Source organism: Streptomyces sp. NPDC047453 (genome assembly GCF_040643155.1).
Taxonomy (GTDB): Bacteria; Actinomycetota; Actinomycetes; order Streptomycetales; family Streptomycetaceae; genus Streptomyces.
In genome coordinates this window covers 114,226-229,568 of record NZ_JBEYTS010000002.1, presented here as the reverse complement: position 1 = coordinate 229,568, position 115,343 = coordinate 114,226, and the positions used below count along the sequence as shown (strand labels likewise).

The window sequence follows — 115,343 nt, the reverse complement described above, 5'->3', positions numbered from 1 at the left end:
ATGCCTCCCTTCCACAGCACCACTGCCAAGGGCACGTTGCCGATCGAGCACACGAACGAGGCGATCGCCACCAGCGGGCCGATGACGGGGCCCCACAGCTTGGCGGCGAGCGGGTGGCCCTCGAAGAAGAAGGTGCGCCAGAACGAGTCCGGGACCCAGGCGGCGACGGCGCCGGCGATCAGCAGGCCGACCACCAGGTCGCGCAGGATCGCCGCCCATTCCATGACGAAGACGTGGCTGACTGCGGTGAAGCCCTCGCGGGAGACCAGACGCCGGGTGAAGGAGCCCTCGCGCCGCACGGACATGTCCATCGCCGCGTGGCCCTCCATCGACCCGGCCAGGCCCCGTTCCGCCTGCTCGCGTGCCTGGCGCAGCAGCCTCTCGCGCAGGAACAGCCGGAAGAGGACGGCCAGCAGGATGATCATGACGGGCCCGCCGACGAACTCGGCGGCGGTGAACTGCCAGCCCATCAGCAGCGCGAGGATGACGCCGAGCTCGACGACGAGGTTGGTGGAGGCGATCTCGAACGCCATCGCCGCGGTGAAGTCGGCGCCCTTGCGGAACAGGGAGCGGGCCAGGGCCACCGCGGCGTAGGAGCAGGACGAGGACGCCACGCCGAGCCCGGCGGCGGCGGCGAGGGTGCGGGGACGGTCGTCGCCGAGCAGTGCGACGACGGTGGACTTGCGGACCACGGCCTGGACGACCGCGGACAGGGCGAAGCCCAGGATCAGGGCCCAGGTGATCTCCCAGGTCATGGACCCGGTGATCGACAGTGCGTGCAGTACGGCGTGCATCCGTGCAGCCTTCCCTGCAAGGCGCGGCACACGGCCGAGGGACACGCCCGCCGCCGGGGTCGGGACGGCGGGGACCGGACTACGAAGCCCTCGTCACCTGCGGTGGACGCTGACGGCATAGCCGCCGCCGTCATAAGGGTCGGCGTCCCAGGTGGCGAAGCGGTCGACGAGGGTGAGGCCGGCCGCGACGCAGCAGTCGTCGTACTCGGACAGGGTGATGCCGGGCGGCACGGGCAGGTGGGCTTCGTCCAGGCCGAAACCGGCGACCAGCAGACCGCCCGGACGCAGGGCGGCGGCCAGGCGCTCGACCACGGCGGCCTCGGTGCCGGCGGCGAGCAACGGGAAGATGTTGCCCGCGGCGACCACGAGATCGAAGTCCGCCGCGATGCCGAGCAGGTCCGGCTCGAACGTGGCCAGATCGGCCTGGAACCAGGGCAGCTCCGGCGCCTGCTTCCGCGCCACCGCCAGCATTGACGCGTCGAGATCCACCCCGGCGCAGTCGTACCCCACTTCCGCGAGCCGGATCATGACCCGCCCGGTACCGCACCCGGCGTCCAGCACCCGCGCCCCGACAGGCACGAGAGCGGCACAGAACCGCGCCTCACCGTGCGTGTCCTTGCCACTTCGGGCGAGCGCCGCGAACCGCGCGGCGTAGTCCTCGCCGGACGTCCCCCCGGTCAGTTCCCTCCAACGGCTCATGCGGCCCACTATAGGTCGGCCATGTGCCACCCCAAGAAGCGACCGCCCTCGCGGAACACGCGGCGAGGACTCGACCGTAAGGCCGTGCGGGCCGACCGGCGGGACAGGGGGCCGATCACTGAGAAGGCGGTCGACGCGGCCATGGCGTGCCCGGAGTGGCCGGCTGTCACAGACGTCGACGGCGATGGGAGAGCGCTCTGCTGCCCTGGGGGTGTTGAGCCCTTGACGCGCGGGTGTCAAGGCATGCCACAGAAGGATCAGCACTGTTCCCCCGGCCTCACTTTCTGAACACCACCTCCCCACAGGTGGGCACGGGTGCCGTCAGCGCTTGAAAAGTTTCCCGTGTCCGGGGGCTTGCCCACCCCTCGGTCTCATCAGTTAAATCAAGATGTGAACTAAGCAGCGCAGGCGTGGAGTTGAGCTTCCGCACGCCATGTGCGCCGCCCCGCCCTCCTCGCGAACACTCGCCCATCGCATCCGCAGGGACCCGTATGAGACTCCGATCCTTGGGTGTCGCGCTCGCCGCAGCGGCAGCGCTCATCGCCCTTCCCGCCACCCAGTCGCCGGTCGCCGCGGCGGCCGGGACTCCGCTGTCCCAGGGCAGGACCGCCACGTCGCCGTCCGGCCAGAGCGCCGGCGCCGCGGCCGCCTGCGGCACCGGCAACGCCGCCCTGGGCAAGCCCGCATCGGCCTCCTCCACCGAGAACGCGGGCACCCCGGCCTCCGCCGCCTTCGACGGAGACCCGGGCACCCGCTGGTCCAGCGCCTTCTCGGACCCGCAGTGGGTGCAGGTCGACCTCGGCTCGGTCCAGAACCTGTGCAAGGTGGACCTGACCTGGGAGACCGCCTACGCCAAGGAGTTCCAGATCCAGGCCTCCGCCAACGGCCAGAGCTGGACCACGCTGAGGAGCGTCACCGGCGCGACCGGCGGCACCGCCTCCTACGACGTCAGCGGCTCGGGCCGCTACCTGCGCGTCCACGGAACGGTCCGCTCGACCGGCTACGGCTACTCGCTCTGGGAGGTCGCCGTCCACACCGAGTCGTCCGACGGCGGCACCCCGCCCGTCCAGGGCGGCGGCGACCTGGGGCCGAACGTCATCGTCGTCGACCCCTCCACCCCCAACCTTCAGCAGAGGTTCGACCAGGTCTTCGCCCAGCAGGAGTCCAACCAGTTCGGCGCCGGCCGCTACCAGTTCCTGCTCAAGCCGGGCACCTACAACGGGATCAACGCCCAGCTCGGCTTCTACACCTCGATCTCCGGGCTGGGCCTCAACCCCGACGACACCCAGATCAACGGTGACATCACCGTCGACGCGGGCTGGTTCAACGGCAACGCCACCCAGAACTTCTGGCGTTCGGCGGAGAACCTCGCCATCAGGCCGTCGCACGGCGACGACCGGTGGGCCGTCGCCCAGGCCGCGCCGTTCCGCCGCATCCACGTCCAGGGCGGCCTCAACCTCGCCCCGAACGGATACGGCTGGGCCTCCGGCGGGTACATCGCCGACTCGAAGATCGACGGCACCGTCGGACCGTACTCACAGCAGCAGTGGTACACCCGCGACAGCTCGGTGGGCGGCTGGACCAACGGCGTGTGGAACATGACGTTCACCGGAGTACAGGGCGCGCCGGCGACCGACTTCGCCACCGGCTCGTACACCACGCTCGACACCACGCCGATCTCACGCGAGAAGCCGTTCCTCTACCTCGACGGCAGCACCTACAAGGTCTTCGCACCCGCCAAGCGCACCAACGCCCGCGGTGTGTCCTGGCCGGCCAACGCGGGCAGCTCCCTCCCGCTCGACCAGTTCTACGTCGTCAAGCCGGGCGCTACCGCCGCCACCATCAACCAGGCACTGTCCCAGGGCCTCAACCTCCTGTTCACGCCCGGCGTCTACCACCTCGACCGGACCATCGACGTCACCCGCGCGAACACCGTGGTGCTCGGACTCGGCCTCGCCACCCTCGTGCCCGACAACGGCGTCGACGCGATGCACGTCGCCGACGTCGACGGCGTCCGGCTCGCCGGATTCCTGATCGACGCGGGCACCGTCAACTCGGACACCCTCCTGAGGGTCGGCCAGCCCGGCTCCTCCGCCGACCACTCCGCCAACCCGACCACGGTGCAGGACGTGTTCGTCCGCATCGGCGGCGCGGGCCCCGGCCTCGCGACCAACTCGGTCGTCGTCAACAGCAACAACGTCGTCATCGATCACACCTGGCTGTGGCGCGCGGACCACGGCAGCGGCGTCGGCTGGAACACCAACCGGGCCGACTACGGCCTGCGGGTCAACGGCAACGACGTCCTCGCCACGGGCCTGTTCGTCGAGCACTACAACAAGTACGACGTCTACTGGAACGGAGAGCGCGGCCGGACGATCTTCTTCCAGAACGAAAAGGCCTACGACGTCCCGAACGCCGCCGCCATCACCCACGACGGCATCGTCGGCTACGCGGCCTACAAGGTCGCCGACACGGTCAACACGCACGAGGCCTGGGGGCTGGGCAGCTACTGCAACTTCACCGCCGACCCCACGATCGTCCAGGCCCATGGATTCCAGGTGCCGGTCAAGTCCGGGATCAAGTTGCACGACATTCTGGTGATCTCCCTCGGCGGCCAGGGCCAGTACGCCCACGTCGTCAACAACACGGGCGCGCCCACCTCGGGAACGAGCACCGTGCCGTCCAAGGTGGTCCAGTTCCCCTGACCGGGGACGGATGACCGGCCCGAACCGGCGCAAGCACGCGGCGAGTCACCCACCGGTGGCTCGCCGCCTGCCTTGGCAGGAACCGGGCTGCATTTCGGGCCGCCCCGGCCGCCTCCCCCTCGGAACCCGCGCCCCCGCCGCCGTCCCCGGCGGAGGGACGGCCGGCGGACCAGTCCGAGGCCGGGGAACAGGGCAGCAACTCCCTCCGGGACTCCTACACCTGCCCCTGGCAGACCTACGTGGTGGACAGGCCGTCGGCGCGTTCACCGGACCGCCCGCGCCGGCGGACGGCTCCCCCGACCGGGCCACGCTGGTCGGCCTGGACAGCGGAGAGTGCGGCACCTCTCCGACCACCGTGAAAGCCGCAGCCGACCTCGACGGGAACGCGGACTTCGCGACCGTGCGCCACTCGGGAGGGCCGTCCCTCCCGCAGGAGATCACCGGCGGCCGGACCGTGAGCATCGCCCTCACCGTGTCGACCGGCGGCGCCGACTGCGTCTGGATGCCGGAGCTCGTCCGGGCCAAGGACGGCGAGGTGAAGACGACCGAGTTCCGCATCGGCGGCAGGGACTTCCACACCGTGGCGACCGACGGACTGCCGCGGCCGGCCTGGAAACAGGACCTGCACACCCGGCAGTGGTCGGTGACCGTCTTCCACGAGTCGATCCTGCGCTGAGCCCTGCGCGCGTCGTCAGGAACCGGCCCCGTCGGCCGCGCCCGCCACGGCGTCCTCGCGGCGGGCCGCCAGTACCCCGACGACCCCGACGACCAGCAGTACGGCGACGGTGCCGAGGGTGAAGGCTTCGAACGAGGTACGCGAGACACCCCAGACGTCGTGGAAGACGTAGTCGATGCCGAAGAGGTGTTCCAGGACTCCGGGGAAGAGCGCCGACCACGATCCGATCAGGATCCAGGCGTAGACGAGTGCCGCGCAGAGCAGGAAGCCGCGGCTGCCGAAGGGGACGCTGTAGGGCCGCGGGACGTCCGGCCGGCGGATCCGCAGCAGGACCAGGGCGGGAATGACGACCAGGTAGGACAGCAGCAGGGTGGTGACCGCGACGGTGAGCACCACGGCGAACACGTCGGCCGCGTCGCCGTTCGCGAGCCGCATGGCGGCCAGCATGAACACCGTGGCCACGGCTCCGGAGAGCAGGTTGGTGCGCACCGGTGTACCGAGCCGCGGGTGGAAGGCGCCGAGGGCGCGGGTGAAGAAGCCCCCGTCTGCGGCGGCCATCGCCTGCATGCGGTCGCTGACGATCATCCAGGCGCTGCCCTGGGTGAGCAGGGCGAAGACGAACATGACGGCGGTGAGCTTCAGCAGGGGGCCGGCCGCACCGCCGTAGACGCTGAAGACGAGGCGGGCGCCCTCCATGAAGCCACCGATGCCGGTGACCTGCTGCTTGGGTACGACGGCCAGGAGGGCGAGGACCGGCAGCAGATAGCAGCAGGCCGCGACGGTCGCGGAGCGTCCTAGTGCGGCGGGCACGTCGCGCTGCGGGTCGTGCATCTCCTCACCGGCGGCGTTGGGTGCTTCGAAGCCGACATAGGCGAACAGCAGGATCGGCACCAGGGCGAGGAAGCCGGCGGTCGTCGGGGTGAAGCGGGTGTCGGTCAGGCCCTGGAAGCCGTGCCGCGCCCCGTAGAGCACAGCCGTGAGGGTGAACACCGTGAGGGCGAGGACCTTCGCCGCCGCGCCCGCGGTGGTGATCCATTTGCCGCGGCGCAGGGAGACGACGGCCGTGAGAATGGCGATCCAGACGAACAGCAGCTTGAAGGTGTAGTCGGCCACCGTGCCCGAGCCCAGGTGGAAGACGAAGCCGTCCCAGGTCTGCGCGGCGAGGAAGACCAGTGAACCGCCCAGCCAGACGGGGTTGGTGACCCAGTAGAACAGGGTCGTGAGCGCGGCCGCCGGACGGCCGAGGGCGAGCTTGACCCATACGTACGGGCCGCCTTCCTGGGGGAACGCGGCGCCGGTCTCGGCGAACAGCAGGGCGTAGGGAACGAGGAAGAAGAGGGCCATGACCGCCGTCCAGGTGGCGGCCTCGCCGCCGCCGGTGGCGATCTGCCCGACGGTGTCGAAGGAGATGACCGCGGCGATGGCCATGGCGGTGATGTCGAAGCGCTTGAGGCTGCGTTGCAGGGCGCCGGCCGCGGGCTGGGTGTCGCGTGGTTCGGTCGTCGAGAGGTTGGAGGACACGGGCAGTTCCTAGGAGGGAGAGGAGTAACTGCGAGGGGGCGCGTACGGGCGCCGTGACGGCGTGGAGTCCGTGTCGGGTGGTGCTGGGCTGCTGGGCGAGGAGGCCCGGTCGCGGGCCGGGCCTCCCCCTGGGCGTCAGGCGGCGCGGATCTCGCCGGTGGGCTCGGTGCGCTCCAGGACGCCGCGCAGCGCGAAGGCCGCTTCCTTGGCCTCGGCCTCGGTCATGATCAGCGGCGGGGACAGCACCAGGCTGTGTGCGGAGTCGCGCACGATGACGCCGGTCTCGCGGCGGATGACGTCGTGGGGCATCCGGTCGGGGTTCAGCGGCAGGGGTGCGCGGGTGGCGCGGTCCTGGACGAGTTCGACGGCGAGCATCATGCCGACCGAGCGGATTTCGCCGACGATCGGCAACTCGCCCAGCTGGGCCTCGAGTTCGCCGTGGAGGAAGGCACCAAGGCTCGTCGCGCGGGCGAGCAGGCCCTCCTTCTCGATGATGTCGAGGTTGGCGGTGGCGACCGCGGTGGCGACGGGGTGCCCGTTGTAGGTGTAGCCCATGGGGAAGCCGTGGTCGCGCAGCAGGACCTCGGCGACGTGGTCGCCGACCAGGAGGGCGCCGAGCGGGACGTAGCCGGAGGTGATGCCCTTGGCGGTGACGATGATGTCCGGGGTGACGCCGAAGTACTGGGCGGCGAACCACTCGCCGACGCGGCCGTAGGCGGTGACCACCTCGTCGAAGATCAGCAGGATGCCGTGCCGGTCGAGGACCTCGCGCACCCGGGGCCAGTAGTCGGCCGGCGGGACGAGCATGCCGCCGACGCCCATGATGGGTTCGCCGATCATCGCGGCGATGTTCCGCGGGCCGATCTGTGCGATGCGCTCCTCCAGTTCGCGGATGAGGAAGTCGGTGACCTGCTCGGGGCTCAGCGGCTGGTCGCCGTAGAGCTCGGAGCGGTACGGCCACGGGGGCGTGAGGTGGGAGACGTGCGGCATCATCGGGGCGAAGCCCTCGTGGTAGACGGGGAAGCCGGTGGCCGAGCCGCCGCCGTAGCCGATGCCGTGGTAGGCCTTGCTGCGCGCCAGGATCCAGGTCCGGCTGCTCTCCCCGCGCCGGTGGTGGTAGTAGCGGGCCATCTTGATGGCCGCCTCGTTGCCCTCGGAGCCGCCCGAGGTGAAGTAGACGTGGTTCAGGGGGTCGGGGGCGATGGCGGCGAGGCGTGCGGCGAGTTCGATCGCGCGCTCGTTGGAGAACTCCCAGAAGCTGGTGAAGTACTCCAGCTTCTTCATCTGCTCGTGGGCGACGTCGGCCAGGTCCGTGCGGCCGTGGCCGACCTGGGCGAGCCAGAGTCCGCCGGTGGCGTCGAGGTAGCCGCGGCCCTCGGTGTCGGTGAGGCGGCAGCCGGAGCCGGAGGTCATGACGACGCGCTCGGTGGCGGTGCCCGGCAGGTAGGGGTGGATGATGTGCGCTCGGTCCAGCTCGATGAGGTCGGCGGCGTTGCTGGTCATGAGGGGGTGCGTCCTTTGCTCGGTGCCGGTGGTGGGTGTGGTGGCCGGGAGGCCTGGTGTCGCCGGCGCGGTCAGCCGTAGGCGATCCAGGTCGTCTTCAGGCCGGTGTACTTGTCGAAGGAGTGCAGGGAGAGGTCACGGCCGTGACCGGACTGCTTGAACCCGCCGAAGGGGGTGAACGGGCTGAGCGCGTCGACGGTGTTGACGGAGACGGTGCCTGCCTGGAGGGCGTCGGCGACGCGGTGGGCCCGGCCGAGGTCCCGGGTCCACACGGACGCGGCCAGTCCGTAGGCGGAGTCGTTGGCGAGGCGGACCGCCTCGTCCTCGTCGTGGAAGGGCAGCACGGTCAGCACGGGGCCGAACAGTTCCTCCCGGACGAGCGGGGCGTCGGGTCCGAGGCCGGTGACGACGGTGGGGTCGAGGTAGGCGCCGTCGCGGTCGGGTCGCGTGCCGCCGCACACGAGCGTGCCGCCCGATGACCGCAGGGCTTCGAGGACGCGTTCCACCTGGGCCTCGTCGACGAGCGGCCCGAGACGGGTCGCGGGATCGAGCGGGTCGCCCGGCAGCCGGCCGCGGGCGTGCTCGGCGACCCTGGCCGTGAACTCCTCGGCGACGGAGGCCTCGACCAGCAGGCGGGTGTTGGCGGAGCACACCTGGCCCGAGTTGTAGACGAAGCCCCAGGCGGCGCGTTCCGCGGCGGCCTCCAAGTCGGCGTCGGCGAAGACCACGTTGGGGCTCTTGCCGCCGGCCTCGGGCCACACCTGCTTCATGTTCGACTCGGCCGAGTAGGCGAGGAACCGCTTGGCCACGGCGGTGGAGCCGGTGAAGACCAGGGTGTCCACGTCCGGGTGGAGACCGAGAGCACGCCCGGTCGTCTCCCCCGGGCCGGGGACGACGTTCAGTACGCCGTCGGGAAGGCCGGCCCGCGAGGCGAGTTCGGCCAGCAGCAGCGCCGACAGCGGTGACTGCTCCGCCGGCTTCAGCACGACGCTGTTGCCCGCGGCCAGGGCGGGCGCCAGCTTCCAACTCGCGATGTCGAGGGGGAAGTTCCAGGGCACCACCGCGCCCACGACGCCCAGCGGGGCGCGGCGCACGAGGGCGAGGTTCCCGGGCGGGGCCGGGGCGACCTCGTCGTAGAGCTTGTCGATGGCCTCCGCGTACCAGGCGAAGACGCCGGCCGCGCCGGGCACGTCGGTGCCGTGGGACTCCGCGATGGGCTTGCCCATGTCGAGGGTGTCGCAGAGGGCGAGTTCCTCGCTGTTCTCCTCGATGAGGCGGGCGAGGGCGAGCAGGACCCGCTTGCGCTCGGCGGGTGCGGTACGCGACCAGCGGCCGTCCTCGAAGGAGGTGCGGGCCGCGGTCACGGCCCGGTCGACGTCGGCGGCCGAGCCGGCCGCCACATGGGCGGTGGTCTTGCCGGTCGCGGGGTTCACGGTCGGGATCCACTGGTCGTCGGCGGGGTCGCTCCACGCTCCGTCGATGAACAGGCGCGTGCGTGGCGTGAGGTCGGCGGCGCGCTGCCGCCAGTGGGCGTACGTCTGCATGCTGTGGCCTTCGATTGCGTCGTGGGACGTGGGCGAACCGGTGCCCGTTCGGATCGGGTGCGGCCTGGGCCGTCTCGATCGGGTGTGGCCCGGACCCTCTCAGGGGGCCGTCCGGAAACGGCGGGCGCGACGGGGCGGGCGGCTCGGCAGCGCGTGCCTGCACCGATTTCTTTGAGTCGAGATTCAAACAATAGGCGAACCGGCCGTCAATGCTTCTGACTGAAACTTCTTGCGAAGGCTGAGACGGGTATCAGAGAATTGGCCACCATGGGGAAAGCCGGTAGACCACGCAACCAGACGGCACGCAGGCAGGCCCTCGTCTCCGCCGCGGGACGGGCCATCGCGGAGCGCGGCCTGGAGGGCCTGCGCATCAAGGACATCGCGGACGCGGCGGGCGTCTCCCAGGGCTCGGTCCTGTACTACTACCCCGAGCTCGACGACCTCGTACTGGAGGTGCACCGGGGGGCGGTCGAGGGCTACCTGTCCTCGCGGCAGGGGGCCTACGACGAGGCACCCGCCGAGGATCCGGCGGCGCGGCTGCGGGCCCTGCTGCACAGCGGTCTGCCGAGCATGACGGAAGACCCGGTCCACGGCCTGCTGTACGAACTGCACCGGCGCGCCGGCCGCAGCCCCGGCCACGCCGAGCTGATGACCTCCCTCTTCGCCCGGGAGGTCGCCCTCTACACGACCGCCCTCGAGGTCGGCGCCGCGACCGGTGTGTTCTCCCTCGCCGCGTCGGCGCACGATCTGGCGCACGGGCTGGTGGCCCTGGAGGACGGCTACGGTCTGCACATCGTCAGCCGCAACGCGGCCCTGCGGCCCGACAGGGCCCGTGAGCTGATTCTGGCCCATGCCCGGGCGGTGACGGGCTGCGCCGGTCTGTAGGGCTCGGCGGGCGCCGCTCGGGTCCGTCCCCGGTGAGCGGCTGCCGGCTCAGACCTCGGCGGACCGGGCGGCGGCGATCTCGCGCAGCAGGTCCATCACCGCTCGGGCGCGGGCGGTCTGGGTCACGCCCTCCAGGGAGGCGATCCTGACTTCGAGCGGGGAGGCGTCCCGGAGCTGGAGTTCCGCGATCTCGCCGCCGCCGTAGGTCTGGCTGGTCGCCGGGCGCTGGTTGAGCACGGAGTAGCCGAGTCCCCGGGCCACCAGGGAGCGCACGGTCTCGTAGCTCTGGGTGCGGTAGCGGACGTCGGGCGCGGTGCCGGTGGCGGCCACCAGCGCGCGGAAGTAGTCGCGGCTGTGGGGAAGGTCCAGCAGGACGAGCGGTTCCGTGGACAGTTCGGCCAGCTCCACGCTGCCCTGACCGGCCAGCGGGTGATCGGCCGGGACGATGACATAGGCCGGGGCGCGGGCGATCGTCTCGCTGCGCAGGTCCGGCTCGGCCGACAGACCGAGGTGGTAGGTGAGGGCGAAGTCGATGCGCCCCGCCGCCAGGGCGTGGACGAGCTGGTCCGTCTCCGCCTCCACCACCTCGATCTCGATGCCCGGATAGCGTCTGGTGCACTCGCTGAACAGGTGGGGCAGGTAGTAGGGGGCCAGGGTCACGAAACAGCCGACGGCCACCGGCCCGGAGATGGTCTCGCCCTCTCCCCGGGCCTCCCGTTCGACCTCGCGGGCGCGGGCCAGCAGATCCCGCGCCTGTTGCTGGAGCCTCTCCCCGGCGGGTGTGAGGGTCAGCCCCCGGCCCCGCCGGCGGATGAACAGCTGCGCCTGGAGGTCGCGCTCCAGGTTGTGGATGGCCGCGGACACGGCGGACTGCGCGATGTGCAGCTCCGCCGACGCCTCCGTCATCGAACCGCGCTCGGCGGCGACGAGGAAATAGCGGAGCTGAACGAGCGTGAAACCCACTGGTGCCGTCATACGTGACCCTTGCGCCGGGCGATCCGTGTCGGTGCCGACCTTATGCGGCACGGTCTAGCGGACCTCGGCTGCGGCCGCTTCGGGCACGTCCTCGGCCACGTTCTCGGGCACGTTCTCGGACACGTTCTCGGGCACGTCCTCGGGGCGCAGCAGGGCGGAACCGGCGGTCTCCCGCAGGGACAGGGCGGCCACGAGACCGCCGGCGGCGAACACCATCAGGTACGGGCCGGGCACCAGGGTGCTGCCGGTCGCGGAGATGAGCACGGTCATCAGGTACGGCACGGTGCCGGCGAACAGGGCGGCGGTCACGTTGTAGGCGATGGACAGACCGCTCTGACGCGTGCGGGTGGGGAAGGTCTCCGCCGACCACACCGCGTACGTGCCGAGGATGGCCGCCAGGATCACGCCGAGCAGCAGACCGGCGATCCAGGTCCCGGCGAGCCCGGTCCGCATCAGGAGGAAGGCCGGGGTGGAGAGGACCAGCAGGGCCGCCGTCGCCCCGACGAACACCGGCTTGCGTCCCACCCGGTCGGACAGCAGGCCGAACAGCGGCACGAGCACCAGCCCCACCAGCGAGATCACCGTGGACAGCAGTGCGGCGCTGTCGGCCGAGTGGCCCAGGTGGTCGGTCTCATAGGTGACGAGGTAGGTCAGCACCGCGTAGAAGGGCACGTGCATGGCCGCCATCAGGCCCGCCGCCTGGAGCAGTTGCCGCTTGTGGGAGCGCAGCAGCTCTCGCGCGGGGCTGCGCGGGATGGAGTCGCTGGCTTCCAGCATCCGGTACTCGGGGGTGTCCTCGATCTTGTTGCGGATGATGAAGCCGATGACGCCCAGCGGCGCGGAGACGAGGAAGGGGATGCGCCAGCCCCAGGAGGTGAGCTGGCCGTCGTCGAGTCCCGTGGACAGCAGCAGGAAGACGAACGAGCCGGCGAGGAAGCCCAGCAGGGAGCCGACCTCCAGCCAGCTCACCCCGAATCCGCGACGGCGCCGGGGCGCGCTCTCGGCGAGGAAGCTCGCCGCGCTGCCGAACTCGCCGCCCGCGGCGAAGCCCTGGATCAGCCGCAGGAGCACCAGGAGCACCGGGGCGGCGATCCCGATCGACGCGTAGCCGGGCAGCAGGCCGATCGTCAGGGTCGCGCCGGACATCATGAAGATGACCAGTGACAGGGTGCGCTTGCGGCCGATCCGGTCGCCGAGTGGTCCGAACACCAGGGCACCGACCGGGCGGATGCCGAACGACACGGCGAACACACCGAACACGGCGAGCAGTCCGGTCGTGCTGTTCTCGGCCGGGAAGAACACGGTCGCAACGGTACTGGCGAGATAGGCGTAGGCAGCCCAGTCGAACCAGTGCACGAACACGCCGACGGCTCCCGCGGCGACGCTCCTGCGCAGTGCGACCGCGTCGGTGGCCGCCACGGCTTCGGTCGTCGTGGCGCCGCTGTTACGGGTGCGCATACGCACCTCCTTGTGGGGATGGGTGTCGAGCCGGAAGTTGTGCGCCTGCCCGTGCCCTCAGAGGGCGGGCAGGCCGGTCAGGGAGGCGGGGCTGGTGAGTTCGCGGAGTTCCGCCTCGGTCAGCAGCTCGCGCTCGCGTATGAGGTCGAGTGCGGGTCTGCCGGTGTGGTGCGCCTCCAGCGCGAGGGCGCACGCGGTCTCGTAACCGAGTGCGGGGCTGAGCGCGGTGACCAGTCCGGTGGAGGCCGCGACGGTCTCCGCGAGCCGGTTCCGGTTGGCGGTGATGCCCCGTACGCAGTGTTCGGTGAGGACTTTGATGCCCGCGGTCAGGTGGTCGAGGCCGGCGCTCAGACTCCGGTGGATGACCGGTTCGAAGGCGTTGAGCTGGAGCTGGCCGCCCTCGGCGGCGAGGGTGACGGTCACGTCGTTGCCGATGACCTCGAACGCGATCTGGTTGACCGCCTCGGGGATCACCGGATTGACCTTGCCGGGCATGATGGACGATCCGGCCTGCCGTGCGGGGAGGTTGATCTCGCCGAACCCGGCCTGCGGTCCGGAGGACAGCAGACGCAGGTCGTTGCAGATCTTGGACAGTTTCACGGCGATGCGCTTGAGCACGCCGGACAGCTGGACGAAGACACCGACGTCCTGGGTGGCCTCGATGAGGTCGGGCGAGGACACCAGCGTCGGGATCCCCGTCAGCCGGCGCAGATGCTCCATCGCGCGCTCCCGGTAGCCCGGGCGGGCGTTGAGCCCGGTGCCGATCGCCGTGCCGCCGAGGTTGAGTTCGTGCAGCAGCAACCTGGCCTCGACGAGCCGCAGTTCGTCCTCGGCGAGGGTGGCGGCGAACGCCCCGAACTCCTGGCCCAGCGTCATGGGTACGGCGTCCTGGAGCTGGGTGCGGCCCATCTTCAGCACGTCGGCGAACTCGGCGGCCTTGGTCTCGAAGGCGTCGCGCAGGCCGGCCAGGGCGACGAGCAGTCCGGCGATGTGCGCGTCCAGCGCCAGCTTCACCGCGGTCGGATAGACGTCGTTGGTGCTCTGCCCGAGGTTGACGTGGTCGAGGGGGTGCAGGACCGCGTACTCCCCGCGGGAGCGTCCGAGCAGTTCCAGGGCGCGGTTGGCGATCACCTCGTTGGCGTTCATGTTGGTCGACGTGCCCGCGCCGCCCTGGATGAGGTCGACCACGAACTGGTCCCGCAGCGCGCCGTCACGGATCTCGGCGCAGGCGTCCGTGATCGCCGACGCGAGTGCGCCGTCCAGCGCGCCGACCTCGGCGTTGGCGCGGGCCGCGGCGTGCTTCACCGCCGCCAGGGCGCGGATCAGGTGCGGCCGGGCGGCGAGGGTCTCCCCGGTCAGGGGGAAGTTGGCCACCGCTCGGACGGTGTGCGCGCCGTAGTAGGCGTCCGCCGGCACGTCGACGTCGCCGAGCATGTCGTGCTCCGTCCGGTACCTGGTGTCCGCCGGGGCGGTGTGCCGGGAGCCTGGGGTCGGGGGCATCGGTGTCCTCCGGGTCGTCGGGGATCGAGCGGGCCGGTGAACGGCACGCTGAGCGTCGTGGGAAGGCGGTCCGGGGCAGGCGGACCGGGCGGCCGGCGGGCGGAGGTCACCGCGCCGGCCGCCGCGCCAAGGGCGCCGGCGCGGCACCGGGCGAGGCCGCGAGCGGCCGTCGGCGGCCGCGGTGGCCTCCGTCGAACCGGCCGAGGGTGAGCACTGCCGTGCCGGACCCGGGCGGAACGTCTCCCGGGTGCTTCCACGGCACGCGACCGGTCCGCGCGGCCATGGCGACGGCCGCCCCCGTCACGCCGCCGCTCCCCCGGCCGGGACGCTCCGGTCCACGCCGGTCCAGGCCAGTGCGATCGCCCCGTCGAGCAGGGCCCGCTGCGCCGCCGCACCCACGCAGTACGCGGCGAACTCGTGCTGGTGGTTGGTGGCGGGCAGGGATCCGATGCCGATGTAGGGGTGGATGGCCGGCACCACCTGCGAGACGTTGCCCATGTCGGTGGAGGCGCGGTTCATCCGCGCGGCCTGGCCGGGCGGCGCGAACTCCCGGCCCAGGGCAAGGGCGTTCGCACGGTAGTGCCCGAGGGCGGTCTCGTCCGTGCGGAACTCCGCGTACGGCTTGCTCTCCGGCTCGATCTCCAGGTCGCAGCCGGTAGCGAGGGCACCGGCCTCGAAGGCCCGCATGACCCGCGGCTCCAGCTCGGCCAGTTCGGCCAGTGTCTCCGCGCGTACGTACCAACGGCCGGTCGACCGCTCCGGGATGGCGTTCGGGGCGTCCCCGGCGTGGGTCACCACACCGTGCACCCTGGCCGAGCCCGGCAGTTGCTGGCGCAGCAGGCCGATCGCGACCTGGGCCACGGTGAAGGCGTCGGCCGCGTTGACCCCGGCCTCCGGGTAGGCCGCGGCGTGCGCGGACTTCCCGGCGTAGGAGATCCTGGAGTGGCTGACCGCGAACGGGCGGGCCTCGGCGACGTCGACGGGCGCCGGGTGCACCATCATCGCGAGGTCCACTCCGGCGAAGGCGCCCCGGTCGAGCATCTCGATCTTCCCGCCGCCGCCTTCCTCGGCCGGGGTGCCGTAGACCTCCACGGTGAGGCCGGCGTCGTCGGCGACGGCGGCCAGGCCGAGCGCGGCCCCCACCGAACTCGCGGCGATGAGGTTGTGCCCGCACGCGTGGCCGAGGCCCGGCAGCGCGTCGTACTCGGCGCACAGCGCGATCCGGACGGGCCCGCTGCCGAACCGGGCGAGGAACGCCGTCTCCAGGCCCAGGTAGGACGAGGTGACGTCGAATCCGGCGCGGCCCAGCAGTTCTGGTACGGCCGCCGCGGCCCGGTGTTCCTCCCAAGCGGTCTCCGGGTCGGCGTGCAGCCGCTCGGAGAGCCCGATCAGCTCCTCGGCCCGGCGGTCGACCGCCTGCCGGGCCGCCTCCTTCAGCGCGCTCGTCACAGGTCGCCCGGGACGCCGTAGGAAGGAGCGGCGGCGGGGTCGAGTCCACGCCGCACGTAGTCGTCCCGCTGCGGCAGCCAGACGTCGAGGAGTTCGCCGAGCCGGTCCACGGGATCCTCGGCCCAGTCCACCCGCAGGTCGGTCACCCGCCAGTCCACGTCCGCGACGACCGCCAGGCCCGCGGAGTACACCGGCCCCTCCTCGCCGCCGGCCGCGACGGCGGCCTTCAGGGCGGTGAGCAGACGCTCCTCGAGCTCCCCGCCGGCCGCGGTGTAGGCGTCGAGGAGAACGCCGGGGATGTGCTCGCCGGACAGCATGTTGCCGGCCGCCACCGCGCCGTCCGCGGTGGCCGAGGCGTGCTTGCCGAGGGTCTGCGAGCCACTGTGGGCGAACCCGGCACCGGAGCGGCTCAGCACGGTCAGCTGCCGGTACTCGATGGACTTCGCGTTCCGCGCCGCGCCGGTGACGTCGGCCAGGGCGCGCTCCGCGTCGCCGTGGTCGGCCAGCCCGTCCAGCAGGCTCGTGCCGAGCGTGGGGTCGGTGACGTTCTGCGAGGCCGCGGCGCCGACCCCGGGCCGCAGATGGACGACCCGGGCGGCGACCGCCGGACTCGACGAGCTGGCCACGATGCCGAACCGCTGACCGTCGCGTACCACCAGGGAGAAGGTCATGCCCGCGCCTCCTCGGGGATCACGGCGATCGCGTCGATCTCGCACAGCCACTCCGGGCGGGCCAGGGCGGAGACGACCAGGCCGGTGGAGATGGGGTGCACGCCCTTGGTCCAGCGGCCCACGGTGCGGTACACCGCCTCGCGGTAGCGCGGGTCGATCAGGTAGATGGTCAGCTTGACCAGGTGCTCCATCCGGCTGCCCGCTTCTTCGAGCAGCATCTCGATGTTGGCCATCGCCTGCTCGGCCTGGGCCTCGGCGTCACCGATGCCCACGGACTCGCTGGTGTCGAGGTTCTGGCCGATCTGGCCCCGGACGTACACCGTGTCGCCGGCGACGACGGCCTGGCAGAGGTCATTGTCGAGGCTCTGCTCGGGATAGGTGTCGCGCGTGTTGAACGGCCGGATCCGGGTGTGCCCGCCGGCGACGATCGGGGTCCGCGCCTGGCGGCCCTCGCTCGTGGAGGTCATCGTCCGCTCCTCAGTTCGTCAGGGCCGCCGGCGTGGCGCCGGGCCGGTCGGTGGTGCCGTACGCGTGGTAACCCCGCTGGGTCGCGATGTGGTCGGCGACGTATCTGGCGTCGTGCCACACGCCCCAGATGAAGCTCGATCCGCGGCGGGACAGCCAGGGCAGGCCCAGGAAGTAGACGCCGGGCTCGGAGGACACTCCTCGCCGCTGGTCCGGCCGGCCGTTCTCGTCGAACGCGTCGACCTCGAGCCAGCCGTAGTCGGTGGCGAAGCCCGTCGCCCAGACGATCGAGGTGACGCCGGCCCCGGCCAGGTCGAGCTCCAGGAGGGGACTGGTCACGCAGTCCGGGTCCGGTCCGAGGACGTGGGCCTCCGGCTCCTCGGGGAGGTCGAGCCCGTTGCGCTCGACGTACTCGTCGGCCGCCCGCAGGAACGCGAGGTACTTGTCGTCGCCGAGCGCGATGTTCGCGGCGAGATCCGGCGCGAAGCGCAGTACGCCGTCGTCACAGGAGGCGGTCAGGCCGACGAGCTCGATACCGGTGCCGGCCAGGGCGCGGAAGTCCACGGTGTGGCCGCCGCGGGCGCCGCTGACGGCGATGGTGACGTGTTCGGCACCTCGGGGAGGGGTCTCCGCGTCCCAGATTCCGAGCACACCGAGCCACCAGCAGAAGTCACGTCCGCGGTACTCGCGGGGAGGACGGTCGTGCGGGCCGACGGAGAGGAAGACCCGGCGGCCGGACCGGCGCAGCTCGTCGGCGATCTGGACCCCGGAGGAGCCGGCCCCGACCACGAGGACGGCGCCCTCGGGCAGTTGCTCCGGGTTGCGGTACCCACTGGAGTGGATCTGCGCGGGGACGGCGCCGTCCGGGACGATGGGCGGGATCACGGGCCGCTGGAACGGTCCGGTCGCGGCCACGACGAAGCGTGCGTCGATGGAGCCCTCCGACGTCTCGACCCGGAAGCCGGGCCGGCCGGTGTGCTTGCGCACCGAGGTCACCTCGACACCGCAGCGGACCGGGGCGCCGATCTTCTCGGCGTACGTGACGAAGTAGTCCGCGACCTGCTCCTTCGACGCGAAGGCGTCGGGGCCGACGTCGGGGAACTCCAGCCCCGGGAACCGGTCGTGCCACGCGGGCCCGTTGGCGACCAGGGAGTCCCACCGCTCCGAGCGCCACCGCTCGGCGATCCGGTGCCGCTCCAGGACGATGTGGGGTACGCCGTGGGCTCCCAGGTGCTCGCTCATCGCGACGCCCGCCTGGCCCGCCCCGACCACGACTACTTCAGTCTCTTCACTGGGCATTTCAGCCTCCACTCAGGCGGTAGTCCATCCCGGTGTCGCGTTGACCGTGCTACCGCACGAGACATCCTCGGGCGCACCCGGAAAGCTGTCGAACAGATGTTTCCGGTGTGATTGATCTGATTTCCAGATGCGATCAAGGGGCGTGACACTGGGCGTGTCGTGCGGGACGGATGGTTACCGTGGGGGTCGGCGCCGGCGATCCGTTGCCGCGTCCGCCCACACGGAAGGGAACCCCTCGATGGTCGATGAGCCGGTCTTGGTGCTGGCGGCAACCGGAGGACAGGGCAGGGCTGTTGCCGACGCGCTGCTGGGCCGCGGGGCCCGGGTCCGCGCGCTGGTGCGCGACCCCGCGCGGAAGGCGGCGCGGGAACTGGCCGACCGGGGTGTCGAAGTGATGGCGGGATCCCTGAGCGATCGCAGGTCGCTCGCCGCCGCGATGAGCGGGGTGGCGGGCGTCTTCGCGTTCACCACCCCCTTCGAGGCCGGCGTCGAGGCGGAGGTGGGCCAGGGACGGGCCATCCTGGCCGCCGCCGGGGAGGCGGGCGTGCCGCATCTCGTGTTCAGCTCGGTCGCCGGCGCCGACCAGGAAAGCGGGGTGCCGCACTTCGAGAGCAAGGCACGCATCGAGGCCGAACTGGCCGCCGGCGACGTGCCCCATACGATCCTGGGGCCGACGTATTTCTTCGACAACGCTCTCGGCGGAGCGGAGCGCGTCCTCGGCGGCGTTCTCGACCTGCCGCTGCCGCCCGACCGGCCGTTGCAGCAGCTTGCCCGCCCCGACCTCGGAGCGTTCGCGGCGGAAGTGCTGCTCAACCCCGCCCGCTACGTGGGGCAGCGCATCGAGTTGGCAAGCGACGCGCCCACTCCCGCGCAGATGGCGGCCGCGCTCGGCGCGGCGCTGGGACGGGAGGTCCGCCATGAGCAAGTGCCTTTGACGGCGGTCGCCAACCCGGACATGCACGCGATGTGGACGTTCCTGAACGGACCCGGCTACCGCGTCGACATCCCCGCACTGCACGCCGCCCACCCGGAGATCCCCTGGAGCGGCTTCGCCGACTGGGCGCACCGCACGTTCGCGACGGCCCGCTGAGGCAGCCGGTCCGCTGATCCAGCCCGTCAGGTCTTGCGGAGACCGAGGGGCGGGAACGTGGATGAACGGGGCAGGACGGAGGCGTCCTCGGGCGATCGTGCCGTCGCCGCCGCCGTCACCGCCCGGGCCGAGGCCTCACGAAAGCCGGACCCGCCAGGCCAGTACGCCACCGGAGACGCCGGGCCGCAGTCGCACGCGCAGGCGCAGTGCGGTGGCGGCCACCGGCTCGTAGGAGACGTGGTTGAACGTGTCGGTGGCCGTGCCGTACGCCGGGGCGCCGCTCACCGGCTGCCAGGCACCCGCGGGTGACCGGTACTCCAACTGCCAGGACTGCGGTACCCGGCAGGCGCCGTGGCCGGTGTCGTCGTACCAGTACACCGACATCCCGCTCGTGCGGACCGGCTCGGCGTACTCGTACCGCACCCACTCCTCCGTGCCGGTCCGGTCCCACCAGGTGAAGCGGGGTATGGACTGGTCGAAGGAGTCCGCGGGCTCGGCCACGGCGTTGATGATCAGGGCCTGGGGGCTGTCCACGCCGCTGAAGGACGCGGTGCAGTCGGCCCATTCGCTCGCCCGCCGCCCCGATCCCACCGTGGGAAAGGCGGTGATGCGCAGCCGCGCGGCGGCGGACGGGATCAGCGTGATGTGCTCGACCGGCTCGGTGGTGCGCACCGGGCTCTGCTGGAGCGGCGCCGCCACGTTCTGGTCGTCCGCCTGCCAGGCGGGGACACGCCGGGCCTTGGCCTTCATCCGGACGGGGGTTCCGGTGTGCGTGAACGGGTTGGCGGCACGGGCCCGGGTGCGCTCCAGGGTGAAGGAGCGGGCGGGGTCCTTCTCGTCCAGTGCCAGGGCGTAGTTCCACGGCGAGGCCGGACGCACCTCGTACTCGGGCCAGTCCGCGGTGCCGGCGAACCGCGTCCACGCCTCCTCGATCTGGAGGGAGTAGGTCAGCGGACCGTGGTCGACGGAGACCGAGTCGCGGTTCGCGCCCCAGGTGCGCACGGTGGTGCGCATGGGCAGGCGCAGCTCCACGGTGTCGCGGTGCTGCCAGGGGCGGTCAAGGACCAGGTACCCGCCGCTGCTGCGGGCCTGCGCGGGTCGGCCGTTCACCAGCACCGAGGGGGCCCGGCACCAGCCCGGCACGCGCAGGTACAGCGGGAAGCGCACCGTCCGGGGTGTGGACAGGGTGAACGCGACGGTCTCGCCGAAGGGGTAGTCGGTGCGTTCGGCGATGGTGACCGTGGTGCCGTCGGCGACCTCGGCGCGCACCGAGGACTCCGCGTACAGCGAGGCGCACAGGCCGCCGTCGGCGCTGGCCAGCCAGAGTTCCTCGGCGTAGTAGGGCCAGCCCATGCCGTAGTTGTGCGGGCAGCAGCGGTACTGGTGGATGCCGGGCATGTACGCCTGCATGGCGAAGCGGTTGTCGAACTGGCCATGTGACTTGGGGATGTCGTCGAGCTGGATGCCGTTGGCGGAGGTCGCGTAGTGGATGCCCCGCTGCAGCGGGTCGAGCGCGGCCGGCAGCATGTTCAGCGCCAGTTCCTCGCAGCGGTCGGCCCACACCGCGTCGCCGGTGATGCGGGTGAGCAGCTGATGGCTGTGCATGAACTCGACGATGCCGCAGGTCTCGAAGCCCTGGCGGGGATCGTGGTAGCCGCTGCGGGCGTTCTCGTCCCCGGCGAAGCCGCCGCCGGGGAACTGCCCGTATCGGCGCATCACGGTGTCGTAGACGCGGTAGGTCGCGTCGCGGAAGGCCGAGCCGCCGGCCAGAACGCCGTACTGGGCCGGTTCGCGGAACCCCTGGGCCAGGTTGACGTTGTGCCAGGTGGGGATCGTGGTGGTGTAGTCGGCGCTGTTGGCGTGGATCTTGTGCACCAGGTCCAGCAGCCAGGAGTCGCCGGTGCGGTTGTACAGCCAGTAGGCCGTGTCGATGGTGTCGCCGCAGCGGGCGGAGCCCCAGCCCTGCCCGAACAGTGCGGCCGGCTGCGTATCGAGGTACTTCAGCCACCCTCGCAGCGCCGGGACGACCCGGTCGTCGCCGCTGTACTCGTGCCAGGTGCGCAAGGCGTCCAGCACCGGCATGTACGGCCAGAAGTCCGGGCCGCCGCTGAGCGCCGTGCGCAGCGCGGACGGGCCGAAGAAGCCGTCCGGCTGCCGGGTGGCCAGGATGCGGTCGATCCAGGCGCGGGTCAGCTCCAGCGTCCTGGCGTCGCCGGTGACGTAGCCGAGGTCGCCGAAGCCGCGCAGCCAGTACGGCAGTTCCTCCCAGCCGTCTCGGTCGCGCACGGCCCAGCCGCTGGTGGCCGGGGACAGGTACTCGGAGATCTCCGGCAGGCGCCCGTTGAGGCCGTTGAGCTGGAGGTCGAGCTGTTCGCGCAGCCAGCCCTTGGGGGTGACGCTGCCCGGGGGAAGCCGCAGAAAGGGCTCCGGCCGCAACGGGGCCCGGTTGGCCGGGTATCGGCTGAGGGCGCGGGCGGGGCCGACCAGGCGCACCGGCGGCCGGGACGCGGCCGCCTGCGCGGGCAGACCCGCCGCTCCCGCCAGTGCGGCGCCACCGACGACGGCCAGTGAGCGGTTGAGGAACGCGCGACGTTCCATGGGGACGTCCTTCCTGAACTGCCGGAGGGGGACAGGGCCGTGGGACGACGAGGAGACCGCCGGCCGGCGACGGTCGTGCGGTCGTGGTGGGGGTGGTGGCCGGCGCGTGCGGACCGGCCGGCGGCGCTGTGCGGATGCGGCGTCAGCGCGCCTTATAACGTTGGAGAGACTGCCGCCGACAGGAATGACAGCACGCGCGAGCAGTCGTGTCCAGTCCTTGAACAGCCCGTGCTGGCCGCTGACTTGGAGGTCTTTCGGCCAGGGCCGTGCCCGTTCACATCAGTTGGGGTTCGGGGTCTGGACAGGGTTGTGAGAGCCCTGCTTTCATGCTGCCGCGCCGACTTTTCCAACGTTATACAAGAACGCTTCCGCTGCGCTTCCCACGGTGCTTCCCGCTGTGACGGGCGGCGCGAGCGTCTCCTTCGGCGCAGGTTCAGGCGTGGACAATTTCCGTTACGGAAAGGGTGAGCATGAGCCCAGGCAGACTCCGAATACCCTTCCTCGGCCGACTCGCTGCGTTGCTGCCACTGCTGCTGGGGGCCGCGTTGCTGGTCCCGGCCCAAGTGAGTGCCGCACCCGCCGCGGCGTCCCCTCCCTCCGCCGAGGCCGCCGACCTCGGCCTGCGAGGTGACTACTACCGGATGTCCAGCAGGACGGCGCTGGACTTCGCGTCGTACACCGGCACCCGGATCGACAACTCCCTCTACGTCGACGACCTGCTGCCCACGCTGCGCGCCTACGCCGGGACCACGGACAACGTCGCGGTGCGCTGGACGGGTCGGCTCCAGGTGCCCGCGGACGGCGTCTACACCTTCTACATCAAGGGCGACAACGGCTTCCGGATGTCCCTCGACGGGTCCAGTGTGATCGATCACTGGACCACCGACTGGGACGTCCAGACCACCTCCGAGGCGATCACCCTGACGGCGGGTCTGCACGACCTGGCAGTCGACTACAACCAGGGCAACGGCGGTGCCTACCTGCACACCGAGTGGTCGGGGCCGGGCTTCTCCCGGCAGCCGATCCCCGACTCGGCGCTGCACCTGCCGGCCGGTTTCGCCCCCGCCGACGCCAAGGGCACCGTCGCCACGACCGGGCGGACCGCCACGATCGAACTGCCCTCCGCCGTCAAGGCCGTTCCGGCCGACGCGGCCAAGCACCTCGCGGTGGTCTCCGCAGGCGCCCTCTGGTCCCCCACCGTGGCCAGGGATCCCAACAACGCCTCCAGGCTCCTGGTCACCCCCGGCAAGGACGACACCCCCGTCGCACTCCACGCCGACGTGCGGATCAGCTACGACGGCAAGGGCGGCATCACCACCGCCGACGGCGAACTCGGGCCCTTCTCCGTGGTGGCGCAGAACAACTCCACCTGGTACTTCGCCACCGAGTGGGCCAAGGACGTCTCCGCGGACAACGCCCTGCCCGAGTACCCGCGGCCGCAACTGACCCGCAAGAACTGGCAGAACCTCAACGGCACCTGGCAGTTCCAGGCCACCGAGCAGGACGCCGAGCTGCCCACCGGGAAGCTCACCGGGAAGATCCTGGTGCCGTACCCGATGGAGTCGGCCCTGTCCGGCGTGGCCAAACACCACGACTGGTCGCTGTACCAGCGCACCTTCACCGTGCCGAACGGCTGGAAGGTGGGATCGGGCAACCGGCTGCGGCTGAACTTCGGGGCGGTCGACCACGAAGCCTGGGTCTACGTCAACGGCAGGCAGGTCGCCCACCACACCGGCGGCTACGAGGAGTTCGGCGCCGACGTCACCGACGCGCTCAGCGGACGCGGGCAGCAGACCCTGCTGGTGAAGGTCAAGGACACCACGAACGACAAGTACGCCCTCGGTAAGCAGTCCACCAACCCGAGCGGCATCTGGTACACCCCGAGCTCCGGCATCTGGCAGACCGTCTGGATGGAGCCCGTTGCCGCGGCGAGCGTCGACTCACTGGTGCTCACCCCGGACCTGTCGGACAACTCGCTCTCCGTCACCGTGCGCCCCGCCGCCGGGACCGCCCCGACGGCGAAGGTCACCGCCACCGCCTACGCCGGCGACAAGCCCGTGGGATCGGTCACCGGCCGGGCCGGTACCGCGCTGCGCATCCCGATCAGCAAGCCGCGCCTGTGGAGCCCGGACGACCCGTACCTGTACGACCTCAAGGTGACCCTTGACGGCGGACGTTCCGGAAAGGACGAGGTCGGCTCCTACTTCGGCATGCGGTCGATCAAGGTCGCCCCGGTCGGCGGCGTCAACAAGATCGTGCTCAACGGGAAGCCCACCTTCGTGATGGCCACGCTGGACCAGGGTTTCTGGCCGGACGGCCTGTACACCGCGCCGTCCGACGAGGCCCTGAAGTACGACCTGGTGGAGCACAAGAAGCTCGGCTTCAACGCGGTGCGCAAGCACATCAAGGTGGAGCCGGCCCGCTGGTACTACTGGGCCGACCGGCTCGGTCTGATGGTGTGGCAGGACATGCCGAGCCGTATGACGGCGGCGGCCGGCACACCGGAGACCCAGACCTTCATCGACCAGGTGCACACCATCGTCGACCAGCACATCAGCAGCCCGTCGATCGTCATGTGGACCATGATGAACGAGGGCTGGGGCGAATGGAGCAAGGCGGCCACCGGTGAACTCGCGGAGGCGGTCAAGAAGCAGGACCCGTCCCGTCTCGTGGATGCCCACTCCGGAGTCAACTGCTGTGCCTCCAAGGGCGATTCGGGTCGAGGCGACATCATCGACTTCCACGACTACCACGGCCCGGCGAACCCCGCCCCCGACGCCACCCGGGCATCCGTCGACGGGGAGCACGGCGGCTACTCGTACCTCGTTCCGGGCCACATCCTGGGGACCGCCGGCGGTCAGGACTACGGTGACGCCGCCACCAGCACCGAGGAGCTGACCAAGGCATACGTGGAGAACACCAGGAAGCTGATCCAGCGCGCCTCCTGCGGGCTCTCCGGCTCGGTCTACACCCAGGTCACGGACGTGGAGGGCGAGCTCAACGGCCTGCTCACCTACGACCGCAAGGTGGTCAAGGTGCTCCCCGACCAGGTGCGGGAGATCAACCAGCAGGTCATCGCGGCGGGCTCCGCCGCGGGCGGGGTGAACGTCCCGCCGGGCACCCCGGGACCGGCCGGAGTGTCCTGGTGGCCGCTGCACCAGCAGTCCGGCACGGTCGCCCCGGACGTCGCCGGCGGGCACGACGGCACCCTCAAGGGCGGCGCGACCTGGACCTCCGGGCCGAACGGCGGCGCGCTGCAACTGGACGGCAAAACCGGTTACGTCGACGCCGGCGCGCCCGTCCTGGACACCGAGAAGGGCGACTATTCGGTGGCCGCCTGGGTCCGGCTGGACGACAAGGGGCACTTCAGCACCGCGGTGTCCATCGACGGCGACAGGAGCAGCGTCTTCTACCTGCAGTACTCCCAGGCCGACAAGCGGTTCGCGTTCAGCTTCTCCGGCGCCCGGGCGCTGGCGAACAGCATCGGTGAGCCGCAGGCCGGCAAGTGGTACCACCTGGTCGGCAGCTACAGCCACCGGGACGGGGCGCTGCGGATCTACGTGGACGGCACCGAGGCGGGCTCCACCCGCGCCTGCAACGGAGAGGTGCCCACCGGGAACCTGGTGATCGGCCGCGGCAAGTACAACGGCGGCCCGGTCGACCACTGGACCGGTGCGATCGCCGACGTCCACGCCTACGACCGCGCCCTGAGCGGGGCCGAGGCGGCCTCGCTGGCGGCGCACGAACCCACCGCACCCACCACGCGGTGACGACGGCGGGAGGCCCCCGGTCCACCCAGGGGGCCCCCGGCCCCACCCCCACCCCTGCCCCTGCCCCTGCCCCTGCCCCTGCCCCTGCCCCTGCCCCTGCCCCTGCCCCTGCCCCTGCCGAGAACGTGCGCGACGTCGTATTCGCACCGTGCGGCGCCCCTTCGGTGCCCCCTTCGGCGATCCGGACGACGTCGTCGACCTCGCCGTGACACAGCAGTCGCCCCACCACGCAAGGAGTGCAACGACCATGACCAGCCCTCGCAGATCCCGTCTCGTGGCCGCCGTCTGCCTCGCTGCCGCCGCGGCCCTCGCCGCCGGCTGCTCCAAGGAGGAGGGCAGCGGCACGGCCTCCTCCGACACCAGCCAGGGCGCCCAGGTGGTGCAGTCGCCGTCCGCCGACTCCTCGGGATCGGGCTGCGCCCTGGAGGCCTACGGCGCCACCAAGATCGACCTGAAGAACGCGGTCGTCGGCTTCTCGCAGTCCGAGAAGGAGGCCAACCCCTTCCGGATCGCCGAGACCCAGTCCATCAAGGACGAGGCCGCCAAACTGGGCGTCAAGAAGCTGCTCACCACCAACGCCCAGTCCCAACTGTCCAAGCAGATCAGCGACATCAAGGACATGCTGGCCCAGGGCGCGCAACTGCTGATCGTGGCGCCGCTGAACTCCGACGGCCTGGAGCCGGCGCTCCAGGCCGCCGCGGCCAAGCACGTGCCCGTGATCACCGTCGACCGCAAGCTCAACGCCACCGCCTGCAAGGACTATGTGGCCTTCCTCGGCTCGGACTTCGTCGAGCAGGGCAAGCGGGCGGCGGACGCGATGATCCAGGTGACCGGCGGCAAGGGGAAGGTCGCGATCCTGCTGGGCTCGTCCGGGAACAACGTCACCACCGACCGCACCAAGGGCTTCGTCGACCAGATCAAGGCCAAGGCCCCGGGCCTCGAGATCGTGGCCCAGCAGACCGGCGAGTTCGCCCGCGACAAGGGCCAGCAGGTGATGGAGCAGCTGATCCAGTCCAAGCCGGACATCACCGCCGTGTACGCGGAGAACGACGAGATGGGCCTGGGCGCCGTCACCGCCCTCAAGGGAGCCGGCAAGAAGCCCGGCAAGGACGTCAAGATCATCTCCATCGACGGCACCCGCAACGCGGTGCAGGCCCTGGCCGACGGCCAGTACAACGGGGTGATCGAGTCCAACCCCCGGTTCGGCCCGCTGGCCTTCGAAACCGCGCAGAAGTTCTTCGCCGGCGAGTCCATCCCGGAGAACGTGATCATCTCCGACCGCGCCTACGACGCGTCCAACGCCAAGGACTCCCTGTCCGGAGCCTACTGAGACGCCCTCGGGCCACCCGGGCCGCCCCGGACCGGGCGGCCCGCTCCCCGCTGACCGACCGACGGAAGGCCTGACCCTCATGGCACCCCCAGAAGCGGCTGTCGCCGCACCGCACCCGGACGCGGACGGCGCCGCGCCACCGGCGGTGCTGGAAGCCGTCGGCGTCGGCAAACGCTTCGCCGGCGTGGTGGCACTCGACGACGTCTCCCTGACGCTGCGCCGCGGTGAGATCCACGCCCTGGTCGGCGAGAACGGCGCCGGCAAGTCCACGCTGATCAAGGTGCTCACCGGCGTGCACCGCCCCGACACCGGGGAGCTGCGCCTGGGCGGGCGGCCGGTCTCGTTCGCCCGGCCGCACGAAGCGCAGCAGGCCGGCGTCTCGACCATCTACCAGGAGGTCAACCTCGTCCCGATGATGAGCGTGGCGCGGAACATCTTCCTGGGCCGCGAGCCCAAGAACCGCCTGCGCCTGATCGACTTTCCCCGGATGCACCGAGAGGCGGCCGAACTGCTGGCCGGCTTCGGAGTCACGGCCAATGTGCGCCGCCCCCTGAACACCCTGGGCGTGGGCACCCAGCAGATGGTGGCACTGGCACGGGCCGTCTCGGTGCGGGCCCGGGTGGTGGTGATGGACGAGCCGACCTCCGCGCTGGAGCCGCGCGAGGTGGAGACGCTCTTCCGGGTCATCGAGGAGCTGCACAGCCGGGACATCGCCATCCTCTACGTCAGTCACCGGATGGATGAGCTGTACCGCATCTGCGACCGGGTCACCGTGCTCCGCGACGGGCGGCTGGTGCACACCGGCGCCCTCGCGGACCTGGACCGGATGCAGTTGGTCTCGATGATGCTCGGCCGGGAGGTCGCCGAGGTCCGCCGGCACGGCGTCACCGGCTTCGGCGCCGCTCACGACGCCGCCCGAGAACCGGTGCTCACCGCCGAGAAGCTGAGCCGCCGTCATCTGCTCGGCGAGGTGTCCCTGGAGTTGCGTCCGGGGGAGGTTCTGGGTCTGGGCGGCCTGCTGGGTTCCGGACGTACCGAGACAGCGAAGGCCCTGGTCGGTGCGCTGCCGCTGGACTCCGGCACGGTCTCGGTGGCGGGCAGACCGCTGCGCCGTCTCTCTCCCGCCGCGGCGATCCGGGCCGGCATCAGCCTGCTCTCCGAGGACCGCAAGGCCGAAGGCATCGTGCCGGGCCTGTCGGTGCGGGAGAACATCGTCCTGGCCGCCATGCCCCGCCTCTCCCGTGCCGGTGTCGTCTCCCGCAGGCAACAGGACCGCATCGTCGAGATCTTCATGAAGCGGCTGCGGATCAAGGCGGCCGGCCCCGAGCAGAAGGTCGAGGAGCTCTCCGGCGGCAATCAGCAGAAGGTGCTGCTGGCGCGCTGGCTCTGCCTGGAGCCCAGGGTGCTGCTGCTGGACGAGCCCACCCGCGGGATCGACGTCGGCGCCAAGGCCGAGGTGCAGGCCCTCATCGACGAACTGGCGCAGGAGGGGCTGGCGGTGCTGCTGATCTCCTCCGACGTCGAGGAGTTGGTGGAGGGCGCGGACCGGCTGGTGGTCCTGCGCGGCGGCGCGGTGGCCGGTGAGCTGGCCGGCGACCTGGTCGGCGAGCCCGAACTGCTGGACATGCTGGCCGCGCACACGCCCGAGCCCGCTGCCGAGGCGCCGCCCGCAGCGTCACCAACAGCGCCGCACACCCCGCCGCACACGGACAAGGAGCAGGAATGACCCAGTTGTCGCCGGCACTGGGACGGAGCGCGGTGCGGCTCGCCGCACCGGCCTGGTTCCAGAAGTACGGCGTCTACACGGCGGTGTTGGTGCTGCTCGCCTTCAACGCCGCGTTCACCGAGCACTTCCTGACCGTCGCCAATCTGCGGACCCAGCTGGTGCAGGTCTCCCCGGTCGTCATCGTGGCGCTCGGCATGGCGCTGGTCATCGGCACCGAGGGCGTGGATCTGTCGGTGGGGTCCACGATGGCGCTGGCCGCCGCGCTGCTGCCGCTCTACCTCGGCTACGGTCTGGTTCCGGCGCTGCTCGTGGCGCTGGTGGCCGGGGTCGTCGTGGGCGCGGTCAACGGCACCCTGGTCGCGGTGGTGGGCCTGCAACCCATCGTGGCCACCCTGGCCCTGTTCGTCGGAGGCCGGGGACTGGCCCTGGTGACGGCCGACGGGCAGCTCAAGCAGATCGTCAACCCGGACCTGCTGGCGCTCGGCAGCGGAGAGGTGCTGGGCATCCCCGTGGTGGTACTGACCGCGGGCGTCCTGGCACTGGCGGTGGCCGGTGTCGTGCACCGCACCACCTTCGGTCGGCAACTGGTCGCGGTGGGCGGCAACCGGGCCGCCGCCGGACTCGCCGGACTGCCGGTCAAGCGGGTCCTGATCGGCGTCTACGTGCTGTGCGGCATCCTCGCGGCGCTCGCCGGCGTGCTGGCCACCGCCCGGCTGACCGCCAGCGACCCCTCCGCGCTCGGCAACCTCATGGAGCTGTCCGCGATCACCGCGGTGGTGGTCGGCGGCACGCCGTTGACCGGCGGCTCGGTACGGGTGCTGGGCACCGTCACCGGCGCGCTGCTGATGCAGCTGCTGCGGGCCACCCTGGTCAAGCACGATCTGCCGGACTCCACCGCGCAGATCGCCCAGGCCGCCATCATCCTCGTCGCCGTCTACGTCGCCCGGGAGCGCAGGTCCCGATGAAGTCACTCACCACCCCCCGGCAACTGTCGGCCGCCCTCCGTCCGACGGCGGCGTCCCCCTCCCCCACCGCCGGCCAGGAGCGGATCACGTCGCTCCTCCAGCGGCACGGCGCCCTCGCCGTCCTGGTGGCGGTCGTCCTCGTCTCCTCGTTCGTCTTCCCGTCCTTCGGCACACTCGACAACGCCCAGAACATCGCCGTACAGGCGTCCTTCATCGCCGTCGTCGCCCTGGGCATGACGCTGGTGATCATCACCGGCGGCATCGACCTCTCGGTCGGATCGGTGTTCGCGCTCGGCGGCGTGCTGGCCGCCTGGGCCTCGCAGTACGGTCTCTGGGCCGCACTACTGCTGCCGCTGGCCGTCTGCGGGGCGATCGGCACACTCAACGGGCTGCTGATCGCACGGGCCGGCATGGCCCCCTTCATCGTCACCCTGGCCACCCTGCTGGGGGCCCGCGGCCTGCTGCTCGCCCTCACCCACGAGGGCGCCACCACCTACCTCGTACCGCGGGGCTCGGCCTTCGCCGAACTCGGCCAGGGGACGGTGGGCGGCTTCGGGTATCCGGTGCTCATCGCGCTGGCCCTGTTCGCCGCGGGCGGGACGGTGTTGCAGCGCACCTCGTTCGGCCAGTCGCTGTTCGCGGTGGGCGGCAGCGCCGACGCCGCGACCCTGATGGGGCTGCCGGTGGCCCGCACCCGGGTCCTGGTCTACATGCTCAGCGGGCTGCTCGCCGGGTTCGCCGGCGCGCTCAACGCCGCCCGGCTCTCCTCCGGAGTGACGATCATCGGCGTGGGCATGGAGCTGGACGCCATCGCCGCGGTGGTCATCGGCGGCACCCTGCTGATCGGAGGCGCCGGCTCGGTGAGCGGCACCCTGTGGGGAGTGCTGCTGCTCGCGGTCATCCAGAATCTGATCAACCAGATAGGCTCGCTCAATTCGTCCTACCAGTCCGTGGTCAGCGGCGGCTTCCTCATCGTGGTGGTCGTGGCCCAGCGGTACCTAGCGCGGGCACGCCGCACCTGATGACAGACGCCGTGCCGCAGGACCGTCGCAGTCCTGCGCTCGGCCCGACAAGGAGGGAACGCCGTGGGCGTCAGCCTCAAAGACGTGGCGCTGCGAGCGGGAGTGTCCATCAAGACCGTCTCGAACGTCGTCAACGACTATCCGCACGTCACCCCGGCCATGCGGGCCCGGGTGCAACAGGCGATCGACGAACTCGGCTACCGCCCCAATCTCACCGCGCGCCACCTGCGCAAGGGCCGCACCGGGATCATCGCGCTGGCCGTACCCGAACTCGGCAACCCGTACTTCGCCGAACTGGCCAGCGCGGTCATCGACGCCGCGGCCCGCCACCACTACACCGTGCTCCTCGACCACACCGCCGGCATGCGGGAGAAGGAGATGCTCGTCTGCCAGGGGTTCCGGACCCATGTGATCGACGGCTTGATCCTCTCCCCGATCGAGCTGGAGAACCAGGACCTGCGCGGCCGCACCGACACATCGCCGCTGGTGCTGCTCGGCGAGCGGGAGTACGACGCCCCCTACGACCACATCGCGATCGACAACGTCGCCGCGGCGCGCAGCGCGGTCCGCCATCTGGTGGGGATGGGGCGGCAGCGGATCGCTTTCCTCGGCGCACGGGCCGAGAGCGCACGGCAGCCCGCCCACCTGCGCCTCCAGGGGTGGCGGGAGGAGCTGGCCGCGTCCGGGCTGCCGCACGACGACTCGCTGGTGGCCCCCACCGACGGCTACGGCCGGGCGGACGGCGCGCAGGCCATGACCGCCCTGCTGGACCGCGGAGTGCGGCCCGACGCGGTCTTCGCCTACAACGACCTCCAGGCGATCGGCGCCATGAGGGTGCTCGGCGAGCGCGGGCTGCGCATCCCGCAGGACGTCGCGGTGGTGGGGTTCGACGACATCGAGGAGGGCCGCTTCGGGGCGATCACGCTGACCACCGTCTCCCCCGACAAGCAGGCCATCGCCCGGCAGGCCGTCGGCTGCGTCATCTCGCGGCTGACCGGCTCCGCCGACGGCGAGCCGCGCCGGATGCGGCCGGGCCACGACCTGGTGGTACGCGAATCCACCCTGGGCCGCCACCGCTGAAGCGGCCCGCCACCTCCCTTCCCGAGGACCTCCATGCCCCGACCCGCCCTGCGCTGCTCCCCCTTCGGCACCACGCCCGACGGCACTCCGGTGGAACGCTGGCACCTCGACTCCGGCTGCGGCGTGCGCGCCGAGGTGCTCACCTACGGCGGCATCCTGCACGCCCTGGAGGTGCCGGACCGCAACGGAGCCGCACGCTCGGTCGTCCTGTCCCTGACCGGCACCGAGGACTACGCCGGCCCGAGCCCGTACCTGGGGGCTCTGGTGGGGCGGTACGCCAACCGGATCGCCGGCGGCCGCTTCACCCTGGACGGCCGGGCGCACCAGGTGCCGGTGAACGACCGGGGCCACGCCCTGCACGGCGGCCCGGACGGCTTCGACCGGCGGATCTGGGCAGCCGCGCCCGAGCTGGACGACGACCGCGCGGGGGTACGCCTCACGCTGCGCAGCCCCGACGGCGACATGGGCTTCCCCGGAACACTGGACGTCACGGCCACCTATGTCCTCGACACCCGAGGAACGCTGGCGCTGGACTACCGGGCCGTCACCGACCGGCCCACCGTCGTCAGCCTCACCAACCACGCCTACTTCAACCTGTCGGATGCCGGCACGGTGGCCGACCACATGCTCCTGCTGGACGCGGACCGCTACCTGCCGCTGTCCGACGAAGGCATCCCGTACGGGCCCAGCGCGGCGACATCCGGCACCCCCTTCGACTTCACCCGCGCGCACCGCATCGGCGCCCGCCTGCACGACCCCGACCCGCAGTTGCGGGCGGCGGGCGGCTACGACCACTGCTGGGTGCTGCGCCCGCCCTCGGACGGGTCGGCCCTGCGGCGTGCGGCCCGGCTGGAGGATCCGGGGAGCGGGCGGGCCATGGAGGTCTGGACCACCGAACCGGGCCTCCAGGTGTACACCGGCAACCAACTCGACGGGACGCTCAAGGACGCGACGGGCCGCCGCCACGAGCGATACGCGGCCGTCTGCCTGGAGACCCAGCACCTGCCCGACTCGCCCAACCACCCGGAGTACCCGAGCACGGTGCTGCGCCCGGGCTCCGCCCTGACGAGCCGCACCGAGTACCGGCTCGTCCCGGGCGGCACCCTGGAGGAAGAGAGGGTGTGACGGCGGAGAGGAGAGGTGATGCGAACCAGCGACGAGATCTATCACCAGGTCCGCTGGGACCCGCGGTTCGACCCGTCCCGGTTCGTGCTGGGGATCAGCCTGCGCGGGGACGGCGTCGAACGCGTCCCGCTGTCATCCTTCGTGCCCGGGGGCGACATCCCGTGGCACCGGGTGGTGTTCATCGAGGCGGACGGCGAGGTGGTCTGGGACCGGTCCACGGGCGTGGACCGCGTCGACGCGTCGGGCGCCGGCCGGGTACGGGCCCCGCAAGCGGACCCGGGCTTCGACGCGACCTCCGGCAGCGGCGAGCCCGTCGGTGTCCTCGACGTGTCCCCGACGGCCCGCACGGCGGTGGCCTGGATCCCGCCCGCGGAGCTGTGGCCGGCGGTCCAGGACATCCGCCGGGATTACGATCCGCAGATCCACCGGTGGCCGCCGCACGTCAACGTGCTCTACGGCTTCGTACCGGAGTCCGACTTCGAGCGGGCGGCCCCGCTGCTCGCCGCGGCGACGGCCGCGACGCCGGTCTTCACCGCCCGGCTGGACGGGGTGCGCACCTTCCGGCACAAGGCGTACTTCACCGTATGGCTCGACCCGACGGCAGCCGGCGAGACGCCGTGGGCGGACCTGCACCGGGCACTGACCCGGCGGTTCCCGCGCTGCCGTGGGCCCGCCAAGGACTTCACCCCGCATCTGTCCCTGGGCCGAACCCGGGATCCCCGGCAAGTCACCGCCGACTGCGCCACCCGGCTCGACCCCATGACGGCGACGGTCTGGGAACTCGTCCTGCTCTCCCGCAGGGGCGACGGACCGATGCGGCCACGGGCCACGCTCGCCCTGCGCACCGGCGAGCTCCGCCGACTGCCCACCCCCGACCCCGAAGCACCGGGCCCGGAGGACACGGCATGGCTCTCCACGATCACCGACAGGTGAGGCGACTTGTGGCCGATCCCGCGCGACACCTGGTGACAAGCGCCACCCGATGAGCCCAACCTGGCAAGAGCACCTCGACCCACCGCAGGCCGCGGCCCCTACCGGGCCTGTTTCCGAAGCTCCCTCGCCGGACGCGTACAGCCCCAGCCCTCCGGAGGTCGTCCGTTCCGCCCGTCGCCCGTGGCCGGACGAGGGGCGGAACGGCGGACGTCAACCCTGCCCGGTGAGGTGCTTCCTGAGGGAGGCGATGACCGCGGGGGCCTCCGCCGTCAGGTAGAAGTGGCCACCGGGGTAGACCTGGAGGTCGAAGTCGCCGGTGGTGTGGCCGCGCCAGGCCTCGGCCTCGGCCATCGACGTCTTGGGGTCGCTGTCACCGGTGAGGACGGTGATCGGGGAGCGGACGGTGACGTCGGAGGCGCACCGATAGGTCTCGATCGCCTCGTAGTCGCTGCGGATGGCGGGGAGGATCATGCGCAGGATCTCCTCGTCGCCGAGCAGCGCGGTGTCGGTGCCGGCGAGGAGCTTCAGCTCCCGCACGATGCCCTCGTCGGAGAGGCGGTGCACCTCCTCGTCGCGGACCGTCGACGGCGCGCGTCGCCCGGACGCGAACAACCGCACGAGCTCACCGCCGTCGGCCTCCAGCCGCCGGGCCACCTCGAAGGCCAGGGTGGCGCCCATGCTGTGCCCGAAGAACGTGGTCGGCCGCGCCTTGAGGGCGGGGCCGAGGGCGTCGTAGAGCTGGTCGGCGAGGGTGGCGATGTCCGTGGGCGACACTTCCTTGCGCCGGTCCTGCCGTCCCGGGTACTGCACCGCGAAGACCTCGGCCACGGAGGACAGTTGGGCGGACACGGGGAAGTAGAAGGACGCCGAGCCGCCCGCGTGCGGGAAGCAGTAGAGCTGAGCGGAGCGGGACGGGGCCGGGTGGAGGCACCGGGCCCAGAGACTCTCCTCGGTGGACGTGCGAGTTGTCACGCTTCCTTGGACCTTTCATGAGCGCCGGCATGGTGCCGGGGGTGGCATACGGCGGGTTTCGGCGTGTACGGGGTGGAGACGCGGCAGGTCCCCGCGGGCCGCCGGGGCGGGTCAGTTCAGACCGAGTTCGTCGTCGAGGAGCGCGAACATGTCCTCGTCGGACGCTCCGTCCAGGTCGTCCTTCGAGGAGTCCTCGCCGGGCGTGTTCGTGCGGCCCAGCTCGGCCCACTTGGTCCTGAGGACCTCGATCCGGCCGTCCGCGGGCCCGCAGTACGGCGAGGTCCAGCCGGACCGGCAATGCCAGCGCCCGGTCGCCACGGTGCCGGAGCGCAGTTCGCGTCCGGCGCGATCGAGCCCGTGATGATGTTCGTCGCCAACCTCGGCTATGTCGCGGTCGCCGTCGTCGGCGCCTGGAAGGTCGTGGACGGCTCGCTGACACTGGGCGACGTGCAGGCGTTCATCCGAGGCCGCTGCGGCTGGCGAGGAGGAGGCTCCGTACGCCGTGCGTGGCCACCAGGTGCCGGGCGAGGAGCCGGCCGAGACCGCCGGTGCCGCCGGTGACCAGGACGGTCCCGGGTGCCCAGTCCGGCGAGCTGCCGGGTGAGCTTGTCCGCGGACGGCACCGCGCTCTGGGCCGCGGCCCGCCGCGCGGGCACCCGGATCAGGCCGCGCAGCTGGCCTCCGCGCCGCGGGTGTTCACGCTGCTCGACGCGCCGGAGCAGGATCCCGAACCGCGCAGCCCGCTCGCTCCGGAACGCGCCGGGGGCCGGGTGGAGTTCCAGGACGTGTCGTTCCGCTACTCCCCCGACGTGCCGCTCATCGAGGGGCTGTCCCTGTCCGTGGAACCCGGCAGCACGGTGGCGATCGTCGGCCAGAGCGGCGCCGGCAAGACCACGGTCGCCAACCTGCTGATGCGCTTCTACGAGATCGACTCGGGCCGCATCCTCCTGGACGGCACCGACATCGCCGCCATGAACCGCGACGACCTGCGCTCCCGCTTCGGCCTCGTCCTCCAGGACACCTGGCTGTTCAAGGGAACGATCGCCGAGAACATCGCCTACGGGTCCCCGGGCGCGACCCGCGCGGACGTCGTGGAGGCGGCCCGCGCGACCTGCGCCGACCGCTTCATCCGCACCCTGTCGCAGGGGTACGACACTGTCCTGGACGACGAGTCCGGCGGTGTCAGCGCCGGGGAGAAGCAGCTGATCACGGTCGCGAGGGCGTTCCTCGCCCGGCCCGCCGTGCTCATCCTGGACGAGGCGACCAGCTCCGTGGACACCCGCACCGAACTGCTGATCCAGCGGGCCATGAACACCCTGCGGGCGGGCCGGACGAGTTTCGTGATCGCGCACCGCCTGTCCACCATCCGGGACGCCGACGTCATCGTCGTGATGGAGTCCGGCCGGATCGTCGAGCAGGGGACCCACGACCAGCTCATCGACGCGCGGGGCCCCTACGCCCGCCTGCACGCCGCCCGCGCCACCGCCCCCACCGCCGACGCGACGACCGGCTGACCGGCTGACCGGCTGACCGGCGGAACACGACGGGGAGTTGACGGCGTGCGTATGGTGGAGAGGAAACGCATCAACGCCCGCCCCGGGCCCTGTGATCCGGGCGAGCCGAACGGGGGAAGAAAGGTGCGTGCCCGATGACGATCGGGCTCCTCTCCACGATGGCCACCGTGTTCTACGGGGGCACGGTCTCGATCCTCGCTCTGACCGCGACCTTCGCCCGACGCCGCACGCTGCGGCGGGAAGCGCGCAGCACCCTTGCCGTCCTGGTGCCGGGGAGGGCGGTGCAGTCGCAGCAGGGGGCCGAGTAGTCGCCGCCGGCCGTCGTCCACGGGGGTGACCCGCTGATCTCGGCCGAGCGGGACGGGTTCGAGCGGGACGCGTTGAAGCAACTCACCGGTGGCGGTCGCGGTCGCCGCTGCCGCCACCGGTGAACGGACCTGCGGACCTCACAGCCCCGGGAACCGCCGCCTGCGTTCGTCGCAGTGGTCGCGCAGGCCGTCCACCAGGGCGCTGAGGACCTCCTCGGCGTGGCCCCGGACCGCATCGCCGACCTGACGGTCGGGGCCACGGTCGTCGGCGGACGGGTGGCGTACGACGCGGGGGCGCTGAAGGTCGCGGCCTGAGCGCTCCGGCCGGGGTCGGAGGCGTCGGCGGGCAGCGTCAGCGGATCACCGAACCGCCCAACAACCGTTCCGCGCCGGGGAGTTCATCTGTGACATAGGCCACCCGTGACCCTTGACGCAGATCCGGCACCACTGCATTCTTCCAGCATTCGCGACGGCCCGGGCGCGGTCGTCCCGCATGCCCTCCCACAGACCACCCCGGCGCCCATCCGTGGCACAGCCCCCTCGTCTCCGATGTCGTAGAAAAGGGTGCTCCATGATCCTCGCCAGCTATCAGCAGGACTACAGTCCGGTGGGCCATTCACTCGGGCTGTCGTCCATCATCGCGATCCTTCCGCTGCTGGTCCTGTTCGTGCTGCTCGGCGTGGTGCGGATGAAGGCGTGGCTGGCGTCACTGATCTCTCTTGTCGTCGCCGTGGTGCTCGCGGTCGCTGTGTACTCGATGCCGCTCGCCGACGCCCTCAACAGCGGGCTGCTGGGCGCCGCGTTCGGTTTCTTCCCGATCATGTGGATCGTCATCAACGCGATCTGGGTCTACAACCTCACCGTCGAAACAGGGCACTTCGACGTACTGCGCAGGTCCTTCGCGTCCATCAGCGACGACCAGCGGGTGCAAGCGATCATCATCGCCTTCTCCTTCGGCGCTCTCATGGAGGCGCTGGCCGGTTTCGGCACTCCCGTCGCTATCAGTGCGGTCATGCTGATCGCCCTGGGCTTCAAGCCGCTCAAGGCGGCCACCGTCGCCCTGGTCGCCAACACCGCACCCGTGGCGTTCGGCGCGATGGCCGTACCGATCACCACACTGGCGGGCGTCACCGGTCTGCCCGTGGACGACCTCGGCGCGATGGTCGGCCGGCAGACGCCGATCCTGGCGCTGTTCGTGCCGCTGGCTCTGGTGTTCATCGTGGACGGCCGACGAGGGCTGCGGCAGACCTGGCCGCCGGCAGTGGTGTGCGGCCTGTCCTTCGCGGTCTTCCAGTATCTGTCCTCGAACTTCTGGTCCGTGCCGCTCGCCGACATCGTCGCCGCGCTCGCCTCCGCGCTGGCGGTCCTGGCGTTCACCCGGGTGTGGCACGCCGAGGAGACGTACCAGGAGGGCGACGAGGACGACGGTCCCGGCGGCGACCTCGGCAGCGCCGACGGCGACTCCCGCCGGCCGCGGACCCCCGGCGGCGAATCGGACGCGGGCGCCGACGGCGACACTCACGACGGGCCACTGGACGTCTTCAAGGCATACGCGCCCTACTTGGCCATCATCGTGGTGTTCGTGCTGGCCACCCGGGTCCCGGCGATCACCGGAAAGGCGCCGACCAAGGTCGGCACGACCGGTACCGGCCTGGAGTCGGTGACGCGCATCGTCAACTGGCCGGGGCTGCACATCGTCAAACCGAACGGCGACCCGGTCGCCACCACGTTCAAACTCAACTACCTCTCGGCGGCCGGGAGTCTGCTGCTGATAGCCGGCCTGATCAGCGTGGTGCTGCTCCAGGTCGGCCCGCGCCGCGCCCTGCGCGCCTACGGACGCACCCTGAACCAGCTGAAGTTCGCGGTGCTCACCGTCATGCTGGTACTGGGACTCGGCTACGTCATGAACGAGTCCGGTCAGACCACCACTCTGGGTCTGTGGATGGCCGGCGCCGGCGGGGCCTTCGCCCTCCTGTCACCCGTCCTCGGCTGGCTGGGCGTTGCCGTCACCGGCTCCGACACCTCCTCCAACTCCCTGTTCGGCGCCCTCCAGGTCACCGCCGCCCACCAGGCCGGCCTGTCGCCCACCCTCATGGCCGCGGCCAACTCCTCCGGTGGCGTGCTCGGCAAGATGATCTCCCCACAGAACCTCGCCATCGCCGCGGCGGCGGTCGGTTTCGAGGGCCGAGAGGGGATCCTCTTCCGCCGGGTCATCGTGTGGAGCGTGGTCTTCATGCTCTTCATGTGCGGGCTGATCTACCTGCAGAGCACCCCGGTGCTCGACTGGATGGTCGTGGACACGCCGGCAACCGCGCCCTGACTTCGACCATGGACATGCCGTCCACCCCGATCCGTGGGCGCCGGCGAGCGGCTCAGGAACGCGCCCGCTGCTGTTTGTCCCACTGAGCCCGCGAGAGTGCGGTGGGCCGCGGGAGCAGGACCTCGTCTACGTACAGGTCGACGTGCTCGTTGTAGAACGCGACCATCCCCGTGATGGCGGAACACGACACCGTCGGGAAGTCGTATGCCCAGGCGACATCGTCATGGGCGACGGCCCCGCTCACGAACGACCAATACCCGCTGGTCCTCCCCTTGTACGGGCACGCCGTCACCGTGGCCGAGGAACGCAGCAGGGTCCAGTCGACAAAGGCGCGCTCGACGTAGTAACGGGTCGGCAGGCCGGTTTCGAAGAGCTTCACCGAGGACGGCGCGTCGACCAGGACGGTGCCGTCCATCTCGACGCGCACGCTGCTGGACGAGCGCAACGCATCCACCCGGGTGTACGGGCTCCTCGGGTGCACGAAGACCTGCTCTTCCTCCTCGTACCACGCGTCGAGCGCGTCCCACCGGAAACGGGCGGTGCTGATGAGTGCCTTGGGGGCTCCCTCGTCCCAGACCCACGCCGCACCCTCACGGACCTCGGAGCCGACCCGCAGCGAGTGCCGCCGCGCGGGGCCGGGACCCAGCCGGCCGGCGCGGGCGTCGTCGGTCAGGACGCCCTCGGCCAGATCCCGCAGCGGAATGCTGTACTGCGGATAGCCGGGCCACTCCCACACGTATAACGCCCGCCGGGTGTCGAATACCCACCGGCCGCCGACCTGCGCACGGATACGCCGCGGCACCGGCTCGACATGCCCGACCGGGACGATGAAGCCCGGGTGGTCCACACTCTCGTCCGCCATCGCCGACCACCTCAGTCCGCTCTGCCGCTTCCGTACACCCAGCTTCTCCGACGGACGCACGAACCGGCCACCCCTGCAGTCATCCGGCAGGCGAGCCTGGTGATCAGTTGCTCATCGTGCCGTCGTTTTCCCACCCGCAGGAGGGCCTGATCACCTCACCGTGTCGTCGCCGTGGGTCGCTGCGGCCCGCCCTTCGACGGCCCGCAGACGGCCCCGTCCCACCATGAACAGCGCTGCGACCCGCTTCCGGCCGACTCCGAGACGGGAGATCCTGGTACTCCGACCGTGAACCAGCGAACAAATGCGGGCTGGTGCGCATCTCACTCTTCGTAAAGCAGCCTCATGCTGATACGGCCCTCCGCGCGACCGGTGTCGTCGCGCATTCCGAAAGGAGGCCGGGCGATGAATCTCCCGGCGTACCGTGACCGCCGAAGCGCGACAGCACCGCGACGCCTCCCCGGCCGGGCCACGACCGCACGCAGACTGAACACCGTTGCCGCCGTGGCGGCCATGCTCCTAGCGGGCTGTGGCACGGGCACCCCCAAGGCGGCCCCGCACTCCGGTGGCCCCGGCGTGTCCCTCGCCCCGCCCGCCGTGCCTTCCCACTCCCCTTCGTCCTTCGCTCAGGACCTCACCGCCGCCACCGCGTGCACCAACAGAACGAAGCTGGCCGGCTGGTCGAACCGTCGGCTGGCCATGCTGACCATCGCCGTCCCGGTGTCGGAGACCTCGGTGTCCGGCGCCACCTCCGCGGTGAGCGCCGGTGCCGGCGGTGTGCTGCTGTTCGGCAGCAAGGCACCGTCCGACCTCGGCTCCCGGCTGACCGCCCTGAAGTCCCATGTACCCGGCCACCTGGGCCTGTTGGTGATGACCGACGAGGAGGGCGGCGGCATCCAGCGCATGGCGAACCTCGTCGGATCCCTGCCCTGGGCCGCGTACATGGGCAAGCACTGGACCCCAGCACAGATCCAGCGGAACGTCACGAAGGTCGCCACCAAGATGGCGGCCGCCCAGGTGAACATGGACCTCGCTCCGGTGGTCGACGTCGACGGCAGGAACGTGGCTCCCGGCCGGACCAACCCCGACGGATGGCGCTCCTTCAGCGGCAGCACCTCGGTGGTCTCCAGGGACGGTGTCGCGTACATGAACGGGTTGCGCGCCGGACACGTGATACCTGTCGTCAAGCACTTCCCGGGCCTTGGCAACTCCAGCTACAACTCCGACTTCGGCCCCGCCCGCACCCTGCCCTGGTCCACCTTGCAAAAGGTGGGCATCCCGCCGTTCACAGCGGCCATCAAGGCCGGCGCCCCGGCGATCATGGTCTCCAACAACATCGTGCCGGGCTTGGGCACCAATCCGGCGAGCCTGTCACCCACCGTCATCAGCTACGAGCTGCGCGGCAAGCTGGGCTTCAAGGGGCTGGTGGTCACCGACTCGCTCAGCGCCAAGTCGATCTCCGCCGCAGGCTTCAGCGTCCCCGCCGCCGCCGTCCAGGCCCTGCGCTCCGGTGCCGACATGGTCATGTTCGACCTGGGGGGCAATACCGGTTCCCGAACGTCCTCGATCGCCTCGGCGATCACCAATGCGGTGGCCGCCGGACATCTCGCCCGCAGTCGCCTCATCGACGCGGCGGGACACGTCCTGGCCGTCCGGCACGTGAATCTCTGCTCCTGAGCGCGAGTGGATCACAGACCCTGCAGTGTTGTGGACCCTCTGGTACGGGCGGGGCCGATGGCCCCGCCCGGGCGCGTTCCCTTCCGCCGAGCGGGGCGGCGGACCGTCGGACCGGCACTCTCAGCCGTCCGACGGCACCTTCAGCTTGTCCCAGCTGAACTTGCCCGGGATGCCGTCGGCGTCCTTGCCCTTGAAGCCCAGCTTGCGCTGCCAGGCCACGTAGGACTTGCGGTCGGCCTCGGTCCACTCGGGGCCGGGCCCCTTCTCGTAGTGGCTGCACCCCTCGGCGACGAGCCGGCGGCCCATCGCCGTGATCAGTGGCGACTTCTGCCCGTTGTGGAAGAAGCCACTGCCCGGGAAGGGGGCGTACGACGGCTTGGGCGCCGGCTTGGGCTCCTGCGGCTTCCCGGAGCCCTTTCCCGCCAGCCGGGCGGCGATGCGCCCGCGCAACCAGTCCATGGTGAAGCCGCGCGGGTCCTGCTTGCCCGGCTGCCACTCCTTGTGGCCGATCACCGAGCGCTCGCTCCAGCCGTAGTGCCGGCAGATGGCGGCAGCCACCCGCGCGATGGCGTCCTTCTGCGCCTCCGGCCAGGGGTCCTTGCCGTCGCCGAGGTTGATGCACTCGAAGCCGTAGAAGTGCCGGTTGCCGTCGGTGTCGGCCTCGTTGTCGGGCGGCAGCTTCGTCTCGTTGACGACGGCCCGGAGGACGTCGCTGTCGCCGAGGCCGGCGTGGTTGGCGCGGCCGTTGCCGACGAGGTGGACGTGGCCCTTCTTGTCGATGACGCCGTGGCACAGCGGGCCGGGCAGGCCGGAGTAGCCGTTGTAGCAGATGTTCACGGAGTTCTCGGTGCCCGACGTGACGGTGTGGTGGATCATCACGCCGTTGATCGGGCCCCAGGGCCCCTTGGTGTTGCGGTTGTGGGCACGCCAGTTGCGCACCTCGTGGACCGTCACGCCCTCGGCTCGCAGGATCTCCACCAGCTTGGACGCGCTCATCGGCTGGGCCATCACTCGTCTCCTTCCGCGGCTTCCTCCGCCGCCGCAGTGGTCTGTGACCGGCCGTCGGAGGGGTCGGCCTCCGCCGCCTGTTCCTCCTGGGCGGCGGACGCCTCCGCCGCGAGGGTCGCCTCGTCCGCCGCCGGGATGCTGCCGGCGAGCGGTCCGAAGGCGAGCCGCAGATCGACGGCGCTCTCCTCGCCCTTGACCAGGGCGAGCGGCGCGAAGTGGCGGTCGATCCCGGCCGGTGCCCGCAGCAGGGGACGGCGCGCCGGGTCGACGGGCCAGTCGACGCCGCCGGTGGCGGTGCGGGCGGGGATCAGCCAGTGGTCGCCGGAGCGGTAGGTGCCGTCCGTGGCGAAGTACACCTCGACGCCGTCCTCCAGAGGCAGCCACTCCCCCTCGGTCACCGGGATCGCGCCGCCTTCGAGCGCCGCCGTACGGCCCTTGCGGCGGGGTCCCTCGCGGTGGTCCCAGCGGCGCAGGAACGGGTGCAGATGAGGCAGCCGGCCGACATGCGGGTCGGGTTCGGCGGACAGCCGGACCCGGCGGCCGGGCAGGTCCAGTTCCTCGACCCGCAGCAGGGGCAGGGCTTCGAGGCGGGAGGCGTACGCGGTGTCCGTGACCTCCACCAGGTCGCCCACGTCGAGGTCCAGCTTGTCGTCGAAACCTAGGGACGCCAGCCGCACCCAGGTGCCGTCGAGTCCGTCGACCGGGAAGACCACCGAACCGTTCTCCCGGGACCACTTGAAGGTGGCGTCCTTCGCCGTGCCGCCCGCGTGGACCTCCACCCGGTACAGCTGGTTCTCCTGGCCGCGGTAGCGCGCGCCGGGCCGGACCAGGCACGGGTCCTCGTCGGCGTGCTCGGGCCGTTCGGCGCGGGCGGCGAGCCGGGCCGCGGGGGTGGCCTGGCGCTGCGCCCAGCGTTCGAAGGCGTCCCGGACGTCCTCCCTGGACGGGTCGGCGTCCTCGATCTCCAGCTCGGTCAGGGACAGCGGCAGCACCTGCCAGACGACCTTGGCGCGGACGGCGGTGTCGGGCAGCGCGGCGCCGAGTGCGACCTCGCGCAGCGCGGGGTCCTCGGCGGCGCAGACGGCCCGCTCCCACACCTGGAGGTAGACCACGAACGGCGACTGGCCGGGCGAGGGCAGGCGGTCGCCGGGTCGCTCCGGGTCGCGGAAGCCGTCCGGCTGGTTCCAGTAGTCCCAGTACGGCTGCGCGGGCGCCGCCTGCCGGTCCGCGGCGGCGGCGTCCTCGTCGGGTACGGGCTCCTCCGGTGCCGGGCGGTCCGCGTCGCACAGGACGCCGTCGACGTAGTAGCGGCCGCCGTGGATGTACAGGGTGTCGATGTCGTGTTTGCCGCCCACGTACTCGATGCGGAAGCCGGTGGCGTCGCGTGGTCCGCCGTGCCGGCCGATCAGGTCGGCGGTGAGGGTGCGGGCCCGGTGGAGCTCGATGGCGGTCTGCTCGTTCAGGTCGGCGTCGAGCTGGACGCGGCCCTGCTGGGCGACGACCGCGGAGTAGTGCCGCTCCGGGCGGAAGGTGGAGCGGGAGAGATCGGCGTGCATGAAAGGGGGTCCCCCTGGTTCGGATGGCTGCGGGTGGGGCGTACGGCGGCGCTGCTCACGTCACGAAGAAGATCCCGGCGTCGGTGCCTGCGGGCGTGTACTCGGCGAGCCGTGCCCTGAGGCCGTCCTCGCGCTGCGGCCGGTAAAGGTCGTGGAAGGCACCGAGTTCGGCGCCGTCGTCCGCGCCGCGCCGGATCTCCTCGGCGCAGCGGTCCGCCAGCTGCCCGTACCACGGGGTCCCGTAGCGTTCGCCCGCGAACAGCGGCCGTACCCGGGTGGCTTGCTGCGGGCCGGCCAGGTCCGGTTGGCAGCGGTGGCGGCGGGGCGTGCGCGAGCCGGGCGGGACGTAGCAGAACCGCAGACAGCCGATGCCGCGCCGGGCCACGTGCAGCTTCCCGGTGAGGATCGAGTTCTCGGCGATGCGCACCGCGTGGGTGCGCACCTCGCCGATGACGGTGCTGCGGTGCAGGTGCAGGACGGCGTGGGCGTGGCGGCAGTCCGGGGCGGACAGGGCCGTGCGGTCGTGGCCGGTGGCGTCCAGGATGCTGTCGCGCAGATGGATGTCGAGGGGGTCCTCGCTCACCTCGTCGCCGATGACCTCGATGGTGCCGAGGATGCTGTGCTCGATCTGCAGGCAGCCGGTGGTGCGGTCCAGGACGATGCTGGGTTCGTCGGGTGAGTGCGGCTCGCACTCGGGCTCCAGGGACCAGCCCGGCACCAGCGTGCAGTGCCGGACGACGACCGCGCCCATCGGGCCGGTCACGTTGATGCCGCGCCCGGCGACCAGCAGTCCGTCGAGGACGATGCGGGGTCGTTCGTGCGGTGTGCAGTCGTCGGACACCGCGCGGATGTTGAGGGCGTCGGGCCGGTTGCTGTACCAGTCGAGGAGGCGGATCACCGGTCGCGCGCCCTCGGCCGCGCGCAGTTCGAGGCGGTCGCCGGGGTCGAGGTCGAAGTCCAGCTGCTCCTGGTGGGCGCCGCTGTGGGTGATCTCGATGATGCCGGGGGTGCGTTCCGGGCCGCGCTCGTCCTGCCAGGCGCGGTAGGCGTCCATGATGCTGTGGTACGGCTGTCCGGGGCCGACCCGGTAGAACGTGGCCTCGGGGTGGGGTTCACGGTCGGCGCGCTCGTACTCGCCGCCGCCCATGGCGGCGCCGAAGGCGTAGTGGTAGTCCACCCACACGCCCTGCCGGGGCGCGGACCGGGAGCCGAACGCGATCCGGCCCAGCTCCGGGTCGACGGCGATCTGGCCGCGCCGGGGCCGGTAGCGCCAGTCGGACAGGTCGGCGACCACGATGTCGGAGGGCGCTACGGGCTGGTCCTCGCCGTCGCGCCGGATGACCATGCTCTTGCCGGGTCCGTAGTAGTCGGCGAGCCGGTCGTGCAGCAGGCGGCGGGTGATGAACGCCGGGACGTTCTCGACGGCGGCGATGTGCGCGGGCGAGGGCTCCGGCACTGGCTTGGTGACCAGCGGGGTGTCGTTGCCGAGGATGGAGAAGGTGTAGAGGTTGCGGGCGCGGTCGATGCAGTAGGCAGGGGACGAGGTGAGCGAGCAGGGCTTCAGCCGCCAGACGAACAGTCCCACCCCGGCGGGAGTCCATCCCCCTTGCTTCCTCGCGGAGTCGGCCCGGCGCACGTCGACCGTCCGGGCCGTCCGCTCGAACGGTCCGCCCGTGAGGGCGAGCGCCGACCCGTCCCGCAGGTCGAGCAGGCGGCCGCGGTCGCCGCGCCGGCCGGTGCCGTACAGCTTGACCGGCTGGGTGTGAGCCACGAGCCGGGACAGTTCCACGGCGCGCGCGGGCCACTCGGCCACCTGCTCGGAGAGTTCCTCCAGGAGGTGCAAGGTGCCTTTGCGGCGCCGGTGGGCGACGGTGGCGGCAACGTCACGGCGCGGGGCGACGGCCTCGGCGAGCGCGTCCCGGCCGCCGCCGTGCAGGCCGGCGGTGAGGACGCGTTCGTAGCCCGGCAGGGTGCGGTAGCCCACCAGGTCGCCGAGGTACGGCAGCACCCAGGGGGCCGCGGTCTCCACGAACAGGTCCTCGTAGCTCTGCTGGACGCCGTCGCGGACCCGGTCGAGCTGCTCGGCGATCACGGCGAGGAGGGCGCGCAGCGGCTCTCCGTCCTCGCCGTCGCGCAGCCGGTACCAGCGGGGCAGCAGCTCGGCGAGCCCGTCCGGCTCCCGGGGCACCACCGGGGCCGGCGTCTCCAACTCCACGTCCGATGACATCACTTGACCTCCGTCAGAATCAGGGTGTCCGAGGCCCGCGCCGACAGCAGCGCGAGCTGCGCCGGGCGGATGCCGCGGAAGACGAACAGCGTCCGGCCCTTCGCCAGGCGCCGGGTGTCGGTGATGTCGGGGTTGAGCCGCAGGAGTTCGGCGAGCGGGATGCCGTACCGGGCGCAGATCGACGACAGGGTCTCCCCGTTCGCGTCCCGGACGGTGTGGGTCCTCTCCTCGTACGCCGCCGGGTGCGCCGGTACGGACGCCTTCGGTGTGCCGGGGTCGGCGAGCAGGGCGGTCAGCCGCTCCGGAGGGACGAGGGCGGGCACGCCGGTGAAGACGTCGACGTCCACGTAGTCGACGCCGGGCACGGAGTGCGCGGTGGCCAGCACCTCGGAGAGGCGGGCGGGCTGCCCCAGCTCCCGCCCCTCGTAGCCGAGTCGGAGCAGCAGCGCCTGGCGCAGCCTGGGCTCGACGGTCTCCCAGGCGTGGTCCGGTTCGAGCTTCACTCGGGCGGCGATCAGCAGCAGGACGAGTTCGCGCACGTCCACGCGGACCGCCAGGTTCGGGTCGCCGTACTCGGTCAGCGCTCCGCGCAGGGGCCGGAGGCTGTCCTCGGTGAGCGGCACGTCGTCGGTTCCGGCGACCGTCACGTGCAGCACGCGCCGTCGTCCGTCGAAGAGTTCGCGGGCCACCGCCCGGCCGATGCCCGCCCGGGAGCGGGTGAAGTCCTCGTAGTCGGACGCGGAGACCAGACGGTCCAGGGCGGAGACGGCGAGCGGGATCGTGCGGCGGGTCAGGCCGGGCCCGTCCGCGTCCGCGCCGCCGGTCGCCGGGCGCGGGTTGGTGACCGCGGTGACGCCGAGCGGCCGGGTGAGGGGCTGGGTGATCCGGTCGGCTGGGATGTTGGCGGCCTTGCCGGTGCCGAAGCGGTAGCGGGCGCGGACGTTCTCGTGGCCGCTGGGCAGGCGGGCGCCGTGGACGCCGTCGCCGAAGGTCACGGTGGTACGGCCGTCGGCGGTGCTGCCGGTGATGTACACGCGCTCGGTCGGGCTGCGCCCGGCGAGGCTGTCGACCTCGTGCCAGCGCACACCGTCGACGCGGATCTCCAGGACGGGCGTGGCGCCGAGAGGGGTGTCGGCGGCGAGCCAGGTCAGCGGGGACTGCCAGAGGGCGAAGGTCTGGTTGACACGGTCGGAGTCCCCGCTGCCGATGGCCTCCTCGCGGCTCTCGCCGTGGGTGGCCTCGACGACGTTGCCGAGGATACGGACGTTCGCCCGGCGGTAGCGGTGGAGCAGGTCGGTGGTGAGGATGAGGCGGGTGTGGACGTGGTCCCCGGGCAGCCGAGGGTCGACGGCCGGGTCTGCGGCGGCGATCGTGACCACCTCGGTGGCGTTGACACCGGTCGTGCCGGGTACGTCGGTGCGCTCGCCGCTCACGACGAGGGTGCGGCCGGGGCGCAACCCGTCGTACAGCTCGGCGAGTTCGATTTCGTTGCCATGCACCTCCTCGCCCAGCGGTTCGCCGGCCGGGTGCAGCGGCTCGCCCGCCGCGTGCACGGTGGTGTCGCGGATGTGGGAGAGCAGGACGTCGAACTCGTCCAGCCACGGGTCCGTGAGGGTGAGTTCGGTGCCCCGGCCGGTGATGCCGTAGTTGGAGTAGGCGGCCGTACGCGCCGCGACGACCTGGGTGGTGACGAAGGCGAACCTGGCGTCGCCGGGTACGGCCGCACCCTTCGCCGGCCGCTGGATCGCCACCCAGCTGCCGACGGTGATGCCGTCGTGGACGGTGTCCAGTTGCAGGACACGGCGGTTGACGGGCTCCGGTTTGCTCGCGATGACGATCTCGACGCCTGGTTCGGTGGTGCCCACCGTGTACTTGAGGCTCACCTCGTACTCGCCGTGGGTGAACTGCTTGCTGTCGCCGGGCCGCAGGGAGATCTCCTGGGCCGTGCCGTTGTGGACGCCGACGTGCACCAGGCCTTCGGCGTCGGGGCGGGAGACGAACAGGGTGCGCTCGGGCAGGCCGGTGTGGAGGCGTGCGGTGACACCCGGTTCCTCGGCGGCCGCCGGACGACGGTTGAGCCAGCTCAGCTCGCGGTCCTGGGGGGCGCGGGTCGACAGGTCGACCCGGCCGGGGCCCAGGGTGAAGGAGATCGGCTGGGCGACGGGCAGGTTCTCGGCGCGCTGGTCGCTGCTGCCGCCCTCGACGTACTGGAACTCGGCCCGGGCCGGGGTCCTGCCCGCCGGGTCGTACACCACGCGCATACTCGCCAGCACCGCGCCGGTCAGCGGCCAGTCGGCGGTGCGGATGACCCGGCCGCGGTCGTCCTGGACGGGCTTGAGCGGGGCGGTGGCTCCGAAGGGGGCGGCGGTCACGCGCATCGCGAGCAGTTCGCGCAGAAGCCGCGGAGCACCGGGCGCGGCGGCGGAGCGCCAGGCCGGATAGAGGCTGCCGAGGCCGGGGTCGAGCGCCGACAGCAGGCGCGCGGTGTCGCTGCCGGGGCGGCGGGTGCGGCTCCCCGCCCGGTGGGCGGGTGCGGCGGAACGCAGGGCCGGCAGGACGGAACTCAGTGCCTGCAACGCGGCCTGGCGGGAGTCGGGCCGGGCCGTCCTCCCGGCGGCCGCGGTCTGCTCTGCGGTCTGCTCTGCGGTCTGTTCTGCGGACGGCTCCGCGGGTTGGGCAGGGGCCAGCTGAAGTGCGTGGCCGGCCAGTTCCGCCAGGACCGCCGCGAGCTGCTCGAACCAGGCGGCCACGTCCTCGTACGGCTCGGCCAGCACCTCGGCCTCGCGCAGACGGGCGACGGGTTCGCCGAGACGGGCCGCGAGGCTCTCCGGGGTCCTGATGTCGTCCAGGTCCGTGCGCAGCGGGGCGAGCACCTGGTCCTCGAAGTCCTCGATCAGGCGGCTGACCGGCCGTGGGTTGGGGACCTCGGGGGTCGGCGGTTCCTCGCCCGGTTCGCCCGGGGCGGCCGGTTCGGCGGTCCAGCGCCGAACCTCGTCCGCCAGTTCCTTGAGCGTGAGCGGCGCCGACCTGGGCAGCGAGATCGCGGTGACCTCGTCGTCCCGGTCGGTCCGGACACCGGCGACGGACAGCAACCTGCGCTCGCCACCCGCCTGTTCGCCGAACACGAAGAGGAGCTGGTCGCCGGTCTGCAGGGAGTTGGCGGTGCCCTCCACGAACAGCTCGGAGGGGCGCTCGAGGTCCTCGGGTGTGACGAGGGAGGGCCGACGGCGCCGTACCGCCAGCTCGTTCCAGTCCCAGCGGGCGGTGAGGTCCCGGGCCGTCTCGAAGGTCAGCGACTGCTCGTCGGCGGAGACGGGCACGCTGTGGCTGCGCGCACCGCGTGGGATGAGCACCGGCAGGGCCTCGGCCCGCGGGTCGCGTTCGAGGGTGTACGCGAGGTGGGTGCCGGCCGCCACTCCGGGGCGCGGCCGGTGTCCGACGAGCCGGCCCATCAGCACCAGCGAGCGGTGTTCGTCGGCGGTGCGGATGTAGGCCTCGTCGGCGATCCGCTCGGAGTGGAAGGTGAGCAGGTCGCCGAGGACGGCGGTGGCGTCCAGCAGGCCGATGGCGGGGTCGTCCGGGGTGCGGACGGTCAGCCCGGTGAGGGCCGGGTACGCGGGCGAGGCGAGCCGGTCGAGGAGGGCTGCGAGGAAGGAGCCGTACTCGCCGACGCGGTAGTCGAGGGCGGTGCGGCCGGGCGGGTTGTGGACCGGGGCGGGGGCGAGGCGCTCGTCGTGGCCGCCGCACGCGCCGCCGCAGGAGCAGACCTGGCTCATCGGGCGCCTCCCAGGGATATCGCCAGCCGTCCCTGTTCGGGCCGGTCGGGGTCGTTGTCGCAGGTGGCGATCTCCAGCGGGCCGAGCCGCAGCACGCCGTCCTCCCTCTCTCCGCGGTCCTGTTCGAACAGCCTGCAAAGCCGGGTGACCTCGACGCTCGCCACGCCGGGTACGGCCGCCGCGGCGGCGACCAGGCGGCTGAGCCGGACGGGTTCGCCGAAGGTCAGCGCGTCGGGGTGGAAGAAGCCCAGCCGTCCGCCGGGCAGCCGGCCGCTGCCGAGGACGCGGTAGAGGTCGGCGAGGATCTGGCCGTGCTGGTGGCCGGGCAGCGCGCACACGTGGAGCGCGACGTCGAGGGGCACCAGCCGGGCGGGGCCGATCACCAGGTCGTGCCCGATGCGCCGGTACGTCTCCAGGGCCTGGGTCACGGAGTCGAGCAGGCCGTCCGGCGGGGTGTCGCCGCCGTAGGCGTCGATCGCGACGTGGGCCTCCTGGACGCTGCCGGTCCAGCGGATCTCGGCTGCGGCCCGCTGGACGCCGGGCAGGGCGGAGGCGAGAGCCGCGTAGTCGTCGGCGGTGACCGCGCGCAGCCGGGTGCGGCGCAGGTCCAGTGGCGCCAACTGACGTACGCGTTCCAGGGGTTCGGGCTCCGTGCCGCCGGTGGCGGGCAGCGGGTTGCGAACCGTGGCGACCGGTACCGGCTCGCCCGGCTCGCCCGCTGCGACGACGAGGTGGTTGATGGCCTCGGCGCCGACGTTGCCCGCGATGCCGCCGCCCAGCCGGTGGCGCACCTCCAGCCGGGTCCCCGGCGTCGGCACGGCACCGTGCCGTCCGTCGCCGAAGCGCAGGGCGAGGCGCCCGTCGTCCTCCGGTTCGCCGACGAAGTGCCGGTCGCGGGGGGCGCTGTCGAGCAGGTCGCGGCGCGGCTCCCACACCGTGTCGCCGTCGTGGAGGCGTACGGCGGGCAGGGCGCGGCGCGGGTCCTGGGCGAGTGCGGCGGTCGCCGGGCCGCGCAGGACCGGCTCCTCGGGGTGGAGTCCGGCCGCGTATGCCGGGCCCCAACTGTGCGCGATCTCCCAGGCGATGTCCCCGTCCAGCACCGTGCCCGCGCGGGCCCGCGCGGTGAGGATCTCGACGCGCCGCAGCTTTGCCTTCAGCAACGTGTCGCAGCCGTGCAGCAGTTCACGCAGGGCGCGGACGGGATGCCGGCGCAGTTCCAGCCGCTCCAGCACCTTCAGGCTGAAGATCACGGCGAGTTCGTCGATCTCGCCCTCGCCGAGCCCGTCCCGGTCGCGGGCACTGCGCCACAGTTCGACGAGCCGCTGCCGGATCCGGCTCGGGATGGCGGCGATCCGCTCGGCCTGCCCGGCGGCGACCGTCGCCGCGTCGGGGAACGGCACGGCCTGGGTGACCGGTGCCCGGCCGAGGACGGGACGGAACCGGGGCCGGATGCCCGGGTAGACGGACTGGGCGAGCAGGGTCCGCAGGGCCGCGGCCTGCGCGTACGCCGTGCCGGGCACGACACGCTCCTGTCGTTGCCCGGCCCGCTCCAGACCGACCCCGGCGCGCACGGTGGCCCGCTCCCCCACGACCGCGAACAGTTCGCGGACGTCGTCGGGGGTCAGGACGCGGCCGCTCTCCGTCCGGTCCGTCAACGAGGTGATGAGCCGAGCCGGGGCGTTGCCCTCCGTGCGGTCGGGGCAGCCGAACTCCGGCGGGTCGCACGGCGCCACGACGGCCGGGACCGGTGGCACGGTGACCGTTTCGACCGGGCCGGAGCGGCCGTGGTCGACGAGGACGGCGTTGCCTCGGGCGAGGGTGACGTCCTCGACGGGCAGGCAGTCCCGCCCGCCGCGCGTGATCAGGCAGAAGGGAAAGCGCAGGGCGTCCTCGGCGGCCCAGGTGACCTCCAGGACGGGCTGGTCCTCGATGCGGTCCAGGCCGGGGGTGACGGAGGTGAGGCGGACGGCCTGCCGGTGGGCGGGGTCGGCGTCGCCGGGGGTGCCGGTGCGCGGCCCCTTCACCTCTTCGAGGATCAGCACGTCGCCCGGCTTCAGATCGAGCCTGCGTTCCCGGCGGGTCTCGGGATCCGCCCATGCGTCGCGCAGGGTGGCGGCGGTGGCCCCGGCGGGCAGCGCGCACACCTCGCCGTCCCAGGTCCACAACCGGATCGCGTTGTGGGCGACTCGCAGTTCGAGGGGTTCGGTGGCGACGACCGGTTCGAAGACCTCCACGGAGCCGCGCTCGTCCAGGTCGCCGAGGTCGTTCTCGTCGATGACCGTGCCGGGCTCGGGGCGGTCGTGCGGGTCGAGGGTGCGCACGTCGACGGAGGCGAAGCGGTACGTGCCCGGTGCCAGGGTGCGGTCGGCGGCGGTCTCGACGGTCACATGGGCGCGGGCGTTGCAGCCGTCGTGCATCGCATAGTCGATGAGCCGGACGTGTCGGCGCACGGAGACCCGGCGGCGGGCGGTGTCGAGGTAGGCCTCGGTGGCGACCGCGTCCTGCTGGTAGCTGATCTGGTCGCCGGTGTACGCGAGCAGTTCCACGAGCGTCGTGCCCAGGTCGGCAGGGTTGCGCTCCACCCAGTCCGGGGTGGTCAGCGCGAGCCGGTCGAGCAGGAGTTTGCGGATGCTCTCGTAGTCGCGGGCCGTGTAGTCGACGACCGGGGCGGCCGGGAAGTCCGGGGTGGCATCGGTGTCGTCCCGGCAGTCGAAGGGGGTCGGGCAGCCGGGCCGGAAGCCGAACTCCGCGCTGTGGTAGCGCTGGTCGAGGCCACGGTACGGCTCGGTGCCGGGCCGGCCGTAGGGGTCCGCCTCCACCAGCGACAGCCGGTAGTGGGAGGTGTCGCCGGCCCGGTCGAGGGTGACGTGGAGCCGGTCGTCCAGTTCCGGGTCCTCCTCGCGTTCGACGCTGACGTCGATGGCGGTGATGCCGGTGACGCGCCGGCCGCCGTCGATGCGGACGTTCTCGGGGCCGAGGCCGTGCGGGGCCTTGCCGAGGAAGGTGACGGTGAGCAGCAGCCCGTCGTCGCTCGTCTCGACGGCGTCGACCCCGTTGAGCTGCGCGGCCCGCACCTTGGCCCGCCGGGTGGTTCCCGCGCTCATGCCGCCCTCCCCTCGAAGACGTCCTCGCGGACGGTCCCGGTGGCGCGTACGACGTACGACAGGTGTACGCGTACGGTGTCGTCGCCGCTCTCGATGTCGAGGGCCACCACCTCGACCAGGTCGCCCAGCCAGCGCTGGAGCGCGGCCTGGACGGAGAGTTCGAGAGTGCTGACCAGTTCGGGGCTGGACGGCGCGAAGACCAGGTCGAGCAGCCCGCAGCCGAAGTCGGGGCGCATCACGCGTTCGCCGGGGCTGGTGAACAGCAATTGCTCGATCAGGTCGTGGACGTGCTCGGCGGGGCGGGCGTGGGCGGTGCGTCCCCGGCGGTCGGTGCGGAAGGGGAACTCGATGTCGGTGCGGGTGCGTTGACTCGTCGGCCTCATCGGACGGTGACCTTTCGCTGCGCGGCCTGGACGACGGGTGGTCCCTGCGGGACGAGGGCCGCGCTGAAGCACTGGGCGGCGGAGGTGTCGAGCAGCACGTGCGACCCATCGGCCGTGACGCCGGTGTCCGCGGCGGTCCAGCGGACCGCGGCGCACGGCGAGGGCACTCCGTCGACGGTGTGCGGGCAGCCGGTGACGACATACGTGTGGGCGCTCGTGGCCATGGCGGCACCCCCGATGCGTACGCCGCCGGAGGGCATGGCGGCGGGCGTGACGCGGCCGCCGTGCGGGCAGCCGATCACGGCGCCCGCGTGGAGCAGACTCCCGGACAACTTCTCTCCCCCGTTTGTCTATCGCTTGGAGTGGACGGTCAACTGACCATCGTTGATGGTTACTTCACGACCGCGCAGGACGATCTCGGCGCCCGCGCCGGTGGCGATGACCACGGCTTCCTTGGTGATGCGGATGTAGGCACCGCCCTGGGCCTGCAGGAGGATCCCCTGTTCGGCGCCGGCGGTGTCGTTGAGGACGATCTTGTGGGCCTGCGGGGTCTGCACGACGACCGGCTTGTTCGCCGCGTTCGCCTGGAGTTCGCGGCGCGCGTCGGGGGGCAGTTCACCGGCGTCGCCGTACCAGCAGCCGGTCCACACCGGGAAGCTGGGATCCCCCTGCTCGAACTCCACCCACACGCCCGCGCCGGGCGGCGGCACCACGAACTGGCCCGACTCCGGCCCGGTGAACGGCAGGCAGGGCAGCGCCCAGGTGGACGGCTCGTCGCCGAGGACGTCCGGGACCTCGGCCGTGATCCTGCCGATGCGCAGCGGGTCGTTGTTGTCCACGACCCGACCGCGGAACTTGCCGAGGTAGCGATTGCCGGGTGCCGCCATGCTGAACTTCTCCTGGTTCTTCAGTGGTTCGGGTCAGGGCCGGACGTGGTCGCTGCGTGCTTCCAGCCCCTCCCGGGAGAGGGTGAAGTTCTGCTGGAACGAGCCCGGGCGCAGGTTGTGGGTGACGGACTTGACGTAGTAGTCGCCGTCGTAGGCCCGGCCGGCGCCGCGTACGCCGACGAGCCGGCGCGGCTGGAGGAGGTAGCCGTGCCGGTTGACGTCGAGCGAGCCGGAGCCGGAGATGACGTCCGCGGAGACCGCGGCCCTGGCGAGGAGTTCGGCCTCGGCCTGCTCACGCTGCTGCTTGGCGGTGCCTGCGAGGGTCTTGCGTTTGAGGGCGGGGGTGGGCCGCCTGCCCAGGGGCGGCCGCATGGGGCTGATCGGCGGTTGGGGCAGGAGCGTGGACTGGCGGGTGCCCGGGTCCTGCCAGCGCGCCTGCGGCTCCTCCCGTGCGGTTCCGTCGTAGGCGAAGGTCAACTGGTCCACGGTGGACTGGGCGTCCATGTTGACGTTGAGGGCGTGCTGGCGCCGGCCGAGCCGCACTTCGGGGCCCCAACGGGCTGCGGACTGGCCCGGGTTGGGGCCCGGCTCCAGATAGAAGGTGTAGCCGTTGGCGCGGGCGAGCTCCGTGACGTACTGCAGGTCCGTGCCCGTCTGGTAGTGGACGCGGAGGTCCTGGTGCGGCGGCTGGGCGACCTTCTCCTGGTAGACATCCGGCCGGACGCCGTAGTCGGAGTACCGGCGCAGGATGGCGAGGACCCGCTCGGACGGGGGCAGGTTGGGGTAGCGGGCCGTGCGCTCCTCCAGGTCCATGAGCAGCGTCAGGTCCTCGCCCGTGACGGTGAGGGTGGAGTGGCCGGGGACGTTGCTGGCGCCGACCTCCTGCCGGACGATCAGTCCGTCGAACAGCACCTCGGGCGTGCCGCGGACGCTGACGGTGAGGATGACGCGCGTCTTCGGGTCGAAGAACCCCTCGGGCAGCAGCCGTTGGTTGATCAGCCCGTTCTTGGTGAGGTCGAAGGCGAACTGGAACCCGCTGCGCTCGCCCGCGGTGGCGGTGATCTGCGCGGACAGCAGAGCCTCGGCGACCTCGACGGGAACCGGGCGGGCGAGCGTGGACCCCATGAGGAACTGGATGTGGACGGGGCCCTGCCCCACGGGCTGTTCAGACACGCCGCTCTCCACGCGGGAACCCGCCGGCGAGCGGGATGCCGATGACGCGTCCCGCATTGTCCGTCAACTCCCGTGGGTCGAGTACCGGGTTGCTGTCGGCGATCCGCCACCACTGGCCGGAGTCGCCCAGAAAGCGCTGACCGAGCAGATCGGGCCGCTCTCCGGCGCCGACGACGTGCGGCTCGGTCTCCTCGTCGAGCGGAGGCAGCAAGCGCCGCTTGGTGTACCGGACTTCGGTGCCGTCGGCACGCCGGTGCACGCCGATCTCGGCGTCGTGATAGCGGCTGGTACGCGGGTAGGGGTGCGCGCCCGGTATGGAGTCCAGGGCGCTCTCGTAGGGCTCGGTCCCGGCCATGTCGTCCTCCTCAGCCCCTTCCGGTCACTGGATCGGCGCCGCCGAGTCCGAGGGCGCCCAGGCTGCCGCCCCGGGCCGCGGCGGCAAGCCGCTCCTTCTGCGCCAGGTGCGCCATGTACAGGTCGGCACCGCGGTGCCCTGCGGGCAGGTCGCTCACGGTCAGGATCTTCATCCCGATACTGAGCGAGGCCCGGATCGGATTGAGGTTGACGTCGAAAGCCGACTCGTTGACGGACAGCTCGGTGAGCCGCACGGGCATGACCCGCTTGCTCCCCCAGGTGAACAGCGTCAACGGCATCTCGATCGGGCTGATCTCGATGGCGCCCTTCCGCGTCAGCTTGCTCGCGGCCCGCAACTGCGCTGTGGTCGGCTGCACCAGCATCTCGAGGGTGGCGAGCTGCGGGTGGATCCCGTCGGGCGCGGCGATCTCCAGCTGATCGGTGGCATCGATCTCGGCGGTGAACTTCCAGGTCTCCTGGGCGGGGCCCTTGAGCCGTAATGCCTCGTTCCGGTCCCCACTCCCGGCACCTCCGCCGCCGGCGTCGCCGCCGTCTCCGGCGGACTGGGGGGAGATGCTGCGTTCCAGGGTGTCCGGGTTGAACTGCAGCACGATGACGCGCTGGGGGGTGCCGCGTTCGGGGTCGACGACGACTATGCCGGAGCGGATGGGTTTGGGGATGTTGGCATAGCGGGTCACAGTAGGCCAACTCTCATGTGGTCAGGAGCCATGCAGGGCGCTGTCCCGGAGTTCGGACACGGAGTGCTCTTCATCGGATTCCGGCCTCGTCGTAGGTCGCCAGCATGTTCCTCGCATCGTCACGAAGCTCTTCCACCGGGTCGCTTTCGGCGACACTTTCAAGAAGTGGGCGGTAGCGCCAATCGGGCGTGTAGCTGGTGGCGTAAATGGCAGCCTCGCGTACGTCTTCCGCGGGGTCCCGCAATGCCGCCATGATCCTCTCCTGACCCTCCGTGTCGACTCTTTGCGTAGAGGCCAGTGCCAGCATGAGAAGCATTCCCGCCCGCTCTTCCGCATTGCTCGAACTGTCATACTGGGCGAGCAACTGCTCTCGGGGCCAGAAGTTCAAATGCTGCTCGGCATGCTCACAGAAGGCTTGGCACTGATCACGGTAGCCAGCGGTCACGTAGACATAGGAACAACCGGTCGCGTCATCCTCAGCGTAATGAAGATTCACCGTGGACGAGATCCTCCAGGTGATCTCGGGCACCCTGTCGTCGTTCGTGGGCATCTCTTCAATCAGCGGCCAACCATAGGCTTCTGCGTACTCGGCGACCTCGTTCCTCGCGGCCTGCATGGCCTGGAGTACGAGACGACGGGATCGGTGATCATAGTGTGACATTAGTGCTCTCCAGGTCTGCCAAGAACTTCTTCGCAGAAGGAACTTCCTTGGCGTTCACAGCGTAGATCTCATGGATCCTCTTTCTAATTTCCAGGATAAGCCGCCTTTCCCGCTCCTCCTTACTCACGGAGTCGCCGATCTTCAGGTCCTTGAGAGAGTTCAGCCACGTCCTGATCATCGCTATCTCACGCTGCGCCAACTTGTCGGCATCGAGTACGTACTTGTACGTCGGCATCGACTCCTGGATCCGGGACTTGTTGAGATATTTTTGCGTCTTCCTCGCCTTGTCCGGCGCGCCCTCAGGGGACATCGGGGCCATGTCCACTGCTTCCTGGAGACTCATTTCGCCACGGGCAGCGAGGTCGAGCGCCATTGCGTGAGTGGCCAGGGCACCGATGTTGCGGTGACCTTCCTGGTGAACGATCCAGGTGTTCACTTCGGCGGCGAGGGCGGGATGCATGCCCTGTGGGGCCCGGCCAGCCAGCATGGAAACCGCGTCCTGGGCTATCTGTTGCTCGTTGCCCGTGTCTCGAAGGATCTCCTTGAACTCCTCGTAACTGACCCCCTTGGGCTTCCGAGTTTCGGGATGAGTGACATCCACCAACCTGTTCCGTATTCCGGCATCGGTGGTCGGATTCCGCAACTGTCTTCTGTTTCGCGCCTTGAAACGGCGACGAACTTCCAGAGCCGCTTCCTTGATCTTTGCGGAATCGTATTGGATAGTATCCGACTTGAGACCCGGCTGATGTTTCCGGCCGCGCACGGCCGCCTGCACTTCGCCGCCACGTGCACCGGCTTCCACGCGTATCCGATGTTCCTCGCCGGCCTGGGATTCCGTATCACCCTTGGGAGATGCCTCATGGGCTCGCGCCCCGTCCGTGCCGAGGTTTGCATTTTCTCCCACCCGGGTTATCTCTTCGCCTATTTTTCGAATGGCTCGGAGCAGCCGATCGGCTTCTATCTCCACGCCTGCCACGTCAAGGGTCTTGCCCAGGACGACCGTGTCCTCGGGATTCAGACGCGCTCGGATGGAGAAGCGGTTCGCGCCATCGACGGTGAGCGAAGTGAGACGGTGCCACAACCGCATACCACCGAGCGTGCCCTTCAGCACGACTCCGTCGACCCCCTTAGTCAGAAGTCCGTTCAGTTTGGGACGGATCTTCGCGACGATCCTGCGGAGTCGGGCTTCCTTGGATTCCGGTGAGTCTTCTTCCTTCTTGCGGCGGTCCTTCTTGTTCTGCTTCTCCTTGTGAGGGTCCTTGCCCTTCGGCTTCCGGCCTCCGTCGTCCCCCTTGCCCTGGTTCGGCTTCTTGGGGCGGCCCTCGTCGTCCTTGTCGCGTTTCGGCTTGCGGGGGTCCTTCTCGCCGTCCTTGGTGTGCTTCGGCTTGCGGGGATCGTCGGTGCCGTCCTTGGACCTCCGGCCGTCCCCGTCCTTGTGGTCCTTGTGGTCCTTGTGGTCCTTGTGGTCCTTCGGTTTGCCGGAGCCGTCCCTGTCCGGCTTGGGCCTGTTCGGGTCCTGTTCCCTCGGGCGGTTCGGGGTCTCGTCGGGGCGGCGGCGGTCCTGGCGGCGGTCGTTCCCCCTCGGTCGTGCCGAATCGCCCTCGTCCCTCGGGCGCGTCGAGTCGTGTTCGTCCCTCGGGCGGTTACGGGTCGGCGTCTCGTCCTTCGGGCGTGAGAGGGCCTCCCGGTCCGGGCGCGGGCGGTCCGGGCGCGGGCGGGTGGTCGCCGGTGTGGCCGGGCGGTCGGGCTCGGGGCGGGGGCGGGGGCGGGCGGGGCGGCCCGGGCCCGCGGGGGGTCGGTCCGACGTCGGGCCGGTCGGGCCCGGACGGTTGGTGCCTGGCCTGGGCTTGGCCGGGGTCTTCGGGGTCGCGGCCGAGGCCGGCTCGGTCCTGGGCCCCTTGCGGTCGCTGTCCGTCCTGGGCCCGCCACGGTCCTCGTCCGTCCTCGGCCTGCCGCCCGGCTCGTCCGCGGCCCCGGCCTTGGGTCCCCGGTCGCCGCCCCGGCCGCCGCGTCCGGCCAGCTTCGCCGCCACGCCCCTCAGGCGACGCCCCACCTTCGCGACGTACTTGCCGATCCCGTTCAGCAGGGCCTGGTACAGAACCTCCAGCAGGGCCACGACACCCGCCGCGACCGCCTTGGCGAAGAGGATGCCGGCACCGCCGATGCGGACTGCCTTGAGCCAGGACAGGACCGCGCCGAGTGAGCTGAGGATGGCGCTCAAGGCGCCCCACGCCGTACGGATCGCGTCGATGACGGCCATGACCCAGCCGGCGCCGGGGATCAGTTTCGCGACGACCTTCGTCATCACCAACTCGCCGATGATGAGCGGGAGTTGAGGGACCACGGCGTCCCAGGCCTCCTTGACGATCTGCTCCAGGGCGAAGCCGCCCTTGATCAGCTTGTCGATGATCGCCTTGGGGACGCCGATGATCTCCTGGATCTTCTCCTGGAACCAGGCCTTGACGGCCGAGGACACCTCGCGGAAGAGGTGGTTCTTCGCGCCGTCCACCGCGGAGTTCTTCGCGCCGCCGAGCCAACCGCCCGGGTCCGAGAGGAAGTCGACCGCGATCATCATCCAGGCGCCCAGCGCGCTCAGGAGCTTCGACGCGAACTCCAGGACCGATTTCACCGCCGCGACAACCGCCTTGAGCGCCGCCTGGAGCGCCTTCTTCAGGATGTCCAGGATGCTGCTGAGCAACTTGCCGATGGCGTCGAGGAGGTCGGAGACAGCCTGCTTCAGCGCCCGGGCGAGACGGTTGACGAGGGCGATCGCCGCCGAGATCAGACTCATGATGAACTTGCGGATCCTGGCGGCGAGTTCGACCACCGCTCGCACCATCGCCAGCGCGAACTCGATCAGGTCCTTGATGAGGTTCTTGATCGCGTCGACGATGCTCTTGCGGGCGTCGTTGATCCAGCGCTCGACCGTGTCCTTGAAGTTCTTGATGAAGCCGATGACCGCGTCGCGGGCCGCCCGGATGACCCGGACGATCGCGTTCTTGATCTCGATGACCTTCTGCTTGATCCAGTCGAAGGCCTTGCTGACCCAGTTGCCCGAGTCCTTGACAGCGCCGTCGCGCTTGTTGTCCGCGTCGCGTTCGGCCTTGTCACTCTCGTCCTGGATCTTCTTGTCGCTGCCCGTTTTCTCCTTGTCGACGTCGTCGTCGGTCTTCTTCTCCTGGTCCTCGACGTCCTTGCGGACCTTGTCGTGCCGCTCGCTCTTCTTGTCGCCGAGGGAGTTGAGCTGCTCGTCCTGCTCCTTGCGCCAGTCCTCGCGCTGGGCGGTGACGTCGCCCATGGCCTTCTCGCGCTCGCCGGCCTGCGTCTTGGTGTTCGCCGCGATCTCGGCGTCGACCTTCTGCTTGTGCTGGGCCTGCGAGTCGCGGGTGTCGCGGTCCTTGGCCTGCCGGCCCTCGGACATTGCCTTCGTACCGTCGCTGAACGCCGCCTGGAACTGCGGGCCCCGGTCGTGCTCCGCCACCTCGGAGGCGGCCTCCGGCGGTACGGCGCCGGTGACCCCGCCGCTCTCGACCGCCCCGCCCCGGCCGCCCCGTGCGCCGGGCACCTTGGCGGTCATCTTCTCCTTGGGAGCATCGGGGTAGACCTGGTCCTCGCCCATCCCCCGGCCGGCATCGTCCCGGGCCGTCCCGATCGTCTCCTGGCCCTTGGCGTCGACATGGCCGTCCTGCTCCCCGGCCGTCTGTTCCGCCGCGCCCTTCATGTCGACGCCCGGCGCGTTGCCGGCCTGGGCCTGCTTGAGGGCCTCGTCCTTCGTCGGGAGTCCCGCGAACTTGGCGGCCAGCGCCTGCGGATCCACGACCGGCTTGTCGGCGCCGAAGAGGCTCGCGACCCCGTTCACGATCTTGCCGCCGATGAAGCCCAGGGCCATCTTGAAGGTGTCCCAGCCCCCGGGCTCCTCGGCCTTCTCCGCCTCGATCTGGCCCTGAGGCTCCTTGGCGCCCGTGACCTCGGCGTTCTTCTGTTCCGCTGCCTGGGCTTCCTGGGGCTTGTCCTGCGAGTACTCGGCCGGGGTGTCGGCCTTCGGCTTGCCCTCCAGCGTCCGCGGCGCGCCCGCCGGGCGCTGCATCGACGGCGGGGCGGACGCGAGTGCCTTGTGCTCGTCGCCGACGGAGCGATCCACCGCGCCGCCGACGCCGCCCATGGACTGAAGTGCCTTGTGCGGCTTGAGTTTCGAGGCCGTCGCCAGGCCCGCCTCCGGGGAGACCCCGGAGAGGTTCGGGACCGGGGCGGAGTCCTTCTTGCCCTTGCCCCGAGCTGGAGCGGCACCTCCGCCTCCGCCGCCCCCGCCGGCGCTCCGGGAAACTCCCCCTGTGGCCGCCTTCGGCGCCGGCACCGGCGCCGACTCCGGCTCGGCCGGCGATTCCGTGGCCGTCTTCACGGGCGCCGGTGCCGGCTTCGCCGCGGCGGGAGCAGGGGCGGCCTGGGGCTTCCGCGCCGCTGCCTCCGTACGGGCATGCGGTGCCGTACGGGTCTCGTGGGCCGGTGCCTCGCCCGCCCCGGCCTCATGCGACGCACCGGACGCCGCGGAGGCTCCGGACGGCGCGCCCGGCGCCGTGGACCCGCCCGCGACGGCTGACGCGTTCTGCACGGCCTGCGCGGCCCCGGCGCCCTGCGCGCCCTCCGCCTCCCGTCCGGCGGGCTCGGCCGAGACGGCACCCGCGCCCGGCTCCTTCGCCTGGGCGTCCCCCTGCGCCGACTGGCCGCCGGTCGACTTCTGAGACTCCTTTTCCTGACCGCCGGCGCCCTTGTCGCCAGCGGCGGCGGTGCCCTTCTCCTCCTTGGCGGCCGCTTCCCCGACCGCGCCGCCGCCCTCGGACAGCCCTTCGGCCCTGCCCGGCGCCTCCTGCACCGTGGTCTGCGCGCCGACGGGACCCGCCTTGGGGTCGTCGCCGCTCTTGGGGTCCCGGGTGCCCGACACCTGCGGCGCCGCGGCGGCCCGTTCCAGCGCGAGACCGTCCGGTCCGGCACCGCTGTCCGGACCGCCCTCGGTCTCCTTCGCCGAGGGCCCCGGCTCCGGCTCCACGTCGGGCTCGGCCGCTGCGTCGTCGGGCTCGGCCGTCGCGTCCTCGGCGTCCTCCGCGTCCCGTTCGGCCTGTACCCGCTCCGCCTTGGTGGGCGGCGGGGCGGGGAAGGACGGGACCGGCTGGGCCGCGGACGCGGTGGGGTCGAGCTTGTCCGCGGTCGGCACAGCGGACACGTCGAGGTCCTGCGGGGGTACGAAGTCGTCCGGCTGGAGCTTGACGTCCCAGGCGCTCGACTCCCCTCCCCCGATCTCGACCTCCGACTCGCTGCCGGAGCCGAAGGGGTCGTCGTCGGTCTGCTGCTCCGGTCCGTCGATGTCCCGGCCGCGCTTGCCGTCGAGGGTGCTGAACCGGCCCGGGAGCCGGGCCTCCGTGCCGGAGGCGGTCGGCGAGCCGGCGGGCTTCTCCGGCCCGCGCCGGTCCTGCCGCTTCGGCTGCTGTCCGGCCACAGCGGCCTCGGCCGCGCCCGGGCGGTTCTCCGCCGCGGACTCTTCCTTGCTCGCGGCCGGCGTCTGTGTCTGCTCGGTCTGCTCCTGGCCGCCCGAGTCCGCTTTCTCCCCCTGCTCCTGGCCCGCCGATGCCGCGGATTGCGTGTCACCCTGCTGACCGCCGCCCGAGGAGCCGCCGGAGACGGAGGACGGCACTGCCTGCTCCTGCTGGGCGGGGGCTGCCGCCGCTCCCGGCGCCGTCGCCGTGCCCTGCCCCCGTGCCCCCGATGCCGTGGCCGAGCCCTGTCCGGAGCCCGGTCCCTTCGCCCCCGGCACCTTCTCCTGCGCGCGGCGCGGCGCGCCCCCGCCCTGCGGCGTGGTCCCGTGCTCCGGCGTGCCGCCGTTCTGCGGAGTGCTGCCTGCTGCGCCCTGGTCGACGGCCCGTTCCTTCTCCGGTCCCGGCGCGATGCCCGGCCGCTCCTCCTCGGCCCGTCGCTGCTCCTCCGTCCGCACGGCGTTCTCGCGTTCGGTGCGCACCTGCTCGGCCACGTCGGGCTCGGTCTCCGGGGCGTCGTGCGCGTTGACTTCCAGATCCTGGGCATGGTCGTCGTACGCCTCGACCTCGTCGACGAGGTCGAGCACCCGGTCGTGCTCCGGGGCGAGCAGCCGGTTCTCCAGGCGGACGAGAACGCCGTCGAGCAATTCCTCGGGAAGCCGGGCGAGTTGTTTGCGGGTCCGCTGGGACAGGTCCTCCGGGTCGCCGCGCAAAGAGCGTATGACCGAGTTGGCGAGCCGGTCGAGCAGGGTCGCCGGGTCCATCGCCTCCGTGCGGTTGCGGTCGGCGTCGACGGTGGCGTAGCGCAGCCAGCCGGGGGTGGCCTGGTCCTCCGCCACCTGGGGCGCGGACTCCTCGGGGCCGGCCGTGGACGGGCGTACGAGGTCCTGGGCGGCCGACTCGGCCTCTCGCTCGATCGCCTGCTGCGGCACACTGACCGCGCCCTGCTCACGTCCGGCCCGCAGCGCCCCCAGGCCGTGCGGGTTCTGCACGGTGTGCAGCAGCTCGTGGGCGAGGAGGCGGCGCCCCTCGTCGGTACCCGGCTTGAAGGCGCCCTCGCTGAAGAGGATGTCCTGGCCGACAGCCACGGCGTCGGCGCCGAGCAGCTGGGTGAGCTGTCCGGCGTCCCGTCCGGTGTGCAGGCGTACCCGGCTCAGGTCGTGGCCGAGCTGCTCCTCCAGCTCGCGCCGGATGCCGGGGTCGAGGGGCTGGCCGGCGCCGCTGACGATGTTCTTCGGCTCAGGGGCGCGGGACTTGGCGGCCCGCTCCTTCCGCTTGCGGCGACGCTGTTCGGCGGACTGCTGTGCGCCGGCGTCCTGGGTCCGGGAGCTCATCGGGTCACCTGCCCGTGGCCGCTGAGCCCTTCGTGGACCGCGCGGGCCAGCTCTTGGCCGAGGCGGCGGGCCGACAGTCCGGCGGGCAGCGGGGCGAGGCCGGTGAGCGCGTCCACGGTCACGGCGCCGTTCGCTGCCAGCGGCACACCGTGCTGCCCTACCAGGCGCGCGAGTTCACGCTCGAACGCGGCCGAGACGCGGGCCGGGTCCGCCTGGAAGCCGTCCAGCGCCAGCTCGCCGATCTCCACGCGGATCGCCGACGGTGGCCTGTTCACACCCATCCGCGCACCTCCGCGGGTGTCAGTGAGCGCTCCAGCTTGAGGTACTCGGTGCGCGCGGCCGCGAGCATGTGCCGCATCTGCAGCCGGTCGCCCTCCTCGGCGGCGAGGAACGCCCCGGACAGGGCGATGTTGCGGATCGAGCCGCCGGCGACGGTGAGCCGGGCCAGCAGGTCAGGGTCGATGTCCTTCACCGGTGCCTGCGGCGGCAGGACGCGGCGCCAGATCTCGGCGCGTTCGTGCTCGGCCGGGAAGGGGAAGTCGACCACGAAGCGGATGCGCCGCAGGAAGGCCGTGTCGAGGGCCTGCTTCATGTTGGTGGTGAGGATGGCGAGGCCCCGGTAGGCCTCCATCCGCATCAGCAGATAGCTGACTTCGAGGTTGGCGTATCGGTCGTGGCTGTCCTTGACCTCGCTGCGTTTGCCGAAGAGGGCGTCGGCCTCGTCGAACAGCAGCAGGGCGCCGCCGCGTTCGGCGGCGTCGAAGACACGGCGCAGGTTCTTCTCGGTCTCGCCGATGTACTTGCTGACGACCTGGGAGAGGTCCACGACGAACAGGTCCAGGCCGAGTTCCCCCGCCATGACCTCGGCCGCAAGGGTCTTGCCGGTGCCGGAGCCGCCCGCGAACAGGGCGGTGACGCCGAGGCCGCGGCGCAGGGTCGCGGCGAAGCCCCACTCCTGGTGGACGGTCGGCCGCTGCCGCACGTGCGCGACGATCTCCCGCAGGACGGCCGTCTGCCGTTCGTGCAGGACGAGGTCGTCCCAGCCGGCCCGCGGCTCGATCCGGCGGCCGAGTTCGTCCATGCCGATCCGGGCCTCGTCAAGACCGGCCCGCCAGGCGAGTTCGGCGGCGTCCGCCTCGTCCTCGTGGGGCAGCCGGCGGCCCACGGCGGCGGCAGCAGAGCGCACGACGTGCGGCGGCAGCTGGAACTGCGCGACCAGAGAACGCAGTTCGCCGTCGTCGAGGTCGGCCACTTCGCCGAACGCGTCCGCCCAGAGGGCGATTTGCTCATCGTCGCCCAGAGGCGGCACGGGCACGCGCGTGCCGTGCGGGCGCCCCGTGCGCAGCGGGTCCTCGCTGGAGACGACGACGGGTACCGCGGCTCCGCTCAGGAACGCCTCGGTGGCCGCGCGCTGGTCGCGGTCCAGGTCCCCGGCCTCCACCATCAGGGCGGCGGGCAACAGGATCGCCTCCCGCTGCCACAGCCGGGCCAGCCGGTCGCGTTCGACGGGGTCGGCCGGCACGTCCTCGGCCCTCATCGCGTAGAGGCCGAGTCCGCAGCGGGCGGCCGCGGTGGCGGCGACCTCGGCGCGGCTGCGCAGGTCGCCGCCGGTCACCTCGACCAGCAGCGGCGCGTCGAGGCTGCGCCCCTCCTCCGTCCAGCCCTCGGCGAGCCGGCCGGCGGCCAGGTCGTAGGAGGGCGGCAGCGTGTCGGGGGCCGTGGTGCGGCGGAGCCGGCCGTGGAGCCGGGCGTCGAGATAGGGCGAGCCGAGCAGGAAGTGCAGGATGCGCTCGTCCAGCCGGAGCCGGGAGACGGTCAGCCGGGTCTCGTCCTCGAGTTCGACGATCCGCCAGCGCCTGAGCGGTGCCACGGGGGTGAGTGCGCTCCAGTGCGGTTCGTCGAGCGCGGCGAGGGCGAGCGAGAAGGTGGGGTACGCCCGCTGCGGAGCGCCGGCAGCCGCCGCGCACCGGGCGGCGGTGGTGGGCTCGAGTTCGTCGGCGGCGGTGAGCAGGACGAGGTCGCGTTCGAAAGGGGTGAGTCCGAAGAGGGCGACGAGCGCGTCGAGCGGGGTGGTGGTACCGGGCACGAGTACGACGGCCGTGCCGGGGTCGGCGGTCTGCTGTTCGGTGGCGCGTGCCGCGTGGGCGTCGACGCGGGCCAGGACGCGCCGGATCCCGGCGGTCAGCGCCGTGCCGTCGCCCGTGTCCGGTGTGCTCTGCCCGCTCATGCCCATCTGTTCACCCGCCCCCCTTCGTGTCGCTCATGCCGACTCAGTTCTCCGTGCTCTCGGCGCCGTCCGCGCCCTTCCCGCCGTTCCTGCCGCTGCCGCCGCGTCCGCCGTCGGTCTTCCGGGCGGATGGCTGCGCCGGCTTGGCCGCCCGGGGCGTGCTCTTGCGGGCGCGCGCGGGCGTCTTCGCGGGGGTTTTCGCAGCGATCTTCCCGGGGGCTTTCGCAGGGGTCTTCGCCGCGCTCTTGGCCCCGGCCTCGGCCGCCCTCTTCGGGGCGGGCTCCTTGGCTTCGGTCTGCTCACGGCTTGCCGGCGCGCGGCTCCCCTCCTCCCGGCTCGCCCCGGCCGACGTCTCGGTGGGCCGGGTCCCGGCCCGCGGCGGGATCGGCGCTCCCGGCGCGCCGAACGGGAGCACGCGTACCTCGGGCCGTTCGACCGGCTTGGCCGGAACCGGCGTCTCGAGGCCGTCGATGAGGACGAGGGAGGCCTGGTAGACGACGGACAGGGCGTAGGGGGTCTGGTAGAGCATCCCCCACAGCTTCGACGTCTCGTCGACGTCCATCACGGTCGGCGTGAACCGCACCCGCTGGGCCGCCTCCGCGAGGTTGCTTCCTGCCAAGTACGGTCTTTCACCGGCGAGTTCGATGACGTCCTTGGGCAGGATCGGTATCTCGTGCAGGGTGCGCACCACCGAACCGATGAGCCGCTGCCCGACCAGCTCGGTCTCGTCGCCGTACGCGCTGATCACGTAGTGCAGGTCGAGCGCCGCGGTGGCCCGGCGCACCAGCGTGCCGTCGGCGGCGCGGGTCGGCAGGTCGTTGTTGCGCTGCGAGGTGTTGGGGGTGACCTGGTAGAGGAAGACGGAGATGGTGGGGTCCGTCGGCGGCTCGGCGGGCGGTTTGCGCGGCTCCACCTTGACGGCCATGTCGATCTCCGGCTGCAGGTGGGACTCGATCAGCAGGGCGAGAGCCTGGCTGACATGGGCGATGGCGAGTGCGTTGCTCACGGCGTCAGCTCCCCGGTTCCTGGCGTGTCGCTCGTACTGCCCCTCGTTTCGTTGTCACTGCCGCGCGGTTCACTCGCGCCCCCGGGTCAGGTAGTCCGCCAGGCTGAGGGTCGTGCCCGGCCGCTCGGCGGGGCGGGCGCTCGGCCGTGCCCCGTTCCGCGAGGACGGCTGGCCGGCCGTCACCTCGAGTCGGCCGATCTGCACCTGCACCACCTGCTCGGGCGCACGCCCGGACCGGCGTGCGGCGGCGTGTCGTGCGGCGGTGCGGGCCGCCGTCGTGTCCGCGGCGCTGGGGCTCGGTGCCGTGGGCACGACGACGGCGGGAGCGGCGCCGGCGCCCAGGGGGGCTGGGGCGGACGCCGCGGATCGGTCCACGCTCGTTTCCGGGCCTTGTCGCCCGGAGTTGCGCGGACCGGTCCGAGACACCGGGAGCGGCCCGGCCGCGGGGGGCGCGGCGACGGGGCGCAGCAGCGGTGCCTCGATCAGGGCGGCCGGGGCGGGTCGCGCCGCCTCCGGTTCCGCGGGGGCCCGTTCGGTGTGTACGACGGTCCGTTCGCGTTCCGTGTGCCGCCGGATCTCGGCGGCGGGCCGTGGCCCGTCCCGGTCGGGCACGGCTGCGGGGGTGGCGGGCGGCCACGCCGTGGCGTCGGCGGCGTGCGGCTCCGGGGTACTGGCCCGGACCGCCTCGACGCGTTCGAACGGCCCGGGCAGCCGCGGCCGCACCCGGACGGTGTCCGATGACGCGACGGCGTGCCGGGCGATCAGCCGGTCGAGGAAGTCGGGCTCCGGCGCGGGCGCCCGGGAGGGGTCGGACACATGGGAGTCAGACATCCGCACACAGCTCCAGGTAGTAGCGGCGCCGCAGCGGGCTGAGCGCCAGGATCTCCGGCTCGCTCCAGCCGTAGGCGGTGGCGAGCAGATGGACGTCGAGGAGCACCTCCCGTGCCCAGGCGTCGAGTTCGGTCCACAGGTAGGAGACGATGTCGAGTTCGGCCCGGGTGGCCGTGCCGCACTCGGGGCAGCCGGCGTTCAGCGTCACGTCGGAGCCCGGGTCGGCGGCCTCGACGGCCTCGGCGATCCGCCGTTGCACCGGCGCCGGAAGGGCGTCGGCGGTGCGGGGCGTGCCGTCGTGGACCGCCGAGACCAGACAGCCGGCGAGCAGCGCGGCGCGCGGGTCGGCGGCCCGGGCCGCGGTCGTCAGGTCGGCCGCGGCGGGCAGCCGGAAGGTGACGTCCCAGCCGTCCTCCGTCAGCCGTACGACCGGCTGTCCGGGTTTGGCGAGGGACCTGGCGAACTCCCCTGCGTCCAGTTCGAACTCCATGTCCGTGCCGCACGCGTGGCACTCCAGCCGTACCTGCATCCGCTCCCCGAACAGGGCGCGGCGCAGGGCGAACAGGTCGGACTCGCGCTCGCCCAGCGGTACGGCGGGCAGCGTCGCGGCGTCGAGGTCCGGGCGCGCCGTGCCGTGCAGCAGCAGGGCACGCCCGGCGCGCGCCTCGGCGAGCCCCGCCTCCCAGGTGGCCAGCAGCCCGGCCGCCCCGGTGATCGCCATGTGTTCCCCCCGGGTCCCCTCACCTCACCTCGCGTCGAATCAGGCCGGGTTGAGGAACGAGGGCTCCTCGGGCTCGGGCACCTCGTAGTCCCGTTCCCAGCCCTCGCACTCCAGTTTCAGGCTCTGGATCGCCACCGCGTTGGCGTTGGCGTCCAGTTCGCCGAGCACCTGGTACTCGCTGGGCCAGGTCCGGTAGAGCTTGTGCGAGACGGCAACCTGTCCGGCCTCGTTGAGGACCTGTATGACGATGTCCTTGCGGAAGTCGGCGAGGGACACCTCGGAGCCGAGCCCGGCTCCGACCTGCCAGACCTTGTTGGCCCAGCGGTCGAACTCGGGGTCGTGGGTGACCCCGCGCTCCAGGGTGATGCCCTCGAACTCGGAGCGCCCGGGCGACTTGCGCGGGGAGGAGGGGTCGCCACCGTGCCGGTGCTTGACGACCTCGGTGGTCCGCTTCAGCGGACTGATCTTGCTGATGCCGGCGACCGTACGACCGTCCCACAGGACCAGGAACTTGAAGTTCTTGTAGGGGTCGAAACGATGGGCGTTGACGGTGAACTCTGCCATCGGATTCCTTCAGCTCTCCAAGATTCCCGCGGGACTACAGCTCGAACTGGCCGGATGTCTGCTGAATTTTGACGATCACGAACTCCGCCGGGCGGACCGGTGCGATGCCGACCAGGACGTTCACGATCCCGTTCGCGATGTCCTCGTCGGTCGTGGTGTCGCTGTCGCACTTGACGAAGTAGGCCTCGCGCGGGGTGCCGCCCTTGAAGGCGCCCTGCCGGAACAGCGTGTGCAGGAACGAGGAGGCACTGAGCCGGATCTGCTGCCACAGGTTCTCGTCGTTGGGTTCGAACACCACCCACTGCAGGCCGCGTTGCAGGCTCTCCTCGACGTGCAGGGCGAGCCGCCGTACAGGAACGTACTTCCACTCGCTGCCGAGCGCGTCGGAGCCCTCCAGCGTGCGGGCGCCCCAGACAGTCGGGCCGGTCAGCGGGAAGCTGCGCAGGCAGTTGACTCCGAGCGGGTTGAGCAGCCCGGTCTCGCGGTCGGTCAGGTCGACGGTGAGCGAGTGGACGCCGGCGAGCCGTGCCTCGGTGCCGGCCGGGGCCTTCCAGACGCCGCGCTCGGAATCGGTGCGCGCGATGACACCCGCGACCGCGCCGGAGGGCGGGAAGGAGCGCAGCCGCCCGGTGAGCGGGTCGGTGAGCTGAAGGTGCGGGAAGTACAAAGCCGCGTGGTTGCCGCGTACGGCGTCGAAGGCGGCGAGTCCGGCGCGTGCCGTGTCCACGCTGACCCAGGTGCCCGGCGCGTCGACGAGCAGGAAGATCCGCCGCTCCTGGCACAGCCGCTGGGCGGCGGAGACAACGGTGACGGCATCCTCGGACTTCTCGTAGGCGGCCAGTTCGGGCAGCACGAGCAGGTTGACGTCGGCCACCCCGCGCAGCGCCTGGATGCCGGTCTTGTCGGCCTCGGAGCCGATGAGGTCGCGCGGGCCGGGAGCCTCGCCGTCCTCGCCGCCGGCCAGCGGGAACACGGGCGGGTTGACGGAGGCTTCCAGGCCGAGGTCGTTGGCGCACTCGCCGAGGAAGCGGACGACGTCCTCGGGGTCGGTGGAGCCTGCGACCACCTGGACTCGGCGGCTGAAGGGGGTGACCTGGACGCCGGAGAAGGCATGCTTGCCCGGTGCGTCGGGCAGAGCGCGCAGCTTGCGTTCCAGGAGCAGGGCCAGCCCGGTCACGGAGGTCGGGACCTCGCCGTCGGAGTCGGGGTCGTAGAGCGTGAACTCGCGCTCCACGTCACCGATCTTGACGGTGAGGTCGACGGCCAGGTCGGGCAGGTCGTCCCCGAAGGGCTTGGAGACGGTGCCGGAGGGGTCGGGGCGGCCCTCGCCGACCGCCTCGACGCGTATCAGCCGGGAACCGGCGTTGACGACGGTCTGGACGAAGCGGCCGCCCGCTGGGTCCATGGACAGACCGGTGAAACTCTCCCTGGCCTCGCCCTTGGCGTCGTACACGCGCAGGTTGAATGTTTCGTCGGGGCACGGCGTGTCGTGGTCGACGGCGACGCGCAGGCCGTTGCCCCAGACCCCGGGCTCCTTGGCGTGTACCTCGAGGACCTTGCTCGCGCTGCGGCCCTCGGTGGACTTCAGGGTGACGCAGGAGGCCTTGCCGCTGCCGGCCTTGGTGACGCGAACGATCACGGCGACGGTGCCGCCGTTGCCGAAGAACTGATGGACGGCGTAGCCGACGGCGCTGCGCGCGCTCAGACCGCCGAAGCGGCGCTCGAAATCCGCGAAGCTGGTGACGCGTACCGGCTCGTTGAGCGGACCGCGCCGGGTGTGACCCACAAAGGCGGTCACCGACGTGGTCAGGGTCGAGATGGTGCGGGTACTGCTGGGAAGCTCTTCGACGTAGACGCCGGGGTACGTCGGCTTGGCGGCGCTCACCGCGCTCATCGGCTTTCCCCCTCCTATCCCTGCCTCGGGCACCGGACAAAGGCACCAAGAGAAAGGCGGAGGGGAGAGATGATCCGGTTCGGTGCGGCAAACGGCCCCGCGCGACCGGCCGGTCGACGGTGGACGAGCGCACCGCATCAGTTCCCCCGTCAACGCCCGGACGGTTGGCCGCCCGAGTCAAGCAAGTCGCTTGTGACTCCTGATGCTCAAGTACTCAACCCACCTTGTTGCGCATGGAGTTGGCCAACAAGGCGGCTTTCAGCCACGCCAAGAGAAGGTTGGGTGAAGGTCAATTCCGGGTAATCGCGCATCGTGCCCGCGCGCCCTCGACAGTAGGTCCACAGAATTCGCACAGGCGGTGTCGAGCGGTACGACCACCCTGTCCCGGCATGCCCGGAACCCGGGAATCACCGCGGCGCCCGCCCCCAGCTCGCCGCGCCTCCTCGACCCCTCCCCCGGTCGTACACAATCCACAGTGGCGCAATCCGCAGGTGTACCCGGTCCGGGCCGCACCCCCCGGACGCCGGAGGTCGCCACCAGCGGCCCGCGCTCAAGTTCCTGCCACTTGATCACCACGGTGCGGGGAGGCACGCACGGGGTGGGTCACACGCAAACCCGGCCTCCGTGCGCTCGGCGTCTCCGTCCTGAGCCACGACCGCGCCGCCCCGTCCATCGCAGCACCCACCCACCACAGCCGCTGCCCGGGCTCCTGCAGTTCCGCACCGCCCCGACCAACGCCGCCCACGAGTTGCCGATCGCACTGCCTACCGGCGCCTGCCAAAACGGTTCCGGAATGGGGACGTGGCCACAGACGGAGGGTCGCACACGAGCTGTTACGTGATGAATCGGTCAGTATCGAATCTCGATGAGGCGGCCCTCCACGTCCGGCTCAGGCACCATGGGAACCCGCTCTGCGATCCCGAGCGCGATCCGGTGCGCCGACCAGGCGGCGGAGCGGCGTCGAGTACGTCGTCCACGGCGACCCGATCGGCCTCTCCGAGCTCGTCCGGGAGCACGAGTCCCGCCTCGGCCAGAAGCGCGCGGCGCAGGTTTTGGCCGCGCCAGGTCTTCTTGGCGTAGGCCAGTGGCACCCCGCCGGCCAAGGCATAGAAGGACACCTCGGTGTGCACCTCGTGAATGCGCTCATCGGCGAGCCAGCACGCCCGAGCCTCGAGAAGTTTCGGTGCCAGCGCCCACGCCTGCCGGCTCAGCCGACTCCCGGTGAGCTCCTGGCACCGGTTTGCGGCTGCCGGATAATCAGGCTCCTGCCATGCGGGCCTTGGCGCGATGAGGAAAACGCTGCTGCGTCGCGTTCCCAGCAGCGCCTTGGCCGCGAGATCAGCGGCACGCCAGCCCCTCTCGCCAAGACCCAGCGGCATGTCCACCGCGATCGCCGCTACCGCACCGGCACGCTCGATCAGCGTATCGAGGGATACGGCCACCAGACTTCCCGCGTACGCGCCACCGGTGAGCCGGATACCCACCCACCCCTGCTTACCGCAGGCGTCGATCCCCAGGACGTCCATCCCATCCCCAAACCGACTCGAACCGAAAGGTACCGGCCCGTCCACCGTCGGCAACGGGCGGGACGGCAGCTGTGGCGGGTCGAACACGCAGCTTCTGCCACCCAGGATGCGGTGGGGTGCGCCGTGGCGCCAAGGACCCGGATCCGGCGGCCGGCGTGACGACTGGCAGTCCGCATTGGGCGGTCCTGCCTGGACCAGGATCGCCCGACTGGGCCGAACCGACAGCGACGGTGCAGGACGACGACCGGAACTCCATGCTGGCGTTGTAACCGTGCAGCGCTGCGACTGCGGCAAGACCACCCGGCCTCCGACGCCACGCTGAAGCTCGACGACCGCCTCGGCGGCGTCCTCCACGAGTAGGCACACGCCGCATGAGCCGCACGGACCGGATTGTGGGCGTGGTTACCGCACGTCGTAGGCGCGCTTGATGGTCTGGGTGACCGCGTTGCCGTCGGCGTCGGTGAAGGTGGCCTTCATCGTGACCTGCTTGCCGGAGGCGCCGGTGTGGTCGAGGACGGCCGTCCACTTGCCGTCCTGCTGCTCGGTCGGCGCCTGGGTCCAGGTGATGCCGTCGTCGTAGGAGTAGGACAGCGAGGCCGCCTTGATCGCGCCCGGGGTGTACCCCGCGTGGCCCTCGACCGACAGACCCACCCTGATGCCGCTCCGCGCCGACAGGGTGTTCAGGCCGTCCACCGGTATGTCGTACGCCGGGAAGAGGATCGGCAGGCCGCGCGAGTAGACGTCCGGCTCCCGGTGGGAGCGGAAGCTCCAGGTGGTGGTGACGGCGGTGGAGCGCAGCCAGTTCCGGTCCGAGGACGGGATCTTCTCCAGGTTCTGCGTGAGCTCGTACGCGGAGTCCTCGTCCGGCACGCTGAAGGCCGCGTACGGCCAGGCACTGGTGGCGATCTGCTCACCGTTGCGCTTCAGCCTCAGGTAGCCGAGGTCGCCGAACGACCCGCCGTAGGACCAGTGGTCGCCGGATGTGTCGAGCCAGAGGCCGGTCTGGATGCCGATCAGGTTGCCCTGCCGCTCGGCGGCCAGCATCAGGTTGCCGTCGGCGTCGCGTGGTGCGGCCGGCCGCAGGGGGCCGCCGTACCACTCCTCAGCGCTCCGCTGTCCGGCCTGGTAGGTGCGCTCGTGGTCGCCCATGAACGCGGCAGTTGCCCCGCGACAAGCTCGAGCACCGCCTGAGCACCCAGAGGACGTGCGTGCCGGCGTCATCGAGCGACCTGGTCGACAAACTAGGGCATGATCGCTTGCGCCCACCCGGATACGCTCGTCCGCCGCCTACGAACCCTGCTCGGGGCGGTGTGCGCGCTCCCAAGCCTCGCGAACCTCCTGGGGGATCCGTCCCCGCATGGGCACGTCATAGCCCTGTGGGACCTTGCCCAGGACCGGATCTGTCCCGTGTCCACGGGCCGGGTGTCCGCCGGGGCTCGGGTTTCCACAGTGTGGGGCGCGAGGAGGAAACGGGGTGGGCGACCCAAGAGGTCGCGCGGAAACAGGGGCACCGACACTGTCCCCTGGAGCACCGAGACCACGAAGGACGTGAGGGTCCCGTCGTAGCTGAACCAGCCAGGGCCACGCGCCTCGTTGACCGCGACGCGCCAGTGATCTGGAGCGACAGCGGGGTCAGTGACCCAAAACAGGTACTCGCCGTAGTCGGTGGCGCCGCAGGCGAAGAGCCGGCCGGGAGGATAGGGCACCGGGTGGGTACCCTGTTCCCGATCCCTGAGCAGCTGCTCCCAAATCCGGCCTGGCAGGGGGCCGGTGAGGTTGACGAACTCTGTCACCTCGTGTGGGTGGTACAGACGGATGCGTCGTTGAAGGTCCCCGGCCCGTACAGGTCGGCGAGCTCTTTCTGCGGCAACGGCATGCCGAGGCTCGCTTCGATCGCGTCCCAGCGGATGCCCATTGATGGGCCGGGCGGCGGGCAGAGCCCTGTGAGAGTGGTCAGGTCGGTTCGCACCCGAGCGGCTCACCCTCACGGCTCTGGCTCACGCCGACGCAGCAGCCTTCCCGGCAGGCAGTTTCGCCCCTGAGCCGGAGCAGACCCGGCGCACTGTCAAGGACCCAGCGGCTGCCGACACCTGCCGCAGCAGTGGAGCGAGCTACTGGCGCACCCGGAAATTACCCAACAGAGTCCAGACGCTGGTCAAAGTCCTCCCGTCACCACTCCCTGCGGCTCACCGTTGACCGTTACCGCAGGGTCGGCCTCCACCACGCGCACGGACATGTCGAGCGGTGCGGGGCGGGCGTTGGCCGTTTCGGCTGCCGAGAGGTGTCGGACGTTGGAGGAGCCGTCGGCGAACGGGCGGACGGTGTGGGCCAAAAGGCGGGTCAGCTCATCGTCGAGGCCGTGCTGCAGTGGGGTGCCGTCGGGGCCGAAGGAGTCGATCTCGCGCTCGGCAAGCACCACGCCGGTCTCCGCATGAGTGGCGGTGAAGCGCAGGATGCCACTCTCGTTGTAGCGGAACTTGATCTCGATCTTGTTCCGGCGGGTGTCCTGTTCGCGGGTCGGGAGATGCACCTCGATGTTGGCCAGCGGGAAGGCACGGTCGCTGTCGGCCGGGTAGCCGACCTCGCCCTCGATCACCGGCACGCGCACGAAGGAAGCGCCCGGCGTGTCCGGGTAGAAGTTGGCCGAACCCTCCGCGGGGAGTGTGGCGTTGCGTCGGATGATGGCGCGGAAGCCCTTCTGTTCGCCCGCGCTCACGGCCGTTCCCAGGTCGTAGCTGGTCACCAGAGAGAAGTCGCTGTCGTCGCCGAGTTCGCCGTCGAGAGAGGCCGCATAGATGGCTGCGCCTCGGGCAACGGCGGTCATGGGCCGGCACAGGCCGCTGTCGACAATGCGGTCGTGGCCGAGGAGCTCGCCCAGTGCGTGACGCACCTGGGGGATCTGCGAGGTGCCGCCGATCATCAGGACGGAGTCGATGTCGTCCGAGGTGATGGCCAGGTCTTCCAGCGCCTGCTGGACCGGCTCCAGGGCACGGGTGATGAGCGGGGTGATCGCCTCGGTGTACTCGGCCGCGGTGATCCTGGCTTCACGCCTCGAGATCGAGGGGGCGAGGCCGACCGGGAGGTCGAAGAAGAGCGCGCCGTCCATCGGCACGGAGGACAGGGCGATCTTCGTCAGCTCGACCGACCGGCGCCACCGGCGTCGTTCGGCCTTGGTGAGCTGGTCCGCGGTCAGGCCGATCTTCTGCTGGATCAGCTGGGCCAGCGCGTTGTCGAACTCCAGGCCTCCGAGGGAGGTGATACCGCGGGAGGTCTGCTCCTCGAAGAGGCCGTCATCGTATTCGAGGACGGTGACGTCGATGGTTCCACCGCCCCAGTCGAAGACGAGGAAACGGCCGGGGATCGGGACGTCGCGGACGTACGAGATCGCTGCCGCCGTGGGCTCGTTGAGCAGTGCCCGTACCTTCACACCGCCGAGCGCTGCCGCGGCACGAGTGCGGTAGCGGGCGCCGCCTGTCGCCTTGGCGGGGACGGTGACAACCGCGTCGGAGAGATCGAGCAGTTGGGCGGAGACGCCTTCCTTCATGCGGCTGAAGAGAGAGGCGGCCGCGACCGTGCTGTGGAACTTCTCCGAGCCGACCCAGACGTAGTACTCCTCGAGCTGGGCCGCGACCTCGAGGCCCTCGATATCGCCGTCCTTCTCGGCGCTGGAGCGCGTGCCGAGCATGCGCTTCACGGCGTCGAGCGGCTCGCTGGTGCCGGTCTTCGCCTCCCAGCCGAAGCAGAGGGTGCGCTGGAGGTCGCGGACGGACAGCACGGAGGGGAAGAGCTGCTCGAACTCCGACATCTGCCACTGGGCGGGCACGTTGTCGCCGTCGACCGGCAGCACTTCGGTGCTGTGCCCGTTCCAGTGGGCCACTACGGAGTTGCTGGTGCCAAAGTCGATACCGAAACTCATCGCGCTTCCCTCCAGGTCATTCCGATCCGCCGGCTAACGGCAGCGCGCAGCGTCTGCCTGTAGGTCAGCGCCGGAGCCGTGCCTTCTGTGCTTGACGGAGCACCGGAATTCTCAGCTTGCGCTGTACCCGGATCGCTGATTTCCGCTGCTGAAACCGGTTGCTCGGACCTGACAGCTTTCAGCCAGCCGCGTTCGACGAGCTTCCCCGACTCCTTGTCGACATAGGCCGGCACCATGAGCTCGAACGTCACCGGGTCTTGCTGCACCACTCCGGGCTGATCTTCCAGAACGTTGAACAGAGACAGATCACTCGCGTCGCCGACGATCTGCAGACCTGCCTTCTCCACCTCGTGATCTATGCGGGTCAGCACTGTCTTCAAGGTCTTCGCGTCCAAGGCCTGCCGGTGGAGAACGGCGAACTGCGCCAGGTGCATCTGGCGCGTTCGGATGCTCTCCAGCACGCCACTGCGTACCGCTTCGGTGAACTGGGGAAGCACTCGGCGCATCAGCTCGGCCCGGAAGGCGGAGACCAGATCGGCCTCGGTCTCCTTGTCGGCCAAAGCTGCGCCCAGTTTCCCCGCCGCCTCCTCCAACTCCTTCTCCACCACGGGCAGAAGCGTCTCGTTGACCGACTTCAGGATCGCGGCAGCGTCCAGGGTCCCCGGGGTGAACTCGGGCAAGCGGCTCTCTGTGAATCGCCACGGAGCAGCCTCGGCCGCCCTGCGCTCACCACGATTCCGCACGCTTCCGCTGTTCGGCCCACGTCCCTGTTTCTGCCGGGATCTGTCACGGGGGCCAGAACCACTGTCGCCTTTACCGGCTCCGTTGCTCACGATGTGCTGCTCTCTGGATCTTCAAGGGCTGCGGTGTCTTCGGCAGCCGGGGAAAGGCGTTCTGTCGCCCTGGTGATTATTTCTCGGGCCGCCTCGGCGCGAGACCACGCGCGGTCGCTGTCCGTGGGCGGCTCGGTGAGCCTCGGCAGGGGCTCGGGCGGGAGTTCCAGCCGGTGGCTCGTGCCGGTGGGGTCCTTCCAGCGGTGCGGGGCGAGCAGGACGGCGAACCGAGGTACATCCTGCTGCTCCCGCTCGGCCTTCTCGATCATGTCCTTGGCGCGGTTGATCCGGACGCGGCCGCTGTCGTCGAGCTCCTTCCTCAAGGCTCGCCAGGCCTTCTTCCAGTCGTCCGCCCCATCGGGGACGCCAAGCACCAGATAGGGGTTGAGCGGCTGGTCGCGTTCCCCGCGGGGCCGGTCCTCCAGGAAGCTCCGATTCTTCCGCAGCGTGGCCACGACACCTGCGCCGAGCTGGTCCTGCACCGGGGGACGGCCCTCGGCGTCCTGCTCAAGGAATTTGAGGGAATCCGCGATCTCCTGGCCGGCGTGCAGGTAGGCCTGGACGTTCTGGGCCTCCCAGCGCACCGGCTGCGAGTGGTGCCGGAGCCTCGCGGCCATGGTGAGCGCAGCCTTCCTCCGCTGCTCCGCCGTCTCGTCGTCCCCGTGGAGGTGAGCACGCTGCATCTGCCGCACGGCCCTGATCAGGATTCGCACGCCGATCCAGCCGTTGAACTTCTTGTTGCTCGCGCTGCGCACGCTGGGGTGGATCCGCTCCAGGAGAACCCACAGCCGCTCGTCGGCGACGAAGTCCTTCGGGACCTCTCCGGTCCGCCGCACCTCGCGCAGCGCGTCGAGGAGCTTCTGCGTCGGCGGCAGGAGGTCGGTCCACTCCTCGGCGATGGCCTTGGCGTCGTTGGCCTGCAGCCTCACCAGCAGGCGCCAGTCCTGCGGCCAGTCACGGCCGGGTTCCGTTCCCGGGCTTGCCTCCCGGCGCTCCCGTTCCAGGGGCCAGGCCAACAGGTCCATCTCCTCGTCAGTGAGGGACGCCGGGTCCAGGCGGGCGCGGAAGTAGGCGGCACGGGAGGTGCCGTCGCGCTCGGGGACCGCGCCGATCCACTCCTCGTCGATGTAGTCGTCGAGAAGCGGCCGGGGAAGCTTCGCCAGGAGTGCCCTCTGCCGAGGGGCCGACAGGTTGGTCTCCATCAGGCGACGGTCGTCCTGATACGTCTGCCACATGCTGCCCGGCTCCCCGAGGAGCGGCAGCGGCTTGTCCTCCAGCAGGGCGCGGGCGCGGTCGTCGAGCCGGCCGTTGAAGACGTCCAGCCCGTGGTCTTGTGCCATGACGAGCAGGGAGACGCCCGAGACCGGGTCGTCCTGCCGGGACGCCGCATCCGCCGCGGCCCGCGCCAGCGTTTGCGCGGAAAGCGTCCCGGTCTCCGCCTTCAGCGCGTCGGGCAGCATGAGTTCGGCGAAGGAGCGGGCACGCTCCCAGGCCTCCCGGTCAGCGAATCCTTCAGGGACCGGTTGGGGCATGACCGGTTTCGGCGCCGACTGCTTCTGCGGCGGAACGACCGGAGCAGGGCCGCCAACAGTTTCCGCGCCCTGCAGAGCTTCACCAACGGTCCGGCCCCGGGCGCGGGCCTGGCGGAGGGCAAGGCGGCGGGCGATCTCGTGCTGCCGTAGCTCCTCCAGGCGGGCCTGCTCGTCCTGGCCCGCTCCCAACGGGATTCCTGCCGTCATCAGAGCTCCTCCGCGAAGATGTGCACCTGCTCGATCACCGCGGCAGGGGTCCGGTCCAGGCTGTAGGAGTCGGCGAAGGCCATCCTGGTGGTGAGGCCTCCGGCACGGACCTCGTGACGCAGGGTCTGGAGCCGTTCGTTCCCGCACTCGCCGGTGGCGGACTCCAGCGGATGTTTGACGGCGACCGCGACGGGCTCGCCGGTGAAGTCCGACGTGAAGAGCGCCACGGGTCCGGCGGCGGTCTCCTTCAGGCTGACGTTGGGCTCCTCGTCCGCCCAACCCTTCAGCAGGACGGCGTGCTCGTCCGGGTCGATCTGCAGTTTCCGGCCGCGCAGGGCGTCGGTCAGGTCGCGGGCGAGCCGCCAGTCGTACAGCGGGTGGAGGCGCATGTTGGAGTAGTCGCGCAGGCAGGCGTAGCAGGAGCTGCGGCAGTTCTGGGCATGATGGTCGGCCTCCAGGTCGTGCACGTACCGGTCGACCGCCTGGAGGAACTCCTCGATGTGTTCCTCCGAACCGAGGTAGGTGCTGAAGCCCGCGCCGTTGTCGAGGCTGTCCGCCAGGTAGGCCATGACGGGGGCGGCCACCGGGGCGTCCGAGCCGTGGATACCGCTGAGGAGTTCCTCCGGCTGCACGTCCAGGTGCGGAGCGGCGGCACGGCGCAGCAGGGCCGCCATCGAGTACCAGGCGGCGCGCCGGCCGTGGTAGGCCTCGGGGAAGCCGTCGATCTGCTGGGACTTCGAGATGTCGAAGCGCAGGCCCCGGCCCGCGTCGAAGGCCTCTTTGGCCCCGATGAAGAGCATGTCGGTGTGCTGGGTCGCGCCGAGGGCGATCTCCAGATCGGCTTCCGCCTTGGGGTGGTCCAGAGCGACGTATCCGCGCCACGGGCCAGTGTTCTTGACGAACCGGAAGAGCCTTCCGGCGTTGGTGTTGACGATGTAGCGGTCGCCGCTGCCGGTGTGGACGACCATCCAGTCGTCGTCGGCACGGTGGATGCGCGGGGCGGTCTTCTCCAGGTCGGTGGCGGTCCGTGCGCTGGTGGCGTTGGAGCCGAACTCCCGGTAGCCGTCGTAGTCCCGTGCTTCGCGGGCAGCTCGAAAGCCTGCGGGCTCCCGGAAGGGGACGGCCTTGTAGTACTTGCTCTCCGCGTCGCAGGCGGGGCAGGCGCCGGCGCTCCCGGTCTCGGGGTCGACGGCGGCCTGCGGGTCCACGTGTGAGCAGATCCGGCACATGGCAACCAACTGTTCCGGTCCGAACGGGTCCTCGGCGGCCTGCACTCCGCGCCCGCTCGGGACGAGGGAGACCACTCCCTTGGAGCGGAGCAGACGGCCGTCCTGCGGGGTTTCGCTGCCGGGTGCAAACTTGCTGAGGGCGACGGCCAGGTCGCGGTTGACGGAGTCGGCCGGCGGCCAGGGGAAGGTCTTCTGCGGAATGCTCCGGTAGAGGAGGCGGGAGCGGGTCGGGAAGCCGAACATGGGCAGGAGACCCGCCTCTGCCAGACGCTGGCTGAGGTCGGAGTGGCCGACCGTCCGGGCTGCCACCTCGTCGAGCTGGCCGAGGAGTTCGTCGATGGCGGCCACCGGATCGAGGGCTGCGATGCTCTCGGGTGTTCCGGCCTGGAGGGTGGCGGCAGCGGCTCTGATGCGGTCCGGGTGCTCGGCGATCCAGCGGCGGACGGCGCCGCGATGCACCGGCCAGTCGGCGGCGAGGCCGAACTGTCCGTGGACGTTGGTCGTCATGTCCGGCCCCTTCCGGCGGTCCTCCGGCTGAAGGGGCTCGAAGGCCTGGCGCAGGACCTCTCCCAGCAGGACCCGCCGGAAGACGGAGACCATGCCGAGGACCAGGTAGGGCGGCGGAGTCGGGTCGTTGGTGATGGCTTCCGGGCGGGCGAAGTAGTGCTCGTCGTGACTGCGGCCGCGGCAGACGGTGAGGGCCACGGCGACCGGGCTGTTGCGTCGTCCTGCGCGCCCCACCCGCTGCTGGTAGTTGAAGCGGGTGGGCGGCATGTTGGCCATGATCACGGTGTTAAGGGGGCCGATGTCGACACCTGCCTCCATGGTCGTGGTCACGGAAAGCAGTTCCAGGCCGTCCGCCTGCGGAACGTCGTTGTCGCCGAGGAAGACGTCCTGGAAGAGGCTCTGCCGACGCTGGGCCTCCAGCCGGTCCGTCTGGCCGGTCAGCTCCGCGGTGCGCAGGGGGAAGTCACCGGTGCGGTGGGCGGCCTTCCATGCGTAGTAGTCGTCTTCGAGGACTCCGCTGTACTGCTGGGGCACGGCGGGCAGCGGGGTCAGGCACTTGGTGCACAGCCCCGCGCCCGGGTGAAGGTGCGGCCGGTGGCAGGAGCGGCACGTCCAGGTCTTGTTCTCGCCGGGGCGGAGCGCCACCTTCTCCGGCTTGATGACGTAGTCGACCACGGCGTCCTTCCAGACGCCGAGCACCCGGTCCTCGATCGTCTGCACATCGGTGCCCTGGCGTTCGGCGATCTGCTTCCAGAAACGCTTCAGAGGCGCAGGCGGCCTCTGCAGAGAGGCACGTATCCGGGTGAAGCGCCGCATCAAGCCGAGGATCCGCAGGCTGGCACGCGCCACGGCCTGATCGCTGTCCGGGCCGGTCTCCAGAGGCGAGCGGTCGTCGCGCAGGCAGAGCCAGCCGAGTCCGAGCGATTCGAAGTCACGGCCGCCGCCGGAGAAGAGGCTGCCGATGGTCTCGAGGCGGAGGCGGGAGCGGAGGCGGTTGAGGAGTTCCTCCTGTGCCTGGGTCTCCACCACCGCTTCCCGGTCCCGCTCCCAGTTGTAGAGCGCGGTCCAGGGCTGTCCGGCCGAGGTCTGCTGGAGCGAGGCAGCGGGACCGGCGGGGTTGGTGCCGTACTTCAGCAGCATGCCTTCGAGGTCGGAGGCGAGGTCGTCCAGGGAGGGCAGTTCGGAGAACTTCCGCTCCAGGTCGGGCAGGAGTTCCGGTTCCGCGTCGAGGTCGTCGGCAAGGATCGCCTTCAGGCGCCCCCAGTCCGCCGGGTTGCGGTCCCGCAACCGTTCCATGGCGGCACGGGCCCCCGCACGATCGACCGACTCCCCGGCGTAGTGGGCCTTCACCAGCCGAAGGTCTCCGAACGGATCCCCCTGGTTCTCGACGGCCTGGGCGCTGAGCAGGCGGAGAAGGTCCTGGTGGTGGCGGAGGGCAAGACCGCTGGCGAGCTCGGAGGCGTCGTCACGGCTGTCGGAGAAGGCGATCGCCTTGCGCCGGCCGTGGGGAAGGTGACCGAGGGCTTCGGTCACCAGCACCTGGTTGATCTTGTAGAAACCGGTGCGCATCCGCCGGACCGGCGCGTTGCGCAGCCGGTCAGGAGATTCCAGCGGGACGAAACGGCCGTCCCTGTCGTACTTGATCTCCCAGTCGTCGCCGCAGGCGGGGCAGCGGGTAGGGAAGGCCTGGAGCCGGGCCGGGTCGTAGGCCGGCTTCTTGCCCTCCTTGTCCAAGGGCACGGAGATGTGGAACGACCATCCGGTGTGCTGGACGTCCCGGTTCTCCAGGCGGCCGGTGGCGGGCTGGTAGGCGCTGCGGCGGAACTCGAACTCGACCTGCGGCCCGCCGTCGGACAGGCCCGCGTGCCAGCCGGGGTCGTCGAGACCGAGGCCCTTGGTGCGCGGCCAGTACACGACGTAGTTCGCCGCCGTAGGCGCGCCACTGGCCTCGTCGGGGAGCAGATCCAGGTCCGGGAAGTCGGTGTGGAGGGTACCGGTGAACTTACGCCGCTGGGTGTCCTTGGGGCTCGCGTACCCGCCGAGCATGAGGTCGCCGCAGGCCTGGCAGGAGAGAAGCTCCAGTACGCGAGCGCCGCAGGTGCAGCGGGACGTGGGTTCGGTGAAGAGCCGGCCGACCCGCCGTTCGGGGCCGTGCTCCACGGGGATGTCGGGACAGTTCGGGTCGGAGCAGGCCCAGATGCCCTCGATGTTCCGGAAGAAGAAGTGGGCGCGGAGCTGGGGAAGTTCGGGGTCCTGGGCGGAGCCGAGTATGCGCAGCACCCCGTGGAGGGCCTCCTGTCGCTGTTTCTCGGGGACGGCCGGGAAGAGGTTCTTCGCCAGTTCGGGGGCGGGCAGAGCACGAGGCTCGCCGCCTGGAGTGAGTGCGCGCTGGAGCGCCGGGCCGAGGCCGGTCTCCCGGGCAAGGGCGACGGCTTCGTCCTGGGTGACGGGGGCCTTCGCGGCCTGCGCGAGGCGTTCGGTGTGTGCGGCCAGGTCGCCCTCGCCGTGGATCTCCTTCGCCTTTCCAGGAATGATCACGCGCCGGGAGCCGGGCAGGGCGAAGAACCCGTCGAGGAACTCGTCGTCCCGGCCGACCTCCAGGGAGGCTGAGGCGGCGAGCACACGCAGCTTGTCGGGGCCCTTGTCGAGGCCGAGACGGTGGCGGAGGTTGCGCAGAAGGTAGGCCACCTCGGTGCCGGCTGTGCCGCGGTACATGTGGAGCTCGTCGAGGATCAGGGTGAGGCGGGCGTCAGGGGTCTCCGCCAGCCACTTCCTCGTGGCGCTGAAGATGTGCTCCTCCTGCTTGCGGAGCAGCATGATGTTCAGCATCGAGTAGTTGGTGACCATGATGTCCGGCGGCGTGGCCTGCATGTCCCAGCGGGCGTGCATCTCCGCTCCGCCGAGGCGCGGGATGAAGGGCCGCAGCTCCTCGTCGAGCTTCTCGTCGGCCTTGCGCTGCCGTTCCTGGACCTCCCGCAGGTACTGCCGGAGACGGAAGTTCGCCGGCTCGGAATCGCGGCTGCCGGAGACGGGGGTGGCTCCGGTGTAGCGGCCGAAGTAGAAGCGGTGTCCGTTGCGCTTCCGGTCCAGCCATGCGTGGGCCTCGCGACTGTCCAGCGACTTCCGGAGCCGGACCAGCTGGTCGTCGGCGAGGGCGTTGGTGGGATAGAGAATCAGCACGCGCATGGCGGCAGGATGCCCGTGCTCGCTCTGTCGGCTGGGCACGTAGTCGCCGTCTCCCTGCCACCATTCCCGCTGCACCACACGGGTGCCCTGCCAGTGCGCGGACTCGGCGACCAGGTCGGCGAGGACCGGCAACAGGAAGGACTCCGTCTTGCCGGAACCGGTACCTGCGGTGACCACGAAGTCCCTGCCCTCGCAGGCGGCGACCAGGGCGTCGTGCTGATGCTGGTAGAGGCTGGTCACGCCGCCGGGGAGCGTGAAGCGGGCGAACTCGGCCGCGTCGGGGTGCGCCCCCGCTTCGGCGAAGGACTCCGCGATGCTGACGCCACGAGAGGCGTACTGCGGGCGCAGCTCGATCAGCGGGTCGCGCCAGGCCCCGTTGTCCCGGTCCAGGAGGTTGCGCCGTTCCTCCATGACGGAACGGTCGTCGACGCCGAACGGGGTGTCGTAGTAGCGGAAGAGGGCGCTGCGCAGGTCGTCGAAAGTGCCCATGACGTCCTGGACATCGGTGTTCGTCACTGCCGCTGTCTGCTGTTCGACGCTCACTTGGTCCTCCCGCCGGTGGCCGCCACCGGTCGCGGCATGGTCTCCAGGTTCTGCTGCAGCGAGGCCGCGATCGCCTCGGCGAGCGCCCTCGGCACGTTGTCGTACGCGCGTGTCTGCGCCTGCTTGCCCACCGAGGGCGGGAAGCCGCTGCACAGGACGGCCGCACGCTCGTGCAGGGCGGGCAGGGGCGCGTACCGATCGACGAAGAGTCGGCCCATGCCGGCACGGCCCTTGCCGGATTCCCGCCGCCAGCGCATCGCACCGGTGCGGTGGCGGGCGAGCTCCAGGTAGACACCCGTCTCGCGTTCCACCGCTTGGAAGACGCCGTTGCGGCGGACGCGGGTCAGGCGTGCGTAGTCGGCTCCGCGCCACCGGTACAGGCCGTCCTCGTCGTCCCTCTCCACGGGGACGAACCGCTGGAGGCGCAGCTCGTACTTCTCCAGCGTGTTGGCGGTGCTCCCACCGGGCGGTGCGGACTCGGGGCCCGGCGCCGCCTGCGGAAGCAACTCCATCAACTGCAGGGCGGCGCAGGGAACGTAGCGGGCCCCGAGGAACTCCGCGACTTCCTGCAGCGTCCGCGGGTCCTCGTACTGGAACAGGAGGGTGTCGGGCAGCGGGGCCTCACCGGCCTCCGGCCGGTGAGGGACGGTGATCAGCTCCATCCACTCCTGTGCCGCCTCCTCGACGCGCGTGCTGATCCGCGCGGTGCGCGCACCGGTCAGCAACGCGAGCCCGTCGGCGTGGGGCAGCCGGGTCAGCACCGGCGGGGCCACCGACCAGCGGTCGGCGCGCAGGTCCACGTCGATGAAGCCGAGGGCGGCGGCCTTGCGTATCCAGTCCCAGTCGGCGTACTCCGTCAGCTCCAGGCCCCATGCCTGGGCCTGGCTGCGGACCCCGTCGCGCAGTGCGGACGCCTTGCCGCTGCGGCTCTCGCTCAGCCAGCGCAGGAGGATCCCACCGAACTCGTTGCTGCTCATCGGTCCCGTCATCGGTCCAGCTCCTTCGCGGCCTGCACGTACGCGGCCCACGAGGGCTCGACGGACGCCTGCTGGGCGTTGAGGACGGCGCGGGCCCATGCCCGTCGGTTGCCGGCGCTCTTCGGCTTCGGCGTTCCGGGGTTCACCGGGCGGCCCTTCCAGCGTCCGCTCCGGCGCTCCAGGAGCCAGCCGCCGATGCCGTGGAAGTCGGCCTCGAAGCGGAACGGGGCGGGGGTGTCGGGGAGACGTTCCCTCCACCAGTCCGGTTGCTCCGGGGCCTGCAACGTCCACAGCCGTCCGTCGGCCGCCGCGAACAGCACCTCGTCCGCGTCCCGCCGGCACAGCTCCATGACGGCTGCCGCGTCCTGGGTGGTGGCGCTCGTGCAGTCGGCGCCGGTGATGCCGGTCGGCAGGGTCTGCTCGACGAGGAGGGAGGGCGACTCCGATGCCTTGCCGTCCACGACGGTGAAGCCGCAGACCTTGGCCATCTTCGGCTCGACGACGGTCTGGTCCGCGGTGGCGAAGCCGATCTCCACGCCTGCGTAGCTCACCGTGTGGCGGCCCGGCTCCAGCCGGAGCACGGCCAGAGGGACGGGGCGGCCCGCTGCGATCCCCTTCCTGAGCTCGGGCCGCTCCTTTCCGTTGATCAGGAGGGTGCCCGTGCCCTCCGTGGCGTCCGGGAGGACCACCTGGGGCTCGCCTCCCCGCAGATACAAGTGGGAATCGAGCGAGGGAGCGAGCTTCAGTCCGCCCTCGAGGCGCAGCTTGAACTGGGCCGGGGGCTGCAGGAGGCCGACCGCGCCCTGGACCTCCTGGAGCGCCCGGCGCAGGGTAACCGCGTCGTCGAAGGTGACGGGCTTGTGCATGGACCAGCCCTGCGGCACCCAGGCGAGCTTGCTGGTGTCGGCGCTCCGGCCCGTGGTCGCGGCCTTGTCCAGCAGCCGTTGCACGTCCCGTTGCGCGGTCGGGGCGGCGAGCACCACGTGTGCCTCTCCCGGGCGGAAACCGTCGGTGCCGGCCCAGACTCCGAGCACGTCGTCCCGTGCGAGCACCAGGACGGAGCAGGAGGGGCGGCTGAGCACCAGGTTGTCCCCGTCGCGGCGGATGCCCCTGGCGAGGGTGTCCGCACTCGGGGCGGGCAGTCCCGTCACCTCGTAGTAGGCGGTGTCGCCGAGTTGCTCGAGCACGACACCGCCCTTGAGCTCGATGCGCGCTTTCTGCTCCGCGGACCGCAGGCGCGCCACCCAGCTGAGCCGCCCCGCGTCCAGCCGCACCAGGAGTTCGGCCCGGGGGACACCGGTGGGCACCAGCTCGTCCGAACCGTCCCAGGAAGCGGCGTAGTTGCCGATCAGCGTGGCGAGGAAGGGGCGGAACTCCTCCTCCTGCAGAGCGTTGCGGAAGCCCTTGGAGAAGTGCTGCTCCATGCCCCGGATCTCGATCTGGGCCAGCAGCGTCTTTCCCGGCAGGGGCCAGGTCGTGCCGTGTTCCCGCAACGACCGGAAGAACTTCGGCATGAAGGACCGGTCCGCGCCGCTGAGGAGCGCCTGGGACTGGGCGAACCCGATCATGCTGCGGTTGGAGGGCAGGTCGGCGGGGGCGGGAATGGTGCAGAGGCCCCGCGCGCCCTTCTGGCTGTGCTGCCAGGAGGCCAGCACCTGCCACATGCGGGAGATGGGCTCGTAGTGGTGGCTGCCCAGTTGCTTCCCGTCGCCGGTCAGCAGCTCGGAGAAGCGGGCGTGGTAGGTGGTGGCCGGGTGGTTCCGGTCGTTCACCATCCGGGAAGCGGCCATCACCGAGCAGGCCAGCAGCGGCAGGAAGGCGGGCACGCCGGCCTTGTCCTGCTGCCGCTTGCGCCAGCGGTAGTCCTCCAGCGCGCTGTACGGTTCCGCGGTCCCCAGCCGCAGGAACTTACCCACGCACTGGGCGAGGGACTCCTCCAAGCCGTATCCGTGCCTGAGTTCCTGCTCCACGTCGTCGTCCACGTAGAACAGCGTCGGGTGGCCGGCGTGCTGCCGTCCGAAGAACTCCTCGGCCAGCACTTCCTGCCACGCCTGATAAGAATCGTCCACTCTGCCCCCAAAAGAGAGGTTCCGATGCCCCGTTCGTGAATTCCCCGAGCACGAAACGGTCTTGCGAACATCACTCGAGCCCGCCGCGGACAACGGGCCGCTGTCGAACGTCCGCTGGCGCGCCGGCCCTGCGGACGGGCAGCCCTCGACGGTCACCGCCCAAATAACCTGTCGCCGTACGGCAACGAAGGCGTATCCACTCATCCCCCACCACGATCAACACGCGATCCATCGCAGCGCCCGCAGAGTGAGCCGGAAGCCAGGCATCAACTGCAGGTTCCCTGCAATCAAAGGCTACCTGTGAAGGTTGTGTGTGGGAGCCAACGGCCATGGGCTCACGCAGCGACCGAGAGGGGGCCGGCCCCGGAGCCGAGCGAGCGAAGGATCCGCGCCTCCTCCTTCCGGGCGACGGAGGGAGGGATTCGGCCGTTGACGCGGCGGAGGGCGAGCCGGGCAAAGGCGTCGGCGGTTTCGTTGAGGTCGTGTCCGATATGGCCTTTGAGCCAGCGGACCTGGACGCGGTGGCGGTGGCGCAACAGGCGGTCCATCAGCTGCCGGCTCTCCGGGAAGAGGAGGATGCGGTGGGCGGCTGTCGGGTCGGCGGAGCGCAGGGCCATGTCGACTACGTCGACTGCCTGGGCGCTGTCGCACAGGAGGACTACGGGTGCATCCTCGTGGTGCTCGAGGAGGCTGAGGGCGGCCGCACAGATACCAATGACTTCGGCTTCGCCGCTGCTCGAGGCCAGGGAGTCGCCGTATCCGGTGGTCCCGTCTTCGGCAGCCCAGCCGTAGCCGCACAGTGCGGACTCGTCACCGACGCCGGCGTCGGCGACGGCCACGACCGCGGTGTCGGGAAGGTCGGCGAGCACGGCGTAGCGGTCCACGTCGGCCGGAACCGTTGCCGTCGGATGTTCGCCGTCGCCGTCCTCGCCCGTGTCGGCAGGATGGGCGTCGGCGAGGAGGGCGGCGAGAGCGCGGTGACAGCGCGGGCAGCCATCGGCCTGTTCGGGGCAGTGCGCCTGGTGCCTCACCGTCAGCTCACGCACGCTGTGCCACAACTCAGGCTCGGCATCGGCGAAGCGCGCCAGAGCCGCGGCGCGACACTGCGCGATGAGCTCCGCGAAGGGCCCCGTGGTCGCGCAGGCCCACATCCGGTCGTGGAGTTCCGTGACCCGGAGCAGGGCTTCGCGGGAGCGGGCAGCGAGAACCGCGGTGTCCTGGTAGGCATCGTCCAGAGCGTCAAGTCGGGTGCGCCGTACGGAGAGAGAGCAGGCGAGTGCGTCCCGTTCGGCCTGGCCGATCGCGTAGCGGCCCCAGGCCAACGCGGAACGGCCATGGCGGCTCCACCGTTCGACCACCGCGTCGTGCGGGAGGTACGGGTTCTCGTCCTCCCGGGCATCGCGCAGGAGGGCCTGGACGAAGGCCTCGTCGTCGCAGTCCCGCAGTTCACGCACCGGTGCCGGCAGTTCATCGCCTGCCGTTTTCCGGTCCGAGGCCCACCGGGCGAGGTCGCTCTCCGGCGCCTGCGGTGTGCCGTCCGGCAGTCCCTTGTCACGGAGTTCCTGCCGCAGGGCCTCGGCGAAGGCCGCCGGGGAGGCCCCGCGCGCCACCCTCAGCTCCAGCATGTCCACCGGCCAGGAGCGGCCGGCGAGGCGGCGGGCACGCTGCTCCTTGTACACGGCCTCCGCCTGCGAGCGGGCTCGTCGCACCTTGCGCGCGTGCGCTCGCAGCCGTCGCAGCCGCTCGGGGGGCTGCGCCGAGAGTTCCGCGTGCCGGACGGCCCCGCGAGCGAGGACCTCGGCGTGAGCGAGAGCGATGGTGATGGGACCGGCGAGCGAAGCGTGTTCCAAGGCCGCGGCGATCTCCGGAGCGCAGATCCCGTTCATTCGTGCGAGGACGGCCTCCTGCAGGCCGGTGAAGTCGTCGGCGAAGCGACGGATCAGCTGTGGGTGCTCGATGATCGTCACGATGGCCTTCCGGGTCGCGTGTGGTGGTGAGCGGGCCGCACATGTGGTGCGATCGGGCGTGAGTGCGGGCGGGCCCGTGGGCGCGGCACCGATGGGCACCCGATGGCGGCGGAGGCATGAGCCGCCGTGTGGGGGAGACGACGACGGCACCCGGCAGGGTCCCGTCCGCGGTCCGGGCTACTGCACGTGGCCGATGAAGATGGCCGTGCGATACCAGCCGGAGCCGGAGGTGTCGGTCGGCGTGATCTCGATCTGGGCGCTCCTGGCCGCCTTGGGGAACACACAGGCCGCCTTCCAGGTCTGCGACTTGCCCGGCAGCAGGTGCGCGTCCGGCATGCCGTTGAAGCCGGCGCCCGTGTCGAAGATCTCGTCGTCTCCGTCCGGGCAGGACAAGCTGACCATGCTCAGGTCGATCGAGGACTTCGAGGCGTTCTGCATGGTGACGGAGAAGGCCAGGTAGGCCTTGCCGGACGGGCTGGCGTACTCACCGGAAGTGCCCCGGCTGAAGCCGCTCAGGTGCGCCTTGACACCGTTGTTCCACGTGGCGGTCTTGTCCAGCGCGACGGTGAAGGTGTCACTGTCGGAGTCGTCCTGGGTGTCCTGCGCGTCCTCGGCGCTCTGGGTGTCCTGCAAGGCGCTGACGGTGGCCGCCGGCGGCGCGGTGTCGGTCTGGGTGCCGCCGATGGTGGAGCAGGCGCACAGGGAGCAGCCCACGGCTGCCGCGACCACGGCGAGGACGGTCCTGCGCAGGCAGGTCAGAGGTCCCGCGATCAGCACGCGGGACGTTGAGGCACCGTGGGTGAGCCGCGCACCGCGCCGCTGCCGGGAACCGCCCGTGGACGTGGCGGAGACGGCGTACGGGCGCGAAGGGGAGGGAGCGGAAGGCGTGCTGGGGACGTTCGGGTAGCTCATGAGGCCATTCCTTGTGTGGAAGTGGACTGACGGGTGGCGGGAGGAGAGGGCGCGCACGCTGACGGAAGCAGAGAGCCGCCGCGCCCGGGACCGGCCAGACCGAGCTGGTCCCGGGCGCGGCATCGCAGCCTGAACGCCGGGGATACGTGGGTGCGGGAGCCGCGGGCCGTGCCCCGCGGGTGGGCCCCGTCCGGAGAGCAACGACACCAGAGCGACCGCCCCGTACTTCAGCCACTGTCTGCGGCTGCGAGCGGGCTTTCCAGGGCCGGTGGGTGTGCCGAGACCGAACGGGCCGGCACCCTGCGGGCTGTGGTCGGGCGGCGGGGGAGGCGGGTGGAAGGTCTTGGCGTGCTCCGTCTCCTGGGTGCGTGCGACGCGGGTGGGTGACGTGATGGCCGCCGCAGGACCGGGCGCTCATCGGTGGCTAGTCAGGCCGTGGTCGCGCGCCGGGGTTCAGAAGCCGCGAATCCTGCGGCCCGCCTCGGTCGCCGGGTAGAGGATCGCCTCGGCGACCCGGCCGCCGGAGTCCTTGACGCCTCCACTGAAGTTGAGGCGCCCCGAGGTGCCGGTCTTCGCGGCGACCCCGTCCCAGTACTTCGCCTCCCGCTCCCAGTGGACGCCGTCGAGGAGGCGTACCAGGTCGTCCGTGCGGAAGGCGGACGCCGGGTCGCTCCACGGCATGGTGTGGTGGACGGCGATGCCGATGCCGGCGAGGACGGCGGGCGCGGTGATGGCGCTGCGCTCGGTGAAGTCGCGGGCATGGCGGGCGATCAGCTGCCCGAGGATCGGTACGACGGCGGATTCCACCTGCTCGGGCCCGTACTCCGTCGGCAGTTCGTCCTCGTGCAACGACTCGGCGGACCGCTGGAGTCCGTTCCGGCCGTAGATCGCGGTGACGACGAGGGCGCGCAGCGCGGAGAGGGTGACGACCTCGCGGTCGCTCGCGGACACCTGCCGCTTGCTGGCGTTCACCAGCCGCGCGAAGGGAATGCGCTGCCCGTCGACGTCGACCCGCACCGAGTCGGCGACCATGTGCGCGAGCCGGGTACCGAAGTCGCGCTGGTCCATGGACATGGCGAGGTTCTTGGCGACGGCCACGCCCTCGACGTTGCGGTCGTAGAAGATCTGCCGCGCATCGGCCGGGGACAGGTCGACGTACAGCTCGAACGGAAGGCGCACCTGGGCGAGTTCCGGGTACGTCAGGCCGTACGCCTCGGGGTTGTCGTAGAGGTCGTGCCAGGCGGTGGTCTGGGTCTCGCCGTCGATGGCGATGACCATCGAGCCCGGCGCGATGGTGAGGGTGCGCAGGCCGCTGCCGGGGACGAGTTCGTCGCTGAGCGCGGCGAGCGGTCCGGCGTGCCACAGGGTGACCGGCGGCGTGGACCAGGCGACGCCGAGCTCGCCCTTGAGGCCGGCGGCGATGTACTCGGCGTACGGGCCGACGTTCTTGCCCTTCTGCGAGGACTTCAGCGTGCGCTGCACGGTGGCCCGCAGTTCGGCGTGCCGGCGCACCAGGCCCGAGGCGGCCTTCAGCCTGCGCGGGTCCTCCTCGGCGCGCGGCGACGGCACGAGCTGGACGAGCGCGGGCACGGACATCGTCCCGACGACGGCGTCGTCGCGGAACGGGATGACGGTGAGCTGAGTGCCTTCGACGACAGGGGTCGGCATGGTCAGGCGCATGGAACTCCCCCCGGAGATCAGTCGCTTCCACTCGGAAGCAACTCCAGAGAAGCACATCAGCGAAAGCGTCGTCAAACGCGGAGCTAGACTTGACGAGTGCTGTAGGTTGTTAGCTGTTCACTACCGAGAGGCTCAGGACTCCCGCAATGTCGCAGCCATCCGCGCAGGTCACCGCCGCAGAGATCTCCCGCATCGCGGGGGTCACGCGCGCCACGGTCAGCAATTGGCGCCGTCGGCACGAGGACTTTCCCGCGCCGTCCGGCGGTACGGACAGCAGTCCGCTGTACGACCTGGAGTCCGTGCGTGCCTGGCTCGCCTCGCGCGGTCACGTGTCGGCGGCGAGCCCGTCGGAGGAGCTGCGCACCACCTTGCGTCTGCGCGCGCAGAGCGGCGGCGGTACGTCGGAGGACCTGCTGCTCCTCGTGCTCGCGGCGGGCCGCTCGCCGGAGGAACTGACGGCCACCGCTGCGCTGCCGGACGCGGACCTCGCCGCCCGCGCACAGCGCGATGCGGCCTCCGTGGCCGACGCCGTGCCGAACGCGGACGCGGTCCGTTTCGAGGCGGGCGACGCGGCGGTGCTGCGCGCGCTGTACGCATGCGTACGCGACGAGGGCGGCCAGGCCGCGCTGAGCGTGCTCGCCGAACGGGAGTTGGAGGAAAGCGCGGCGTCCGGCGCCTACCGCACTCCTGCACCGCTCGCGGACCTCATCGCCCGCCTGATCCCCGGCTCGCCGGCCCGCGTACTCGACCCGGCCTGCGGCAGCGGCACCCTCCTGGCGGCCGCCGCCCGCCGGGGCGTGCGCGAGCTGTACGGCCAGGACACGCTTCCGGTGCAGGCCCGGCGCAGCGCCGTGAGCCTGATGCTGACGGCTCCGGAGGCAGAGGTCACCGTGCGTGCCGCCGACAGTCTCCGCGCGGACGCGTTCCCCGAACTGCTCGCCGACGCGGTGCTGTGCAACCCGCCGTACGGCGTCCGGGACTGGGGCCACGACGAGCTGGCGTACGACCCCCGCTGGGCGTATGGCGTACCGGCCCGCGCCGAGTCGGAGCTGGCGTGGGTGCAGCACGCCCTCGCCCACCTGACACCGGGCGGCTACGCGGCCCTGCTCCTGCCGCCGGCCACGGCCGGCCGCGCGTCGGGGCGTCGCGTACGGGCGGAGCTGGTACGCAGCGGGGCGCTGCGCGCAGTGATCGCGCTGCCGGCGGGCGCGTCGGTGCCCTTGCACGTCGGACTTCAGGTGTGGGTGCTGCAACGGCCCGAGCCGGGCGGGCCCGAGCGCAAGTCGGTGCTGTTCGTGGATACGGCGACGGATACGTCGGCGGCGGCCGGGCACGGTGGGGCGGCGGTGACCGCGCGGACGAGGGGTGGGAGCCGATCCGCGTCCGTGGACTGGGAGGGGATCACGGCGCGTGCCCTGAGTGCATGGCGGGCCTTTGTGGAGAGCCCCGACACGTTCGAGGGCGAACCCGGTGTGGCGCACGCGGCCGGCGTGGTCGACCTGCTGGACGACGTGGTGGACCTGACCCCTGCGCGGCTCGTACGGGCGTCACGGGTCGATGTCGATCCGGCGGAACTGTCGGCCGAGGTCGACGCCACACGCCGGGATCTCGTCAAGGCCGCGAAGTCGCTCGCGCGGGTGGCCGGGCAGGAGGAGTGGAGCGCCGCGGGCGCAGCGGCACGTGAGTGGCGTACGGCGACTGCGTCCGACCTCGCTCGCGGTGGGGCGCTCACGCTGCTGCGGACGGTGCCCGAGGGTGCGCGTGGGCGCGCGGAAGGTGGGGGCGGGGGACGGGCGGGTGCCCGCGCGGTGCTCACGGATTCGGACATCGCGCGTGGGTCCGGGCCCACGGGCGATCCGGCAGAGCTGCGCAGCGACACGGCGCCTGTGATCGCCGTCGGAGATGTCCTCGTACGCGCGGTCGTGAGCGGCGACGGCTCGATGACCCGGGTCGCGGGCGAGGAGGACGCGGGCGCGCTGCTCGGCCTCCACGTCCACCTCTTCCGGCCGGACCCGGCCCGCCTGGACGCCTGGTTCCTCGCCGGTTTCCTGGGCGCGGAGGAGAACATCGCGGGCGCGTCGACGGGCAGTACGGTCCTGACGGTCAGCCCGGGCCGGCTGCGCGTGCCGCTGCTGCCGCTGGAGGAGCAGCGGCGGTACGGGGAGGCGTTCCGGCACGTACACGAGCTCCGGGCGGAGGCGCAGCGGGCGACACTGCTGGCGAAGGAGACGGCACGGCTACTGGCAGGCGGGCTGACCGGGGGGCAGCTCCTCCCGTCCCGGGACGTGACGCCATAGGTGGCACCACCACCAACCGAAACCCTCCACAAGTTCTTCACCTGCAGAGGTTGATATCTCCATCCCGCAATCTCCGTACCTGACCCCGACCGCATCCACTACCGTGTCTCCAGGCGCGCATCGCGGCTGATCGGACGCTCGCCCATGACCGAATTTCGAGGACACACGTGCAGATCACGCCCCTGAACCCCGAGGACCCGCTCTCGCTGGGCGACTTCGAGCTCCTCGGCCGGATCGGCCAAGGTGGTATGGGCCAGGTCTTCCTGGGTGAGTCGCTCGGCGGTGAGCCCGCCGCGGTGAAGGTGATCAAACCGTCGGTCGTGGACTCCGAGTCCCGCCAGCGGTTCGCGCAGGAGATCGAGGTGCTCAAGACCATCTGGGGTCCACGCATCGCGGCGTTCCTGGGAGCCGAGTCGGAGGCGGAACAACCGTGGCTGGCCACGGAGTACGTGGACGGCCCGGACCTCGCGCGACACGTCAATACGCACGGACCGCTGCCGTCCGTCCTCACCGCGGCGCTCGGCGCGATCCTCGCCGAGGCGCTGTCGGCCGTGCACACCCAGGGCCTGCTCCATCGTGACCTCAAGCCGGCCAACGTCCTACTCGGACCGAACGGCCCGAAGATCATCGACTTCGGCCTGGCCGCGTTCACCGAGTCGACCATCTCCCTCACCGCCCCCCATCAGGTCGTCGGCACCCCGATCTGCATGGCTCCGGAGCAGGCCGCGGGCGTGAAGCCGCTGACGGCAGCCGTGGACGTGTACGCGCTGGGCGCGCTGCTGCTCTTCGCCGTGACAGGGCACTATCCGCATGAGGCGGCCACCCCGTACATGGTGTTCCACCTCGTCACGGACCCGGGCACGGCACCGGATCTGTCCGGCGCGCCGAGCGAACTGCTGCCGCTCCTGACCGGCATGCTCGCCAAGAGCGCCGAGGACCGGCCGTCGCTGACCGATGTGGTGCAGCAGTGCCGCTCGGTGATCGAGGCCCAGGGCATGAAGATCGCCCAGGCGCGGCGCAGGCTCACCGCGCACACGGCTGGGCAACGGCACAAGGCGGCACCCGCCGACGGCGCCCCCACCATCCCCTGGCCCGCCCCCGCGAGTGACACCCCGGGCACGGAGATCATCCCGGCCGACCTGGAAACGCCGCTCCCGTCCGACGCCCCGGCGACCTCCCCCACCCTGGTCGAGACGCCTGGCCCCGCCGAGCCTCCGGTTCATGACTCCCCCGGCACTCTGTCTCCCGCCTCGCGGGATCACTCCGACGGCTCCCGACGTGATCAGCCGGCGCCGGGCCGCCCGCCCACGGCGTCCAGGCGGCCCAAGGAGGGAACGCACACGCTGCGCCACTCCGTACAGGCCCGCAAGACGGCAGAGCGTCTCCGTGCCGCGTATGCGGCGAAGGCTCCGTTCTGAGACCCGCAGCCGGCCGGCCGGGCCGAGCCGCACGATCACTCCCTCCGACCACACGTCCCACCGGTTCGACCGTGACCCCATCGGCCACCGCCACGGGACACATCCACTCCATGAACACGAACGCCCAGGAGGCACCCGCGTGACCGCCGACTTGAGCACCGCTCCCGCGACGAGCGTCGAGGACGCCCTGTTCCCGCCAGGCGCCCAGATCCTCGTACGGGACGAGGTGTGGCTGGTGCGCAACGCGACGCGGACCGAGCACGACGGCGCCCGGATCGAGGCCGTCGGCGCATCGGACTTCGTACGCGACCAGGAGGCGGTGTTCTTCACCGGGCTTGACCGGATCGAACTGCTCGACCCGAGGCGGACCCGCCTGGTGCGGGACGACTCGCCGACCTTCCGCCGCTCGCGCCTGTTCCTGGAGGCGGTCCTGCGCAAGACGCCGCTGCCGCAGGCCGAACGGGGCCTGGCGCTCGCGGACTCCTTCCTCCTGGATTCGCTCCCCTATCAGCAACGTCCCGCCCAGCTCGCCCTGTCGGGCCGCAACCTGCGCCCCCGCATGCTCATCGCGGACGTCGTCGGCCTCGGCAAGACCCTGGAGATCGGCCTCACCCTGGCCGAGCTGATCCGCCGCGGCCGCGGTGAGCGCATCCTCGTCGTCACCCCGCAGCACGTCCTGGAGCAGTTCCAGCACGAGCTGTGGACGCGGTTCGCGATCCCGCTGGTGCGCCTGGACTCGGTGGGCATCGAGCGGATCCAGCGGGAGATCCCCGCGGGCCGTAACCCGTTCACGTACTTCAAGCGTGTCATCGTCTCCATCGACACGCTCAAGAACACCGACCAGTACAAGCACCACCTGGAGCGGATCAACTGGGACGCGGTCGTCATCGACGAGTCGCACAACCTCATCAACAAGGGTTCCCTGCGCAACCAGTTGGCCCGCACGCTGGCCCCGCACACGGACGCCCTCCTGCTGGCCTCCGCGACCCCGCACAACGGTGACGCCCGTTCCTTCGCCGAGCTGATCTCCCTGCTCGACCCGGCCGCGATCCGCGACCCGGAGCACTACCGCGCCGAGGACATCAAGCACCTGTTCATCCGCCGCACCAAGGTCAGCCCCGAGGTGCGGGAGCAGATGAAGGGCCAGTGGGCGGACCGCGGCCCCTCCCGCTCGGTCCGGGTGACGGCCACCCCCGCCGAGGAGAAGATCTTCGAGGAGCTGGCCGCGGTCTGGCTGCCGTCCGACGGTTCGAAGTCGGTCAGCGACGTCCCCCTGTTCCCGTACACGCTGCTGAAGTCCTTCCTCTCCTCCCACGCGGCGCTGAAGGCCACGGTCACCACGCGGATCAAAACGCTGGAGAAGAAGAACGCCCCGGAGTCGACGGCCGCCGAACTCGCCGCCCTGCACCGGCTCCTGGAGCTGTCCTCCGGCATGACGGAGGCGGACTCGGGCAAGTTCGGGGCCCTGCTGGAGCAGCTGCGGGAGATCGGGGTCGGCCCGAAGTCCGACACCCGGGTCGTGGTCTTCTCCGAGCGTGTGCAGACCCTGGAGTGGCTGGCGCGGACCATGCCGCAGGCCCTCGGTTTCAAGGGGAAGGCCGCCCAGGAGGCGGCCCGGGTCATGCACGGCGGCCTGTCCGACGAGCAACAGATGCAGTGCGTGGAGGACTTCGGCCTCGCGGACACGCCCGTACGCATCCTGTTCACCGGCGACGTCGCCTCCGAGGGCGTCAACCTGCACCGCCAGTGCCATCAGCTCGTCCACTACGACGTGCCCTGGTCGCTCATCCGCATCGAGCAGCGCAACGGCCGCATCGACCGCTACGGGCAGGCGCACCAGCCGCAGTTCCAGGCGCTGATCCTCACCAGTTCCGTCGACGGGGCCAAGGACGACACGCTCGTCGCGGAGCGCCTGCTGGAGCGCGAGGCGCAGGCCCACCAGTCGCTGGGCACGGCGGAGGCGGTGTCCGGCCTCTACCGGGCGGAGGCCGAGGAGAAGTCCCTCATCCAGGACCTGCTGCGGGGCCGCACCGTGGACGAGTCCCTGGACACCGACCGCGCGTCTGGAGCCGGCCCCGACGAGGCCGTGGACGACTTCCTCGCCGACTTCTTCGGCGCCGTGAACGACGAACCGGAGGAGGACACCGCCCCCTCCGGCGTGGGCGGCGGCGACGGCACCGCGGCGGTGCCCAGGGCTGACGTGCCCCGGCTGTTCGCCTCCGCCCGCGAGTTCCTGGACGAGGCGCTGCGCGAGGTCTACCCGGACGCCCACGACCGGCTGGACCTGTCCGCCGACCCCGAGACCGGCCTGCTCTCCTTCGTCCCGCCCTCCGACCTGGCCCACCGCCTCAAGGCGCTCCCCCCGGACTACGTCCGTGAGCAGGGTCTGCGCGACCGCCTGAAGGTCACCTTCAACCGGCGCCTCGCCGACCACAGCCTCACGCGCGCCCGCGCCTCGGCCACCTCCAGCTGGCCCGACATCTCCCTGCTGACCGACCTCCACCCGGTCATGGAGTGGCTCACGGACAAGGTTCTCGTCCGCCTGGACCGCCAGGAGGCCCCGGTGCTGACCGCCGACGTGTCCCGGCCCACCTACCTCGTCCAGGGCATCTACTCCAACGCGCTCGGCCGGCCGACCGTCGTCAAGTGGATGGCGGTCACCACGGACGGCGAGGTCGACGACGACATGGTGGCGGTACTGCGCCGCGCGAAGGTCGGTCCGACGATGGCGAACCCGGGCCTCGCCCACGACACGACCCGCCTCGCCGAGGCGATCCCCGGCGTCCTGGACAGCGCGGAGGCGTTCCTGGAGCAGCACCGCGAGGCGTGGGACGAACCGCTTCGCGCCCCCATCGAGGAGTACAAGACCCGCCTGGGCTCCTGGGAGCAGCCGACGCTAACGGGCGGCGGCTCCGCCCCCACCGGCACTCGCGAGCGTCTCGCCTCCCTCGCGGACTCCCTCCTCACCACCGGCCGCCCGATGCTGCGCGTACTCGCCGTCCTTGCCCCGGCCACCACCCACGCCGTCTGACCCATCACCCAGAGGTTCACCACGATGACGTTCGACTCCCTGGTCAACCGCGGCGACTACTTCTCCGCGCACTACCTCGCCGAGGTCCTCCCCAAGGACCTCAAGTCCGGTCTGCTCGCCCAGTGGAAGCAGCGCGAGGAGGACGCCGCCGGCACCGAGCGTCCCGAGGGCGCGCTGCCCATCACCCCGCGCACGGGTCTACGTGCCCTGCGCCGCCCGTACTTCGCGGCCCGTTCCTACTTCACGATGGACGAGGAGCAGGCGGCCACCGGCGACGACGCCGTGACGTACGACGCCCCGGAGTGGCGCGACCGCGTCCGCGCCCTCAACGCGGAGGTGCTGCGTGCCCTCGGCTTCGACACCAAGCCGGGCACGCTCACCGTCGTCCGCGCCGACCAGTCCCACGAGGTGACCGTCGCCCACGCGGAGAAGGACCTCGTCGCCCTGGACTGCGGCTGGTCCGCCGAGCCCGACGACGCGCTGGACCCGGACGGCGCGGGCCGCCTCCTGCACGAACTGCGCCTGGACGGCCAGCACACGATCGCCACCGGCTCCAAGCTCGCCTCTTTCCTCTTCGCCTGCGAGGACGCCCCCCGCTACGTCCTGCTGCTGGTCGGCGGTGTCGTCGTGCTCGCCGACCGCGCGGCGTGGGGCGAGGGCCGCTACCTGGCGGTGTCTCTGGACACGGCGCTGGAACGCAACGACACCAAGGCGGGCGGCGAACTCGACACGGTCGCCGCCCTGTTCGGCGCCGACTCGCTGCGCACCCCGGAGGAGGGCGGCGAGAACCCCCTCGCCACGCTCGTCGACAAGTCGACGAAGCACGCGGTGGGCGTCTCCAGCGAACTGCGCGACGGCCTGCGGATGAGCGTCGAGTTGATCGCCAACGAGGTCCTGGACCGGCTGCGCGAGGCCGGCGTCCGCCCGGAGGAGGTCAAGGAACTCTCCGAGTTGGGCCGCCAGTTGACCCGCGAGTCGCTGCGCTACCTGTACCGCGTCCTGTTCCTGCTGTACGCGGAGGCCCGCCCCGAGCTGGGCATCCTGCCCTCGGACTACCCCGAGTACCAGATGGGCTACGGCCTGGGGCGCCTGGGCGAACTGATCGCCGAGCGGGACCTGGTCGACGAGAAGTCCCGCAACGGCTTCTACCTGTACGAGTCGCTGGACCTCCTCTTCCGCAAGGTCCAGGAGGGCTACCGCCCGCGCCGCACGCACGGGGTGGACGCGGAGCCGGCCGAGGCCGTGACCGCGAAGACCTCGGAGGACCTGGGGCTGCGCTTCGAGCCGCTGCACTCGAAGCTGTTCGAGCCGGACGCGATCCGGCTGATCGGGCGGAACGCCGTCCCGGACCCACGCGTCGACACCGAGGCCGAGGCCGAGGCTGGTACAGATGGCGGGGAGCGCTTCATCGACACCCGCCTGCGCAACGAGACGCTGTACCGGGTGCTGCGCCTGCTGATGCTGACGCGCGGCAAGAAGCGCGAGCGCGGCGGCTTCATTTCCTACGCTCAGCTGGGCATCAACCAGCTCGGCGCGGTGTACGAGGGCCTGATGTCGTACTCGGGCTTCGTCGCGGGCGAGGAGCTGTACGAGGTCGCGAAGCACGGTGACCCGAAGGACGGCTCGTGGCTGATCCCGGCGACGAAGGCCGACGAGTACTCCGACGAGGTGTTCGTCCGGGACAAGGACGAGGACACCGGCGAAGAGCGCCGCGTGCGGTACGCGCCGGGCGAGTTCGTGTACCGCCTGTCGGGGCGTGACCGCCAGACGTCGGCCTCGTACTACACGCCGGAGTCCCTGACCCGCGTGACCGTTCAGCTCGCGTTGCAGCACCGCCTGGACCAGGACGACACGGTCACCGAGGCGCGCGAGCTGCTCGACTGGAAGATCTGCGAGCCGGCGCTCGGCTCGGGCGCGTTCCTCAACGAGGCGATCAACCAGGTCGCGGCGGAGTACCTTCGGCGCCGCCAGGACGAGCTGGGCGTCGCCATCGACACGGAGAAGTACGCGGTCGAACTCCAGAAGGCCAAGGCGTACATCGCCCTGCACAACTCCTACGGCGTGGACCTCAACGACACGGCGGTGGAGCTGGCGGAGGTGTCGCTGTGGCTGAACACCATGCACCCTGGCATGGAGGCCCCGTGGTTCGGCCTGCACCTTCGGCGCGGCAACTCGCTGATCGGCGGCCGTAGGGAGGTGTACTCCGCCGAGCGCCTGAAGAAGGGCGGCTGGCTTGGCACGACGCCGGAACGCTTCCCGCTGTCGGAGGCCCTGGCGGGCACCCCGCTGCCCGAGGGCGCGGTGCACCACTTCCTCCTCCCGGCGAAGGAGTGGGGCGCGGTCGCGGCCGAGAAGGAGGCCAAGGCGCTGGCCCCGGCGGAGGCGAAGGCGCTCGCCGCCTGGCGCAAGGCGATCACCAAGTCCCCCAACGCCACGCAGACCAAGCGGTTGCAGGGCCTGGCGAGGCGGGCGGAGTACCTGTGGGGGCTGGTCGTCCGCCGGCTGGAGATCTCCGAGCGGGAGATCTCGCGGCGGGTTGATGTGTGGGGCGCGGAGGACGGCTGGCTGCGCTCACCCGAGGTCGCGGTTCCGAGGGAGAAGGTCAAGGCCGACCTGGAGGCGGTCGACACCCCGTACTGGCGCCTGAAGACGCTGATGGACGCGTGGTGCGCGCTGTGGTTCTGGCCCGTGCAGGAGGCTGCGCTGCTGGATGGTTCACACGAGTCGTACGCGCGAGCGGCGGAGGTTGCGTCCCAGTCGGCGGGGTGGGCCGTGTCGACGGCCCCGGTCCCAGCCCAGTCGGGCGCGCCCGCGCGGGAGACGTACGAGTCGGAGGACCTGTTCGGCGGGGTCGAGGTCGTCGAGGTCAAGTCGAAGCGTGCGCGGAGTGGTAGCCGCAAGGAACAGATCCGGGGCGAGCGCCGCCCGGTGATCGCGCTGGCCTCGCTGGACAACTGGCTGGACTTCGCCGAGTCGCTGCTGGGCACACAGGACGTGGCTGCGGACTCGTTGGTGGCTCACTTCGACACGCTGGATGAACTGGAGCGGTACGAGGACGAATTGCCCGAGTGGATGGGCATGGAGCGGTTCTTCTCGCTGGCGTCGCGGTATCCGTGGGCGGCGGTCGCGAAGGACGTGGCCAAGCGGCAGGGCTTCTTCCACTGGGAGTTGGAGTTCGGGCAGGTCTTCGGTGGGCGGGGCGGGTTCGACCTGCAAGTGGGGAATCCTCCTTGGGTACGGCCTCGGTGGCAAGAAGACGGAGTTCTGGCCGAACTGGAGCCGTGGTTCATGCTGGCGGAGAAGCCAAGCGTGTCTGACCGGCGCCTTCGCAAGGAGGACACGCTCAAGGAGGCAGCCGATTCCCTGAGCTACTTCCTGAGTGAACTGTCAGCCAACAGCGGCACCATGGCCATACTGGGCAGCATCACTACCTACCCGCTGCTGGCAGGGACACAGCCCGACCTATATCGAGCCTTCATGTGCCGAACCTGGGATCACGGCAGCCTTCTCGGAATAACTGGACTCATCCACCCAGACAGCCATTTCAGTGGCGCCAGAGAGGGGGTAGTACGCGCTGTCGCATATCAACGGCTTCGCGTCCACGCGCACTTCATGAATTCCCTGCGCATTTTCGCAGAGATCAGAGACACAACTCCATTCAGTCTCCACATTTACGGCCCTGAAAGTCATGTCGACTTCACACACGTAAGTTGGCTCTTCAGCCCGACCACACTTACGGAATCACTTCTCGATGACGGGCATGGACCCCTACCAGGCCTCAAAAATGACGGCAAGTGGGACATTCGGCCACATCTTCGCCGGCTTGTGAACGTCAATCAAGACCGCCTGTCCTCATGGAATCGACTTGCCGGGGATCCAACCGTCCCTGATGTACAGGCCGTGCTACTTTCCCCCGTAACCGCCGATGAGCAGGGAGCCATCGAGACCCTGGGCTCCTTCACTAATCGCCTTACCCTCTTCTCCCCGCAAATCAGCAGCGGCTACCACGAAATCACAGCCACGAAAGACGGCCTAATCCGCTGGGGCAACCAAGATGTCGACGAACTTTCCGAAGTAATCCTACAAGGACCACACTTCGCAACGGCAACACCTTTTTCGAAACAACCGAAGATCCCTTGCCGCAGCAACAATGACTGGGCGCCCGTCTCGCCGGAGCAACTTGCAGACGGCGAGGCGCCTCGGTCGAACTACGTTCGCGCCACTGATGCCGCAAGCTTCCGTGCCGCTCAAGACCGCTGGGGCGGGGAGCCGTACACCGAGTATTTCCGTATGGCATGGCGTGTGATGATTGCCTTCAACAGCGCCCGAAGTCTGCATGCCGCCATCATTCCTCCGGGTCCTGCCCACACCCACGGGGTGCACTCAGCGGCTCTGGCCAACAACTACCTCACAGCCTTGAACGCTGGATTCTGGGCTTCGCTTCCGCTGGATTACCTCCTACGTATTACCGGCCGAGCCAATCTCACGACGGGCGAAGCCAGGAAAATGCCCGCTCCTGAGCCAAACCATCCCCTCGCCCATGCCCTACTGCTACGCACGCTGCGGCTAAATGCCCTTACCCGCGCCTACGCGCCTCTCTGGGAAGAATTGTTTCACCCCGCCTGGTCCGGCTACGAGGATTGGGCCAACCCGGACTGGCTGAACCTTGAACCGCTCGCCGCGCGGCTCAAGCCGACTTGGGAGGGAGACTCGCCTTTGCGTACGGAGTACGAACGCCGAGCCGCCCTCGTCGAGATCGACGCCCTTGTGTCGGTCTGGCTCGGTATCACCGCCGACCAGCTCGTGGCCATCTACAAAACTCGCTACCCAGTCCTCTCCGACTACGAGTCAGAGACGTACTTCGATGTGAAGGGTCGCAAGATCGCCGCAAATCACAACTCCTACGGCTACGGCCAGACCAAGCAGGACTACCTCGACCTGTTGGCCCACCTGGAGAAGCCGGAGACCGCCCCACCGCCCATGGGCTACACCGCCCCCTTCTACAAGGCCGACCGCGAAGCCGAGATGCGCGCCGCACACGCCCACTTCCAAGCTCGCCTGGACAAGGAGATCGCCGCCGGCCGCTGGACTCCGCCCGGGAGCCATGAGGTCTGAGTGTCGTTCCTCATAGCGGCGGTCGGCGCTTCCCTGCAAGGAGGACCGACCGTCGCGACCCGCCGTACAGCTCCACTCGCCTGGCCATCAGGCGGGCGGGTTCACACGGCAACAAGCTCAGATCGTCTCAAGCAACGCCGACCATGCCGCAGTGCTGACCTTCAGTACGGGCCCATCCTGAGCGGCCCGCTTCGAGTCACGCACGTGCACAGCGGTCGCCTCCAATGCGACCTCAACACATTCGCCGCCCGCGCCGCTGCTGTAGCTACTCGTGAACCAGCACGGTTCCGAGCGGGGCTGAAGGCCCACGTCTTCGGTGTTCATAGGTCTCCCAACAGCTTCTGTACGAATGCCAGTGATTCCGAGGGCGTCAGGCCCTGAGCTCGCAAGATGCCGTACCGTTCTTCGAACCCCCGGACCACCGGCCGCTCGCTGTAGAGGTGGCTGTGCTCGTTCACCTCCACATAGGCGATCCTCTGCGCCTTGCTCGTCTCCATCAAGGTGAACGGACCGCCCATCCCGGCATGTTGGCGACGGTCGGTCGGCATGACCTGGATCTCAACGTTACGCAGTTGACCGTACAAGAGGACCTGCTCCAGTTGCGCCCGCATCAGCGCGCGCCCACCCAGCGGCCGACACAAAGTGCTCTCCTCGATGACGAAGCTGATCGTCGGCATCGGCCTGCGCGTGAACAGCTCCTGGCGGGCCAGCCGGGCGGCTACCCGCTGGTTCACAGTCTCCTCGTCCAGCAAGGGGCGCCACATCTCGAAGACAACCCGCGCATACTCCTCGATCTGCAACAACCCCGGCACGGCCTGGTTGGCATACACATGCAGCTCAACCGCCTCCGCCTCCAACTTCGCCGCATCCCGGAAGAACGCCGGGTACCGCGCCCTCGCTACCTCCTCCTTCATCACCGTCAGCAGACCCCCGGCCTCCAGCACCGCATCCGCCCGCTCGATGAACTCCGGTCTCGGGATGCGCCGCCCCAGTTCCACCGAGGTGACCATGTCCTCGCCGTAACCGAGCTTCGCACCCAATTCCCCCCGAGTCAGCCCCCGGCTCGTCCTCAGCAACCGCAACTGCTGCCCGAAGCATCGGAGGATGCCCGCCTCACCCTCACCGTGAACCGTCACCGGTGACCCCACCTCACCCACCCGCACAAAGGCGCCCGCACCGCGTCCCGCCGCAGGCACCACACCGGTCCGTCACCCACAGCTCACCCTAAAGACACGCACCGTGAATTTCGCGCCACTTGGCCCCGCTTCCCTCATACCGCGTACGAGCGCCCGCCCTCCCACGTACAGCATCCGCCTGTACACATGCACCCGCGCTGTTCACCACCACTCCTGGAACACCGTGCCGCCGTTCAAGGACGCGGGGGAGATACGAGCCGCGAACCCTTCCGCCCGAGATCGACATAATCTGAGCGTTCGCCACTTTCCGAACGAGCTGGTGGGAGCGGCTGGTGTGACACTGCACGGCCGTGCTCGTGCAGGTTGCGGCGGAAATCTGCGGTCTTGACCGGCACACGGGGGCGGCCGGTGCCGCTGTGCCGGCTCCTCCGTGGCAACGGCCCGTCGCCGCCCACGATCCGGTCCCTCGGCGCGGTCCGGGCTCGCGGAACGCACCGCGACGCGACGTACGGAACTGAACGAACTGGAAGACGAGTTGGCCAAGCAACCGGAGGAGATGCGAGTTAGCGCGACGAACTCGCCGTCCACCGAGAGACCTTGCCGCGGACGCTGATACTCAGGAACAGGAAGACCGGATCGGGCTGCTCAAGGGGTCGGGTCACGCGTCGACCGGACGTACGTGGGTGAGCCCGACCGTATCGTCGAGAGGCTCGCGGCGGACGAGGCGGTAAAGGCGGCCGACACTTTGCCGTTCACGGTGTCGAACCAACTCAAAGTTGCTTGGTGTGTGAAGCGGTTTGCCGCGGTGCAGGCGGTCATGGCGGAGGTCAAAGCATCGGCACCAGCAGCATGATAAAACGCTAGAGTTACGGATTAACGGGACGTCCGCCGACCAATATGGCGCTCACTGAGTCACGGTGTTGAGACGTCAGCGGGGTTGTCCGAACCTCGCAACCTGGCTATTCGCTTAACCGCCTGGGGGGATCCGCCATGACCGAAGCTCCGATGGACGCTGCCGAAACCGGCGGGGACGACGATGCCGACCGGAAGGTCGTCGAGCAGGAGCGGGACGAGCTGAAGAAGTTTGTCAAAGGGCTGAGCGCGGACGACATCAAGTCGGGCAACTGGTTCACCAAACTCAGCGCTCATGCCATGAACTCCTACACCGAGAAGGTCGACTGGCAGTACTTCCAGGAGCGGTACCCGGGAGTACCCGCGGATGCCATCGTCGATCAGCGGATCAAGATGGCGGCTCGGTACGCCGCGCTCGAAGGTGGGCTCTCTGCCGGGGCCTACACGGCGACCGTCGCCGCCACCATCGGGAGCGCCGGGGGTGCCTCGCCGGCGACCGTCCCGGCCGCCGTCACGACCATGATGGTCGACGTCGCGTTCATCACCCGGCTCCAACTCCGCCTGGCCTACGACGTCTCAGTCCTCTACCGGGTCCCCCTCGATCTGAACGACCCCGAGGACCTGTGGAAGCTCATCCGAGTGGCCTTCACGATCAAGAGTGGGGAAGCGGTCCGGGAAGGCGTGGCCAAGGCGGTCCCGGCCTTCGTGCGGCCGGTGATCAAGCGCTTCTACTCCGGAGAGGTACTCACCGCTGCGAAGGCGCTCCCGGTCGTCGGGAAGCACCTCCTGCAGAAGAACGTCATCAAGATCGGTATCCCTCTGGTCGGAGTTCCCCTTGCGGTGATGTTGAACCGCTATACGACGCTGCTCGCCGGGCGGCACGCGCTGGCCGTCTTCCGGAACGAGGCGCGGGTGATCGAACTCGCCGAGAATCTGAGCAAGCGGAGTCAGCACCCGGAGTTGATGCTGTGGGTCGCGTGGCTCGTCATCAGGGCGAACCGCAAGATCACCGACGATGAGGCGCTGTTGATGCGGCACCTGGTGAGGGTGGTCCGGGAGCGGCATCAGGTGGTCGACGAACAGCTCGCTCACCTTGTCGATATCGATCCCGCCGAGATATGGCGGCGCATAGACGCCGAGCCGGGGGATCTGAGCGACCTCCTCGACGTGGCCGACCAGGTGGCCACCGTGGACGGTGACGTCAACGCGCGTGAGAAAGCCGTCATCTCCGAACTCCAAGACCGCTGCCGGCGAGTCTGACCCCGCCATCCGCCGCCTCCCGCAAGGGGGAAGAGCTGACGCGTGAGCGGTGGCCTGCCGACCGTCTCGCGGCTTGGTCCTCCGGCCAGTTGGCTCTTTCCCCGCAGCGGCCCACCGCCTCATGTACAGCACACGCCCGTACAAGCGTCGCTCCTGGTGACACGCCCGACCCGGCCGCCACGCTGACCGCATGCACAGCCCTTCCTCCCAGCGGCACCGGTCCTCCGGTCCCACGATGCCCACCGAGTTCGCCATGTCCTTCACCTCCACCCCGCGAGGCGCCCGCCTGGCCCGGCTCTTCGTCTCACACTGCCTGGACTCCTGGGGCCACCCCTACGACAGCGACGTCAACGAGACACTGACCCTCATCACCGCAGAGTTGTGCGCCAACGCCGTACGCCACGGACGGGTCCCCGGCCGGGACTTCCACGTCCGCCTGACCTCCGAGGCGGACGGCGGGCGGCTTCGTCTGGAGGTGTCCGACACCCGCACGGAACGCCGGCCCGTCGTCGCCCCACCGGCACAACCCGACACCCAGTGCGGCCGCGGCCTCCTCCTCGTCACCGCCCTGGCCGACGACTGGGGCGTCACCGACCGCCGCCCCGGCCCCGGCAAGACCGTGTGGGCCGTGGTCGGCACCACGTCCGGCGGCCGGCCCAGCGCCCTTCGGCAGGCCCGACCCCGTCCCCGTGTAGACCCTCCGGCGAGTCCCTGACAAAGTTTGGCCGTGGGCACGTCGGATGTCTGCCGGCAGCCTTCGTACCTGGCTTCTGACAGGGGCTCCGCAGAACGGCGCCGCTTGCCCCAGCCAACGGGGCGGCGGCGCCGTTCTGTCCCCGGCCGTCGGGGCCGCACTCAGGTGCTTCGCCGACTGCGGCCGGGGCGAGACGTGCGGCCTTGCGCGGGTTAACGGGGTCTGCCCGGCGGCGCTGCCCGGCAGACCCTACCCCCCGTCGCCGTGAAGGTGTCAGCTGACCTGGAGCGTCAGGTTCTTGGGCCAGTGGGCCTTGTTCAGATGGGCGAACAGGTTCTTGATGTCGGCGGGAGCGAGCTTGATGCACCCGTAGGACTTGTAGTTGCCGTGCCAGCGGCTGGCGCCGTTCTTGGTCATGTTGCTGTGGATGAACAGATCTCCGCGGGTGACAGGCTTCCCGTCGCCCTCGGGGCGGCAGGCCTTGTCCGCGAGGTGGATCGCGTACCCCTTGATCTTGCCGTTGCGGTTGGTCTGGTGCCCGAGGACCTTGTAGGTGCCGCTGGGCAGCCAACCGCGCTCCTTGGCACACTCGTTCGTGCTGCCCATGCCGGACCCGGCACGGTAGCGCTTCACCAGTCGGCCGTCGCGGTACAGGGCGAGCGTCGAGTGGTCCGTTCGAGACCAGTTCTTGGTGAACTTCAGCACGTACCCGCGCGTGGCGGGCGTGGTGCTGGTGCGCCCGGTGGCCAGGGCGTTCTGGGGAGCGGTGGCCAACGGCTGGGCCGGGCGCGCCGGTGAAGTGGTTCGGGTGTCGTGGGCGGCGGCGGTGCCGGCGGGTGCGGCCAGGCCGAGCGCGGAGAGGATCCCGGCGGAGGCGGCTGTGGCGGCGGCAACCCGCAGACTCGTGCGGTACTTCGCGTTCATGACGGTTAGTCCTTTCGTGTCATGTCTCCGGGCATGTCCGTGACGCGCCAGGACATGGCGCGGCCAGGGACTTCTCGGGAAGGGATGAGCCGGGGCGTTCTCACCGGCTGACGACAACCTTGGACCATGTCCCGGGCCGGATCTACCCTGTGCGCGTTACCGGCCATACCTGCATATACGCGGACCGCATGTATGGGGTCTGACCTGGTATTTCGAAATTCGACAGAGGGAGCGCGCCGGTGGGCACCGAGCCTCGGAACGACACCGACGGCGGCCAGGAGCCGACGCCCCCGGGAGTCGAGCTGGGGCGCACACTCAAACGCTGGCGCGAGGAGAGCAACCGGAGCCAGAACGCGGTCGCCAAGAAGCTGGGAGCCAGGCAGCCGACGGTCTCACGATGGGAGGCGGGGGCCACCCTCCCCACCGTCGAGGTGATCCAGGCGCTCTGGCGGATCCGCGCCCGGCCCGCTGACACGGCGCCCGACGACAGCGACGTCGAACTCGAGCAGGTCCTGGACCTGCATCGTCGCGCGGAGACGGAACGTGGCCGCGCTCCCAGGCCGGACTCGTCGAGGCCGGCCCCGGTATCGGCGAGCTCACCGACGGCGGTCGCGGTGCCTTCGGCGGAAGCCGGTACGAAGAGGAAGGCGCCGGCGATCCTCGCAGTCTCGGGAGTGGCCGTGGCCGTCGTGCTGGTGGTGGTGTTCCTGGTCCGGCACTTCGCCGGCTCCTCGCAAGCGGGAGGAACAGGGCTCCCTTCGGCGACGGCGGCGTCGGCCCGGCCCGCGCCACGGGCCACGTGCAGCGGCGCCTCCTGCACGTCTGTGGAGCCGACCACCACGGTGTGCGAGCAGGACGCGGCCACCGCGTACACCGGCCGCGGTTACGGAGTGCTCGTCGAACTGCGCCACAGCCCCCGGTGCCATGCCGCCTGGGCCAGGATGCATGGCACCTCGCCCGGGGACCGGGTCATGCTCACTTTCCAGCACGACGAAGAGACCTCGCAGGAGTACAGGCAGCAGACAGGGAAGACCGCCCACACCCCCATGGCCCACGTGGACGACCTCGCCGGCGTCCGGGCCTGCGCCATTGTCGAAGGCCGTGGCACCATCTGCGCCACCAAGGCCGCCTCCAGCACTGCCCAGCCGTGATCGCCGTACGGTACGGGCGGGTGCCCGGCTGGGACTTCCCTGTGCACCTGCCTTCCGAAGCGGATGGCGAGCGGTTGCGCTTGGAGGCGTCCGAGACCCGTGCCGGACGACGGCCCGTCGTCACGGCCGCCACGACCCCCGACGCGGAGTCCGGTCGCGGTCTCCTCCCTTGCAGTAGTCCTCCCCGGCAGCCAGGACCGAGATGACGTACCTCGGCAGGCCGTCGGCGTCGCGCTCGACCTCCTGGGATGTCTGTTCGGGTTGACCGACTGTCACCGCGTGGCGGACGAGCTCCGTGCGGTGCGGGGTCTGGGTGATGGCTACGACCTGGTGATCGTGCACCGGGATGCCGACGGGGTGTCTCCGCAGAAGCGGCACCAGGAGGTGGCGGATCTCTGTCGCGCGGGTGTCCTCGCTGACGTCGTGCCTGGACTTGTGGAATGCGGCTAGGATGGCATGTTCATAGCAAGCTAGGCTGCGGCCATGTTAGGCATCCTCCGACGTAAAAAGACCCGCCGGGAAGCCGCCGCAGCTCAGCAGTGGGAGCGTCTCCAGGCCTCCGCTCGGCAGCTGGGACCCGGCTTCCACATCGTCCAGGTGGACAAGGTGTACCAGCAGGCGAGGAACGGCTCCAAGGCGTACGTGATCTGGACTGAGACCGGCATGCGGCAGGACACCTGGTTCGAGGGGTGGGTGCCTCGGCCGGGATCCTTCATCCTGCTTCGGGGTTCTGTGGGCTACGGGCCGCACAACAACAACCCGAAGGTGCTGTACGTCGGTCCCGGCGGAGTGCACAGCACGGCGTCCGCCGACGCACTGAGCGCCTGGCAGCGTCAGCGGAACCGCCAGGCATGACCTGATGCTCCGCCGGACGATCCACCGGCGGAGCACATGGGCCACGTCACGGCAGCCAACGGCGCGCCTGCTCACGACTGACACGGGCAGCGTCGACGTACCAGAGTTTGTTCGGCTTGTCCCACCTGGCGCCGAGCTGCTTCTTCGCCTCGTCCCTCTCCGCGTAGGAGACGTCAAGGTACAGGCGTCCGTTGACCACGTCACCCGGGCTGGTGTCGCCCGACGATTGTGCGGCGGTGTCAGCCGTGCGGCCGGAACGGTCGGAGGTGCCGCCGGGCACGTCGGTGCGCCTCCCTGCCGCTCGCGGGTTCCACGCCGCCTTGTCCTTGCGGGCGGGTTCTATGACACGGCTGACCCGCTCGCAGGACGTGGGATCCGTGAACCGCATCATCAGGTCGGTGGGGCCGGTGTTCGCAAGCAGGTTGAGCGAACCGTGCCAGAGAACGGTGCTGTCAAGGATGAGAACCTTTTCGTGCATGCGTTCCCGGAAGTCCACCTCGCAGCCGACCGCCCGGAGTTCATCGATCCGCAGCTGGTGGCGATCAGCAGCGGCGTCGTCACGTTGCTCCTCCGCGGCCCGGGTGTAGACCACCACTCGGACTCCGTCGTCGACCCGCCGTCCCAGCAACGCGGACCATTTGCGGACCGGGTTCGGGTCGAGGAAGGGACAGTAGATCTCAATGCTGCTCGTCGCCTGCTCGATATCCCACTCCACGGCCTTGTAGACCTCGTCCGCCGGGAAAAAGGCCGGCCGCTGCAGTTCCTCCTCGGTGAGGGCAGAGAGCTGGGCGGCATCCCGGATGGGTACGAGTTGGTCGGCCGACATCACCTGGGCATGGCTCTCCAGGTGATCGAGCATCACTCGAGCCTCGCTATGCGGTGCCAGGTGCCGGCGCAGGTGCGCGAGATCGGCGACGACGATCAAGTGGTCCTGGGCGCGGCTGAGGGCGACGTTCAGGAGTCGGCAGGTGTGGGAGGAGAGCCCGGATCCCTTGTAGAAGAAGCCGGGGTCTTTGCCCGCACCGACGGCAGTGTCGAAGATGACGATCGGGCGCTGGCTTCCCTGGAACCGGTGGATCGTGTCGACGAGGCCTTCGTACTCTTCCCCGAAGCGGTACTTCAGGCTGCCCTGCAATGCCTTGACCTGCGCGCGGTACGGGGCGATGACGGCGAGCCGGTCCGTCGCACGCTCACCGTGCGGGACTTCCGTGCCCACCCATTTGCGGCCCGGGAGGACGTCCTCGTACTGGAGCCCGCGTACGAGTTCATGGACGACGGCCTCGTTCACCGTGTTGGCCTTGTTGTCGGGGCCCGCTATTCGCTGTTTGGAGGTATCGACGAGGATGACCGGTGAATCGACCAGCGCGTTGAAGGGGATGCGGCTGCGGTCGTCCCGGCCCGTCGCCAGTGGGGCGTCCGGGTAGGCGACGACGTTCACCACTTCACAGATCGGCTCGCGCATGCGGTACTGAGTGTCCAGGGACACCAGCCTGGGATCCTGTCGCACCGCCCCAGACGCGGTGACCAGGCCCGCAGCATGGAAGGCGTCCCGGGACGCCCACTGCCGGGAGTGCTCGCGCTCCTCCTCCGTTGCCTTCCGGTCACCCTCACCCTTGGTGACGGCGGGAAGTTGACGGAAGTCCCCGGCGACGACGACCCGCTTCCTGGCCAGGCCCGCGACCAGCCAGGCGGACGGCAGATCCACCATGCCGGCCTCGTCGATCACGACGACATCGACGCGGTCCAGCAGTTTCCGCGCCTGGACCGCCTTCGCGACGGTGGCCCCCATGACTCGGCACTTGGCACGCACGGTGTCCTGGATCTTCTTACGCTGACGATCGAGCTCGTCGAGCGCCTTCTGGGCGGCCTCCGCCTGCTTCACGAGAGCGGATCGTGCGGGGACTCCGGCGAGCCGTGGCCGAGCGGCGGTGAGGCGCCCGTTCAGCTCGTCGATCTCCTGACCGGCCTGGCTCGCTCGGCGCCTGGCGTCCCCGCGCAGTTGACGAGCGCCTCGGACGGCCGCGTCGGCCTGGATGAGCTCCGCCTGCAGGGCGGCCAGCTGAGCCTCCTTGCGCTTGACGAAGAGGCCACCGGGTGTGCCCTGCTGGTTGATCTTCACGCGCAGCTGTGCGGCCTGCGCCTCCGCTCGTAGCGCCGCCTGCTCGGCGGACGCACTCGATGCCGTGGCCTCGGCACGGGTCGTCCGGGCTGTCGCGAGCCGTTCCTCAAGGGACCGTACGTCGTCATGGAGGAGGATAAGGGCTCGTGTGTCCTTCAGGGACTGCGTCGCCTGAGTGAGGGCCTCATCCAACTGAGCGGAGACGCGGGCCGTGATCTGCGCGGTGTCCACGCATGCGCCGTACCGCTCACGCAAGGAGGCGACCTCGATGTCGCCCGCGCGCTGCACCAAGCCCTCAGCGAAGCCGTCCTGGGTCGCGAGGAGGTCGCAGATGCGCTCCAACGCCTGGTCCACCGCCACCTTGGTAGGCGCAAGGAAAAGGACGTTGAGTCCTTGGCGGTAGTTTCCCTCGACGATATGTCCGACGACATCCGTCTTTCCCGTTCCCGGCGGCCCCCACAGGAAGAGGATCTGGCTCGCCAATGCCTGCTCGATGGCCAGTTTTTGGCGGGAATTCATCCTCAGCGACTGCCAGTTCGCAATCCAGCGGTCAGGGGTGGGCTCGCGCTTGGTCAGCGGGGCACCCTGGCCGACGATCCATCCGGCGCTTTCCATGCGTATCGAGCTGTCCGCCGCTCCTGCCGATTCGAGGCGCTCGGCAAGGACAACCAGTCCCGCCGAATCATCCTGCCGAATCTGGGCATTGCGCACCGACTGCCCGAGATTCTCGGTGGCGGTGAGTCGCACGCTCCCGTCGGGCATCCGTGACGCTTCCGCCGGTGTCCAGGGACCGCGGGAGTGTGATGCCCGGACGAGCACCGGAACACCGTCCAGCGACTCGCGCCACTTCTTACAGACGAAGAGGTACTCGAAACGTTCGGTCTCGGAGGACACGAGGCGGCCGCCGGTGAGCGACACCTTCTGCGCATCGTTTCCGTCGCTGCGGCGCTCCGCCAGGATCTCCGACCGTACGGCCGCCAGCAGTTCGGTCACCGGGTAGGGCTTCCTGCCCTGTGTCATTCGCGTTTCCCCCGAATCCTCGCTGAACGCGTCCTGGGATCGACGCATCGACCAGCCAGCGGACTCTATGTGCCGCCCGGCGAGGGGCTGTCTGCTTTTGGTCACGTATCCCTGATGCGCTGGTTCACGGGGACCGGGGCGCCGTGCGGTGGCGGCGGGCGCCGAGCGGGCTGAGTTCGAAGGCCAAGCGCCCCAGCGCGACAAGGGCACCCTGCCCGAAGACGAGGATCAGCCACCACCCGACGTCCCAGTACCAGTTCTCGGTCCAGGGCTGTGTGATCGCCAGCGTCCCGATGAGCTGCGAGACAGCGATGACGATGCCCGTCCGCCGCTGCCGGGGGCAAAGGAACGGCAACATCGCCCAGAGCGCGGAGACCAGCACCAGACAGGGGACGAAGAACGGCAGACCGGACATGATGGGCCTCGATATCGGTAGAGAGCGCAGTCTGGCTACCGTCGCACCGGCGGGCCCCCGGTACCAGCTCGGCTGGATATTGCCCGGAACACGGCGGGCCCCTGGCAGCCCGCCGGGTGGGTCTGCCACATGCGCGGCCACACCCGCGCAGCTGGCCAGAAGGGCGTCCCTACTCCTGCACCAGATCCACCTTCAGCCATCAAATCTACGCAGGCCAGGACACCCTGATCCGGTGAACCGGCGCCCGGGGACGCAATGTCAGTGGCCAGGCCTAGCCTGTTTCGCATGTCGGCTCGCCCTCGCACCGGAACGTGCCCTCGCCCGCCGTCCCGGGCCGCGTTCGAACAGGACGGGGAACACAGTGGCGCGGGCAGCGCATCCGGCCCACTCCCCCGCGCCCCGATCACCGACCCGATAGGTTTCGTCCCATGCCTGGCCGTCTGCTCGAACTACACGTCGAGAACTTCCGCAGTCTTCGTGACGTGACCGTGCCGCTAGGTCCGCTCACCGTCTTAGTGGGCCCTAACGGAGCGGGTAAGTCCAACGTGCTGGAGGTGTTCGACTTCCTCGCCGACATCATCCGCACCGACCTCCAACCGGCACTCGACTC

79 protein-coding genes and 1 pseudogene (2 of these 80 only partly in view) are annotated in these 115,343 nt (G+C 70.7%); 27 read left to right on the top strand and 53 right to left on the bottom strand.

All coding sequences use genetic code 11. The features are described 5' to 3' along the window. Window positions 1–794, bottom strand: partial view of a permease gene (locus ABZ818_RS03390; RefSeq protein ID WP_361410065.1) — the 5' portion only. It extends 373 nt beyond the left edge of the window; 794 of the gene's 1,167 nt are visible here — the first part of the coding sequence; its start codon is at window positions 792–794; the stop codon falls past the left edge of the window. Between the two features lie 93 nt (window positions 795–887). Beyond that, on the bottom strand, window positions 888–1,493 hold the full coding sequence (locus tag ABZ818_RS03385) for a class I SAM-dependent methyltransferase (protein ID WP_361410062.1): 606 nt from the start codon (window positions 1,491–1,493) through the stop codon (window positions 888–890). A gap of 491 nt (window positions 1,494–1,984) precedes the next feature. Here ABZ818_RS03385 and ABZ818_RS03380 point away from each other — a divergent pair, with 491 nt between their 5' ends. Together ABZ818_RS03380 and ABZ818_RS03375 are read left to right on the top strand one after the other, a co-directional pair. Continuing rightward, window positions 1,985–4,198 (top strand): discoidin domain-containing protein, encoded by a 2,214-nt coding sequence (locus tag ABZ818_RS03380; RefSeq protein WP_361410059.1) that lies wholly within the window; start codon window positions 1,985–1,987, stop codon window positions 4,196–4,198. Window positions 4,199–4,553: 355 nt separating this feature from the next. Further along, window positions 4,554–4,874: a hypothetical protein gene (locus ABZ818_RS03375; protein ID WP_361410056.1), complete on the top strand. Its 321-nt coding sequence runs from the start codon at window positions 4,554–4,556 to the stop codon at window positions 4,872–4,874. Window positions 4,875–4,889: 15 nt separating this feature from the next. Here the strand turns inward: ABZ818_RS03375 and ABZ818_RS03370 are convergent, their stop codons facing one another. From ABZ818_RS03370 to ABZ818_RS03360, 3 genes are all read right to left on the bottom strand, one after another. After that, the gene (locus ABZ818_RS03370; protein WP_361410053.1) at window positions 4,890–6,395 is read right to left on the bottom strand and encodes an APC family permease; all 1,506 of its coding nucleotides are present in this window, start codon (window positions 6,393–6,395) and stop codon (window positions 4,890–4,892) included. 135 nt (window positions 6,396–6,530) lie between these two features. Beyond that, on the bottom strand, window positions 6,531–7,898 hold the full coding sequence (locus ABZ818_RS03365) for an aspartate aminotransferase family protein (protein WP_361410050.1): 1,368 nt from the start codon (window positions 7,896–7,898) through the stop codon (window positions 6,531–6,533). Between the two features lie 71 nt (window positions 7,899–7,969). Then, window positions 7,970–9,442, bottom strand: a complete 1,473-nt coding sequence (locus ABZ818_RS03360) for an aldehyde dehydrogenase (RefSeq protein ID WP_361410048.1) — start codon at window positions 9,440–9,442, stop codon at window positions 7,970–7,972. A 267-nt stretch (window positions 9,443–9,709) separates the two neighbouring features. On the opposite strand from ABZ818_RS03360, the gene ABZ818_RS03355 reads away from it, so the two are divergent. Further along, window positions 9,710–10,327 (top strand): TetR family transcriptional regulator, encoded by a 618-nt coding sequence (locus tag ABZ818_RS03355; RefSeq protein ID WP_361410045.1) that lies wholly within the window; start codon window positions 9,710–9,712, stop codon window positions 10,325–10,327. Between the two features lie 48 nt (window positions 10,328–10,375). Here ABZ818_RS03355 and ABZ818_RS03350 read toward each other — a convergent pair whose 3' ends face one another. The 7 genes from ABZ818_RS03350 to ABZ818_RS03320 all read right to left on the bottom strand — a co-directional run bounded on the left by ABZ818_RS03350 (window position 10,376) and on the right by ABZ818_RS03320 (window position 18,144). After that, window positions 10,376–11,302: a LysR family transcriptional regulator gene (locus ABZ818_RS03350; RefSeq protein WP_361410042.1), complete on the bottom strand. Its 927-nt coding sequence runs from the start codon at window positions 11,300–11,302 to the stop codon at window positions 10,376–10,378. A gap of 54 nt (window positions 11,303–11,356) precedes the next feature. After that, window positions 11,357–12,760: an MFS transporter gene (locus ABZ818_RS03345; RefSeq protein ID WP_361410039.1), complete on the bottom strand. Its 1,404-nt coding sequence runs from the start codon at window positions 12,758–12,760 to the stop codon at window positions 11,357–11,359. A 57-nt stretch (window positions 12,761–12,817) separates the two neighbouring features. Continuing rightward, window positions 12,818–14,260 carry an aspartate ammonia-lyase gene (locus ABZ818_RS03340; protein WP_361410036.1) on the bottom strand — a complete coding sequence of 481 codons (1,443 nt, stop codon included), beginning with the start codon at window positions 14,258–14,260 and terminating at the stop codon, window positions 12,818–12,820. 300 nt (window positions 14,261–14,560) lie between these two features. After that, window positions 14,561–15,709, bottom strand: a complete 1,149-nt coding sequence (locus ABZ818_RS03335; protein WP_361410033.1) for a M20 family metallopeptidase — start codon at window positions 15,707–15,709, stop codon at window positions 14,561–14,563. After that, the gene (locus ABZ818_RS03330; protein ID WP_361410031.1) at window positions 15,706–16,380 is read right to left on the bottom strand and encodes a DUF1028 domain-containing protein; all 675 of its coding nucleotides are present in this window, start codon (window positions 16,378–16,380) and stop codon (window positions 15,706–15,708) included. The genes ABZ818_RS03335 and ABZ818_RS03330 overlap by 4 nt, the downstream gene beginning before the upstream one ends. Continuing rightward, complete coding sequence (locus ABZ818_RS03325; RefSeq protein ID WP_361410029.1) at window positions 16,377–16,847, bottom strand: RidA family protein; 471 nt, start codon at window positions 16,845–16,847, stop codon at window positions 16,377–16,379. The genes ABZ818_RS03330 and ABZ818_RS03325 overlap by 4 nt, the downstream gene beginning before the upstream one ends. 10 nt (window positions 16,848–16,857) lie before the next feature. Next, window positions 16,858–18,144 (bottom strand): NAD(P)/FAD-dependent oxidoreductase, encoded by a 1,287-nt coding sequence (locus ABZ818_RS03320; RefSeq protein WP_361410026.1) that lies wholly within the window; start codon window positions 18,142–18,144, stop codon window positions 16,858–16,860. 238 nt (window positions 18,145–18,382) lie between these two features. Between ABZ818_RS03320 and ABZ818_RS03315 the strand changes: the two genes are divergently transcribed. Beyond that, complete coding sequence (locus ABZ818_RS03315; protein ID WP_361410023.1) at window positions 18,383–19,234, top strand: NmrA/HSCARG family protein; 852 nt, start codon at window positions 18,383–18,385, stop codon at window positions 19,232–19,234. Window positions 19,235–19,369: 135 nt separating this feature from the next. On the opposite strand, the gene ABZ818_RS03310 is transcribed toward ABZ818_RS03315, so the two are convergent. Beyond that, the gene (locus ABZ818_RS03310; RefSeq protein ID WP_361410021.1) at window positions 19,370–21,832 is read right to left on the bottom strand and encodes a beta-L-arabinofuranosidase domain-containing protein; all 2,463 of its coding nucleotides are present in this window, start codon (window positions 21,830–21,832) and stop codon (window positions 19,370–19,372) included. Between the two features lie 470 nt (window positions 21,833–22,302). Between ABZ818_RS03310 and ABZ818_RS03305 the strand changes: the two genes are divergently transcribed. The 8 genes from ABZ818_RS03305 (at window position 22,303) to ABZ818_RS03270 (ending at window position 33,783) form a co-directional block, all read left to right on the top strand. Beyond that, window positions 22,303–25,602: a LamG-like jellyroll fold domain-containing protein gene (locus ABZ818_RS03305; RefSeq protein WP_361410018.1), complete on the top strand. Its 3,300-nt coding sequence runs from the start codon at window positions 22,303–22,305 to the stop codon at window positions 25,600–25,602. Between the two features lie 247 nt (window positions 25,603–25,849). Beyond that, window positions 25,850–26,932 (top strand): ABC transporter substrate-binding protein, encoded by a 1,083-nt coding sequence (locus ABZ818_RS03300; RefSeq protein ID WP_361410015.1) that lies wholly within the window; start codon window positions 25,850–25,852, stop codon window positions 26,930–26,932. Window positions 26,933–27,011: 79 nt separating this feature from the next. Then, the gene (locus ABZ818_RS03295; protein ID WP_361410012.1) at window positions 27,012–28,658 is read left to right on the top strand and encodes a sugar ABC transporter ATP-binding protein; all 1,647 of its coding nucleotides are present in this window, start codon (window positions 27,012–27,014) and stop codon (window positions 28,656–28,658) included. Continuing rightward, window positions 28,655–29,623, top strand: a complete 969-nt coding sequence (locus ABZ818_RS03290; protein WP_361410009.1) for an ABC transporter permease — start codon at window positions 28,655–28,657, stop codon at window positions 29,621–29,623. Before ABZ818_RS03295 ends, ABZ818_RS03290 begins: the two co-directional genes overlap by 4 nt. Continuing rightward, a complete protein-coding gene (locus tag ABZ818_RS03285) occupies window positions 29,620–30,645 on the top strand; it encodes an ABC transporter permease (RefSeq protein WP_361410007.1) in 1,026 nt (341 codons plus the stop codon). The genes ABZ818_RS03290 and ABZ818_RS03285 overlap by 4 nt, the downstream gene beginning before the upstream one ends. A gap of 63 nt (window positions 30,646–30,708) precedes the next feature. Continuing rightward, complete coding sequence (locus ABZ818_RS03280) at window positions 30,709–31,725, top strand: LacI family DNA-binding transcriptional regulator (protein WP_361410004.1); 1,017 nt, start codon at window positions 30,709–30,711, stop codon at window positions 31,723–31,725. A gap of 33 nt (window positions 31,726–31,758) precedes the next feature. Then, complete coding sequence (locus ABZ818_RS03275; RefSeq protein WP_361410001.1) at window positions 31,759–32,850, top strand: aldose epimerase family protein; 1,092 nt, start codon at window positions 31,759–31,761, stop codon at window positions 32,848–32,850. 18 nt (window positions 32,851–32,868) lie between these two features. Beyond that, on the top strand, window positions 32,869–33,783 hold the full coding sequence (locus ABZ818_RS03270) for an RNA repair domain-containing protein (protein ID WP_361409998.1): 915 nt from the start codon (window positions 32,869–32,871) through the stop codon (window positions 33,781–33,783). A 210-nt stretch (window positions 33,784–33,993) separates the two neighbouring features. Here ABZ818_RS03270 and ABZ818_RS03265 read toward each other — a convergent pair whose 3' ends face one another. The 3 genes from ABZ818_RS03265 to ABZ818_RS03255 form a co-directional block, all read right to left on the bottom strand. After that, a complete protein-coding gene (locus tag ABZ818_RS03265; protein WP_361409995.1) occupies window positions 33,994–34,755 on the bottom strand; it encodes an alpha/beta fold hydrolase in 762 nt (253 codons plus the stop codon). Window positions 34,756–34,866: 111 nt separating this feature from the next. Next, a complete protein-coding gene (locus ABZ818_RS03260) occupies window positions 34,867–35,073 on the bottom strand; it encodes a hypothetical protein (protein WP_361409992.1) in 207 nt (68 codons plus the stop codon). A gap of 139 nt (window positions 35,074–35,212) precedes the next feature. Further along, window positions 35,213–35,320: a KR domain-containing protein gene (locus ABZ818_RS03255; RefSeq protein WP_361410481.1), complete on the bottom strand. Its 108-nt coding sequence runs from the start codon at window positions 35,318–35,320 to the stop codon at window positions 35,213–35,215. A gap of 112 nt (window positions 35,321–35,432) precedes the next feature. Between ABZ818_RS03255 and ABZ818_RS03250 the strand changes: the two are divergent. From ABZ818_RS03250 to ABZ818_RS03235, 4 genes and pseudogenes are all read left to right on the top strand, one after another. Then, a pseudogene (locus ABZ818_RS03250) lies at window positions 35,433–36,269 on the top strand (ATP-binding cassette domain-containing protein); the annotation flags it as partial. 134 nt (window positions 36,270–36,403) lie between these two features. Continuing rightward, the gene (locus tag ABZ818_RS03245; protein ID WP_361409989.1) at window positions 36,404–36,577 is read left to right on the top strand and encodes a hypothetical protein; all 174 of its coding nucleotides are present in this window, start codon (window positions 36,404–36,406) and stop codon (window positions 36,575–36,577) included. Window positions 36,578–36,751: 174 nt separating this feature from the next. Continuing rightward, a complete protein-coding gene (locus ABZ818_RS03240) occupies window positions 36,752–36,892 on the top strand; it encodes a hypothetical protein (RefSeq protein ID WP_361409986.1) in 141 nt (46 codons plus the stop codon). A 256-nt stretch (window positions 36,893–37,148) separates the two neighbouring features. Further along, window positions 37,149–38,897 (top strand): L-lactate permease, encoded by a 1,749-nt coding sequence (locus ABZ818_RS03235; RefSeq protein WP_361409983.1) that lies wholly within the window; start codon window positions 37,149–37,151, stop codon window positions 38,895–38,897. Window positions 38,898–38,949: 52 nt separating this feature from the next. Here the strand turns inward: ABZ818_RS03235 and ABZ818_RS03230 are convergent, their stop codons facing one another. Next, window positions 38,950–39,759 (bottom strand): DUF427 domain-containing protein, encoded by an 810-nt coding sequence (locus tag ABZ818_RS03230; RefSeq protein ID WP_361409980.1) that lies wholly within the window; start codon window positions 39,757–39,759, stop codon window positions 38,950–38,952. Window positions 39,760–40,269: 510 nt separating this feature from the next. Here ABZ818_RS03230 and ABZ818_RS03225 point away from each other — a divergent pair. Then, window positions 40,270–41,433 (top strand): glycoside hydrolase family 3 N-terminal domain-containing protein, encoded by a 1,164-nt coding sequence (locus tag ABZ818_RS03225; protein ID WP_361410479.1) that lies wholly within the window; start codon window positions 40,270–40,272, stop codon window positions 41,431–41,433. A 120-nt stretch (window positions 41,434–41,553) separates the two neighbouring features. Here the strand turns inward: ABZ818_RS03225 and ABZ818_RS03220 are convergent, their stop codons facing one another. From ABZ818_RS03220 to ABZ818_RS03070, 31 genes are all read right to left on the bottom strand, one after another. Continuing rightward, the gene (locus ABZ818_RS03220) at window positions 41,554–42,441 is read right to left on the bottom strand and encodes a peptidoglycan-binding protein (protein WP_361409977.1); all 888 of its coding nucleotides are present in this window, start codon (window positions 42,439–42,441) and stop codon (window positions 41,554–41,556) included. Then, entirely contained in the window at window positions 42,441–43,997 is a 1,557-nt protein-coding gene (locus tag ABZ818_RS03215) for a DUF6519 domain-containing protein (protein WP_361409974.1), read from the bottom strand. The genes ABZ818_RS03220 and ABZ818_RS03215 overlap by 1 nt, the downstream gene beginning before the upstream one ends. Window positions 43,998–44,052: 55 nt before the next feature. Continuing rightward, on the bottom strand, window positions 44,053–46,224 hold the full coding sequence (locus tag ABZ818_RS03210; protein ID WP_361409971.1) for a hypothetical protein: 2,172 nt from the start codon (window positions 46,222–46,224) through the stop codon (window positions 44,053–44,055). Beyond that, complete coding sequence (locus ABZ818_RS03205) at window positions 46,224–50,000, bottom strand: putative baseplate assembly protein (RefSeq protein ID WP_361409968.1); 3,777 nt, start codon at window positions 49,998–50,000, stop codon at window positions 46,224–46,226. Before ABZ818_RS03205 ends, ABZ818_RS03210 begins: the two co-directional genes overlap by 1 nt. Beyond that, on the bottom strand, window positions 49,997–53,104 hold the full coding sequence (locus ABZ818_RS03200) for a putative baseplate assembly protein (protein ID WP_361409965.1): 3,108 nt from the start codon (window positions 53,102–53,104) through the stop codon (window positions 49,997–49,999). The genes ABZ818_RS03205 and ABZ818_RS03200 overlap by 4 nt, the downstream gene beginning before the upstream one ends. Then, the gene (locus tag ABZ818_RS03195) at window positions 53,101–53,487 is read right to left on the bottom strand and encodes a GPW/gp25 family protein (RefSeq protein WP_361409962.1); all 387 of its coding nucleotides are present in this window, start codon (window positions 53,485–53,487) and stop codon (window positions 53,101–53,103) included. Before ABZ818_RS03195 ends, ABZ818_RS03200 begins: the two co-directional genes overlap by 4 nt. Beyond that, on the bottom strand, window positions 53,484–53,819 hold the full coding sequence (locus ABZ818_RS03190; RefSeq protein WP_361409959.1) for a hypothetical protein: 336 nt from the start codon (window positions 53,817–53,819) through the stop codon (window positions 53,484–53,486). The genes ABZ818_RS03195 and ABZ818_RS03190 overlap by 4 nt, the downstream gene beginning before the upstream one ends. An 18-nt stretch (window positions 53,820–53,837) precedes the next feature. Continuing rightward, window positions 53,838–54,374, bottom strand: coding sequence for a phage baseplate assembly protein V (locus ABZ818_RS03185; RefSeq protein WP_361409956.1), 537 nt, complete (start codon window positions 54,372–54,374; stop codon window positions 53,838–53,840). 33 nt (window positions 54,375–54,407) lie between these two features. After that, window positions 54,408–55,547 (bottom strand): hypothetical protein, encoded by a 1,140-nt coding sequence (locus ABZ818_RS03180; RefSeq protein WP_361409953.1) that lies wholly within the window; start codon window positions 55,545–55,547, stop codon window positions 54,408–54,410. Then, complete coding sequence (locus tag ABZ818_RS03175; RefSeq protein ID WP_361409950.1) at window positions 55,540–55,902, bottom strand: hypothetical protein; 363 nt, start codon at window positions 55,900–55,902, stop codon at window positions 55,540–55,542. Before ABZ818_RS03175 ends, ABZ818_RS03180 begins: the two co-directional genes overlap by 8 nt. Before the next feature lie 10 nt (window positions 55,903–55,912). Further along, window positions 55,913–56,599: a hypothetical protein gene (locus ABZ818_RS03170; protein WP_361409947.1), complete on the bottom strand. Its 687-nt coding sequence runs from the start codon at window positions 56,597–56,599 to the stop codon at window positions 55,913–55,915. A 70-nt stretch (window positions 56,600–56,669) separates the two neighbouring features. Next, window positions 56,670–57,215 carry a HEAT repeat domain-containing protein gene (locus tag ABZ818_RS03165; protein WP_361409945.1) on the bottom strand — a complete coding sequence of 182 codons (546 nt, stop codon included), beginning with the start codon at window positions 57,213–57,215 and terminating at the stop codon, window positions 56,670–56,672. A 31-nt stretch (window positions 57,216–57,246) separates the two neighbouring features. Further along, window positions 57,247–64,119: a DUF4157 domain-containing protein gene (locus tag ABZ818_RS03160; RefSeq protein ID WP_361409943.1), complete on the bottom strand. Its 6,873-nt coding sequence runs from the start codon at window positions 64,117–64,119 to the stop codon at window positions 57,247–57,249. Next, complete coding sequence (locus ABZ818_RS03155) at window positions 64,116–64,400, bottom strand: hypothetical protein (RefSeq protein ID WP_361409940.1); 285 nt, start codon at window positions 64,398–64,400, stop codon at window positions 64,116–64,118. The genes ABZ818_RS03160 and ABZ818_RS03155 overlap by 4 nt, the downstream gene beginning before the upstream one ends. Further along, the gene (locus ABZ818_RS03150; protein WP_361409937.1) at window positions 64,391–66,346 is read right to left on the bottom strand and encodes an ATP-binding protein; all 1,956 of its coding nucleotides are present in this window, start codon (window positions 66,344–66,346) and stop codon (window positions 64,391–64,393) included. The genes ABZ818_RS03155 and ABZ818_RS03150 overlap by 10 nt, the downstream gene beginning before the upstream one ends. Before the next feature lie 43 nt (window positions 66,347–66,389). Continuing rightward, window positions 66,390–67,352 carry a Pvc16 family protein gene (locus ABZ818_RS03145; protein WP_361409934.1) on the bottom strand — a complete coding sequence of 321 codons (963 nt, stop codon included), beginning with the start codon at window positions 67,350–67,352 and terminating at the stop codon, window positions 66,390–66,392. A 69-nt stretch (window positions 67,353–67,421) separates the two neighbouring features. Then, complete coding sequence (locus ABZ818_RS03140) at window positions 67,422–68,183, bottom strand: hypothetical protein (RefSeq protein WP_361409931.1); 762 nt, start codon at window positions 68,181–68,183, stop codon at window positions 67,422–67,424. Next, window positions 68,176–68,904 carry a hypothetical protein gene (locus ABZ818_RS03135; protein ID WP_361409928.1) on the bottom strand — a complete coding sequence of 243 codons (729 nt, stop codon included), beginning with the start codon at window positions 68,902–68,904 and terminating at the stop codon, window positions 68,176–68,178. The genes ABZ818_RS03140 and ABZ818_RS03135 overlap by 8 nt, the downstream gene beginning before the upstream one ends. A 39-nt stretch (window positions 68,905–68,943) precedes the next feature. Then, the gene (locus ABZ818_RS03130; RefSeq protein ID WP_004003113.1) at window positions 68,944–69,468 is read right to left on the bottom strand and encodes a phage tail protein; all 525 of its coding nucleotides are present in this window, start codon (window positions 69,466–69,468) and stop codon (window positions 68,944–68,946) included. A 34-nt stretch (window positions 69,469–69,502) separates the two neighbouring features. Beyond that, entirely contained in the window at window positions 69,503–71,362 is a 1,860-nt protein-coding gene (locus ABZ818_RS03125) for a phage tail sheath subtilisin-like domain-containing protein (protein ID WP_361409925.1), read from the bottom strand. A gap of 833 nt (window positions 71,363–72,195) precedes the next feature. Further along, window positions 72,196–72,888: a DUF429 domain-containing protein gene (locus tag ABZ818_RS03120; RefSeq protein ID WP_361409922.1), complete on the bottom strand. Its 693-nt coding sequence runs from the start codon at window positions 72,886–72,888 to the stop codon at window positions 72,196–72,198. Between the two features lie 402 nt (window positions 72,889–73,290). Further along, on the bottom strand, window positions 73,291–74,037 hold the full coding sequence (locus tag ABZ818_RS03115; protein ID WP_361409919.1) for a hypothetical protein: 747 nt from the start codon (window positions 74,035–74,037) through the stop codon (window positions 73,291–73,293). 1,006 nt (window positions 74,038–75,043) lie between these two features. Next, on the bottom strand, window positions 75,044–76,804 hold the full coding sequence (locus ABZ818_RS03110) for an Hsp70 family protein (protein WP_361409917.1): 1,761 nt from the start codon (window positions 76,802–76,804) through the stop codon (window positions 75,044–75,046). Next, on the bottom strand, window positions 76,801–77,484 hold the full coding sequence (locus ABZ818_RS03105) for a hypothetical protein (RefSeq protein ID WP_361409914.1): 684 nt from the start codon (window positions 77,482–77,484) through the stop codon (window positions 76,801–76,803). The genes ABZ818_RS03110 and ABZ818_RS03105 overlap by 4 nt, the downstream gene beginning before the upstream one ends. A gap of 149 nt (window positions 77,485–77,633) precedes the next feature. After that, on the bottom strand, window positions 77,634–79,376 hold the full coding sequence (locus tag ABZ818_RS03100) for a hypothetical protein (RefSeq protein ID WP_361409911.1): 1,743 nt from the start codon (window positions 79,374–79,376) through the stop codon (window positions 77,634–77,636). Beyond that, entirely contained in the window at window positions 79,376–84,841 is a 5,466-nt protein-coding gene (locus ABZ818_RS03095; RefSeq protein ID WP_361409908.1) for a DEAD/DEAH box helicase, read from the bottom strand. The genes ABZ818_RS03100 and ABZ818_RS03095 overlap by 1 nt, the downstream gene beginning before the upstream one ends. Beyond that, window positions 84,838–85,830 carry a hypothetical protein gene (locus ABZ818_RS03090; protein ID WP_361409905.1) on the bottom strand — a complete coding sequence of 331 codons (993 nt, stop codon included), beginning with the start codon at window positions 85,828–85,830 and terminating at the stop codon, window positions 84,838–84,840. The genes ABZ818_RS03095 and ABZ818_RS03090 overlap by 4 nt, the downstream gene beginning before the upstream one ends. Next, window positions 85,827–87,887 (bottom strand): hypothetical protein, encoded by a 2,061-nt coding sequence (locus ABZ818_RS03085; RefSeq protein ID WP_361409902.1) that lies wholly within the window; start codon window positions 87,885–87,887, stop codon window positions 85,827–85,829. The genes ABZ818_RS03090 and ABZ818_RS03085 overlap by 4 nt, the downstream gene beginning before the upstream one ends. Before the next feature lie 335 nt (window positions 87,888–88,222). Further along, the gene (locus ABZ818_RS03080) at window positions 88,223–89,854 is read right to left on the bottom strand and encodes an RNase H family protein (RefSeq protein ID WP_361409899.1); all 1,632 of its coding nucleotides are present in this window, start codon (window positions 89,852–89,854) and stop codon (window positions 88,223–88,225) included. Between the two features lie 177 nt (window positions 89,855–90,031). Next, complete coding sequence (locus ABZ818_RS03075; protein WP_361409896.1) at window positions 90,032–90,766, bottom strand: hypothetical protein; 735 nt, start codon at window positions 90,764–90,766, stop codon at window positions 90,032–90,034. A 453-nt stretch (window positions 90,767–91,219) separates the two neighbouring features. After that, on the bottom strand, window positions 91,220–92,446 hold the full coding sequence (locus tag ABZ818_RS03070; RefSeq protein ID WP_361409893.1) for a DNA sulfur modification protein DndB: 1,227 nt from the start codon (window positions 92,444–92,446) through the stop codon (window positions 91,220–91,222). Window positions 92,447–92,592: 146 nt separating this feature from the next. Between ABZ818_RS03070 and ABZ818_RS03065 the strand changes: the two genes are divergently transcribed. The 4 genes from ABZ818_RS03065 (at window position 92,593) to ABZ818_RS03050 (ending at window position 104,307) form a co-directional block, all read left to right on the top strand. Beyond that, the gene (locus ABZ818_RS03065) at window positions 92,593–94,743 is read left to right on the top strand and encodes an N-6 DNA methylase (RefSeq protein WP_361409890.1); all 2,151 of its coding nucleotides are present in this window, start codon (window positions 92,593–92,595) and stop codon (window positions 94,741–94,743) included. A gap of 167 nt (window positions 94,744–94,910) precedes the next feature. Beyond that, complete coding sequence (locus tag ABZ818_RS03060; protein WP_361409887.1) at window positions 94,911–96,161, top strand: protein kinase; 1,251 nt, start codon at window positions 94,911–94,913, stop codon at window positions 96,159–96,161. A gap of 139 nt (window positions 96,162–96,300) precedes the next feature. Beyond that, window positions 96,301–99,192: a DEAD/DEAH box helicase gene (locus ABZ818_RS03055; protein WP_361409884.1), complete on the top strand. Its 2,892-nt coding sequence runs from the start codon at window positions 96,301–96,303 to the stop codon at window positions 99,190–99,192. Window positions 99,193–99,216: 24 nt separating this feature from the next. Then, on the top strand, window positions 99,217–104,307 hold the full coding sequence (locus ABZ818_RS03050; RefSeq protein WP_361409881.1) for a class I SAM-dependent DNA methyltransferase: 5,091 nt from the start codon (window positions 99,217–99,219) through the stop codon (window positions 104,305–104,307). A 117-nt stretch (window positions 104,308–104,424) separates the two neighbouring features. Here ABZ818_RS03050 and ABZ818_RS03045 read toward each other — a convergent pair whose 3' ends face one another. Both ABZ818_RS03045 and ABZ818_RS03040 read right to left on the bottom strand, forming a co-directional pair. After that, on the bottom strand, window positions 104,425–104,631 hold the full coding sequence (locus ABZ818_RS03045) for a DUF397 domain-containing protein (RefSeq protein WP_361409878.1): 207 nt from the start codon (window positions 104,629–104,631) through the stop codon (window positions 104,425–104,427). Further along, window positions 104,628–105,443, bottom strand: a complete 816-nt coding sequence (locus ABZ818_RS03040; RefSeq protein WP_361409875.1) for a helix-turn-helix transcriptional regulator — start codon at window positions 105,441–105,443, stop codon at window positions 104,628–104,630. The genes ABZ818_RS03045 and ABZ818_RS03040 overlap by 4 nt, the downstream gene beginning before the upstream one ends. Window positions 105,444–106,122: 679 nt before the next feature. Here ABZ818_RS03040 and ABZ818_RS03035 point away from each other — a divergent pair. From ABZ818_RS03035 to ABZ818_RS03025, 3 genes are all read left to right on the top strand, one after another. Next, entirely contained in the window at window positions 106,123–106,296 is a 174-nt protein-coding gene (locus tag ABZ818_RS03035; RefSeq protein WP_361409872.1) for a hypothetical protein, read from the top strand. Window positions 106,297–106,433: 137 nt separating this feature from the next. Continuing rightward, complete coding sequence (locus ABZ818_RS03030; RefSeq protein ID WP_361409869.1) at window positions 106,434–107,555, top strand: hypothetical protein; 1,122 nt, start codon at window positions 106,434–106,436, stop codon at window positions 107,553–107,555. 190 nt (window positions 107,556–107,745) lie between these two features. Next, window positions 107,746–108,270, top strand: coding sequence for an ATP-binding protein (locus ABZ818_RS03025; RefSeq protein WP_361409866.1), 525 nt, complete (start codon window positions 107,746–107,748; stop codon window positions 108,268–108,270). A 252-nt stretch (window positions 108,271–108,522) separates the two neighbouring features. Here the strand turns inward: ABZ818_RS03025 and ABZ818_RS03020 are convergent, their stop codons facing one another. Further along, complete coding sequence (locus tag ABZ818_RS03020; RefSeq protein WP_361409863.1) at window positions 108,523–109,173, bottom strand: L,D-transpeptidase; 651 nt, start codon at window positions 109,171–109,173, stop codon at window positions 108,523–108,525. A 239-nt stretch (window positions 109,174–109,412) separates the two neighbouring features. On the opposite strand from ABZ818_RS03020, the gene ABZ818_RS03015 reads away from it, so the two are divergent. After that, complete coding sequence (locus ABZ818_RS03015) at window positions 109,413–110,324, top strand: DUF2690 domain-containing protein (protein WP_361409860.1); 912 nt, start codon at window positions 109,413–109,415, stop codon at window positions 110,322–110,324. A 483-nt stretch (window positions 110,325–110,807) separates the two neighbouring features. Further along, on the top strand, window positions 110,808–111,179 hold the full coding sequence (locus ABZ818_RS03010) for a hypothetical protein (protein WP_361409857.1): 372 nt from the start codon (window positions 110,808–110,810) through the stop codon (window positions 111,177–111,179). Window positions 111,180–111,225: 46 nt separating this feature from the next. Here ABZ818_RS03010 and ABZ818_RS03005 read toward each other — a convergent pair whose 3' ends face one another. Both ABZ818_RS03005 and ABZ818_RS03000 read right to left on the bottom strand, forming a co-directional pair. Next, window positions 111,226–114,522 (bottom strand): AAA domain-containing protein, encoded by a 3,297-nt coding sequence (locus ABZ818_RS03005; RefSeq protein WP_361409854.1) that lies wholly within the window; start codon window positions 114,520–114,522, stop codon window positions 111,226–111,228. Then, window positions 114,443–114,733, bottom strand: coding sequence for a hypothetical protein (locus tag ABZ818_RS03000; RefSeq protein WP_361409851.1), 291 nt, complete (start codon window positions 114,731–114,733; stop codon window positions 114,443–114,445). The genes ABZ818_RS03005 and ABZ818_RS03000 overlap by 80 nt, the downstream gene beginning before the upstream one ends. Window positions 114,734–115,161: 428 nt before the next feature. On the opposite strand from ABZ818_RS03000, the gene ABZ818_RS02995 reads away from it, so the two are divergent. Then, window positions 115,162–115,343, top strand: partial view of an AAA family ATPase gene (locus ABZ818_RS02995; protein WP_361409848.1) — the start only. 1,054 nt of this gene lie beyond the right edge of the window; only the first 182 of its 1,236 coding nucleotides appear in the window; the start codon lies at window positions 115,162–115,164; the stop codon falls past the right edge of the window.

Coding starts and splice junctions, on each gene's coding strand:
- ABZ818_RS03195 (WP_361409962.1), bottom strand. CDS start 53,487: ATGAGGCCGACGAGTCAACGCACCCGCACCGACATCGAGTTCCCCTTC.
- ABZ818_RS03275 (WP_361410001.1), top strand. CDS start 31,759: ATGCCCCGACCCGCCCTGCGCTGCTCCCCCTTCGGCACCACGCCCGAC.
- ABZ818_RS03290 (WP_361410009.1), top strand. CDS start 28,655: ATGACCCAGTTGTCGCCGGCACTGGGACGGAGCGCGGTGCGGCTCGCC.
- ABZ818_RS03020 (WP_361409863.1), bottom strand. CDS start 109,173: ATGAACGCGAAGTACCGCACGAGTCTGCGGGTTGCCGCCGCCACAGCC.
- ABZ818_RS03125 (WP_361409925.1), bottom strand. CDS start 71,362: ATGAGCGCGGTGAGCGCCGCCAAGCCGACGTACCCCGGCGTCTACGTC.
- ABZ818_RS03340 (WP_361410036.1), bottom strand. CDS start 14,260: ATGCCCCCGACCCCAGGCTCCCGGCACACCGCCCCGGCGGACACCAGG.
- ABZ818_RS03360 (WP_361410048.1), bottom strand. CDS start 9,442: ATGCAGACGTACGCCCACTGGCGGCAGCGCGCCGCCGACCTCACGCCA.
- ABZ818_RS03155 (WP_361409940.1), bottom strand. CDS start 64,400: ATGGGTGTGAACAGGCCACCGTCGGCGATCCGCGTGGAGATCGGCGAG.
- ABZ818_RS03185 (WP_361409956.1), bottom strand. CDS start 54,374: ATGGCGGCACCCGGCAATCGCTACCTCGGCAAGTTCCGCGGTCGGGTC.
- ABZ818_RS03200 (WP_361409965.1), bottom strand. CDS start 53,104: ATGAGCGCGGGAACCACCCGGCGGGCCAAGGTGCGGGCCGCGCAGCTC.
- ABZ818_RS03045 (WP_361409878.1), bottom strand. CDS start 104,631: ATGAACACCGAAGACGTGGGCCTTCAGCCCCGCTCGGAACCGTGCTGG.
- ABZ818_RS03305 (WP_361410018.1), top strand. CDS start 22,303: ATGAGCCCAGGCAGACTCCGAATACCCTTCCTCGGCCGACTCGCTGCG.
- ABZ818_RS03330 (WP_361410031.1), bottom strand. CDS start 16,380: ATGACCTTCTCCCTGGTGGTACGCGACGGTCAGCGGTTCGGCATCGTG.
- ABZ818_RS03070 (WP_361409893.1), bottom strand. CDS start 92,446: ATGCGCCTGACCATGCCGACCCCTGTCGTCGAAGGCACTCAGCTCACC.
- ABZ818_RS03115 (WP_361409919.1), bottom strand. CDS start 74,037: ATGGGCGACCACGAGCGCACCTACCAGGCCGGACAGCGGAGCGCTGAG.
- ABZ818_RS03215 (WP_361409974.1), bottom strand. CDS start 43,997: ATGCACGCCGATCTCTCCCGCTCCACCTTCCGCCCGGAGCGGCACTAC.
- ABZ818_RS03120 (WP_361409922.1), bottom strand. CDS start 72,888: ATGGACGTCCTGGGGATCGACGCCTGCGGTAAGCAGGGGTGGGTGGGT.
- ABZ818_RS03025 (WP_361409866.1), top strand. CDS start 107,746: ATGCACAGCCCTTCCTCCCAGCGGCACCGGTCCTCCGGTCCCACGATG.
- ABZ818_RS03380 (WP_361410059.1), top strand. CDS start 1,985: ATGAGACTCCGATCCTTGGGTGTCGCGCTCGCCGCAGCGGCAGCGCTC.
- ABZ818_RS03065 (WP_361409890.1), top strand. CDS start 92,593: ATGTCGCAGCCATCCGCGCAGGTCACCGCCGCAGAGATCTCCCGCATC.
- ABZ818_RS03365 (WP_361410050.1), bottom strand. CDS start 7,898: ATGACCAGCAACGCCGCCGACCTCATCGAGCTGGACCGAGCGCACATC.
- ABZ818_RS03100 (WP_361409911.1), bottom strand. CDS start 79,376: ATGACGGCAGGAATCCCGTTGGGAGCGGGCCAGGACGAGCAGGCCCGC.
- ABZ818_RS03030 (WP_361409869.1), top strand. CDS start 106,434: ATGACCGAAGCTCCGATGGACGCTGCCGAAACCGGCGGGGACGACGAT.
- ABZ818_RS03150 (WP_361409937.1), bottom strand. CDS start 66,346: ATGAGCGGGCAGAGCACACCGGACACGGGCGACGGCACGGCGCTGACC.
- ABZ818_RS03245 (WP_361409989.1), top strand. CDS start 36,404: ATGACGATCGGGCTCCTCTCCACGATGGCCACCGTGTTCTACGGGGGC.
- ABZ818_RS03165 (WP_361409945.1), bottom strand. CDS start 57,215: ATGCAGGCCGCGAGGAACGAGGTCGCCGAGTACGCAGAAGCCTATGGT.
- ABZ818_RS03285 (WP_361410007.1), top strand. CDS start 29,620: ATGAAGTCACTCACCACCCCCCGGCAACTGTCGGCCGCCCTCCGTCCG.
- ABZ818_RS03385 (WP_361410062.1), bottom strand. CDS start 1,493: ATGAGCCGTTGGAGGGAACTGACCGGGGGGACGTCCGGCGAGGACTAC.
- ABZ818_RS03135 (WP_361409928.1), bottom strand. CDS start 68,904: ATGGCGATCACCGGGGCGGCCGGGCTGCTGGCCACCTGGGAGGCGGGG.
- ABZ818_RS03235 (WP_361409983.1), top strand. CDS start 37,149: ATGATCCTCGCCAGCTATCAGCAGGACTACAGTCCGGTGGGCCATTCA.
- ABZ818_RS03270 (WP_361409998.1), top strand. CDS start 32,869: ATGCGAACCAGCGACGAGATCTATCACCAGGTCCGCTGGGACCCGCGG.
- ABZ818_RS03310 (WP_361410021.1), bottom strand. CDS start 21,832: ATGGAACGTCGCGCGTTCCTCAACCGCTCACTGGCCGTCGTCGGTGGC.
- ABZ818_RS03295 (WP_361410012.1), top strand. CDS start 27,012: ATGGCACCCCCAGAAGCGGCTGTCGCCGCACCGCACCCGGACGCGGAC.
- ABZ818_RS03160 (WP_361409943.1), bottom strand. CDS start 64,119: ATGAGCTCCCGGACCCAGGACGCCGGCGCACAGCAGTCCGCCGAACAG.
- ABZ818_RS03090 (WP_361409905.1), bottom strand. CDS start 85,830: ATGACGGGACCGATGAGCAGCAACGAGTTCGGTGGGATCCTCCTGCGC.
- ABZ818_RS03175 (WP_361409950.1), bottom strand. CDS start 55,902: ATGGCCGGGACCGAGCCCTACGAGAGCGCCCTGGACTCCATACCGGGC.
- ABZ818_RS03325 (WP_361410029.1), bottom strand. CDS start 16,847: ATGACCTCCACGAGCGAGGGCCGCCAGGCGCGGACCCCGATCGTCGCC.
- ABZ818_RS03110 (WP_361409917.1), bottom strand. CDS start 76,804: ATGAGTTTCGGTATCGACTTTGGCACCAGCAACTCCGTAGTGGCCCAC.
- ABZ818_RS03130 (WP_004003113.1), bottom strand. CDS start 69,468: ATGGCAGAGTTCACCGTCAACGCCCATCGTTTCGACCCCTACAAGAAC.
- ABZ818_RS03230 (WP_361409980.1), bottom strand. CDS start 39,759: ATGGCGGACGAGAGTGTGGACCACCCGGGCTTCATCGTCCCGGTCGGG.
- ABZ818_RS03075 (WP_361409896.1), bottom strand. CDS start 90,766: ATGAGCTACCCGAACGTCCCCAGCACGCCTTCCGCTCCCTCCCCTTCG.
- ABZ818_RS03010 (WP_361409857.1), top strand. CDS start 110,808: ATGTTAGGCATCCTCCGACGTAAAAAGACCCGCCGGGAAGCCGCCGCA.
- ABZ818_RS03350 (WP_361410042.1), bottom strand. CDS start 11,302: ATGACGGCACCAGTGGGTTTCACGCTCGTTCAGCTCCGCTATTTCCTC.
- ABZ818_RS03210 (WP_361409971.1), bottom strand. CDS start 46,224: ATGTCATCGGACGTGGAGTTGGAGACGCCGGCCCCGGTGGTGCCCCGG.
- ABZ818_RS03220 (WP_361409977.1), bottom strand. CDS start 42,441: ATGGCCCAGCCGATGAGCGCGTCCAAGCTGGTGGAGATCCTGCGAGCC.
- ABZ818_RS03140 (WP_361409931.1), bottom strand. CDS start 68,183: ATGTCTGACTCCCATGTGTCCGACCCCTCCCGGGCGCCCGCGCCGGAG.
- ABZ818_RS03320 (WP_361410026.1), bottom strand. CDS start 18,144: ATGCCCAGTGAAGAGACTGAAGTAGTCGTGGTCGGGGCGGGCCAGGCG.
- ABZ818_RS03205 (WP_361409968.1), bottom strand. CDS start 50,000: ATGAGCCAGGTCTGCTCCTGCGGCGGCGCGTGCGGCGGCCACGACGAG.
- ABZ818_RS03315 (WP_361410023.1), top strand. CDS start 18,383: ATGGTCGATGAGCCGGTCTTGGTGCTGGCGGCAACCGGAGGACAGGGC.
- ABZ818_RS03345 (WP_361410039.1), bottom strand. CDS start 12,760: ATGCGCACCCGTAACAGCGGCGCCACGACGACCGAAGCCGTGGCGGCC.
- ABZ818_RS03355 (WP_361410045.1), top strand. CDS start 9,710: ATGGGGAAAGCCGGTAGACCACGCAACCAGACGGCACGCAGGCAGGCC.
- ABZ818_RS03050 (WP_361409881.1), top strand. CDS start 99,217: ATGACGTTCGACTCCCTGGTCAACCGCGGCGACTACTTCTCCGCGCAC.
- ABZ818_RS03225 (WP_361410479.1), top strand. CDS start 40,270: ATGCTCCTAGCGGGCTGTGGCACGGGCACCCCCAAGGCGGCCCCGCAC.
- ABZ818_RS03000 (WP_361409851.1), bottom strand. CDS start 114,733: ATGTCCGGTCTGCCGTTCTTCGTCCCCTGTCTGGTGCTGGTCTCCGCG.
- ABZ818_RS03300 (WP_361410015.1), top strand. CDS start 25,850: ATGACCAGCCCTCGCAGATCCCGTCTCGTGGCCGCCGTCTGCCTCGCT.